The organism is Vibrio sp. 1F279 (assembly GCF_041439815.1).
GTDB classification, from domain to species: domain Bacteria; phylum Pseudomonadota; class Gammaproteobacteria; order Enterobacterales; family Vibrionaceae; genus Vibrio; species Vibrio tasmaniensis_A.
This window is the reverse complement of the sequence record NZ_JBGOOU010000009.1, coordinates 57672-161036: the sequence shown is the minus strand read 5'-3', so window position 1 is coordinate 161036 and position 103365 is coordinate 57672. Positions and strand designations below refer to the sequence as shown.

The following is a 103365-nucleotide window of genomic DNA, read 5'->3' as shown; positions in this document are numbered from 1 at the left end:
TACCTTGGAACTTCAAACACTGACAAGTCGCCCCGTGGGTTCATGGGGCGGATACATTAATCTAGCAACACAACGCTTTTTCATCAGTGATAAAGAGGTTCGTGAAACTCTTGGTATTAGCCAACCTACTCTGTGGCGTTGGACTCAAGAACTTGGATTCCCAAAAGCGGTGAAAGGGATGAGAGGAAAACGCCCATACAAAGAATTCATTGAATGGGCGAAAGAGCGCGGGATGATTTAAGCATTTAGAAAGGGAAGCAGGCGCTTCCCTTTTTGATTAGGATAAACTGATGCATTACTCTGGTAAGGCATTATTTCCATAGAATGTATCAATACCAATAGAACCTTTGAGAAGAGGTGGGGTATCAATATTCTCAACGATGACAAATTAGCCTTGCTCTTTAATTTTGTGTAAGAAATTGAAAAATTGCTGGTTAATCTTAGTTCAAAACCCAATATGTGGCCCGCATAACTAAAATGAATTAGTCTGAATGCAATCTGTCAGTTTCGTAACCTCGATGAGACTAGATTTGACAGGTTATCGCTAGCTTGATTTCAGCTAACGCATTTGCCCCGAAGGAAGCTATAGCTTGTGAAGCCCGGTCGAACTAACATCTACTTTTCCCATACATGTACTAATGAGCCGGCAAAAAGCAGATTTCCCCCCTTTGGATTCTTCGTCAGAAGCACCGATTTGATCAACAACACCATACTCATACCAAGGCAACTGCAAGGTTCACCGTTAACTTGTTGCTCAAGGGCAACAAATTACGAATAAATGTGCTTCTCCTCTATTTTGTCCAAGGTTTGCTCTCACCAAAAATAGTCTTAATGCCATTCTTTATCACTGAGATATCGTCTAAATACAGTACTCTGAGATTTTTTATCGCTCGCGAGCAAGCAACATAGAGCAAGTTTTGCGTATTAAGATGCTTTTCTTCCGCATCGGGATCAGCAAAAAGGCGCTCTTTTTCCTTAGCACCTTGTTGTACAGCATTAAAATAATTTTTAAATTTATCTTTATTCTTACTACCAAAGCTATGCTCTAGGATGATGGCGACATTCTTGTATTCTTCCCCCTTAGTGCCATGATAGGTATGATAGCTAATATCATCAGCTTCGATACCATCAATAAAGTTAGCCCAGTTTATTAAGGATGTGAATGGCAGCGCTAAAACGCTATCAACTTTTTCTTTTGCTGTATATTCATCTTCCGAATCTTCATTCATTAGAGTATTAATGCTGTCTAACAACGTTGAGCGAAACACATCAGAAGAAGTAACTTTATCTTGCTCATAATTAATGCGATTAATTAATGCTTTACCTAGTGCTTCTTTAGCATCGCTATTTCCAAGTCGATCGATAATTAATTCGACCCAGCAATTTAATGATGCAACGTCTTTATTTTCTAATTCACGAATAACCAAGCTTGCTTTGGAAAAGGCCATGTTCTTACTTGATGATCCAAAAACATCATAGTACGAAACCTCTCCTTGCTGTATATCTTGATAAAGCTTAATCAGGTAGTAAATAGTTAAAGCCGTTGGGTGCAGTTTATCTAATTCGTGAGATAATACTTGGGTATTTAGATCGTTATAATAAATCTTTGACTTGCTATATACATCATATACACCTTCAAACCCATTAAAGCTTGCCATGAGTCGGTTGGTTAATACTAGGCAATGGATCTTGTCATTGTCGGCATCTGTATAACCTTCTTCTTTATTGGCTTTAGCTAAATCACTTTTATATTCGGCGATAAATTGTTGCGCTGTTGCTAGCTTGTCCTCAGAGTTATGGTAAAAAAAACTTACCGAACCATTATTTCGATCGTCAAAAATAGGCTTTTGAACTATTTCATCATCACGAATGTTATTGGCAACATCTATAATTTGCTGATGTGAGCGTCGATTAAATACCTTGTTGATATCATCAAGTCCATCATGAAGCTCGGTGATATCTCGCCCAACGCCATCCTCATAAATACACTGCGCAGTATCACCAAAGTAGCCTACCATCCACTCTTTATTGTTTTTAATCGCATAGTCATTAATGGTTTTGACAAACTTAACCACATTTCTGTGTGTATCCTGATATTCATCAATAAAGAAATAAGGGTAGCTATCAATAATAATGCGGCAAAGAGTAGGGTAAGTTTCAACGAGCTTCAGTCCATATTCAAGCAGAGTATCATGGCTGAACTTCATTCGATGAAGTCTGTCTGCATTTACCTTGCTGTCATAATTAACACGCTTTTCTTTTCCTGCGTCAATTCTATTCAAACACTCTTCAAGCCTTTGATTCTTATACAATAGACCAACGACATATTTGAATTTATCAGCACTTTTCAGGCATTTATCGAGAAATTTTGGTTTATGAATCTCAGTATTATTTGTATAAGATTTTCTAAAAGGTGTAGCGTTTAATTTTTTAGATTGATAGAAAAGATCTTTAGTCTGCATTGCAAACTCAATGAATTCTTGTCGCTGTAGCTCATCAAGGCCAATAAAGAATTTTGCTTTATCGGAGCTGAACAAGTTTTGATTGTTTTGCTCTATAACCTCTTCTATTTTCACTTTATGGCAGATCAAAAGCTGAGGCTGGGCCCTTTTTATGATCTCCCACAACCTTTCATGAATGGTCGAAACTTGTACCGTATCTGAGTTACCTAGTCGGCTCTTTATTTCATTCACCGCAACATTGGTATAAGTGATACACGCCACTTTTTGCGGGCTTTTGGTGGCTGTTATCTTATTGATAGTAACGTATTTTAGCGTTTCTATCAGTGCATAGGTTTTACCAGCACCAGCACCAGCGTTGAAACGAAAGCTGTTGAAATCATCGATATGTTTATTAATGCTTTCCTGAACCTGCAGTTCCACCATTTCATTCTGCGTCATCAGATGTGACTCCCGTACATTCTATTGCATTGCTTTCAGCTTCCACATCAACCACTGCCTCAACCCTACTTACTAAAGGTGTATCATTAATTTGCAGTTTAGTAACAAGCCAATCTAAGCCATTTCTTAAATAGTTTGGTAAGTTAGGTAAATCATCACCCTCTTCTGAGGAAAGCAGACTAAATATCAGTTCATTAGAGAACTTACTCTTACTGTCTGAGAGTTTCTTTTGTAGCTTATAAGAGTTACGAATTAGGTTTGTTCGTGATTCTTGCCCCCCTTCATTTAAAATACTCTTATATATATCCGGCTTACAGTCTTTAACCACATCATTGATAATATCATTTTGGTAATTCGTTAAGATTAACGCTTCTTCTAAGCTAGTCGCGTGTTGCCCCTCAATAGGCTCTTTTTGGAATACAACATAGAGGTTATCATCCTCAAAGAATTCGATATCATAAAGTTTATCTGCATCATTTTTTGGTTTATCTCTCAGCTGATTATTGAATTTTTTAAGGGTTTCATTGGTTGTTATACGCCCATTAAGGTTAATGATTTGAACATAGGTTGGCTCTGATCCTGCCACATAAGGAGTATCACCTTCTTCAGGCTGCTGACCACAAACCACACATGTTTCACTTTTTTTGTGCTTCTCACCTTTCTCACACTTTACACGCTTAATATCCAAATCAGTCACAATCAAGCTAGGGACGCTAAGCTTTTTCGCTAAAGGAAGATACAATTTGCCGTGTGCACCATTGATGTTAAACACGGAGATATAGTACTTGCTAAGAGTTGGGTGGTTTTCCAAATAGTAATTTAGCAAGGTTTCTTCTGTAATGCCCTCAACAAATATAATCGCGTCAGAAAAGAACAACTCTGAGACTTTATACTTTATGTGTTTCTTAATGAAATTAAGCTTTTTGTTAGCATCACTGTCTTCACTAGAAACTACAGCTTCATCTGTCAGATTTATAGCTTTAGTGCATTTGTTAATTGAGGTTAAATAGTTAATATTATTGAAGGTATTACTGCTGTGAATCTTACTATTGACAATATGAGAAGAGTGAGTAGTAATCGCTATCTGGCACTGTAGTATTTTTGCATCTTTTGAAGACGCATTTGCGATTTCTAGTGCCTTTTTTACTGCATTATCAATACGTTTAATGAAGAATTCCTGCATCTGAGGGTGCATAAACGCTTCTGGCTCTTCAATAAAGAGTAGATTAATGCGACTAAAGTGACTTTTGTCTTCATAGCTATCCACAAAATGGATGATTTCACCAATAATGTTTAGCAAATTGATATAGCCTAAGCCAAATTGATCTTCAGGAATGTAATCATCGCCATCCATGAAGTTATATTTGATCAGTCCTTTCATGATGGCATCGTAAGTAACGTTGCCCGACAGATTCAAATCAACCTTGTTTGTGCTTTCTACTTTCCCCAAGACTTGAGAAATATCAGTACTCTTAGAACCCACATTTCCAGATATCTGTTCATTAATCGACTCTATGCTGGCTTCTAAATCAGAGCGAGAACTAGCATCATTAGTGAACTGAAAGGCAACTATCTTGTTAAAGACATTGCTTAGTACACCCTCTTTAAGGTGGCGATTAGCTTTAATTTCTTTAATATTTATCAGTTTTTTTAGGGAAAACTTCTCTGTTGCATCTCCAAGAAGATCAATAAACGTAGTTTGATAAAGATTACCCTCTGTTTGAATAACGCTATTCTCTTTTGAAAGCAATGCATAAAACTTCTCAAACCGTTGGTTGTTCCCTAGCTCTTTACCTTCAGAATCAGTAGTCTTAAAAATCTTGCTCGCTTCCTCTTTAAATGCAGATTCTTCGGTAAGCGCTACCTTAACCATGATGCGCACGCTAATGGGTTCCCCATTACCTTCTTCACTAATTGGCATAAAAGGAGCAAGATGAGTCATCAAATCTTCATCGTTAAAGTCCACTTTAACCCTCAAGGTGAACTCTAAATTAGGGGTCTCTAGGCGTTCAAAATTTGTAGCTTTATCAGCTTCAAAAGCTTGCTTATATTGATTGAATAACTCATTTAAGTAAGAGAGATTAAAGTCTGATGCTGAGGCTTGTTCATTATGGCATAGCATCTTTAATGCATTCACGACTGTAGTTTTACCGGCGTTATTCTTACCGATGATCAAGGTTGTTGAAGGAGCAATTACTGACTCTGTTTGCTTTTCTTCCGTACTCATATCGATAACTTCAGGCTTAACGAAGCATACCGTATTGTCTGTAGAACGAAATTTTCGGTAATTCTTTATGGTTAGACTTTCTAAATGCACGGGATTTGCCTCTTATCTATTCTTTTTAAGCCGTTTACTTAGTTAATTCACTGTAACTGATTAACTATGTTGGATATTTGATTAAAGCCATGGACACAATTTAAAGCCATTTTGACCGATGACGGTAAATTAAGCTTATATACCGGAAAATGACTCATTAACGGAGCCAAAGGGGGTCAAGTCTTGCGTTTTGCTACTGGAGAGTAGGCTTAGTTTTACTAACTCTGTCTCGGTGAGTTAGAGCAGGAAATCTACCTCGCTTCTGTCCAGTTGTGAGTTACTACAACTAAAACTATTCATTTTCACACTTAACAAAAGCAGCCCATAAACTATAAGATTCTCTCTGCTCATCTAAATAGTCGTAATCCAAATAGTGGCTCTGTACACCAGTATGTACTTTATGTCCGAGCATAGTTTCAGCCACGTGAAATGGAACGCCCATAGCTTCCCACATATTGCGAGCTGTTCTTCGCATATCGTGGTTGGTTGTTCTGGGGAAACCTGCCGCCTCTATCGCATCAGCTAACTTACGACCAAACTCTACAGGCACGCTCTCGGCCATTGGCCTGTCATGTTCAACTCTCACTGGTGGGAACATGATGTCTAGATCAGGATAAATAGCGAACTGATTTCGAATCACTTCTTCTGCCAATGGTGGAATCGCGCGTCGAATTGCCCCGCCCTGCTTTTTCCTGATCTTGTTATTCTCTGCTGGAACCGTCCAAACAAGTGCTTCTAAATCAAAGTCTTGTTTTTTCGCTAAGCGCAGCTCGTTACTACGATTGGCAAATATCATCATTAGGCGTAGGAAGTTTTTGTTGCTCTCATGCACACCTATGTCGTCAATGGCTTTCCATAGTGCTTTAACGCCAGCTTCTGTCTGTTTGCTCTTTTTGGTGTCTGTTGGAGCACCTACATCGGTTTTCTTTATTTCTGCAAGCATGTTGTATTTGAGTAAACCGTGACGAACAGCATAAGACAGCACTTGTTTAAAGCGCGACATAAGGTTTGCTGAATGCTTGGCACTCACGCGAATCTTAGCCTTTTGAAATACAGGCATGTAATCGGTCAGTTCTAGGTGTTTGGCTTGGCGCTGGCCTAAGTATGGGCTGATGTCTGTTCTAAACATCTTCTGTAGTGCTTGCCACTGCTTTACGTTGTCTTTGCCGTGGTGTTCAACCCAATAGTCGATTAAGTCGTCTACTGTATTGGGTAGGGCTTTGTCTGAAGGGTTGATGCCTGTTCTTGGGTCAATGCCTAAGATAACGAGCTCAGCTTTCTTTTCACGCTCGCGTAATGCATCGCGCATTTTCATGGCTGGGTATTCGCCAAGTTTCATTTTTATGGCTTTACCTAGGTAGGTAACGCGGTAAACCCAGGTCACTTTTCCTTTCGGGCTCACACGCACGCCTAAGCCATCTCTATGGGTGACTTCGGGTTGCCCTTTGTAAGGCTTACCTTGTGTGGCTCTTAGCCAAGCATCTGTGATTGCCATTCATTTGTACCAAAAATATTTGGTACAAATTTGGTACAAATCTCATATGAATGCAAGTGTATTCTAAGCAATATGAGCTAGTATCCAACAAATAGTTTGAATGACGTTCTTTTTGTTAAGCGTTTGTATTGAAAGGGTTCTATCAAGGGGTATGAATGGTAAAGAGGAATTGCAATAAGAAGGGAGATTCACGTCTTGAGACACACCAAGCAACACATGAAAATGTTTAATATATGTTTTTCAACCAACAAGTATGTTGATTGGAGATATATGCATAATAAAGATACCCACATAGAAGCAAATACAGATGCCTCATTTGTGAGTAGCCGAACATTGTAACGAAATTATATGAAATGACAATGACAGAGAGAATCTGCCCGCTCTCCAACCGCTTCGTTCGGAGGGCGTGGTGGCAAAGCTCGCCAGCTACTCGCTCCAATGAAAAGACAGCAATATCTCGTAAGCGTAAGGCTTCAAAATGAATAAAAAACGAAAACGCAAGCAAGTAGCTGCTCGTGCACAGCGCCTAAGGGATAAGCGTAAGACCAGTGGCAATAACGATATCAGAGTGACGTTATCACCCGATGAAATCGCAAAGCTTAATGAAATTTGCCAGTTCTTCGCTTGCCCAGTGAACCTTACACCCAAGTTGAAGCTTTGTAGTCGCTTATTCACCGTGTTCATAACGAGATATCAAAGATTGAAAGCGACTTGGGTTGCTGCGGTAAATGTGGTGAACAGCTACCACAAGGCTGCGCTAAGTCATGCGAAGGCGGCTTGTTTAATGGGGATGCAATGTGTTGGCGCACAACAAACCGGGTACGAATTATGCCACCAGCAAAAGAAGTGGCCCAATGAGCAGTTTCGCCGTCTATGCCGTTATTTGCGCGGTGTTTTATGTTTGTTATATGAAAAATTCAGTTAAGAGAGGAAATCAAAATGGCTAATTCAACGATAAACCTAGCAACACAACGCTTTTTCATCAGCGATAAAGAGGTTCGTGAAACTCTTGGTATTAGCCAACCTACTCTGTGGCGTTGGACTCAAGAACTTGGCTTCCCAAAAGCGGTAAAAGGCATGAGAGGAAAACGCCCATACAAAGATTCATTGAATGGGCGAAAGAGCGAAGGGTGACTTGAGAGCTTAAGAAGAGAAGCTAGTACTTCCCTTTAACTTCCATCAACGACTGGTGTAACCGCTTTGTATAACCATATTAGATATACCGCCCACAATAAAATAGCTACAACTAATCCATTTCTAATATAACGAAACAGATCTAAAGCATCATCAGCCTTATTACGGATTTTTTCTCTAGCCAGTTCAAATATATCACAATGTTCTTTTGGCGTAGAGTCACCAATACCGTCATACTCCATCTGACCTAGTACTTTTAGACCACTATCTCTACAGTCTATAATTGCCTTACGTTTATGCCATAAGTTTAGCGCTACTAAATACACAGAAAGTGCCATAGCTGTACAAATTAGTAATGCAGATTTTATATCCCATGCTCTTAGTAAACTAGTGCCTAGTATCACCACAGGTATAGCTAGAGCCTTAGCCTGATTGTCATGAATTATATTGCTAACCTTATCTAGATACTCGACTTTAGACTTCGCGGGTAACTTTATCGATCGAAAACTTCTTAGTATAAAAATCATAATCCGCTAAAAATTTACCCTCAAAGTCATCAGGATTAGTCATGATATCCTTAACAATAACATCCTCACACTCATCCATTTTGAAGAACTTCAAAAACGTCGAGCCTAAAACCAGTTTTTTCTCAATGACATAGTTTTCATCTTTTCTAAAGTCAAACCCGATTGGCACCTGTCTAATTTTTTCAAACAAGCGAAATACTAATGCAGTATTTATTAGCAATTCTCTCGTTTTCACTTTCTTCTCATCCTCTAGCTCTTCAAGAATGTAAAACTTTAAGACACTCTCTTTGGCTGAGTAATGATGATTGCCAATTGCATTTTTACTAAGTTTAACCCACTCACTCAAGTTGAAGAACTGCGTGTACAAGTCCTCAACAACGCATGGAAGAGTCTTATCTATCAAGAAAAAATCTTTATGGCTATCGTCGAGTTTTCCTTCCATACAAAACTCAAAGTAGTCATTGAATAATGATTGAAAATCGTCGTAAACACCCTTGAATGGCTCCCTAGATATCGAAAGCTTTTTGTTCGATGATCTCAGAGTAGTGTACTGTAAGCAGAGGCGATTATTAGGATCCAACTGCTTTAGCTCTTCAACAGCTCGATCAGAAGACCCAAAATTATCTTCGCAAAAACTCATCTCTAGGTATTGAGCGTCACAAGATACGCCTTCGGAGGAAAGCGCATCAAGTTCAGTCAAGAGTTTAATCAAAGAGGTATTATTCATTACTTAATAATATTGTTAATCAAATCAATTTGGTGTTTCTTACTCAATGTTGTTGAAAGGGTTAACTTATTGTTTGTCTGATCAAATGCAACATTCCTACTTTCGGTCATGTTACCAATGGACTCTTTGGTTAACTTTAGCATACCAAAGCCAACATCTAGCTCTACATATACAAAATCTTTGATGACAGCTGCATTGAGTGCGAACTCTTCATTAATCTCATATGGACCTTCATTCGCGAACTTTACAAACTGACCTCTTAGGCTGGCCATCTTTGCAGGAATGCACCCATCGATCTCTGCTCCTATAAGATCCAAAGTAACAGGTAAATTTTTGTAGGCCTGTGACAAGTCGAAAATCTTTGATTGCATAGTGTCTTTAACTGAACGAGGCATTTCTTCACTGTATTCGACACAAAAATCATCAAATGCTCTTTTGAAATTCTCAGTACTTAACTTATTTGTTACGCTATCTTCAGCAAACAAAGCATCCTTAAAGTAATCCCTAATGTCTGCGCCACCTTTAATAAACGCTAGGTAGTTATCATGCTGGCCATCAACTTCACCACTAGGATTTGAAAAACGTTTCACATCGATTTGGCAGCCTTGAACAAACTGCTTAAGGTCGATAACATCAATAGAATCAAGTTGCAAATCCTTATTGAACTTTAACGCGCCAGTATTTCGCACCATAAGTACAGAGAACTTATCTTCTAAAATTTCCTTAGTAAAATCTGGCTCTGGGTGCTTTTCACCCTCGCTATCTAACGTCACTTCAGGGTCAGACCAAGTGCGGTAATGTACAAATACGATTACTGCACCTTCTTTCAAATTGGATTTTTGAAGGTTTTTCTCCAACTTATGCTTAACATAGCTTTCATGGAACGATTTAAAATTGCCAGCCGAATGGTTCGAATCGTGATATTGCTTGAGTAACACGGGAAATTCTTTAGGGCTTGCATTCTCAAGGCTGCGGAAAGTCGTATACTCTTTAAAACTATCGCCTATTTTCGCGTTAGATTTCTGTACAAAATCGATTACATTTTTCGACTCAGTACCCCATCGAACACCAGCCTGTATTGACCAAACGCGCTTCTTATCCTGCTCTTCTGTAACAGAACCGCGATACGCTATTGCATTCACAACTTCTAACATTAATTCTTACCTAGCCATAATTTTTGGCGCATAGTACTACAACAAAACTCTTAAGTAACTAAGTGCATTAAGAGACCTTGAGCTATCATTTATTTTTTAGGATCTTGCACCACATCGAATAAGCCCATTCCTGTTCATCTAAATAGCCATAATCCAAATAATGACTTTAAACACCGGTGTGTACTTTATTCCCTAGCATGGTTTCAGCCAGTTTACGGCCAAACTCTACAGGCTCGTTCTCGGCCATTGGCCTATCATGTTCAACTTTCACTGGTGGGAACATAATTTCAAGGTCAGGATAAATAGCGAACTGGTTTCGAATGACTTCTTCTGCCAATGCTGTAATTGCACGTCGAATCACCCACCCTGCTTTTTGCGGATTTTGTTATTCTCTACTGGTACTGTCCACACTAGCACTTCCAAATCGAAACCTTGCTTCTCCGCTAAGCGCAGCTCGTTACTGCGGTTGGCAAGTATCATCATCAGGCGTAGGAAGTTTTATTGCTCTCATGTACACCTATGTCGCCAATAGCTTTCCATAGTGCTTTAACGATAGCTTCTGTCTGCTTGCTCTTTTTGGTATCTGTTGTTGTACCTACATCGGTTTTCTTTACTTCCGTAAGCATATTGTATTTGAGAAAGGAGTTTGACTTCTTGATACACACAAGCAACACGTAAAATGTTAGTCCCACAGCGCCACAAAAACTACATAACTTAAATGTCTCTTCAATATAGAGCCTTCTAACACCCTAAGCTAACGTTCAATGATTGATTCTTTGTCTTTATTTACAAACAAAAAAGCCGAACAGTTAAGTTCGGCTATGGAAATCGTACTGTCTTGTTTCTATTAATAGAAAAAGCGACTACTAACAGAAAGGGAACTACGCACTCATGATTCTTGAGACTGCGTTGCGAATGTCAGAATCGGCCGCGTTTGCAGGTAGGCTGAATGAGATGTATTGGTCGCCGCGGAAGCTCATTGAACGGTCGATTTCTGCTAGGCAGTGAACCATTGAGCCTTCAACGATGAATGATAGCTCGATCTCTTTATTATTCATAAAGCCGCCGCTACGAAATTCAATCTCTTGGTAACAACCAGAGCGAGAAGCAAAGCTGTTGCCTTTCAAGAAGCCCTTCTCTACATCAGCTTTCACCATTGCCATTCCCGATGCTTCTACGCCTTGGATGATTTTAGCAACTGTTGGCAATGGGTGTACGGAGATAAAGTCACGGTCTTTAGGGTCAATCGCGAAACCGATATCTAGGTTGGTTTCTACCCACACATGGCATTGGTTCATTTGTGCGTTCAACGCGGTGACTGGCGTTTCATCATTTAACTTAAGACGGAATGGAACCAGTTTGGTTTCGCCCGGTTGGATAACGAAAGGCTCTACCGCTTGAATACGACCCAGTGAAAAGGTTTCGTAGCTGGTACTGTCTTCCGTTTCTACTTTTACTTCTGTGTTGAGAACCAAGTTAATCAAGTCGATTTGTTGCTCAACGTCGCCACCAACAATGTGAACATTGCCAGACAACTCTCCACCTTGGAAAACTTCAATATTATCTAAGACAGTATCAACCTTTGCTGCACCGATGCCCAACGAGGCCTTTAATTTCTTAAACATATTATTTCCCTTTCTAATTATCTGATTTACGAATAGTTATTGCGTGACAATTTGCGACACTTGCCTCACAGAATCAAGTAATTTGCCCCATCTATGTTGAATAAGGTCACATTGCCCGAGGAAATGTTGAAATCGTGAAAAATTCCGTTACTCTATTTGTATAGTCAAATAAGGTTTCATTATGTCGAAAGCGCCGCTCTACCTTCAGATAAAACAGTTCATAGACGATAATATCAACAGTGGTCACTGGCCAGTGGGTTACCAGATAACCACAGAACTCGAACTTACCGAGCAGTTCAATGTGAGTCGAATGACGGTCAATAAAGCGATTCGAGATTTGGTGTCTGAAGGCAAACTCATCAGGAAGCCAAGGCTAGGTACTTTTGTTTGTGAACCAGACGAAAAGGCGCAATCTCCGCTGCTTGATATCAACAACATCGCGCAAGAGATCAAAGACCGTGGCCAAACGTATACTAGCCAAGTTATCAAACACGATAGCATCAAAGCTGATGAAAGCACGGCTACACGGTTAGGTGTGATGATTAATGCAGAAGTGTTCTATAGTGAAATCATACACTTTGCCGACAACGCACCGATTCAATTGGAAGCGCGTTGGGTGAACTCTCAAACCGCTCCAAAATACCTAGAGCAAGATTTTTCAACCTCTACACCCAACGAATACCTTTCAAAAAGCTGCCCGTTGAGTGCTATCGAGCATACGGTTGAAGCCATTATTCCTGACTCTCAAATTAGAACGTCACTAAAACTTTCTGAATCAGAGCCTTGCCTACTTTTGAATAGAAGAACATGGAGCAAAGAACGTCTCATCAGCTTTGCATTGCTCTACCATCCTGGTTCTAAGTACAAATTAAGCTCCAAGATACTTCTAGATTAAAGAATATCATCCTGATCGCCGATCACATTTTTGCAACATCAACTTGATTCGGGTCAGAGTTTAGCCTATTTATTTGTATATACATTTAATGTTTAGCAAAGATCTAGGTGATTATGAATTTGATCCTCAAAAACGCACGAGTGGTCTCGATGAGCTCGGGAGCCGATGGTTATCAGCCCTCTTCCCCTCAAGATATCGTTATCGAAGACGGTAAGATCGTGTCCATCTATTGTTCAAACCAAGGCGTACGTGCTTCTGAGTTAGAACAAGTAAGTATTGATGGTTCTTTGGATTACATCACCTATGATTGCAAAAACAAGTTAGTCACCCCTGGGCTGATTGATTGCCACACTCACCTCGTATTTGCGGGTAATCGTGCCAATGAATTTGAGCAGCGTTTGAATGGTGTGTCTTACACCGACATCGCCAAGCAAGGCGGTGGTATTTTAGCAACAGTCACTGCGACGCGAGCAGCACAAGAAGCCGAATTGGTTGAGATGGCGCTGCCTAGATTAGACGGCCTGCTAAGAAGTGGCGTCACCAGCATCGAAATAAAATCGGGCTATGGTTTAACACTTGAAGATGAGCTCAAGATGTTACGTGCAGCGAAAGCGTTAGAAAATCATCGCCGAATTAAGATCACCACTACTCTCCTTGCAGCACACGCTGTGCCGCCCGAATATAAAGAGCAGCCCGATCGTTATATTGATCTGGTTTGCCAAGAGATCATTCCTAAAGCTGCAGAGCAAGGGCTCGCCGATGCTGTTGACGTGTTTTGTGAATCTATCGGCTTCAACCTAGAACAAACCGAACGTGTCTTTGCAACAGCCAAAGAATATGGGCTCGCGATTAAAGGCCACACTGAACAACTTTCTAATATGGGTGGCAGTGCGCTTGCAGCAAAATACGGCGCACTCTCTGTTGACCATGTTGAGTACCTTGATGAAACCGGAGTAAAAGCACTGGCGGAATCAGGGACAGTAGCCACCTTGCTACCCGGTGCTTTCTACTTCCTGAAAGAGACTCAACAGCCTCCTATTGCTTTACTTCGTGAACACAACATTCCAATGGCGATAGCGACCGACTTAAACCCCGGCACTTCTCCTTTTGCTGACTTAACACTAATGATGAACATGAGCTGCACCCTGTTTGGTACGACGCCTGAAGAAGCGCTACGCGGTGTAACTTTTCATGCTGCGGCTGCCATTGGCGAATCACAAACCAAAGGCAGAATTGAAATTGGTTATGCCGCTGATTTGGCTATCTGGAATATCGTTCACCCTGCCGACTTAAGCTATCAAGTTGGTGTTCCTCATCTGCATAAACGCATTGTTAATGGCGAGGTATGTCATGACTCAATCTAAATCCAACAGCATTCAAAAGAACGCAGAAACCGTACATAACTTCGTGTGGACTGGGCGTAATGATCTTGAAGATGGCGCACTCGGCACCCGCGTTCATCACATTACCAAGCAAGTGCAAAGTAGCGATTTAAGTAACGAGCTTACTGATGGCGCTATCGCCTTGGTAGGCTTTGCCAGCGATGCCGGTGTTGCAAGGAATAAAGGACGCGTGGGTGCGAAACAAGCACCTAACCTGATTCGCCAAGCGTTGGCTAATATGGCTTGGCACAGTGACGCGCACATCGCGGATCTTGGTGATATCGAATGTAATGATGGCCAGCTCGAAGTCAGCCAAAAACAGTGTGCGTCTGTAATTGCTAATGCTTTATCAACCAACAAAGTGATTACCCTTGGCGGTGGTCACGAGGTTGCTTGGGCATCGTTCCAAGGTCTTGCGGAACATCTAAATAAAATTCAATCAGAGCACAAACCTAAGATCGGTATCGTCAATTTTGATGCTCACTTTGATCTTCGCGAATTTGAAAGCAACATTACTGATATTAAACCGAGTTCAGGTACGCCTTTCAACCAGATTAGCGATTACTGCCATACACATCAGTGGCCTTTTCATTACGCTTGTCTTGGTGTGAGTGCGGCTAGTAATACCAAAGCGCTGTTTAATAAAGCAGACCAACTGGGCGTTTGGTATGAACACGACCGCAACATGACCCAAGTAAACCAAGTCGCTCAACTGGTTAAGTTACAAAAATTCATCGCTGAGTGTGATTACCTCTATCTCACTATCGATCTAGACGTATTTCCAGCGGCGACTGCGCCGGGCGTCAGTGCACCAGCGGCAAGAGGCGTGAGCTATGAAGCACTCGCTCCTTTTCTAGAACAGATTTTCCAACACAGTGAAAAACTCATTATCGCGGACATTGCGGAATACAACCCAGACTACGACGTCGATAGCCAAACGGCTCGATTGGCGGCACGTTTGTGTTGGGATATAGCCAGTGCAATGGCCAGCGACTAATCCAGCTATACCGATAACTACAACTACAACTACAACTACAACGATATAACGTGAAACAGAAGGAATTCCAAAATGACGGAACACCACAACAGTGACCCTCGTCTCGACACGACTCGCGAAATTCGCGCACCTCATGGCACCACATTGCGCGCTAAATCTTGGTTAACAGAAGCACCACTGCGTATGCTGATGAATAACCTAGACCCTGATGTGGCAGAACATCCACATGCACTGGTTGTGTATGGCGGTATCGGTCGCGCGGCACGTGATTGGAAATGTTATGACAAGATTGTTGAAGTATTAGAGCGTTTAGAAGACGACCAAACATTACTTGTTCAATCAGGTAAACCTGTAGGCGTGTTCCCGACTCATAAAAACGCACCTCGCGTACTGATCGCGAATTCTAACCTTGTTCCACACTGGGCGAATTGGGAGCACTTCAACGAGCTCGATAAAGAAGGCTTGATGATGTACGGCCAGATGACCGCAGGCAGCTGGATTTACATTGGCTCACAAGGCATCGTTCAAGGTACTTATGAAACGTTTGTCGCTATCGCGAAGAAGCATTTCCAAGGCGAAGCAAACGGTAAGTGGGTTCTAACGGGTGGTCTTGGCGGCATGGGTGGTGCTCAACCTCTCGCAGCTACAATGGCTGGCTTTTCAATGATTGCGGTTGAATGTGATGAATCACGAATCGACTACCGCTTGCGTACTGGCTATGTAGACAAAAAAGCCACCAGCATCGATGAAGCGATGGCAATGATTAAAGAATCAGACACGCCAATCTCTGTTGGCTTGCTTGGTAACGCAGCAGACGTATTCCCAGAGCTTGTTGAACGCAATATCACGCCTGACGTAGTGACTGACCAAACCTCTGCCCACGATCCACTGAACGGCTACTTGCCTCAAGGTTGGACGATGGAGAAAGCAGCACAAGAACGAACCATTGATGAAGCTAAAGTAGTGAAAGCCGCTAAGCAGTCCATGGCCATTCAAGTACAAGCTATGCTAGATCTTCAGTACCGTGGCGCTGCGACCTTAGATTACGGCAACAACATTCGCCAAATGGCACTGGAAGAAGGCGTGGAAAACGCATTTGATTTCCCGGGTTTCGTACCTGCATATATTCGTCCTTTATTCTGTGAAGGCATCGGCCCGTTCCGTTGGGCTGCCCTTTCTGGCGACCCAGAAGACATCTACAAAACAGACCAAAAAGTAAAAGAGCTGATTCCAGATAACCCACATCTACACAACTGGCTAGATATGGCGCGTGAACGTATTCAGTTCCAAGGCCTACCAGCTCGTATCTGTTGGGTCGGTTTGAAAGATCGCGAACGTTTAGGTCAAGCATTCAATGAAATGGTTAAAAATGGCGAACTGAAAGCACCCGTTGTTATCGGTCGTGACCACCTCGATTCAGGTTCAGTGGCAAGCCCGAACCGTGAAACAGAGGGCATGATGGATGGCTCAGATGCCGTATCAGACTGGCCTCTATTGAACGCCCTTCTAAATACTGCAGGCGGCGCAACATGGGTTTCTCTGCACCACGGTGGCGGCGTTGGCATGGGCTTCTCACAACACTCAGGAATGGTGATTTGTTGTGACGGCAGTGAAGATGCATCACAACGTATTGCTCGTGTACTTCACAATGATCCGGCAACTGGCGTTATGCGCCATGCTGATGCGGGTTACGATATTGCCAAGCAGTGTGCCAAAGAGCAGAAGCTTGATTTACCTATGCTAAACGAAGAACTTCGTCGCCTTTAATGTCTGGAGAGAACATGTTGAATTTATTACTTAAGCCAGGACTTCTAGGCCTGCCTGAACTGCGTAAGATTAGCCGTAGCCCTGTGAACTTATCACTCGATCCAGCAGCGATTCCTGATATAGAAGCGAGCATGCACGTTGTCGAACAAGTGATTGCTGAAGATCGCACTGTGTATGGCATCAACACGGGTTTTGGCTTGTTAGCAAATACCAAAATCGCCCCTGAGGATTTAGAAGTACTACAGAAAAGTATCGTGCTTTCTCACGCGGCGGGCATTGGTAAATTCATGTCTGATGAAACTGTTCGCTTGATGATGGTGTTAAAGATTAACAGCTTGTCTCGCGGTTACTCTGGTATCCGCCTCAAAGTGATTAATGCCCTTATCGATCTTGTGAACGCACAGGTTTACCCATGTGTTCCACAAAAAGGATCTGTGGGTGCTTCAGGAGATCTTGCTCCCCTCGCCCACATGAGTACGGTACTGCTAGGTGAAGGCCAAGCACGCCACAACGGCAAGATCATCACTGGCTTAGAAGCAATGCAGATCGCAGGCTTGGAGCCAATAACACTTGCTCCGAAAGAAGGCTTAGCTCTGTTAAACGGCACACAAGCATCGACAGCATTTGCATTAGAAGGTCTGTTTGCAGCTGAAGACTTATTCGCGTCTGCAACCGTATGTGGTGCGATGTCCGTAGAAGCAGCGCTGGGTAGCCGTCGTCCGTTTGATCCGCGTATTCATCGCGTTCGTGGTCACCGTGGCCAAATGGATGCAGCACTTGCTTACCGTCATATGCTTGATCAAAAGAGTGAGATTGGTGAATCACACACTTGTTGTGAAAAGGTTCAAGACCCTTACTCACTGCGTTGTCAACCTCAAGTGATGGGGGCGTGTTTACAGCAGATTCGTAATTCAGCAGAAACCTTAAATATTGAAGCAAATGCCGTATCCGACAACCCGTTAGTTTTCGCTGACGATGGCGATATCATTTCAGGCGGTAACTTCCATGCAGAACCCGTCGCAATGGCAGCCGATAACCTTGCCTTGGCCATTGCCGAGATCGGTAGTTTGTCAGAACGAAGAATGGCGCTGCTAATTGATAGCGCGCTAAGCAAACTTCCACCTTTCTTAGTCGATAACGGCGGCGTGAACTCTGGCTTTATGATTGCTCAAGTAACATCAGCAGCATTAGCAAGTGAGAACAAAACCTTAGCGCATCCGGCTTCAATAGACAGCCTACCTACTTCTGCAAACCAAGAAGACCACGTATCAATGGCCACCTTTGCCGCTCGTAGGCTTAGATACATGGCTGAAAACACCCGTGGGATATTGGCAGTAGAATATTTAGCCGCGGCACAAGGGCTAGACTTCCGCGCTCCGAATCTATCTTCCCCTCGTGTGGAAGAAGCGAAGCAGATTTTGCGTGAGAAAGTGAGCTTCTACGATAAAGACAGATATTTTGCTCCAGATATTGAACAAGCTAACCTGTTACTCAAGTTATCCGTTCATAACCACCTAATGCCAGAAGGAACACTGTCAAGTTTTTAGTACTTTCCGTATACTGGGCTGTACTCTCGTTACAGCCCACTTGTCCATAAAAAATGAATACACTTATTGATAGGAGTGATACTATCCGAAAAATCATCACTCACCGTCGGAAAGTTCATTACCAATGATAACAAAAAAATCCCCAATCCTGCTTACAACAGCCCTTATCAGCACCTTATTCTTAGCCGGCTGTGGATCAGACTCAAGCAATAAAGCACCAGCAAAACCAACGACTCCAACGACTCCAACGACTCCAACGACTCCAACGCTAACGAAAGTCGCGACCTATACCAGCATTAAAAACTGTTCAACAGCAGCTGAAGTGCCAAACTGTGCTTTTGAAAAAGGTATTTACATTCTGCCGATTGGTCCAAACATTACTCAAGTTCAGCAAGATGCCGTAAAACTGCAAGTCGAAAATTTGCTTAAATGGGCTCATGATGATGTAAGAAAACAGTTTAGCCAGAAAAAAATACTCATTGGCATTTCCGAAGAAGAGCCAAATCCATCAACAGCCCACGGTAAGTTCATTATTGCACTTGCACAAAACATCTATGCGAGCAGCCCTAATATCAATGGCTTAGAATTGATTTACACTACAAGATCGGGGATGGATGAAACACTAAGTACCACGACATATCAAAAGCTTATGCAAGTTTTCGATTACTACGTTGATGGTGACAACAATACAGCCGTAGGTGCCGAGTTAACTAAGAGCTACGAAGGCTTCAAGACTCTTGTTAATAAGAAAATAGGAACCGGTACACAAGCTCTAGGTTACCTAAAATATAACGAATGTAATTACGGTAACGGACAATTAGGTTCAGATCGTATTGATGGCACTCCGAGTAAATGTCTGGCCGATAATGGTACGAGCATTAATGACGAAGGCGATGATATTTCAAACGGCAAGTTAGACTATACCCACACTATCAAAAAGAACCTCAACCCTGGTGCATTTTTGGGGTTAGTTTATGAATACAAAGTAAACCCTGCTAACGGTAAATACCCGAACGAGCTGAAAGACGCAAACCAACCAAAAGGTTTTACGGCAATTGGTAAAATTGCAAGTGGTGAAACAACAACCGCTAATTACCCATTTAACTACGCAAACCTTGCTTTTGCACCGATGAGTGATTACTTAGATAAGTGGTTCTTCCCTAATAAAAAATAAGCTTATATAAATAAAGGTCTAGATTTTCTAGACCTTTATTATTTTTACGGCACCAAAAGTCCCGCTCACCAATCTCCCTCCTTTTTCGGCCCTCGTAAACTGGATAGACCATTAAAACCAAGTTAGTTAGCTATAATCCCCGCCAGATTTGATGACTAATAGCGATACTATGTTTCTGATACCTTACTTTTCTACTGAAGACAATCAATTTCAATTCACTCGTGAACAAGCTAGCCACTTTGCTAAAAAAGTAGCCGCTGACTTCAACCCAATTCACGATGAAGACAACAAACGCTTCTGCGTGCCTGGCGATCTTTTGTTTGCAGTACTTCTGCAAAAAGAAGGCATCAGCCAAAAAATGCGTTTTGATTTTTCAGGTATGGTGGGTAACGGTATTGCGCTAAGCGTTGACAACAAGTGTGAGAAAGAAAGCTCACTGGTTGACGAGAAAGGCAAAGAGTACCTACACATGTCTTGTGAAGGTGAAAAGAGCCACGATCAAGCATTCATCGAACACGTAGTAACAAACTACGTTAAGTTCTCAGGCATGAACTTCCCACACATCATGGTTCCTCTTATGGAAGAACAACAAATGATGATCAACTGCCAACGTCCTCTTGTGATTTACGAGAGCATGGAAGTTGAATTTACTCGCCTAGACCTATCTCACCCAGAAGTTGAATTCTCTGGTGCGACTTTTGATGTTGAAGGCAAGCGTGGCATCGTGACACTGAACTTTGATTTCAAAGAAGACGGTGAAGTAGTCGGTAAAGGCGTAAAGCGCATGGTAGCAAGTGGTCTTAAGCCATACGACCAAGCTTCTGTAGACGACCTAGTAAACCGCTTCAACGAACGTAAAGAGATGTTTCTAGCTCAGTTCGCAGCTGCCGCTTAATCAGCACTCTTATTTACATCACTTTATGTAAATAACTAGAGACAAGATCAATAAAGCCCAGCTTGGTATCACAAGCTGGGCTTTTTCATTTCGATGACTAATGACATCAAGTCACTCAAGCCTGTATTCAAGTCAGAACTAAATCCAGCGCCTAACCTTTTGTTTGTAATCAACATATTCCGCACCGAATAATTGCTCTAGAGCGCGTTCTTCTGGCTTAATTTGGAACTGATTCATGTAGATTACGAATACAAAACTGAGTAAGACACTGAACAGGTTTTGGAAGAAGTAGCCAAAACAAAACAGTAGGATAAATAGCCCTAGATACATTGGGTTTCGCGTGTAGCCAAAGATTCCACTGTCCACAACTGCAGAAGCGGTGTCGACTTTGATCGGATTAACGGTGGTTTTCTGTTTGCGAAACTCCCATATGCCTGATATTCCAATAACACCACTCAAGACAATCCCGATACCGAGCACAACCATTCGATAAGGCAGTGCCAATGTTCCTTGGCTCAACTGCTGAGCGCAGAAGTATGATGCTACGAATACAATAATGAACAGTGCAACGGGTGGTACTTTTAATTCTAGAAATTTCATACTTTTCCTTATTAACATTCCTTTGTTAGTTTAGAAAAAAGCCCAGCAATTGCTGGGCTAAATGTATTAAAGAATTTTTGCTAGCGCTTGTAATGGGTGAGCAAGCTTCTCACCTTCAAAACGCTTCACTTGGCTACGGCAAGAATAACCCGTCACCAAACAACGATCTTTTGGTAAGTCCTGCATTTGAGGCTTCCAGCTTAAACCGTATATATCTTTCGACATTTGTAGCTTATCGACTTCATGCCCGAAGGTGCCCGCCATGCCACAACAGCCGACCGGAACGCTGGTTAACGCAGCACCAAAGTGCTTGAAGATAGTGCCCCACTCTTTTTCAGCGTTCGGCATTTTGGTTTTCTCAGTACAGTGAGCAAACAAGTACCACATATCTTCACTTGCTGAGCGTGCTTCGAACTCACCCAACGATGGCATTAACCATTCATGCACGGTAAGCACATCAAAGTCGCCACGTTTGTCACCTAAGATCTCAACGTATTCATCGCGGTAACAAAGCACAAGAGCCGGGTCCACTCCCACCAAAGAAATGCCGATATCGGCAACCATTGACAAGAATTCCGATGTTGATTTCGCTTCACGCGCAAAACGACTTAAGAAGCCTTTAATGTGCAGAGCTTTACCATTTGGCTTAAACGGCAGCAACACCGGAGTTTTGCCAAGTTTTTGAGCCAGAGTGACGAAGTCTTCAATCACCTCCGCATCATAGAAGCTAGTGAACGGGTCTTGAACGATCAGCACATGCTGTTTCTTCTCTTCAGAAGACAAGCCTTCTAAGTACTGTAAGTCGAAGAGTTGCAGCTCTTTGCTCGCTAGACGATTTTTAAGTGTAGGTACCGACATCAAAGGAGCATCAACATACCCGACCGTTTTAGCCGTTGCGGTTTGTATCCACTTTTGACCCAATGCAGCATTCACTACTTTTGGCGCTTTCACCATCAGCGGCAGCATGGTTTCAATGTTGGCAACTAAATAGTCTTTTGCTGGGCGCTGGTAACGCGAATAGTAGATGTTTAAAAATCGAGAACGGAAACTCGGAACATCAACTTTAATCGGACACTGGCTCGCACACGCTTTACACGCCAAACAACCGTTCATCGCTTCATGAACTTCATGCGAGAAATCATACTCATGGCGTTTGTTCATCGTGTTACGAACACGTTCCACCATGGTTTTAATCGGCGTATTGTCCTTCAGTGCTTCTTGCTCTAAATCGAGAATATCGACGCCTTGTTCCGTTAACTGACGCAACCATTCACGAACCAAGCCTGCACGGCCCTTTGGTGAATGACGACGGTCAGCCGTGACTTTCATCGAAGGACACATTGGCGAACTCGTATCGTAGTTGAAACACAAGCCGTTACCATTACATTCCATCGCTTGCTTGAAGCTATCACGGACTTGTACGTCGATCTGACGATCGTAGAAACCACGCTTGGTATCAGTGACTTTCACCAACTCAGCATCGCTTTCTAACGGCGTACAGATCTTGCCTGGGTTCATCTTGTTATGCGGGTCAAATGCCGCTTTAACTCGTCTTAATTCGGTAAACAGCTCTTCACCAAAGAAGTCAGGACCATACTCAGAACGGAAGCCTTTTCCGTGTTCACCCCACATCAAGCCGCCGTATTTAGCCACCAGCTTAACCACTTCATCAGAGACTTCATGCATCAATGCTTCTTGCATAGGATCACACAAATCTAAAGCAGGACGAACGTGCAGTACGCCCGCATCCACGTGACCAAACATACCGTAGTTCAACTCTTTTGAATCGAGTAATACTCTAAATTCAGAGATGAAGTCGGCCAAGTTTTCTGGTGGTACACAGGTATCTTCAGCAAAAGCGACTGGCTTAGCTCGGCCTTTCGCCGCACCTAATAGACCTACCGCTTTCTTACGCATGTTGTAGATTCGGCCAATGCTCGCCAAATCACTGCACACTTGGAAGCCAATCACACCGGCTTCTTCAGTTTCTACCATGCTTTCAAGCTGTGCGGTCAGCGCTTGAACTTGTTGTTCAACTTCCGCTTCATCTTGGCCTGCAAACTCAACCATGTTGATGCCAAGCATCTCTTTATTTGGAACATCCATCAGCAAATCGCTCACGGTGTGCCAAACAATGTCTTGTTTCGCTAGGTTCAATACTCTTGAGTCAACGGTTTCAACAGACAGCGCTTTCGCTTCTACCATGAACGGCGCATTACGCAGTGCAGAATCGAACGTGTTGTATTTCACGTTAACCAGCGTTCGCGCTTTGGGAATCGGCGTGAGGTTGAGCTTTGCTTCAGTGATGAATGCTAATGAACCTTCCGCACCACATAGAACACGAGTCAGGTCAAAGCTATCGTCTTCTTCGTTGATTGCGTTCTTTAAATCGTAACCGGTTAAGAAGCGGTTCAATGGTGGGAATTTATTAAGAATTTGAGCGCGCTTATCTCGACAAACGGCTTCAGTTACTGCAAGGGCATGGTGAGCAAATTCACCTTCAGCAGGTAAGCCGTGTGATAAATCGGATTCGAGACATGAACCATCTGCGAAGACCGCTTGCAGCGACAACACATGGTCAGACGTTTTACCGTACTTCAATGACCCTTGGCCCGAAGCATCGGTATTGATCATTCCACCTAAGGTTGCTCGGTTACTGGTAGAAAGGTCTGGAGAGAAAAAGTAACCATACGGACGCACAGCATCGTTCAATTGGTCTTTAACGATACCTGACTGAACTCTTACCCAGCCTTCTTGCTCGTTAATCTCAAGAACCTTGTTCATATAACGAGAAAGGTCAACCACGACGCCTTTTGTTAAAGACTGTCCGTTAGTACCGGTACCACCGCCACGAGGGGAAAAGGTCACGCGTTCGTAAGCAGATTTTGCACCCACTTTACCGATCAACACAACGTCTTGAGTTGTTTTAGGGAGAATAACTGCCTGCGGCAATTGCTGATAGACACTGTTATCAGTCGCCACAGCCAAACGGCTAGAATATTGAGATTCAATGTCGCCAGTAAAGCCCGCTGTTTTTAGTTCATCTAAAAAGCGTACGACAACTGGATCGACATCAGCATTGAGTTGAAGTCTTGGTAACATTTGCTTCCTGCCCCTACTTCGCTGATCCTATCAGCATTGGGTTATCTGAGATTTTTAATATTTTTCTTTGAATTTCGTCACTTTACTACTATTAAGATCATATAAAAAGGTGATCAAATAAGAATCTCGGTGCAAGAATGGAGAAATAGTCACTTTCGTCTTAATTCAGTAGTAAGATAGTAGATAACTTTTTTACGACATCTCCATGAGCAAATAACAATGAAAAAAAGCAAAACAGTCACAACTGAAGATATTCTTCTTAAGCTATGCCAATCAGTCTCAAACGTACTTACTTCAGCGACGGCTTCACAGGTGTCCTACTCAGCCATGGTTCAAAAGATCAACAAGACAAGCCTTAAGCCAGATTTTGGTTGTTTCGTCTTGTTCGACGGCGGTTTTTCAGGTCTTGTTGTGATCAATTTTACGTCGAAAGCAGCGCTAGAGATCTACACAAATTACATGCGTAATATGGGCATGCCTGAAGACGAACTCGCTGTACTTCATACTTCAGACGAAGTAGGTGATGTATTAGGTGAGTTGATGAACCAGTTGGTTGGCGACTTTACCAACAAAATCCGTAAAGAACTGCAAACTAACATCACACAAAACCAACCGAAAATGCTGGCACTGAACAAGCAAGTGAACCTTTCTGTTGATACTAACTTAGATCGCCCGCAAGCTCGTCGTGTTACTTTCTCTACTGCCGACAACAACATTTTCTACCTTGAGCTTGCAATGGACAAAACAGAATTCATCCAATTGGAAGAATTTGAAATCGCTGAAGACGAATGTCCAGACAGCATTCTTGAAGCGACTCAGAAAAAAATGCAAGAACCAAAGCAGCCAGAGCAAAGTTCAGGCAACGATTCTGCAGCTGATTTACTCGATGAACTTGGAATCTAGTTTGCGAAAGCTCTAGCACTTCCTAAAAATCGTGTCACTAACGCCATCAATCCTCTTGATGGCGTTTTGTTTTGTCCGGGAGTCGCCGCTTCCTTCCTATATCCTTATTTTCCATAATCGTTCACCACATTCCTACAAATGACTTTTGACTTTGCTGTTACTCGCCAAAACATGTAAAATGTTGGACTTTTAAAAATTTGCGGTAATGATTAAGTTGTCGATGGATAAGAAAAAAGCCCTAAAGAAAATTGCCAAGTGTCTTGAGCTTGGAAACTCTGCGAACGTCAATGAAGCTGCCAATGCGATAAAAATGGCGCATAACTTGATGCTGAAATATGGTCTCGAAAAGGACGATATTGAATTTATCAAGATGGGAAAAACTCAATCCAGTCACCTGTTACCTGCAAATATCAGCTCTACACTGCTGCGTGTTATTCGTGGTATTAACACCAAGTTTGGCGTAGAAGCCGTGTTACTGAATCACAAAGGCCTTAAACGCGTTGAATTCATTGGTGAAGCCGATCGCGCTATCTTCGCGGCTTTTGCGTTCGATATTATTTATCGCGAACTGAATGAGCACACTGGCCAATTCAGAAACAGTTTTGCGGGCTCGGGAACAGGGACACTAGAAGTAACACGTCGCGTAAACTCTTACGTTTCGGGTTGGGTAGAAGGTGCACTTGAAAAACTGCCTGTTATCACCCCAGACGACGAGTCAAACAACAAGATCAATAACTACATTGATAAAGAGTTCCAAAACATCGACCGCGAAACGTTCAAACAACAACTCAGAGAAGCGATGAAAAACCTCACCGCAGACTATGAAGTTGGCTTGAGGAAAGGTCGAAAACTGTCTGTAAATCGACCAGTTGGCGGAACTCAAGCGGTTAAAAAGATAACTAAATCATAGAGCCACTTTACATTGCTTCAGCGTATTGATAAAAACCACCAATAGGACTTATTGTTGTCTTTCGTAATTCATGCGTTTGACAGAAGTACATGATGGAGAAATACGTTGAAAAAAATCACACTAGCCCTGGCACTCACTGTTGCTTTAACGGGTTGTCAGGCAACTCAACGCCAAAACGCGACAACAGGCGAATCTGAGACGAACTCTGCAACTCAAGGCGCTTTAATTGGTGCAATCGCCGGTGCTGTTGCTGGTGCTGCTACGGGTGACGACTCTAAAGACCGTCGTAAGCGTGCACTCATCGGCGCAGCAGGTGGCGCCGCAGTTGGCGGTGGTATCGGTTACTACTTTGACCAGCAAGAAGCTGCACTTCGTGAAGAACTCATGAACTCAGGCGTTCAAGTAGAGCGTGTTGGTGAGAACCAACTTCTACTTCGCCTAGAGAACGGCATTGGCTTCGATTCTGGTTCTTACGCTTTAGAATCAAGCATCCACAAAACACTTCGCGGCGTTGCGCGCATCTTAGTTGAATACCCAGACACTAGCCTAGTGATCGAAGGTCACACTGACAGCACGGGCAGCGAGTCTTCTAACCAAGTTCTTTCTGAGCGTCGTGCTGAATCGGTTCGTGCATTCTTGATCTCTCAAGACGTTGCTGCAGGCCGTGCCATTGCTCGTGGTAACGGTGAACGTTACCCTCTATGTGACAACAACACCTCTCAAGGTCGCGCTTGTAACCGTCGCGTAGAAATTCAAATCTTGCCGCTTAAGTAGCACGATTAAAGCCCAGTTCGTCTTTATCTATTGAATTAACCTCTATATAGTTGCTTATCGTCGTGTGGCTTGTTCAAAGTCACACGACTAGCCATATTCATACTGATATACCGACTCTGGGCTTTTTAACGAGACTTATCTATTGTTTATCCTATCCAACTTTCTGTCATCATCACTTCTTAGAACTCTATTTTTTACCCTCATCTTTTCCACAATACAGTTCTCTACTGCACACTTCGTTCATGCAGAAAGCAACGTTGCATTCTCGATAGAATCTCAACCTCAAGATCCAGTTTCTCAATACCAACTAGCTCAAGCTTATGAATCAGGTAATGATGTCCCTTTGAGCACCAACGATGCATTTTATTGGTACTCGCAATCCGCAGAAAACGGCAATGCAAATGCGCAATTTAGGCTGGCTGAATGGTACTTGGCAGGATCAGGTGTAGAGCAAAGCAACAAGCTAGCTTTAGAATGGTTTATTAAATCAGCCTTGCAAGGTAACCAGCGCGCGCCTATCGAAGTCGCAAAGCTCTACGAATCCTCACTTGAGAAAGAACTCCTAAAACCATTAGATGAAGCACAGCTATGGTATGAAGCGGCCTTAAAAAACAATCCAACAGCCGAAGATGGCTATAACCGTATTCTGGAAGCGCAATTCAACCAGCAACGTGCCAAGCAGATCTCTTCGATTGAGAAGCTCAATGACAACGTCATTGCTGAAAGCAGCACGAATCAGAGGCTATCTAATCCAGAGCGAGCAAGTAGCTCCCCTTCTTATCTGCCCTCTAGAGAGCAGGTAACACGTTCTAACCTAACGTATTCAGACTATCTAATTGGCACAGCCTTAGCCGTGTTGATTTCAATTGTCAGCATTATCATGACTCTGGTGATATCAAAAAGAAGACACGCTCTAAAATCGGGTGAATTGGGGCAACAAAAGCAGACACTTGAAGCACAGCTTAGCTCGAAGGACTTCACTATTAAGCAGCAGAAACGTCAGCTGCACACGATGTTCCATGAGTTAAAAAAACAGAAAAATGACAACAGCCTGAACAATTTACAAGTAGCCTGCGCTCTATTTGGGTATACACCTAGCTCAATTCCGAATCAAAAAAGCATTAAAATTCGATATAAACAGCTATCCAAAATCTACCACCCAGATGGTTACGGGTGTGACGAAGAGATGAAACGTTTGAACAATTCGCTAAAAACCATCCTTAAGAGTGTTACAAAAAAGTAAACAACCAAGCAAACTCGATTTCCAAAGTCGCAAAGATATCGATTTTATTAGTACTGCAATCGATCCCCCTCTCAAAAACAGGTAACAAACTATTAACTAATGAGTCTTACTTGTGTCATAATTTGCGCCGAAAATACACCTGACTTAAACAGGTGAGGAGAGAATATGTTCACAATAGAAGGCGTTTGTGATTGGTGCAAAAAGCCAAGCCTAGTTAAAAAGCACGACTACCTAGATGGTAAGTGTCATCATGCATGTCAAGAGTGCAATGATATGGCCACCATTGATGTTCGCCAGTTCAATATTGGTGAAATGGAAATGAGAGCAAAACTCTCCCAAGCGACATTGAGATAAGCAACACCGTTGAAATATAAGAAAGCGCCTAAGGCGCTTTTTTTGTATCTGAGATTTATCTTCCTATCTTCTTATCTTCTTATCTTCTTATCTTCTTATCTTCTATACAGGTGTATACAGTACTTTTCTGTCAAAACCACTGTGTACACCTGTATAAAGCTCACATTTCTTCAACTTATGAGACAAAACAACAAATTCATTCAAATTTAATTTTTACCATACTTTCAACAACTTAAATAAAAACCACTTACCCAACCAAGCAAGAACGGCCAATAATCCCTCAAAAAACGCTTGATCTTATAAGCAACAAAAACTACTGTATGCGTATACAGCATGTATATAAGGACAGCAAAATGATTCCAGCACACGTTAAAGCACAACACTCTAGCCCGCTAACTCACTGCGCATTTACATCCGTCTCTCGTGACACAAAAAGTTCAAACGAAGAAGCGTTGTTTGCCAAAATGGCGTTGCTGTCCAATCAACATCAGTGGTTACTGTTTACGGCTCAAACACCAAGACCATCGGCTAAACAGTTGCAGCAACATAATGTTTGCTGTGATCGTGTTATTCACATGAAAGCCTCTAATCAAATGACAGAAGTAGAAACCGTCGAGAAAGCCATTCGATCTAAGAATGCGAGCGCGATTGTTGCGAGTGCTTCGATTGATCAATTCAGTCAGCAATACCTAAGAACATTAGGAATGCGCTTTCAGTGCGAAGTCTTCTTTATTGATGCCAATTCAGAGCGTATTCACTAAACCACCTTGCTTAATAACATTTTGGCTCAAAAACATAGCTCAAAAACACAGTCCAAATATACTGCCTTCCCCTGCCCTACAACTCGCCAATTTTTTAGCGGATTGTTAGGCGGGGGTTTTTATTTAAACAATAGATTTAGCAATCGTTTGCTTTTTCTCTGGAAGCAAATAGTAGATTGGGTATAATGCCCGTCTAATCATGTGCACACCGCACTTCTCTGTATGACGTTTGATAAAAGATAGGAATGTCTAAATGAGCCTTGCTGATCAAGTTCTTGCCGTAAATGATGACCTACCAATCCGTACTGATAAACCTGTCCACAGTGGCAAGGTTCGTTCGGTCTACTGGTTAACTGAAGAAGATAGCCAACGACTAATTAAAGAGAAAGGCTACGATGTAGCACCAGATGCGCCTTTAGCAATCATGGTGATCAGTGACCGTATCTCTGCATTTGATTGTATCTGGCGTGGTGAAGGGAATCTAAAAGGTGTCCCAGGTAAAGGAGCGGCTCTGAATGCTATCTCTAACCACTGGTTCAAATTGTTTAAAGACAACGGCCTTGCTGACAGTCACATTCTTGATATCCCTCATCCATTCGTATGGATTGTACAAAAAGCTCGCCCAGTCATGATCGAAGCGATTTGTCGTCAATACATCACAGGTTCAATGTGGCGTGCATACGCAAACGGCGAACGCGAATTCTGTGGTATCGAGATGCCAGAAGGCCTTGAGAAAGACAAGAAATTGCCTGAGCTACTGATCACACCTTCTACAAAAGGGATTTTGAAAGGTATTCCTGGCGTTCCAGAAGCTGATGATGTGAACATCACACGTAACAACATCGAAGATAACTTCGCAGCGTTCAACTTTACTCAAGCAAGTGACATTGCGCATTACGAGAAACTTCTAAAAGAAGGCTTCAACGTAATTAGCCAAGCGCTAGCAAAAGTCGATCAAACCTTTGTCGATACGAAATTTGAGTTCGGCTATGTGAACGATGCTCAAGGCAAAGAAAAGCTTATCTACATGGATGAAGTCGGTACTCCAGATTCATCTCGCATTTGGGATACTCAGGAATACAATAACGGCAACATCGTTGAGAATTCAAAAGAAGGTTTCCGCCAGTTCCTGCTTAACTACTTCCCTGATCCGGACATTCTTTTGAACAAAGAGCGTATGCCAGAGCGTGAAGCGTTAGCTCGTGACAATGAGCTGCCTCTTGATTCACTGATGTCTCTGTCTCGTACTTATCTTGATATCGCAGCGAAAATCACAGGTGCAGAGATCGTACTGAGCGAGAATCCTAAGCAAGAAATCATCGATGTACTGCGTGCTGACTATGGTCTAGTCGACTGATTGACTGATTGACTGATTGACTGATTGCATTCTAGAAGGCTAAAAAGCTTCTAAACACAAATTTCAGATACTAAAAGGGCCTCATCATTATTGAGGCCCTTTTTCGTGTGCGATTTTTAATACTCTTTGAGCTCGCTCCTAAGCTCTAAGCTCTAAGCTCTAAGCTCTAAGCTCTAAGCAATACTGATAGATTAAAGCTTAATAGTAAACTCTTCTCCAGTATTCTCGGCAATCACCAAATGACTGCGCGATTCAATGTACTCGATCTGCTCTTCTTCAAGAGAATATGGCATAGCAACTTTGAGTTCATTGATCCCCTCTAGCTTGGCTAGCTTGAGTAAGGTAACAATGTTTGACTCATCACTTTTACGCGTCGACATCGATTTCAATGCCATCTGCCATAAACGATCTTCAGGGCTGGCTAGCTCTTTAATGCTATCTCGCCAGACGGTACTAAATACTGGCGCAATCGTGGTTAGTGCTTCCAGAAAAGTCCATTTTTTACTGCATGAGGCGCCAAGAAATGTTGTGTAATCAAACTCTACACGCGTCTCTGTCTGTTTATCCATGATGTCCCCCGACACTTTGACAACACAATATACTCAATATCTATCAACTCTTTCTTTATAGCAATAGGATATAGAAGAATAGTCTTTTATGACCTTTTGATTGGTTAAAAAGGCATATAAAAATCAAACTTGTAACAAAATAAGTACTGAAAAAACATATATGCACCTATTTGATTAATATTTTAGAGATAAAACTAATCCATCTATTTGATATCAATTATCCGACTCGCTTTTTTGTACTGAATACGCCAGCCAGACCATGTCGGGAGCTCCCAACGTTTTGGCGATAACTTTCGACTGCCCGATTGATAGTGAACGTAAATCAGCTTGCGTGCCGGCAGGTATTCGACTTCGAGTTGCAAGTCGGCAAGGCTCAATGCAAACGGATACTTTTCCGAAAACTCTAAATAGAGCCAAGTCGGGATACCATCGAATGGAATATCAGCATGGTCGAACATTTCCAATTCGCTCACATCAGTGACACCTAACACTTCAAGCTGTTCTATAAACCATAACTCAAAGTTCATTTGGTCAATTTCTGGAGTGTATTGGGTTTGTTCATTGAGACCGAGTTTCACATACAACTGCCAATGTTTGATTTGTTGAGTGCGAGCTTCTGCAAAACCGGGAAGTTTAACCCCATTCGATACAAGATCGACGATCGGCTTTAACGATAGTTGCCCTTCCGCTGCCACGAGCTTGGTCGTGATCGTGCGGCCGGCATACACCAACGCCATCCCAGTATAGACGCCGTCATCATTCACAATCGTTTCACCTTGCTCCCACTCTCCTAGCTCAGCATCAATGATAAGCTCAAGAGGAATGGGGGCCGTGACCGTCGCTAAGGTCAGTGTTTGCTTAACGCCTCTTCCCGGCAAACTATGGGTATCAAGCACCAACATCGCTTGTTCATTATCAGGGAAACGATTCTGACGGCCGAGTACTACCTCTAAAACTCCATTAGCAAAGGCTTCTTTTCGTTTCAGTCTGCGTACGAACACCAGTTCAGGGTGAAGTTGAACAATAGTGTTAAGCAGTTCAATACGCTGGAAACGGGACGCGACTTCTAATTGAGGAAGTTCAAACACCTCACGCATTTGCTTAGCCAGTCCCTGTGCTTCATTCAATGCCTGCTGATCGATTTCTAGATTTGGATACTCGCGACCGCGAACGATCTGAATCAACAGGCTTAGATCACACCCTTCCTTTTCTTGCTGAGCGAGTGCTTCCAAATGTTCTGCATTGTTCGGTAACTGATACAAGCGAGCCGGAACGGACAACGCAGCTGTGAGATCGACCATCGCTTCTTTTAATGCTTTGGTTTTGATTCGAGTAACGATATCGGCATACAAAGCATCAATCGGCAGCGGATACAGCTTTTTGCCATGCTCGGTAATTTGATGGTCGGCTTTAATCGCTTCCATCGTCAGCAAGGTTTGAGTAGCACTGTTTAGTGATTTTTCAGGAATAGGATCAAGGAAAGACAAGCTCTCAAGCGGAGCACCACAACAGGCCGCGGCCAACATCGGTTCGATCAGCTCTTCACGCTGCAATTCAGGCGGTGTGACTAACTCTAACGCCACATGCTCACCATACAGACGCACACAAGCGCCGTCCATTACCCTACCCGCGCGACCAGCTCGTTGCTTGGCACTGGCTCGTGATATGGATTTAAGCATCAGAGTCGTTCTACCGTTTCGTTGAACGGTGCGTCTTTCTAATCCTGAATCTATCACCACACCAATATCGGGAATGGTTAATGAGGTTTCTGCCACGTTGGTTGCAAGAATGACCTTTCTCAGGCCATAACCGTTAGCATTGATATCGATATTACGACCCGATAACGCTAAATCTCGCTCCTTATCACTGACCGACGCATGCAATTTCACCACTTGGATATCTGGATTTTTCGCTAAGGCTTGTTCGCATTGCACGATCTCTTTTTTACCCGGCAGAAAAACCAACATGTCACCAGAAGATGCTATCAGTTGGTGATTCACTTCTTCGGCAATGCGTTGCTCTAGGTGTCGAATATCGGGCAATGCTCTGGACTCATTCGCTCGGTGTTCAATAGCAACTTGATAAGTTCGGCCTTCACAGCTTATTCGATTCGCATCCAAATAATGAGCAAGGCGTTCCCCTTCGATGGTTGCAGACGTGATCACCAAGCGATGGCTCGCTTTTTGTTTGAGAATCGCCACCAGCAAATCGATATCCCAACGCCTTTCGTGAAATTCATCGACAACGATGACATCAAAGCCAGCGAGTCCATCTTCAGATAACCAACGCAGCGCGATACCGGGCGTCACAAAAACGACGTTAGTTTTCTCGTTGTATTCAGACTCAAGTTTGATCGCATAACCAATTTTGTCACCAAGCTTTTCGCCCGATTGTAGGGCGAGATATTTAGCTAATGAGGTACAAGCTATTCGTCTTGGTTCAACCACCAGTACTCGCCCATGTTGGCAAGCCCAAATTGGCAAACGCGTTGATTTGCCCGATCCGGTTTCAGCTTCTACTACTAGATGAGAATTAGCGATTTGTTCGTGAAATACGTTTTGATAAGCATCGATGGGCAGTAATGACATAAAAAAGAGGCGTCGCGAAAAAGTGTGAGCAAAGTATAACGAATTATGGTGCTAAAATTCGATAAGTGTGGGACATGGGTAAGAATATCATTTTGTTTGCAAAGATCGGAGGTAAACTATTTACAATTGAATAACTAAACCGTTATCATTTTTCGGTTACCCTTTCTCCCATATTAGGCATCTAATGAACAACGATAAACGCCCTCTATATATCCCTTATGCTGGTCCTGCTCTACTAAGTACCCCTCTTCTAAACAAAGGCAGCGCATTCTCTGCTGAAGAGCGCAGTTCTTTCAACCTTGAAGGCTTGTTACCGGAAACAACCGAAACAATCCAAGAGCAAGTAGGACGTGCATACAAGCAATATTGTAACTTCGAAAGTGATATGGATAAGCATATCTACCTTCGTAACATCCAAGACACTAATGAAACGCTTTTTTATCGTTTAGTTCAAAACCACATCTCTGAAATGATGCCTATCATTTACACGCCAACAGTTGGCGCAGCATGTGAGAACTTCTCAAATATTTACCGTCGTGGCCGTGGTCTGTTTATCTCATACCCGAACCGCGATCGTATCGATGACCTACTGAACAATGCGACAAACCACAACGTTAAAGTTATCGTGGTTACGGATGGTGAGCGTATTCTTGGTTTGGGAGACCAAGGTATCGGTGGCATGGGTATTCCAATTGGTAAACTAGCACTTTACACAGCTTGTGGCGGCATCAGCCCAGCTTACATGCTACCAATCGTGCTCGATGTGGGTACAAACAACCCGCAGCGTCTTGCTGACCCAATGTACATGGGCTGGCGTCACCCTCGTATCACGGGTGCTGATTACGATGCATTTGTTGAAGAATTCATTCAAGCCGTTCAACGCCGTTGGCCTGATGCATTAGTTCAGTTCGAAGATTTCGCACAAAAGAACGCAATGCCACTGCTTGAACGCTACAAAGATCGCCTCTGTTGTTTCAACGATGATATCCAAGGTACAGCCGCTGTAACGGTTGGTTCTCTACTTGCAGCATGTAAAGCAGCGAACAGCAAACTGTCAGACCAACGCATCACCTTCTTAGGTGCGGGTTCTGCAGGTTGTGGTATTGCTGAAGCTATCATTGCTCAAATGGTGTCTGAAGGTATCAGCGATGCACAAGCTCGCTCTCAAGTTTACATGGTTGACCGTTGGGGTCTGCTACAGGAAGGCATGCAAAACCTGCTTGATTTCCAACAGCGTCTAGTTCAAACCAACGCGAACACCAAAGATTGGGAAAGCGACGGCACTGGTTTCTCTCTACTAGACGTTGTTCGCCACGCGAAACCAACAGTATTAGTTGGTGTATCTGGTGCGCCGGGTCTGTTCAGCAAAGAAGTCATCAAAGAGATGAACCTTCACTGCGAACGCCCTATCGTGTTCCCACTGTCAAACCCAACAAGCCGTGTTGAAGCAACACCAAATGACATTATTCGTTGGACTGACGGCCAAGCGCTTGTTGCGACAGGTAGCCCGTTTGAGCCAGTGGTTCACAACGGCACCACTTACCCAATCGCTCAGTGTAATAACAGCTACATCTTCCCAGGTATTGGCCTTGGTGTATTGGCTGTGAATGCTTCACGCATCACTGACGAAATGCTAATGGAATCAAGCCGAGCACTTGCAACGTGCTCCCCACTTGCTATCAATGGCTCAGGTGCTCTACTTCCACCATTGGAAGAGATCCACACCGTATCTAAAAAGATTGCTTTTGCCGTTGGTAAAAAAGCGATTGAGCAAGGTGTTGCTCTAGAGATCACTGAAGAAGCACTACAACAAGCGATTGACCAGCACTTCTGGCAGCCGGTTTACCGTCGCTACAAGCGTACTGCATTCTAATAAACGTGCTGCGCTTGGAATAAAGAGCGTTAACTACTCTTACAAGAGCCTCTGCAACTGCGGGGGCTTTTTTCTTTACACTGTCTTGTCTTTTTAACTGATTTTTCTCATTTTTATTTGGTATTATCGAGCACTCAAAAATTATTGCTCAGTCAAAGGACCATACCGAGAGTGAAATTTGATTCTCACATTTTCCGTAGCCACTTATTAAAAGCTTACAAAAAACTGCAAGGTTTTCTGTTTGGCGCTTTCCTCGTGTTCTTAATAGGCAGCGCTGCGGTTATTGCGATCGATTATTGGGTTTCATGGCAAGCAGAAGATCGCATCATCTACGATATAGATGAAGTGCCCGAGCTTGAGGTCGCCGTAGTGCTTGGCACAAGCAAATATTTAGGTAGAACACTCAACGACTATTATAAGCACCGAATCGAAGCGGCAATTGAGCTGTTCGATCGTGAAAAGGTAGACCAATTTCTACTGAGTGGCGATAACGCTCATCGCTCTTACAATGAGCCGTGGACGATGAAACGCGACTTGTTAAAAGCGGGCGTCCCCGATGAACGCATCAATCTAGATTATGCGGGGTTCAGAACCCTAGATTCGATTGTTCGCGCCAAAAAGATATTCGATACCGATAACTTCCTAATCATCACTCAGAAGTTCCACTGTGAAAGAGCGCTATTTATCGCTAACTCTTACGATATTAATGCGCAGTGTTTGGCGGTTTCAGGACCAACCCATCATTCAGGAACCTCAATACGTTTACGTGAAGTGTTTGCACGTACCAAAGCGTTTCTTGATCTGTATATTATTGGTACTACGCCAAAATTCCTTGGCCCTAAAGAGCCGATCCAACCCAGTCCAAAACCAGAATCATTGCCGATTCCTAGCCCTATTGCTGACCCCAGTGCAAACCCTATAGCAGACCCCACAGCAAGCCCTACTGAAAATCCGATTGCAACTCCTTCAGTAAGCCCTATTTTAGAACCAGCAGAGACCGATGTGTAGAAAACTACACATTTTGAATTTGTTGCCTCACACTTCCCCATTGTTAAGCAAAAACACACCAACACTCCTTTATTAACTTGAGTAACATTCTCCCAACAAAGTCTGACCCTACATCAAGTCTATATACCTCGAAAATAATAAGCACCGCTCAACGAAGTCGTGCACCAATAAAACGAGGATAAACAAAAGGAGCGTCTTATGACGGCACTTGTTACTACACTGAAACACTGGTTGTTTACCCGCAACAGCATGATATTAATTGGTAATTTCACGCTATTTTCAGTTTTGCTCAATTCCCTGCCATTCGAAGCGCAAGTGAATACGGGTTTAAGTATTCTCGTGTTCGTTGCCATTCTATGGTTAACAGAAGCTATCCACGTCAGCATCACCGCTTTGCTCGTTCCCCTATTGGCTGTCTCGTTTGGTGTATTCAACACGCCCGCAGCACTGGCTAACTTTTCGAATCCCATCATCTTCTTATTCATGGGCGGATTCGCGTTGGCAGCCGCACTGAACAAGCAAGAGCTGGATAAAGCGATAGCTGACAAAGTATTGCTGATAGCAAAAGGCAGAATGTCGGTCGCCGTGTTCATGTTGTTCGGTGTGAGTGCGGGCTTATCAATGTGGATCTCAAACACAGCCACCACAGCAATGATGCTCCCTCTTGTACTAGGCATCATGAACAAAGTTGACCAAAGTGAAGACCGTAACACCTATGTATTTGTGCTACTAGGCATCGCTTACTGTGCATCGATTGGTGGTATCGCAACTTTAGTTGGTAGCCCACCAAACGCCATTGCTGCGGCAGAAGTTGGCTTGAGCTTCACAGAATGGATGGCGCTTGGGCTACCTATCTCAATGATCTTACTGCCAATCACGATGATTATTTTGTACGTGATGACTAAGCCAAAACTTGACCACAAATTCGAGTTAGACCATGCACCTGTCGAGTGGACAAACAGCAAGAAAATCACACTGTCTATCTTCCTTTTAACCGTAACGCTTTGGATATTCGGCAAGCCGATCAACGCAATGATTGGCGGATTCTCTAAGTTTGATAGTTTGGTAGCGATTGGCGCCATTGTACTGCTTGGCGCTTCTAGAGCCGTGGAATGGAAAGACGTTGAGAAGACAACGGATTGGGGTGTACTTATCCTGTTCGGTGGTGGTATCTGTTTAAGTAACATTCTGAAAGCGACCGGAACCAGCGTATTCTTAGCACACTCACTAAGCGGATTTTTAGAAACAGCAGGCGTACTTCTTACAATTCTAGCTGTGGTAGCCTTCGTGGTATTCCTAACGGAGTTTGCGAGTAACACAGCGAGTGCGGCATTGCTTGTCCCTGTATTTGCAACCATTGCTGAAGCGCTGGGTATGTCACCTGTTATCTTATCTGCACTGATTGCGATTGCCGCTTCTTGTGCCTTCATGCTACCAGTTGCGACACCACCTAATGCGATTGTATTTGGCTCTGGTCATATCAAACAAAAAGAAATGATGCGAGTAGGTATGGTGTTGAACCTAGTTTGTATCCTAGTTCTGACTCTGTTCGCTTGGATTTTCTGGTAAACACTAATGTCCTATAGACGTATGTTTATAGACAAGTGCTTATAGGAATGCCCCTTCTCAAAAAAAATCTGGTTGCAGCTTCCCCCGGCTCAACCAGTACAAAAATGCCCGCTCTGCTAACAAGATCCGTTTAACTAGCAAGATCAGCCAAACGGGCATCTAAAAACAAGAAACGCTTTTCCCTTTTGGTGGCCCCGCGCCACCTTTTTTGTTTTGGCTATTGGGATAAGAACCATAAAAACGCCACACGTCACATATGCACGTGTGGCTTATAAACCAATAAACTCTACTTCCGATTAGTGGCTCAAGATCACCTGATTTCGCCCTGAATGCTTCGCTTGATATAAGGCTTCATCAGCGCGGGCAATGGTCTCTGTCACCCGCTCTTGTTTCATCTCGGCAATGCCGATACTGCAAGTGAGAGAATCCCCATGAATCCAAAGATGTTGGCTAACCAAAAGTCGGATTTTCTCTGCCTTTCTCTGCGCTTCGCCAGCTTCGGTTTCAGGGCAAAAAACAATAAACTCTTCACCACCCCAACGTACAAGTTTGTCCGTCGCACTGATAGAGCTGCCAACCACCATACTGAATTCACGCAAGATATGATCACCCATCAGGTGTCCGTATTTGTCATTCACACTTTTAAAGTAGTCAATGTCCAGGTAGATCATACTTAACTTGCCGTGGCCTTGCTTCACCTGTTGCGACTGCATTTTCAACCAATCACGAATCGCGTGTCGGTTAAGTATCCCTGTCAATTCATCACGATGAGCCTTTTCAGAAAACTCGAAGTTTTGCTCTCTCAATGCCCGATTGACGTTTTTTAAGTGATGGTGTCTTTTTTCAGCGATCGCGATACGTTTTCTTGAGCGGTGTAATTCTGAAAGCAGAAACACAGTGCCGGTACCCACCCAGATAAACAGCAAAATCAGGAACAGACTTTCAGCCGAAATATACGAACCCTCAAACTCAATACTTCGAATAATTATCCGATGGTGACCTAATTTAGCACCAGAAGCAGTAGCAAACTCAACCATGTTCACATTTGAAAACTCGGGGGCTGAATGCTCTAACGCAACCTCGTTATCCGCTAACCACCACGTCATGACTTGCAAGTTTTTGATCGGGATCTCGATCACGCCACCATCGATTCCTGGAGAGAACTCCATCCCATTGTACTTATGTGTGTACTCATCATCGGGAACCGAATAAGCAGGATTGTAATTACGTAGGTACGTTCTCAGACGACCACTAGAATCAGCCTTCGCATGGTAATCAATATTGACTCTAAAGGTGTGGTACTGCGAAAGGTCAAGGCCAGTGGTTATGTCTGGGCTAATACGAATCGATAGCCCACAATAAGGCCAAGGATATTCGGATTTTTTAAGCTCACAATCGAGAATATACTGCCCATTTTCATAGGACAATTGGGAGGTACTGACTCCTCTATCAACTTGATCGCTGGTCGCGATAAATTCATATTGTTCAGGAGTAATTGTTGTTATCACACGATTTCCACTTACCTGGTAATACTGCACAATGGCAAGTGTTGCGATAACTAGAAAGATAACAATTTTATGAATCCACTTCACATCTAAGCTTCCGGCTTTTGGTCCCTATAGTTGGGATTTGACGATATAAACAAGCAAAATTAATCATTAGATTGCATACTAACAATTGACTTAAAAACGTTATATCACACCTTAACAAAATGTCATACTATAATTTAGATGGCGGATTTCCACTCAATTATTCACTGCAATAATCAAGTAATATTGCGTATAAATAGAGGCTCTATTTGTTATACTCATCGCATAATCATCGTTAACCGTAGCGACTGCTTACAAGGCGTTCGAGTCGACGAAATAATAATCAAAATACAACGAGTAATGTCATGTCTTTATTAGCAAAAGGAACACTCAAGAAAATGAGTGCTTCCCTTGATGGTACGGTTACCTACCGTTTACCTGTAGGGGAAGAGTTTGTAGAGCTAAACCCTCTGATTGGAAAAACCATCAACCTTACCCACACTGGTAATATTTTTTGTTGTTCGTGTGGTAAGAAAACTAAGAAAAGCTACTCTCAAGGTCACTGCTTTGTGTGCATGAAAAAGCTAGCGAGCTGCGATATGTGCATAATGAAGCCGGAGACTTGCCACTACGATCAAGGCACTTGTCGTGAACCTCAATGGGGTGTAGAAAATTGCTTCGTCGATCACTTCGTTTACCTGTCGAACACATCAAGCCTTAAGGTTGGAATCACTCGCCATACACAAATCCCTACCCGTTGGATTGATCAAGGAGCCACTCAAGGCCTACCTATTTTGAAGGTAAAAACACGTCAGATCTCTGGCCTTATTGAAGTCGAATTAGCAAAACACATCGCCGATAAAACCAACTGGCGCACGCTGCTAAAAGGCGACGGTGACGATATGGAGTTGGTTGAAAAAGCCAAAGAACTATTGCCACTTGTAGAAGATAAGATTCAAGAGATCAGAGCGAAGTTTGGTGATGATGCTATCGAGGTGCTCAGTGAGAGCATTACTTCATTGAGCTACCCAGTTGAACAGCACCCTGTGAAAATTGTATCGCACAACTTTGATAAGAACCCTGAAGTGACGGGCGTACTTCAAGGCATTAAAGGTCAATACCTTATCCTAGATACTGGCGTGATTAACATCCGTAAATTTGGTTCTTACGAAGTGGAAGTGTCTGCCTAATTTATAGAACTTAAACGTTTCTTATAGTGAGAAGCGTTCAGTTAATAGCCAAAAACTAAAATGCCCTCAAGTGATGACTTGAGGGCATTTTTTGTTGTCGATTCTATTCGCTTTCGATGACGGTTTTAGGCGTTAAAGCGCGACTACATCTCCGTCTACACAATTCTTGCCATTGGCTTTCGCGCGATAAAGAGATTGGTCGGTTAAATTCACGAGTGCGTCAATAGTGACACCGTCTTCACACGCTCGGCTATCGCTGATTCCGATACTCACGCTAGAGTTAAAACGAATTTGTTCACCCACTTTGAACTCGACTTGATTGAACTGTTGGCGAATCTCTTCTGAAACTTCGAGAGCTGTTTCAAGAGACGTATTGGGGATAAATAGAATGAACTCTTCACCACCCCAACGGCCTGCTACTCCACCAACTTTCTCGGCATTACGCTTGGTTATGCTAGCTAAAGCACAAATTACCTCATCACCTACCATATGACCATAAGTGTCATTAATCGACTTGAAGTCATCGATATCTAGTAGCATACAGACAAGGTAGTTTTTAGAGAACATGTGCTCTCTTAACCATTCATAAATCGCCCTACGATTAAGCAGATCCGTCATTTCATCGTAATTCGCTTGGTGAACCAACTGCTTCTCCAACATCACCTTTTGAGTCACATCTTCGAGTACCACTTGAACGGCCCGCTGACCTTTCCAAGTAATTGCATTATCGTAAATATTAAAGAAGCGATGAACACCGTCAAAGCCAATGTTTTCAACCACGGTACTGGTTCCCGACAACTCACCCGACACGATCGCTTGATAGTGTTTATAGATGCCGTCGCTATTCTGCTGTAGCACTAAGTCAAGAATCGAATCCAGCGCTAAGACTTGATCTATGGAAGATCCACCTTGCAGTTTTACCCAGGATTGATTGACCATCAACGGTTTGAAATCTCGGTGAACCAAGATGCCCTGCCCTGATTGCATGATCATGTCGTGATACATCTTATCTTGCTCACGCACTGCATTTTGCAGCTGAATCGCAGGGGAAAGATCGATAACCGTGACTTGCAGTGCAGGTCTTCCCAGCCACTCCGTCACATGATCGATAGAAAACACGGTAAACTCTCGGCCATTGCGATCAACATTGGTATAGGTGTGAACCTGAGGATCTCGTTGACCACTGACCGTTTCGAGGTAATTTTGATAGGCTAAAACATGGTACTCTTCTGAGATGAGATCTAGAAAGCTATCGATATCAGAAAGTAGTTCTTCCGGTGATTGGTATCCATAGATGCGAGCATAGTTAGCGTCAACACTCACTACATTCATATCTTGAATCGTTATTACACCGTACGTGGATTCGAAATTTATTGAAGACATTGCCAACTCCGCATTCTCGCTACACTTCATAAGCCGAAGCATAACAACACATCCTGCCAACGCTTCCACACAATCTATCACGCGTTAGGGACATTAATATGATATCTAGTATATCGTACTGCTTTAGGCTTCTCTACAACTCAATCGTAAGCGTAAGTCATCAAAAGTAGACAAATAGCACCTTCTTATTACGCACATCAAAAAACAACAAGGATATTGTATAGCTATGTAAGCATTATCTATTCGGTTATTCATTCCAATCGGAAAAATAAGAAACTAAGAAGTCGATAGCCAGCCTTGCTCTCTGTGGAAGAAAGCGACGGTTTTGATATACGATCCAACTGCTTGTACCTGCTCCCCAATATTCTTCTAGCACTGGAACGAGCTTCCCATTGGCAAGACCGCCATTGAAGCTGCTTTTGGGAAGATAAACAATGCCAAGCCCTTCTTCACAAGCTTTAAGTACCGCACTCGAGTTATTGCTTTTCCAACGCCCATGTACGCGCACCGCGTTTAACGGTTTTCCATCTTTCTCAAACAACCACTGATCACTGTTGGCAATAATACAGCTGTGCCACTTCAACTGTTCAGGCTGTGTTGGAGAACCGAATTGATCGATGTAGTTCTGACTCGCGGCCGCTGCCATTGGCCGATCCACCAGCTTCCTTGCCACCAAACCAGAATCATCTAACCGACCATAACGAATCGCGAAATCAATACCATCTTCAATAAAGTTAACCATATTGGTATTGAAGTTCATTTCGATAGTGAGATCAGGGTGGTCTTTGGCAAATTCCATCAGCGCCGCGGCAGCATGATTTTCAGCAAACGCACCCGCAGCACTCACGCGTAATGTACCGCTCAACTGAGCTTGTTGAGATGTGACTTGTTCATTCGCCTGTTGCAGCCCAATAACCAGATCTTTGCATTGCTGATAATACGTATGCCCAGACTCCGTCAAACTTACCATACGAGTGGATCGAGCCAGTAAAGCCACGCCTACCCGCTCTTCTAATCTCGATACTTGGCGGCTGACATGGCTGGTACTGCAACCAAGTTGTTTCGCGGCCGCAGAAAAGCCGTGACACTCCGCTACGGCAACAAATTCATTAATACCTTCAAAGCTATCCATACTTCACCTGTTAACGTCTAACGAATTCACATTCGACTAATTCACATCCGACTATTGCTATATAGCAATAATGTTTTGCCTATTCGGCATATTATCACTCAAATGGTTTACTACTAGTATTACAGGTAACGAAACAGCGGCATCTCAATTGAAAACTTTGGTTTTCTAAATAAAAACCACGATGCCTAAAGCAAAACAACGACGCTGAAACCAAACAAACGTGCTCAAAGGGACGAATCATGAAAAAAATACTAATACCTGTAACTAACCACGCAACACTAGGCGATACAGATCAAGCGAACGGTACTTACGCGCCTGAACTGACTCATGCACTGAAAGAGATCATTGCTGCGGGTTTTGAGTACGACATCGCGTCTATCAAGGGTGGTAAAGGCCCATTGTACGGAACCGATATTGAATGTGATTCAGTAAACGCCGAGATCCTGGCTGATGATGACTTCCAGAACCGCATTAATAACACGATTCCTGTAAGCCAAATTAACGTAGAAAGCTACGATGCTATCTTCTACCCAGGTGGTTTCGGTTTGCTTTCTGACTTAGCAACCGACGAGCAATTCGCAGCTATTACGGCTAAGCACTATGAAGATGGCGGTGTGATCGCATCAGTATGTCACGGCCCAGCAGCACTGCTTCCGATTGTCCTGAGCAACGGGGAGAAGTTACTGAGCTCTAAATCTGTGACTGGTTTTACACGTGAAGAAGAAATCGACTTTGGCACCATCAATGACATTCCGTTCTTATTGGAAGAATCTCTTGCTCGTAGCGCAGCGCGTTTCAACAAGGTTCAACCTTGGCATGAGCTTGTAATTGTTGATGAGCGAGTGATTACCGGCCAAAACCCAACCAGTGCTCACGCAGTAGGTGCAGCTCTCGTTAAGCAGTTGTCTTAGTTAAGTCATGGAGTTAATCGATTAACGGTTTTAGTCTTAGTAACCGTCCTAATAGAATAACTGCCGTTAAACAGATATAAGCTCAATCAAACAAAAAAGAGCATACTTCCTACTCAATATTATTGAGAGAAGTATGCTCTTTTCTAATTTTGTCGCTATTAAAGTACTAGTGACTTCTTGCTAATTACTCCAGCTAGTGGCTTCGCAAGATCCCTTCAAGCACATTAAACAACAAGTCGATCTCTTCAATCGAGTTGTAATGCATACAACCAATACGCACCACGCCCTGCTCTTCAATACCCAATTGCTTTACCAATCCTAGTGCGTAGAAGTGACCATTCCACACACAGATATTATGCTCACCCAACTTCTTGGCGATGAACTCTGGAGAATGGTTCTCAAAGGTAATCGCAAAGGTTGGGGTTCTTAGGTTCGAATCAAATTCGGTTTTTCCGTAAAGCTTTGCCCCTTCAAGATCGGACAAGCGTTTAAGGAAGTACTCACTGAGTTGGCTTTCATGCTTATTATACAGCGCGTAGCTTTGCTCTAAACGAGAACGCAATGAATCGGCTGGATCACCTAACTGCGCCAAGTAATCTACCGCCGCAATCACACCGGCAAGGCCTTCGAAGCTTTGCGTACCTGTCTCAAATCGACCTGGGCCGATATTGGTTGCAGGCTCAACCTTGTAAGGCTTTAACGTGTGTAGCCATTGAGGCGCAACATAAGCAATGCCCACATGCGGGCCGAAGAACTTATACGCTGAACACGCTAAGAAATCACAATTCAGTTGCTGAACATCAATCAAATGATGCGGTGCGTAATGCACGGCATCGACATAAACCTGCGCGCCATGCTGATGTGCAAGCTCAATAACTTTTGCCATGTCGACAATCGAGCCTGTCGTGTTCGAAGCAAACGTCACCGCGACAAGCTTGGTTTTCTCGTTAAGCAGCGATTCAAAATGCGCCATATTCAAACTGCAATCCGACTCGTCTACGCGAACTTGGCGAACAATCGCGCCTTTGTCGTCTGCCGCTTGCTGCCAGCTCGAAACATTCGAGTAATGATCTAACGCCGTGACGATAACTTCATCGCCCTCTTTCCAATCGCGGCTGATCGCTCGGCTAAGTTGGAAGGTCAACGATGTCATGTTCGCACCGAACACAACGTTGCCAGAAGATTCAGCATTAAGCAGTGCTTGCGCCGCTTCTCGCGCTTTCTGCATTAAGCTCGTCGTCTTTTGGCTAGAAAAATAGTGGCCGCCTAGGTTTGAATTGAAATGTCCTAGGTATTCGGTCATCGAAGCTAAAACATTTTCTGGCACCTGAGATCCACCTGGCCCATCAAAAAAGGTCACAGGCTTGCCGTTATGATATTGGCCTAAAGCACTAAACTGTTGGCGCACATCATTAAGAGTGAAGGACATTGCGCGCATCCTTAGCTGTTAGAACAAACACATCCATATAGCCCATCTCATCGTGGTCTATGGTGCGAATCGGTTGTGCATTGTGCCAAAGCTTACTGTCTGCCAGCATCGCAACCTCGCCATCGCCCAACACCTTTCTAAAGAATGGCGCTTCATGTGAATCTTGATACAGCATGATTTCACCGCCCACAATGTTGTGACGGTTCACACCGATCAAAGCGATATGGTCAAAACCATCTTGGTGGACACCTTCAGGGGCAACCTGAGTTTCTTCAAAAATAGCGGCAATGCGGATCTGATGAATTTCGATTTCTTGCCCGTCTTCAAGCCCGTTGGTTTCAATAAACAGTTCACACATCTCTTGCATGCCTTCGCTGCTTAGAATATTCGCTTCAATCGGCTCGAACTGACGAACAACATCACCTTGAAAGTGATTAATGTTTTCAGACTGAACAAAGTTATGTTTGTCTAGCTCAACGACTTGTCCATTACTGAATTCAACCACTGAGTACCTTCTCAATCGGAACTGGCCATCTGCATGCTCTGTGCTTGGTAGCTTAGAGAATGAAGGTGACAACTCCTTAACTGCATGGTTACTGAGGTGGGTAATATGTAGGGTATTTTCGTGAGCATGTAACATCATCGACTCCTTAATGATTGTTAATTAACTTTCGATATTTAACGTTTTATTTACATAAAGGATACTTGAAGATCTTGCCAAATCAACATTAAACAATCATTTATCCCGTCAGATTTAATAATTCAGACACTAAATCCAATCTAGAAATAAAAAGCAGTGTATAACACCAGAATAAAAGATGACCAACTCTTAAAACTAGCACACTCCACTAGCCAGTTATAAATACCTACAATTTAAATAATAACGATATTATTAACTAGAAAGACAAGTTTCATATTGTGTCGGCCCTTTCACTTCAATACGCCAGCCTCCTTGCATGAACTCAGGCACCACGGTTGCCACATTCATTTCTATGATTTGCACATCGAAATACGATCTACCTATCAGTTGCCAAACTATTGATTATTTACACAACAAACTGAAATTGGTTAATTTATCAGTAAGCCAGAAACCAAACGCCTTTGCTTGCGCGTCTGGAACAGGTCGAGTTCGGGGGGAACTCGGCCGCCCTTAAATCAATTTGTGTTTTTTCGCTAGCATTACATTTAGGTATTCCACCTTAATTCCTTATCTTTTTAGTTCTTCAAATTTGTCGTTAAATGCGCTCAAGACACAATCTTAAATTTTATTTAACTCAGATACATCAACCCTTTCACTAGAAGAGTCTCTGGTTCTTGTAAAGCTCAATATAAAACGAGTCTATGCTTTAGTGCGAACACTCGTGTAGTAAATATGGTGATATGTTAAGGCTAATAAAATTTTTGTTCACAGTATGTTGATACTTCGGATTGCATCATTGCTAACCTAAGCCAAGAATAGTAAATTCGCGATCAGGTTTAGGCTCGACATCAAAGTTATTTATGAGGGCATTAACATCGACTAGATAAGTGGAACCAACAAACACCGCTTCAATCGTGTAGGTACGAGCTTTTGTTCCTATAACTTTAATGTGTGGTAATCGCTTACCACCATCAAAAAAGGTCGAGAGGATATTGAGATTATGCCCGCTCCATATAGCGTACCTGGACTGTTATTTGCACGTCAAAAATCCACTAACTACAGAAAAATAAAAATTAGGCAATGACAATAAAATTAGTTATGGAATTGGACGCTCAGGCCCTGTTCGCACTCCACACCAAAATCATGCGATCTTAGAACCGCGTTTCATTCTGGTGGTTGATTTAGAGATCGTCCGAGAACGTTTATATACAAAAAATTAAAGACGTACAGCTCAAGTAGTGTATCATTCCCAGTTCGATTATCACCTTGTAACGTCCCTATGCTATTCAGTTCTATAAATTTCATATTCATCTTTTTACCCATCTGCTTTTGTATATATTTCATACTAGCAAAGTATCGACTATATACTTGTGCGAAGATGTGGTTAGTGGTTGCTAGTCTTATATTTTATGCTAGATGGGAGCCATCCTACCTTCCCATAATTCTCGGCTCGTTGGCATTCAACTTTGCTTTAGGAAGTCATCTAATCAAGAAAGATAAAGGCATTAAAAAGTCGTCTCTTTTGGCTTTTGGAGTGATAACAAACATAGCTTTACTTGGCTACTTTAAGTACACCAACTTTATTATTGGGAATGTGAATTTATTATTATCCCAGCCATTGGAAAATACTAACATCGCTCTTCCACTCGCTATTAGTTTTTTCACATTTCAGCAAATAGCGTACTTAGTTGACAGCTACAGAAAAGAAACTAAAGAATATGACCTCTTGAACTACTCGCTATTTGTGACTTTTTTCCCACAATTAATTGCGGGTCCGATAGTTCATCATAAAGAAATGATGCCGCAATTTAATTCAAAATGGAATCTTGCTCCTAGAAGAAAAAACATCTCGCTTGGTTTATTTATATTTTCTATCGGCTTATTTAAGAAAATTGCCATAGCTGATACATTTTCTATATGGGCTGATGCAGGGTTCTATAACTCCGCGACATTATCATTCTACGAAGCTTGGCTAACGAGCTTGAGCTACTCTTTTCAGTTGTACTTTGACTTCAGTGGTTACTGCGATATGGCGATGGGTGCTGCGTTGCTATTTAATATAAAGCTACCAATCAACTTTAACTCGCCTTATAAATCATTAGATATCCAAGACTTTTGGCGTAGATGGCACATAACATTAGGAAGGTTCCTTAAGGATTACATTTACATCCCTCTTGGTGGGAGTAAGAAAAAAGAACTAACGACTTACAGCAACCTTTTCATTACATTTCTAATTGGTGGGTTATGGCATGGTGCTAGCTGGATGTTTGTTATCTGGGGAGCGTTACATGGCATGGCTCTCGTATTGCACAGAATATGGAAATCTGTTGGCGGAAACATGCCAACATGGTTAGCTTGGCTGACAACGTTTATATTCATCAATATGACATGGGTCTTTTTTAGGGCGGAAAACCTTACAACCGCCGTAAACCTATTATCTAGTATGATCGGGCTCAATCTAATCGACAAACCAATAGAGGGAATACCTTCTAACAAATTGTCATGGATTGGCACTAATTTTGACCTTCTATTTGGTATTCTTCCTAATATGGTAGCCGTAAATGCAATCCCATTCTCTACCATCTCTTTTTCTTTTTATCTATTGTCTAAAACTAATTCATATGAATTGATACAAAGAGGTGTTGGGATCGGAAAAATGATTTCAGCGGCCTTTTTGTTTGCAGCATCCATTTACATTATCAGAAGCTCATCTTCAAGTGTGTTTCTATATTTCAACTTTTAATAAGGAAAATCTCATTGAACAATAGAGTCAACATTAAAATATTTTTCTTATTAATCAGTGTTATTTTATCAATACTGCCGATTGTAAATATTTTTTCAGGTGGATTTACAAAGGAAAATCTAACTAATACAAAGTTCCTTTATTCACTTGATGTTATTGAAGGGAAAATAAACCCATATTTAGTTCCTCTAGGGGTAAGCATCAAACCTAACTCCGTTGTTGTTGGGAAAGATGGGTGGTTCTTTTTAGGCGATGACCACCAAAAAACAATTTCAGCTTACCGTACAGGCTTTCAAACTGTAGAAGTTCAGGAACGCTCAGCAGTAATCATAGAATCACAGACACTCTGGAAAAAGTACTTTCAAAAGAACGGTGTAACAGACTATAAAATATTAGTCGGGCCAAATAAGAGTACAATTTACAACGAATATCTACCTCTATGGGCAAAAACCAGTAGCGAATCGATATCGCATACGCTGTATGACAATGATATCTACATCGACATCAGGCATACAATATCTGACGTTATAAATACTCAAGATTTATACTACAAGACTGATACGCATTGGAATTATTACGGTGCGGGAGTTGCTTTCAATGAGTTTATGTTACGAATCAATAATGAAGGCCTAGTTTTACCTCCTCTTAATTGGAGTAATGTCATACGGAATGATTCATATATCCATGGTGACCTTACAAGATTTCTCCGAGTTGGCAGTCTATATTCTGATCCTAATCCAATAACAGAAGCAAACAATTTACAGTTAAGTCATATCATAAGTGATTACAACAAAGATTCGGTGGTATACAAAGGCACAGCACCATTATATGGGCATAGGGATGACCTGTACTTAATCACAACACCAAAGGCACTCAATAACAAAAAAGTATTATGGTTAAGTGATTCATACGGGAACGCTTTAGCTCCTTATATGACAGCTACCTTTAGCCATATCTTGAAGCAAAACTGGAGTAAACTTTTAGGTACACAAGCGCTCGAACAGTTAATTCAAGAATGGAAACCGGATTACGTTTTTGTCACAGTTGTTGAACGCTATTCACTTGATGATTTATTCCAAGCACCTCCACCAATACAACCGTAACCAATATTGACTGGTACTTTCACAAGCCCCACTTGTGGAAGTACCAGTCAAATCAACTTGAAGGTGATGGTTTGAGCACTTAATAAGCCTCAATAAATGCTTTCTGTTTATTTTCATCAAGCTTATGAGGCACGCCTTTCGGCATTTTGTAACTGATACCATTTATTCATCCCGACAACACTATATTGCACGCGATAAGCAGTTAAAACATGAGCAATAATCTTCTACGTATGATGATATGTACCCACGGTTAGGTGTGAAATCAAGCTTTGGGGTTGTTGCTCAGATAAGTAACTTCTTGAACCACCATTTTTAGGCTTGAGCTTCTTCGATAGTGAATTGTCTTTGAGATGCTGTCTAACCGTTGTTTCATGGGTAAGCAGTGCATCGGCAATTCCTTCAGGACTCTAACCGTTACTAGCATTGAATACAGCTTTGATACCATCGCGAGTTGTATCGTGTTGGTTAATCAACATAATTTTTTATTCATTGGATAGAGTTATTTTCATGTCACCGAGCATGATCTTGATTTTGGCTAAAATCAAGCAACTTCAGTGGTCACGGCTATATCTGTAGTGGCCCACTAATATTGACTACGATCTTAGAATTTAACCAGAACAATCTTCTGACTCATTGGGTGTCAAACCACCGTTGTATTGGTGCGAGCAGAGCTGACAATAATAAACTATAACGATTAATTACACTTCAGCCCTTGTTTAACCTTTTATTGCCTCCATATTTTCCATACAATCCTAAGCGATTATAAATAAAAACAATTTCAATTTCGGAGTCCTCATGAGCGACGTAAAGCACTGTAATTTATTGATTCTTGGTTCTGGCCCTGCTGGCTATACAGCTGCAGTTTACGCTGCTCGTGCAAACCTAAACCCAGTACTTGTTACCGGTATGCAGCAAGGTGGTCAGCTTACAACCACTACAGAAGTGGAAAACTGGCCGGGTGATGCTGAAGGTTTAACGGGTCCAGCTCTAATGGATCGCATGAAAGAGCACGCAGAGCGCTTTGAAACAGAGATCCTGTTCGACCACATTAACGAAGTCGACCTATCTAACCGCCCTTTCCGTCTTAAAGGCGATTCTGGCGAGTACACGTGTGATGCATTGATCATCTCAACGGGTGCATCAGCTAAGTACCTAGGTTTAGATTCTGAAGAAGCATTCAAAGGCCGCGGCGTTTCTGCTTGTGCAACGTGTGATGGTTTCTTCTACCGTAACCAGAAAGTTGCAGTTGTGGGTGGTGGTAACACCGCTGTTGAAGAAGCACTTTACCTGTCTAACATCGCGTCTGAAGTTCACCTTGTTCACCGCCGTGACACGTTCCGCGCTGAAAAGATCCTAGTGAAGCGTTTAATGGACAAAGTAGAGAACGGCAATATTGTTCTTCACACTGACCGCACGCTAGACGAAGTTCTGGGCGACGACATGGGCGTAACTGGCGTTCGTATTAAAGATACTCAGTCTGATAAGACAGAAGATATCGAAGTAATGGGCGCGTTCATTGCTATCGGTCACCAGCCAAACACTGAAATCTTCAAAGGCCAAGTCGACATGAAAGATGACTACATCATTGTTCAGTCTGGTCTTGAAGGTAACGCAACGCAAACCAGCATCCCAGGCGTGTTCGCTGCAGGTGACGTAATGGACCACAACTACCGCCAAGCAATCACTTCTGCTGGTACAGGTTGTATGGCTGCACTGGATGCTGAACGCTTCCTAGATGGCCTTAACGATAAGTAAATCTGAGATTGCAGATTTGATTATCGGTGCTCTCGCCTCAGTAGATGCAGGGCGTCATCACATTTTGTTGTAAATCCCTAGAGCCCAGTGGTATATCCACTGGGCTTTCTTTTGTATACTAGCCGCCCTCAACAAATAATAATTATCATTAAGCCTTCATAATGGATAAGAAAAAACAACGCAGCTTGAACAAGTGGCTTAAGCAACAGAGTAAGTTAGCGAAACGCTGGCTTATGATTGCGATTAGCCTTGGCGTACTTTCAAGCGTGTTCTTAATTGCTCAAGCAGCTCTTCTCGCCTCTATTCTTCACCAGCTGATCATCGAGAATGTCGATAAATCTGAACTGGTTGGTCATTTCGCAGGCTTGGCATTATCGGTCGTTGGCCGTGCTGGCTGTACATGGGGACGTGAAATCGCAGGTTATCGCTGTGGTGAACAGATCCGGGTCTACATCAGGCAACTCATCCTAGATAAACTACGTGAGTTAGGCCCTGCTTACATTAAAGGTAAACCTGCCGGTACGTGGGCAACGCTGTTGCTAGAACAAGTAGAAGACATGCAAGACTTCTTCTCTCGTTACCTGCCTCAGATGTCTTTATCGGTAATGATTCCATTCATTATTTTGGTTGTGGTGTTCCCAGTCAACTGGGCAGCAGGACTGATCTTCTTGATTACAGCTCCACTGGTGCCGATGTTCATGGCACTTGTGGGTATGAAAGCCGCCGATGCGAACCGTAAAAACTTCAAAGCGCTACAGCGCCTTTCAGGTCACTTTTACGACCGCTTGCAGTCAATGACGACTATCCGTCTATTTGACCGCACCAACGCTGAAACAGAAGTACTTAAAGGTGCATCTGAAGTGTTCAGAACGCGTACCATGGATGTGTTGAAAATTGCTTTCTTGTCTTCTGCGGTACTTGAGTTCTTCACGTCGATCTCTATCGCGATGACGGCTGTTTACTTTGGTTTCACCTACATCGGTGAGCTTAACTTCGGTCACTACGGTGTTGGCATTACGCTATTCGCTGGTTTGTTCATCCTTATCTTGGCGCCAGAGTTTTACCAACCTCTGCGTGATTTAGGTACTTTTTACCACGCGAAGCAACAAGCGGTTGGTGCAGCCGAAAGTATTGTCGAGTTCTTAGAAACCGACATCACTAAGGTTAAATCAGGCGACACTCAACTCGATCCGGCTCAAGGCATCAATATTGAAGCTACGGACCTAAAAGTGTTAAGCCCTGAAGGTGTTCAATTAGTTGGTCCTATCTCGTTCGCATTGAACACTCGCCAATCAACTGCGTTAGTTGGCCCAAGTGGTGCGGGTAAAACGAGTTTGATCAACGCCATTCTTGGTTTCATGCCTTATGAAGGAAGCTTGAAAATCAATGGTATTGAATTGCGTGACTTAGACTTAGCCTCTTGGCGTAAAACGATTAGTTGGGTGGGTCAAAACCCATTGTTGTTGCACGGCAACATTCGTGACAACGTCACTCTAGGTAAGCACGATATTGCTGACCAAGTTGTCGAGAATGCACTTGATCAATCATTTGCTAGCGAGTTCGTTAACGAGCACGGCTTGGATTACATGATTTCTGATCGCTCTGGTGGCCTGTCTGTTGGTCAATCTCAGCGTTTAGCTTTGGCTCGCGCAATGATTCAAGACGGTCAGTTCTGGTTATTAGATGAACCAACAGCAAGTCTAGATACTCGTAGTGAACAGTTAGTGATGAAAGGCATCAATAGCAACATTGAAAGCCGCACTGCCCTGCTTGTGACGCACCAACTCGCTCCTCTTAAATCAGTCGATAATATTCTGGTTATGCGCGATGGTGGTCTGGTTGAACAAGGTCATTACTCTCAGCTTTCAACTGCGGGTGGTTTGTTTGAAGAGATGCTGAACGCAAACTTAGCTCAACAAGATAATAAGGGTAATTTAGATGCGTGATTTACTGCCTTACCTGAAACTCTATAAAAAGCATTGGTTTGGCCTATCGCTAGGCATGCTATTGGCTTTTGCTACTCTGTCGGCTTCTATCGGCTTGTTAACGCTATCGGGTTGGTTCATTTCAGCTTCTGCGGTTGCAGGCCTTACGATTGCACGAGAAACCTTCAACTACATGCTGCCGGGCGGCGGTGTACGTGGTTTGGCAATGAGCCGTACTGCGGGTCGTTGGGGTGAACGTGTTGTCAGCCACAATGCAACATTCAAACTGTTAACTGATTTACGTATCTTCTTCTTCAAGAAGCTGGCTCCGCTAATCCCAGGTCGTATCTCAAACCTTCGTGATGCTGACCTTCTCAACCGCTTGGTTGCTGATGTCGACGCCATGGATCACGTGTACTTACGTTTAGTAAGCCCAGTGACGGTGGGTGTGTTCGGGATTTTCTTCCTGACTCTGTTCTTGATGTGGTTCGATAGCTCACTAGGTTTGCTCTTAGGTTCTATCCTTCTGATCATGCTGTTGGTTTGGCCAATCTTGTTCTACAAGCTAGGTAAACGTAACGGCGGTGAACTGACACAGAACAAAGCAGACCTTCGTGTGACTACGCTAGATTGGATTGAAGGCTACAGCGAACTGACTCTATTCGGTGCAGAAGAACGTTACCGTAATGCGATTCTAGAAACACAGCAGAAGCTGATGGCGAATCAGTTTGTGAATGCCAACCTAACCGGTATGGCGTCAGCTGCACTGATGCTGTTCAACGGTTTGACGCTTGTTCTTATGCTTTGGCTTGCGGCTGACGGTGTGGGTGGTAATGCACCAGACCCGTTCATCGCGTTAATGGCATTCGCAACTATGGCAAGCTTCGAACTATTAATGCCAATCGCAGGCGCGTTCCAGCATTTAGGTCAAACTCTGTCTTCTGCTCGTCGCTTGAACGAAGTGATTCTGTCGGAGCCTGAAGTTCAGTTTGCTGAAGAGAAACTCGACATCAACAAGCCGCTTGATATTACGTTCTCAAACGTGACGTTCAACTACCCTGATTCTGAGCGAAGTGTTCTGAACGCTGTTGACCTAACGATCCCTGCCACGAACAAGGTTGCGATTGTTGGTCAAACGGGTTCTGGTAAATCGACTCTGATTCAGCTTCTGACTCGCTACTGGGATCCTAAAAAGGGCTACATCTCAATCGCGGGCATTGAACTAACACAATGGAACGAGTCACAACTGCGTGAATCAATCAGTGTGGTAAGCCAGCGTGTCGACATCTTGAATGGCAGCCTACGCGACAACTTGTTGATTGCGAAACCAGATGCCAACGATGAGCACCTAGCTAACATCCTTAAAGACGTTGGTCTAGAAAAGCTGCTTGAGAATGACGGTCTTGATAGCTGGTTGGGTGACGGTGGTCGTCAGCTGTCTGGTGGTGAGAAGCGCCGTATTGGTATCGCACGTGCCATTCTTCATGATGCCCCTATCCTGCTTCTAGATGAGCCAACAGAAGGCTTAGATAAGCAAACAGAACACAGCATCATGGCGCTGTTCGAGAAGCACTTCGAAGGCAAGACGGTTATCTTCATTACGCACCGTTTGATTGGTCTGGAAACGATGGATTCTATCGTTCTGATTGAACAAGGTGAGATTGTAGAACACGGCTCTCACGAGAAACTGTTAAACGAAGAAGGACGTTACTTCCAACTTCGTCAGGCAATCTAGCTCCTCATAAGTTATAAAGAAAACGATTCAAAGCCCGAGTTTATACTCGGGCTTTTTTGTGTCTTTATGTTTTTGTATCTTCACTCTTGAGCAATCTATTAGGCAAGTTTGGTTTTAAGCCTCTTTACTAAATCACTGACTTATCGAATTGGTTTTAAACAAAGTTCTGTTTGAGCTTCTCTTCCAACGCTTTGACGCACAGTTTGATGGCAATCGGTGTGTTTGAGGCGAATGGATTCAATGCATAAACCGTGTTAGTGGGTAATTGAAAGCTAGGCATGATGTCGATAACCTCATTCGATAACTGAGATAGGTAGAAGTCTGGGATCACACCGATGCCAACGCCAGATTTGATCAATGCGAGGCAACTATGAAAGGAGTTCGTAGTGCAGCTTGATTGTTGTTGGTAAATAAAGTTTTGATCTGTTTGAGAAGTAAAGTGATGAGAGACTTGCTTACCTTGCCATGAGTTAGCAATGTAAGGAATAGATTCAAGCTCACGAGAACGCATGCTTTCAACGCCACACAACACGTCTTTAAACTCGCCCAAGCGTTTCTGCTTTAGGTTACTGTCACGAGAAGTTCCTACTCGTACTGCGAGATCAATATCGTGTTCCATGAAATCTAAGTGCTGATCATCGCTTATCAGCTCGGGTTTTAGCTTGGGATATTGCTTCATTAGATCTGCGACAACAGGGGCAACGAGCAAGTCCATAAGAGCATTCGGTGCAGTAATACGAATCCGACCTTGTGGCTCTTCTAGCTCAGCTTTGGCCATATCCCAAGCCGAGTCAGCAATCACGTTGATGTCTTTGCAACTTAAATAGAAACGCTCACCCATACTGGTCAGAGATTGCCTCCGTGTTGTGCGTTTGAGAAGTGAAGCCCCTAGCTCTTGTTCCAGAATTTTGAGGTGCTGACTGACGACGGACTTAGACAACTCAAGCTTTTCAGCCGCAGCTGATACTGAGCCCTGCTCTACAATATGAGCGAAAATCGACATCTGCTTTAGCTTGCTCATCTTATTGTTCTCTTTTTACATACGGTATTTTCTATTATCTCTGTTTTTCGATTTAATTTCCAAGGCTAAACTGAATCCAACTTATCGAGATAACCAAATCAAAGACACAGTGTTTGAAAGAAGACTGTTATGGAGAAAGACAATGTTAAACAACCAAATTTTAGAAGCATGTAAGCAAGGCATTAACGCGTGGCAGAAAGCATTCAACAGCCAAGATGCGAAAGGTTGTGCAGATCAATATGCTGAAAGCTGTGTAATGGAAGCGCGTCCATTTGGCACTTTTGAAGGTCGTGAAGCGATTCAAGCATTTTGGCAAAACATCATCGACCAAGGCTTCAAAGACGTTGATTACACAGACGTTACGTGGGAAGAGCACCCAGAAGGCGGCTACATTTTGACGGCTAGTTGGACAATGAACAAAGCGTTTGGTGTTGTGCATCGTGAGCACTGGGCACTAGAAGCCGATGGTTGCGCTCGTTTAATCAGCGATGACTTTGAGGTTCAAGGCGAACGCTAGCCTGCTCGCTTTTAAAAGAACAAGCCGCTTTAAAAAATAATGCGATAACAGTAGTTATGTCGCTAAAAAATAGTTATGTCGCTAGAAAAACAAAGGCCGGTAGTCTGAATCAGACTACCGGCCTTCTCTTTTTATTCCAGCCTGTTATCGACTGCTTACGAAAAACAACCGTTATAGTGCCGCTTTCTTCGCTTCTGTAATCCAAGCATCAAACGTATTTCGGTTCGCTTTGATCCAACCGTTTACGTGCGCTTCGATATCAGCCGAGCTGTTCTTACCTTTACTCATCATCATGTTCTGAGCACTTACATCATTGATGTTAAGTTTGATGATTTCAAAAAGCTTCGCCGCAGATGGGTTGTTCTTAGCAAACTCTTTGTTCACAATAATACGCATCGAGTTCATTTCGAAGCCGTAGTTCTTACCGTTAGACAAAGTAGTATCAACATTCGCACGATCACCCGGAAGTGAAGAGAATGGAACTTCTAACCAAACTACGTCTTCGTTAGGAACCAATACACCACTTACCCAATAAGGTGTCCACGTGTAGTAAAGAACTGACTCGCCCTTTTGGTAACGTGAAATCGTATCTGCGATGATCGCTGCATAGTTACCTTGGTTGTGAGTAACGGTATCGTCCAATTTGAATGCAGAGATTTGGTGTTCGATGACCATCTCACAACCCCAACCAGGGTTACAGCCCGTCAGGTCTGCTTTGCCATCGCCATCAGCATCAAACAGCTTAGCGATTTTTGGATCAGTCAATTGACCTATGTTAGTGATGTTGTACTTTTCAGCGGTTTTCTTATCAATAAGGTAACCTTGAGCGGCACCACTTACATATTGGCCTTCACGGTAGAATTTGTCATCGCCACCCGCCATTTTGTATTTGTCAGCGTGTAGTGGGAACCAACCTACTGTTAGGAACGTTGCGTCACCTTTTGCGATAGAAGTGTAAGCTACGTTGTAGTCCACTTCTTGCGTTGATTTCACATCGTAACCAAGCTCTTCTAAAGCACGGTTAACAATCAGTGTTTGGAACGTTTCTTCAGCAACTGAAGATTGAACGGGCTGAACTGATACACCTTCACCCGGTAAGCTTGCAGCCCACACGTTCGTTGATACAGCCAGTGTCGAAACGATGCTAACGGCTAGCTTACTCTTCCATGAATTATTCATTGGTGTTTTTCCTTAGTTGTAGTTCTGATTGTTTACCGCGATTTAAAGCTTTTAGCACAAGGGAAACAGGCCCCATGTGATACCAGCGTAATTTTGTATTACCTGCATTTACCCCGAGAACTTGGGTAATGCGGTCAAGTAGGATTGCAAGAATAACAATGCCTAGGCCACCAACAGCGGCTAATCCCATATCCAGTCGGCCAATACCTCTCAGTACCATTTGACCTAATCCACCTACCGCGATCATTGATGCGATAACCACCATCGATAGCGACAACATCAGTGTTTGGTTCACGCCCGCCATGATGGTTGGCAGTGCAAGTGGTAGTTGAATTCGGTAAAGCATCTGCTTTTTGCTGGCACCAAATGAGTGACCCGCTTCGATCAGATCTTCCGGTACTTGCTGAATACCCAAGATAGTCAAACGTACAACAGGAGGAAGTGCGAATATGATCGTCACCACCACACCCGGAACGTTACCGATACCAAACAACATTACGATGGGTACAAGATAAACGAAGGCTGGCGTTGTTTGCATGGCGTCGAGAATTGGGCGTACGAATTTAGCCGCGGTATTGCTGCGGGCGAGCCATATCCCCATGGGTAAGCCGATCAGCAGACAGAAGAATACCGATGTCATGACCAGTGAAAGCGTGGTCATCGCTTCAGACCAAGCGCCAATCAAGCCAATAAAAGTCAAAGAAATGGCTGTAGCCAAACCAAGCTTCAGGTTCGAAAACTGCCATGCAACTAAAAACAAAATGATCAACATGAATGGTGCAGGTGTCGACACCAACGCCGTTTCAAATGAACTTAGAATGAAATCGATAGGCACACGGATTGCTTGAAACAATGGACGTCCGTGCTCAACTAACCAATTCAGTCCAGACTCTACCCAAGTGTCGACGGGCAAAACTGCTTCTGCAAAAGGGTTAAGTGGATCAAAAGGTGTCGTTTCGACTGTTTCGCTGCTTAACCAATCTGCTGATGGTGAGGTATCAGCTGCTTGACCCCAAGGATCACTTGCTGACTGAGTAGCGGGAGCAGCTTGAGACCATGGGTCATTATTTGTTTGTTCAGACGACATGATCTACCCCTTATCCAATGTTTGTAACAGTCGCGACTTAGTTACCACGCCAAAGTAATTACCTTGCTCATCCACAACAGGAACGGAGTAAGGCACACCGCCAACAAGGCCAAGCACATCGTTGATTGGTAAATCAGGGTTCAGCGTTAGGCCATCATCGAGCTGCGCACTGACGAGTGATTTGTTCTCTTTGTGTGCTTTACGAAGGGAATCAACAGAGACAATGCCGGAGTAACGACTGCTTTTCTCAACAACAATGCCGTATTCACGGTCGTTATCCATCAAGATTTGTAGAGCGGACGCTGGGCCGTCATGTTCTGATTTTTTAAATACCGCCGCTGGCTTCTTACGTGCAATGTCTTTCACCGTAAGAACACTTGCTACATTCACACCGCGGAAGAAAGCTTCGACATAATCGTTCGCTGGGTTGTTAAGAATTTCGTCTGGGGTACCCACTTGAACCACCTCACCGTTTTGCATAATGGCAATACGGTCACCGATTCGCATCGCTTCATCCAAATCATGGGAGATGAAAACAATGGTTCGTTTATCGTCATTTTGAAGGCGAATAAGCTCATCTTGCATTTCAGTACGAATCAAAGGATCGAGCGCCGAGAATGCTTCATCCATCAACAAGATATCAGGGTCACATGCTAGAGCACGAGCCAAACCAACACGCTGCTTCATACCGCCAGACAATTCATCAGGGTAAGATTCTGAATACGGCCCGAGACCGACTCGTTCCAACGCTTCAAATGCTGACTGTTTTCTCTTATCGACTTCAACACCCGCTAGTTCAAGACCAAACGCGGCGTTTTCAATCACTGTCATGTGAGGCATCAATGCGAAGTTTTGGAAAACCATGGAGATGTTGTTGCGACGGACTTCGCGGAGCTCATCTTCTGAGGTGTGGGCAATGTCTTTGCCTCGAAGAAGCACATTACCTTTGGTAGGTTCAATCAAGCGGTTAAGAAGGCGTACTAAGGTTGATTTGCCAGATCCTGACAGTCCCATTATGACGAAAATCTCGCCTTCTTGAATGCTAAGAGAAACATCGTTAACGCCGATCGTTAACCCTGTTTCTTCGAAAACTTTATCTTTGTTCGCGCCTTCATTAATCATTGTAAAAGCACGGTCGGTGTCTTCACCAAACACCTTGTACAGTCCCTTAACTTCCAGTATGGGATCCATGTAATTTAATCCTTTCTTAGTTATCTAAACTAATAGTTATTTAAACTTAAAAACGGTTATTTAAACCCGAAAAACGATTAGCACTCTAAGCAATTAACCCATGCAAATCAAGGGGCATCGTTCTGTAAAGTCGATGAAAAACCGTTAAAACCCCAGCCCAAACAAAGGTCAAATATCAAGCCCATACAAAGCAAAATATTGATAATAAAGAAATTTAAATCACACTCAACACCTGCGGCATTATGTATTACTTACAGATAGATTATTGAATATTTATTTCACATCAGAACAATTAATAGGCTAAATAGACCAAGAATATGCACAAATAGTTCGTGTACAAATAATTCGAATACAAACCAATTAAGAGGATTTAAACGCCACTAAGACCGGTAAATTAACACCATTACGAGGCGCGCACTCCCAATGACTTTTACACACATATGAAGGGCAATCTGGATAGAGTCCGTCCAATTAGGCACAGATCGGATTGATACCTTCATCTCCGATATAGAAGACATAACACCAACTGTGATACTTGCTGCAAACTGTCAAAAGTCGATTACCCAGGCCGAAAGACAACTTGTAGAGTACACATTGCTGTTCCATTCTTTATCTAAAGGTTGGGCACTCTTTCGGACGGATAAAGGACAGGTATTAGAATGATAAAAATGCTGGTGTGTGACTTTGATGGAACGCTTGATGGCGGCTCGTCTCATGGGGTTGATCAGTTGTTTAACTACTTAACAAAGCAACCGGATATCCGCTTTATCATCGCGACAGGTAGAACACTGCCCTCAATTCGTGTGGGTTTAGCTTCTGACAACTACCCGAAACCACACACGATTATCAGCGACGTAGGCACGAGAATTCATCACGAGCACTCCCAAACACCGGATCACACCTGGCACAATCAATTAGAAGCGTCTTGGAACAAGTCAAAGGTTGAGTCTGCACTTGCATCGCTCGATTTCATGGGAGAGCGCTTAGAGATCCATCAAGGGGAATACAAGATCACTTTCGAAGGAAAACTCTCAGAGCCTCAACATGAGCTGATCGCATCTCGTCTGGAATCACACGGTTTAGATGTACACCTTACTTATTCCCACGATTGGTACTTAGATATCACGCCTAAGGGTGTCAACAAGGCCACAGCGATTCATCATCTACTTAAACAACATCAGTTAAGTATTGAAGAGGTATGCGTGGCTGGCGACTCAGCGAACGACACCTCGATGCTAACCATAGATGGCGTAAATTCAATATTGGTCGCGAATCATTACCCTGAGATCGCTCACCTGTCCGATCGAGATAACGTATACACCAGCAGAGCAACACATGCAGAGGGTGTGTTAGAAGGCCTTAAATACTGGCAAGGGCTTGCTGCGTCGGGTAATTAATACAAGTGTATCAAGCAGATCGCCTCGACTTGATACACTTATTTCCAACCAGGAAGCCAATGATCCTTATCGGTTAGATCGCGCCAGTTAATGTCTTCTTCTCGTTTCGTCATCACCGCTTCTATTAAGCAACGAATGACCTCCCCTTCTTCGAATTCGACCTCAGTGATCATAAAGTGCTTTTCTTTCTTTACTGGGCTAACGGCCGTCCATTTACTGCGAAGTAGTTTCTTTGGATTGATTCGATTCATTGATTCCCCTATCTGGTTGGGTAGTTGTCACTGTTCGTTAGTACTTTATCTATAATCCTCAAAGAGTTAAAAAGATCACTTCATGTTAAGAAAGCCTACGGTTCAACCCCTGGTAAGTCATAACTAAAATCAATAAAATAAATCGTGAACTCGGTACAATAGTTGCCACCAGTTCACAAACAAACTCCCCATGAACCAAACAGAATTCCTGCAAAAAATAGCGAGTTTCACCGCCATAGAACAAGCGCTTGATTACTTTGAGATTGGCTTTGATAGCAAGTTTATCGACCAAAATAGAATAGAGCTTGTGAAGCGCTTTAATGGTTATCTGATCCTGTCAAAACCCGATGATTGGTTTTCTGGAAGAAGAGCGCTGAAAAACGCGTACTGTAAGGTTCAACGCAGTAAACTGGATCGCTACACACGGTCAGCCTGCCGTGGCTGTACGACTTGCCAACGCCGCTAGTTCAAAATCAGAAAGCTTAAACGTAGATAACAAAAAATAGAGAATTGAAATAACATCTCATTACGATTTAGTTAGTGGTTTGCTCGAAAAAAAGTGTGCTAGTCTTACGGCAACTCAACTACGAGATAAAAACTACAATGAAAATTTTCAGCAATTTCGAAAGCGGCAACATTCACGTCGTTTCAGCAGATTCACCACAAAACATTCAATTGACTATCCCAGCAGACAACCAGACTGAAATCTCTCAGTGGTTTCATTTCCGTTTGGAAAGTGAAGCTCAACAAGCTCACCACTTTGAAATCGGCCAATTGGCAACATCTGCTTACCCTGATGGGTGGAAAGATTATGATGTTGTAGCATCTTATGACCGTGAAGAGTGGTTCCGTATTCCATCTCAGTTCGATGGCGATACATTAAGCTTTGATATCATCCCTGAACACGATTCAATGTACTTCGCCTACTTTGCGCCGTACTCATACGATCGTCACCAAGATCTTCTGCACAGTGCTCAAACGCACCCGGCTTGTAAGCTTGAAACTCTGGGTCACACGCTAGACAACAACGACATCACCTTGCTAACTATCGGTGAGCCAAGTGAAGAGAAGAAAAACATCTGGGTTATTGGTCGCCAACACCCAGGCGAGACTATGGCTGAATGGCTAATCGAAGGTCTGCTGCAACGCCTGCTTGATGAGACAGATACGGTCGGTCGCTCTCTTCTAGACAGCGTTGTGTTCCGCGTTGTACCGAACATGAACCCAGATGGCAGCATCCGTGGTCACCTGCGCACTAATGCGATTGGTGTAAACCTTAACCGCGAATGGCAATCACCTTCTCTAGAACGCAGCCCTGAAGTTTTCCTTGTGCGCGAGCGCATGCTAGAAACTGGCGTTGATCTGTGCCTAGACATTCATGGCGACGAAGCGATTCCATATAACTTTGTTGCAGGTAGCGAAGGCACACCTTCATACAACGAGCGCATTGCAAAATTGGAGAATCACTTCAAGCAAGCGCTTCTGACTATCACGCCAGAATTCCAAGATGAATTTGGTTACGATAAAGACGAACCGGGCAAAGCAAATATGACCGTCGGCACAAACTGGATCGGCGAGCAGTTCAAATGTCTGGCTTACACTGTCGAGATGCCGTTTAAAGATCACATCAGCCACGCTGACGAACTTTACGGCTGGTCTCCAGAGCGCAGTGTTGCATTTGGTCACGACATGCTAGCCGCGGTTTGGGCAACAGTAGACGAGCTATAAAACGAACCATAGACAGGCTAAGCGCCTTAGTTTGTCCGTATAGTTAGTTTGCTTACATATATAGCAAAGCCCAGCACTTGTGAAAGTGCTGGGCTTTTTAATATCGGATCTGAATGAATGACTTGGGCTTTAAGGCATCTAACTTTAAAAGCTTTTTATGCCACTCTGAGGCTAGCAAAAAATACTGGGTATCTTTGTCTAATGTGTCTTTGTTCTGACACCATATCTTTGAAGCTTGGTCCTTCTAACAACTGAACGATCACTTCATCGCCTTCTTGTCGCAGCACTGCACCACTAATATCAATGGTGTTGTTATCGTGCAGTCTTAAACTGCCCGCCATTGAGAAGCCTCGATAAACAGGAATGATGTTACGCATCATCAAGCGCACACCCTTTTCAGACACTTCACTCACATGAAAAAGCTCATCCTTAATTCGCATCACTGGACGTGCCTTTTTTGGGTACTTCAAGCGGTAATATTTGCGTTTCTGGGTGAATAACTCTTCACTCATCTGTGACTCCCTGTCTCTGTTTATTCGGTAAAGCAATAGCCTTTAGCTTCAATTGGATTTCGAACGAACACATTCACCGAATTGATAGCTGACCATTATATCGACTTTACGAGCTAATGCTTTAGAGATTTATGCACAGAAACAAGGATTGCTGAGCATTCAGTAAAAAGTGAGATATGAGTCGTATATGCTAGGGGTTCGATTGTTAGCTATGACCCCTAAAGCTGAAACAGCGCCAACTGAATACTGAAGCCAACAAACAACAACCCGCACACAATATTCATCCATTGAGACGTGCGCTTTTTCGTCAATAATCTCTTAAACGTATCAGCCATCAAAATGACAACCAAAAACCATGTAGCAACCACTGTCGCCTGTATCGCGCCCAGCATTAAACTGTCGGACACAATGTGATCCTTAGAAACAAACTGAGGGAATATCGAAAGGTAGAACAGAACGATTTTAGGGTTCAGTAGATTAGTGAGGAGTCCTTTGAAAAACTGATTATAAAGCTTACTGCCCGATGCGCTCACTATAGCAAGCACACCCTCTTGAGCTCGCAGTGCCGATCGAAAGTGATTATAACCAAGCCAAACTAAGTACAAGACACCCGCCCACTTCAGTCCCTCAAAGGCCATTGGAGTCTTAGATAACAGTAAGCTCATGCCATTCGCAGAAACAAACGCATGAAATAAGAACCCGCATGACACACCCAACACGTTAATAAACGCAAACAACTTTCTTTGAGTTAAAGCCGTACTCAATACCAACAAAGCATTTGGGCCTGGAATGATGGCAATAAAAAACACGATGATAATAAACAGCCAGATACTTTCCCAACTCATTTCGCTCTCATTTCCTTAAAGCTTCCTAATCATACTTGATCGTTTTAGGGCGGATATTGTACGTCCATTCAATACCATTACAATATGACCAACGTTTAATTAGTTTGGCTTAGCTCGCTTGCCTTAGTTCAGTTGTATGGATAACGCTTAAATTTAACGTGTATAATTCACCCGTTTATCCTGTAACGCAGCAAAACTCATTCTCTAACATTTATAGCCCTGTTAGACTCCACCTCCATTTTGATACTTGGTTCATTTATGTCATTTGATAACCTCACCCTTAACGCAAAAACCGTCACAGCGATCCCTTCTCAATTCGACAAACCGACTGAGATACAACAAGCGGTAATTCCATCAATTATTGCGGGTAAAGACGTACTTGCGTTGGCTCAAACGGGTAGCGGGAAAACATTGGCGTTCGGCTTCCCCTTGCTGAACAACATCAACCATGATGTGAATGTACTGCAAGCGCTTATCATCGTCCCGACACGTGAACTCGCGTCTCAAGTGACTGAATCTTTAGAGCCGGTCGCGACAGCCCTCGATATCAAATTCGTAACCTTAACCGGTGGCGTGACTACTGATGATCAGCAGCAACAATTACTAACCCAACCGCAATTAGCAATCGCTACTCCGGGGCGTCTACTTGCTTTAATCAAAAGTAGCGAACTGGATGTAACTCAGTGCGTATCATTGGTTCTTGATGAAGCCGACCGCCTGATCGACATGGGCTTTTGGCCAGATATTCAAGCGATTACTGCAGCACTACCGAGCAAACGTCAGTCACTGTTGTTCTCTGCGACACTTCCGCCAGAGTTGGTTAGTCAGGCTGAGCTGCTTCTTTCAAACCCAGTTAAAGTCACGACACACCAAGAAAACAGCGTGGTCGCGACTATTGAAGAAACTCTGTACTTAGTGAACAAAGGCAGTAAAGCTCAGGCGCTCATTGCCCTACTCAATCAACACACATGGCCGCAAGTATTGGTATTTATTGGCACAAAAGACAATGCCGACGCATTAACCAAGCGATTGAATAAAGCCAAAATCAGTGTGAGTGCGTTACATGGAAATAAGAGCCAAGAAGAACGAGAGCAAGCATTAGAAAGTTTCAAAAATGGCGAGACTCGTGTGCTTATCGCGACAGACGTGATGGCTCGCGGCATCCATATTGATCAGCTGCCTGTCGTGATTAATTTTGATTTGCCGACACACTCAGCAACTTACGTACACCGGGTTGGTCGCACAGCAAGAGCAGGAAGCACTGGTTGCGCTATCTCTCTGGTTAGTCACAGCGAAACTGACTACCTGAATGCGATTCGTACTCTGACCAATAAGCCTCTTGTGCTACAAGCATTAGAAGGTTTCCCTGTTACAGACAAACCTGCATCTGAAGCCACAGCTCGCAAACGTCCACCTAAAGATAAAATGGCTAACCGAAGAACCGCAAAGAAGAAAAGTGCTAAGCAATTTAAGAGCAAGCCAAGTTCTTCGAAATAGCCAGTTCTTCAAAATAACCAGCTCTTAAAAATAACCATAGAAAATCGATTAGCCCAGTTTGTACTGGGCTTTTTATATGCAATCAGATGTAAAATCACAACCTATCGACTCAGACAAAATGCCAATTTAAATGACACTTTTGTGAATTATGATGCCAAGGTATTGATTCTTGGTTGCTCAAAAAAAATACTTTCTGATCACGTTGACGCCCCTATATCTGGCAACTAGATTTTTCTATTAGTGTCTAAAAACCGGGAGGTCATTGAAATGAAACGTGCAAGCTCTACATATCGATTACAACTGATTAAGGAAGTGGCTACTCGCCGAGATCGTCAGAGTTCCAATGACCCAATGGCAAACTACATACAAAGCCTAATCGACAACAAAGACGACTGTGATACCTCGGTGGAACGCAACCAGAGGTTCAGTGGTAGTCATTTTGATGAGCATATTGGTGGTTGGGTTAGCGACCACTGGGGTAGCAAGTAGTCCGATATCTCCAGTCACTCGTGTCATAAATAAAGCAGCGTAACCGCTGTAGAATTTATCTCCGCATTAACCTATCATCTGCAACAAATCCCTATCATTGAGTAAGCAGAAAGTGTCTGAGTTAAAAAGAGAAAAAGAAGTGATGGTTGCCTTCCAAGTGATCCCTCGCGTTAAAGAAGGCAACAACTTCGAAGTAGTTGATAAAGCCATTGAAGTTGTGAAAGCAGCCGATGTCCCTTTCCAAGTTGGTGCGATGGAAACCACAATGAAAGGTGAACTCAATCAATTACTCGATATCGTTAAAAAGGCAGAGCAAGCTTGTTACGATGCAGGGGCTGTAGAAGTGATAACCAACATAAAGATTCATAGTAAAACCACCGAGGCCGATGATACATTTTGTACATACCATCGTGGTGTAACGAAAGCGAATCACATGTTTGTTTAGCAATATGTTTATTTCAGAAAGCTGTTTATTTAAGAAAACAGGGGGTTAAGAAAGCTCTGAAGAACCAGTGATGTTATTGAAAAGGCATGTCTGAAAGGTGAGAAAGGATTTCCATTCGTTCTTCTTCTGACATCGAATGCCAATCACGCGGGCTCTCTTCAGGGTCATTTTTCGCCCCAATGTTTTTTCGATCCAGTGCTTTAACTGGTTCTTTTTTGAGTTTTACGTTCTTTTTATTCATACCGACATCACTCCTTCTGGTACAAAGGTACCTACCTTAATATTACACCCCAACCATTATGTAAAGTAATAGTTACTTCGGAGTTAAATAAAATCTTGATACTTCCTCTTTAACCGAAAAGATCTCTTTGGGGACTTGTATTTCCCTCTTCGTCGACCGACTTACCAACCAAGTTTTTTTGCTTCATTATCTTCCTTCGATAGCGCTGACGACAAAGCTTAATCACGTGCAATTGTTCTGACGGAGTCATCGACATCCAATTAAAGCGCTCTTCTCTTTTGCGCATACAACCATTGCAATAGCCTTTATCATCGCTTGAGCAAACCCCAACGCAAGGGCTTGGAACCTGGAAAAACTCTAACTGCTCCACCATGCCTCCTTACACATCAAAATCGAGCTTACTAATTAAAAAATAAGCGATTAATTTGTCGCCCAGCTCGTGAAATTCATACTAAACTATGACCTTATACTGACACATATAGTGTTTTGTAAACTATACTTTGAACCCATCAAGTTACACTTATTCGGTAACTTCGTTCTTTCCTTTGGAGCCTTATAATATGAAGTTTAGTTCAAAAAAATTACTAGCAGTAGCCGCTTTACCTATGATGCTAGCAGCATGCACAACAACAGGTGACAACGCGATGCAAGTAACACCAACCGATCTACAGCACCATAATTGGGAACTTGCGCAAATTGATGGCAAGGACATTGTGAAAAGCGAAGACCAAGCAGCTCCTCGTCTAGAGATCGGCGAAAAGATGACTGCAAACGGCATGGCTGGTTGTAACAACTTCTTCGGTCAAGGCGAGCTGAAAGACGGTCAATTCCGTATCAAGCAAATGGGCATGACAATGAAAATGTGTCACGGCTCTGCGATGGAAATCGAACAGTCGGTTTCTGCTACTCTAAGCGAGTGGAGCGACGTAACCCTAACAAACGATACGCTAGTACTGAAAAACGATGTACACACGCTAACGTACACAATTCGTGATTGGGTAAACTAATCCGTTCTCGAAATAGATATTGATTAAAGGAGCCTTCATGGCTCCTTTTTTATTGCCTGCTTACCCTCACAACACCTTCAAAATTAACACTCATCGCCTACTTTTCGTACCAACCTCCAATAAACCTCAAATATCTCTCATTTAGATGCAATAAATTCACTGGTTTATCGGTCTATTGCTAGGATGGTAAGAGCCTAGAGTCTGTCGAGCTTTCGAGACGATCGCATATCGAACAAAGTTTAACCAAAAAAATCAACACGCCCTTCCTGCTTGTTCTCAAGTAATTGATTGAATTTACTGTTGAATTAGAATTTATTTCAGAAACAGATAGAATAACTGTTAGGGAGTTCTAAATAACAATGCTCTTACCCGTTCACTACCAAATGGAAAAGTTTATGAACAAGATAGTAAGTACGTTAGGAATCATGGCAACCGTTGCATACAGCGCAACCATTTATGCTGATGAAGCAACATCAACCAATAACTGGAACCAAATCGAACAGCAGGCAGAGGGACAAACTGTCTACTTTCACGCTTGGGGCGGTAGCCAAGAAATCAATCGTTACCTACAGTGGGCGGGCAAGAAATTACAAAGTGAGTACGGTGTTACCTTAAAACATGTGAAAGTAACCGATATTGCAGAAACTACCACTCGCTTACTCGCAGAAAAGGCGGCAGGAAAGAACACTGAAGGCAGTGTCGATATCGTCTGGATTAACGGCGAGAATTTCCGTTCAATGAAAGAAAATGCCTTGTTGTTTGGACCATTCACTCAAACACTTCCAAACTGGCAGTACGTGGATAAGTCTTTGCCGATCGATGTCGATTTCTCGGAGCCAACAGAAGGCTTGGAGGCACCTTGGGGCGTTGGGCAACTTGTCTTCATCCACGACCAAGAAACACTGCACAATCCGCCACAATCGTTTTCAGAGATGTTGAGCTACGCTCAGGCATTCCCGAATCGCTTAAGCTACCCGCGCCCACCAGAGTTTCACGGTACGAGCTTCATTAAGTCTCTACTGATTGAGCTAACAAACAACAGTCCTGCGCTTGCTAAACCCGTTTCAGAAGATACCTTCCAAGACGTTACGGAACCACTGTGGGCTTACTTAGATAAATTCCATAAAGTGGCATGGAGAGGCGGAAAGCAATTTCCTGCTGGTACATCTGAAAGCATTCAACTTCTGGATGACGGACAGCTCGACCTCGCGATTACGTTCAATCCAAACTCTGTATATTCAGCACAATCAAGTGGCCGCCTAGCGGAAACTACCAAGGCTTATGCGTTAGAAAGCGGCGCTCTGTCTAACATTCACTTCCTTGCGATTCCTTGGAATGCCAATGCAACCGCGGGTGCTCAAGTGACCATCAACTTCTTGTTGAGCCCAGAAGCACAATCTCGCAAAGGTGACCTCAATGTCTGGGGTGACCCTTCTGTATTGAGCAGTAAGTACTTAACCGGCAGCGCTAAAAATACTCAGCAATTTAAATCGATTGATGAACCGCATCCTAGTTGGCAAAACGCGCTCGAGAAAGAGTGGCTTAAGCGATACGGTAACTAACCTCCATGCTTCGCGCTCTATATTTTGTTGTTATAGCGGTATGTATCATCCCAACCATTCCTGGGGTAGCGGGAGTCGTGGCTTCGTCACTGAGTTTCATCCCGCCCTTAGGTTTAGACGAGCCAACACTCAACGGGTTTAGCCAAGTCTTTCAATGGGAAGGGGCTTGGCACTCTATTGGCTTAAGCCTAGGTTCAGCGGTCGCCAGCAGCTACATCGCCTGCTTTCTTACCTTTTGCATTCTTCAGGCTTCTTGGGGAAACAAGTTTTGGAGAAAGATTGAGCTAACGCTATCGCCAATGCTTGCCATTCCGCATGTGGCTTTCGCTATCGGCTTTGCTTTTTTGTTTAGCCCAACAGGGCTTGGCGCAAGAGCGGTGCATCACTTACTTGGTGAATCGGCTACAAGCTCTGAATTGGCTTTGCTGATAAAAGATCCTTACGCGTTTGGCCTAATCATAATGCTCGCACTCAAAGAAGTTCCTTTCTTGTTGCTGATGAGCATATCGATACTTCAACAAATTGATGTAGAACGTATCACTAAGGTGAGTGCATCACTCGGTTACAGCCGCGCTCAGATCTGGTGGAAGTGTATTTTCCCGCAATGGTTTACTAAGCTTCGCTTCCCAATGCTGGCTGTGCTCGCCTATAGCGTATCGGTTGTCGACATCGCTCTGATCATTGGCCCAACCAACCCGCCGACTTTTGCCGTTTTAGTATGGCAATGGTTCAACGATCCAGATCTTAATCTACTACCACGAGCTGCTGCTGGTGCGATCGTTTTGTTTGGCTTGGCTTCGTTGATCATCGCCTTGGCGCGTTTAGTTGAATGGGCAATTCTTAAGTACTTTCGAACTTGGCAGTATTCAGGAAGAACAGGAGCAAACCTTCCGGGGAAAACCGTATTCACAGCTCTTGCAGCTTTGTCACTGATGATCATTCCATTGATGATTATCTGGAGTTTTGCGCAGCGCTGGCGCTTCCCTGATTTACTGCCTAGCCGCTACAGCATGCGCTTCTGGGAATTCGAGTGGGATGGCATCATGAGCACCGTTGGTCAAAGTTTATGGATTGGTCTGATTGCTGCTTCAATCGCTTTGTTGCTTGCGTTGGTTGCTCACGAATACAGAATCAAATACAAGTGGCAAGTCCCAGGCTTTATTATCGCTATTCCAATGTTGATACCTCAACTGTCGGTGTTGTTCGGCATGCAAATCACCACTCTATACATTGGCAGTAGTGCCTATGAGCTTTGGGTTATTTGGGTTATTTGGGCGCATGTTTTCTTCGCCTTTCCATTTGTGTACTTGTCTTTGGACGGCCCATGGAAAAGCTTCAACGATGGGCTGATAAAAGCTTCACTGAGCTTGGGTAAATCGCCATTTCAAAGCTGGTATTCGATCAAGCTGCCTATATTACTGCCCGCCATCGCCTTCGCTTGGGCGGTTGGGATCAGTGTGAGCTTAGCTCAGTACTTACCGACATTGATGCTCGGTGCTGGTCGTATTAGCACCATCACCACAGAAGCCGTTGCCCTAACCAGTGGTTTCGACCGCAGGGTAACCGCAATTTATGCCATTTGGCAGGCCTTGTTGCCTCTGTTCTTTTTCTCTTTAGCGATATTAGTCAGCCGACTTCAACTTAGATATCGCCGTCTTACTTTTAAAGGTTTTCTTACTAATGAGTCTGCACCTCAACGACCTCGCCATCCATAAAAACGGTGGCGAATCGCTGTTTTCAGCGCTAAACGTAACATTAGAATCAGGCCAAATATTGGCGTTGATGGGGCCAAGCGGCTGCGGAAAATCGACTTTGTTAGATGCCATCGCGGGTCACCTAAATGACGAATTCTCATACTCTGGCACCGTTATTTTGAACGATATTCAACTAGACGATCTCCCATCACATCGGCGTGAAGTTGGTATTCTGTTTCAAGATGACTTGTTGTTTCCACACCTAAAAGTATGGGAGAACTTGGCCTTTTCGTTACCAAACTCGGTTAAGGGTTCAGATCGCCAACAACAAGCAATGGAAGCATTAAAAGACATTGAACTGACCCGCTTGGCTGAGTCATTTCCCGATCAAATATCTGGCGGCCAGCGAGCGAGAGTTAGCTTAACTCGTATGCTATTGGCGAAACCGAAATTGGCGTTGCTTGATGAGCCGTTTAGTAAGCTCGACCAAGAACTCAGATCCCAGTTTCGTGACTGGGTATTTGAGCAACTCACTAAAGCGAATATTCCGACATTAATGGTGACGCACGACCAAACCGATGTGCCTCAAGGGGCAAAAGTTCTGTCTTGGCCATGGAGAAGTAACCATGCTGGATAAGTACTCTATTAAGGTCATTAAGTGGCCATTAAATCAATCAGCCAAACTACTTAATAGATTCGGCATCACAGCCAACCAAACCACCCTGTTTGGGTTTCTGGTTGGATGTTTAGCGTTTCCAGCATTGGCATTTCAACAATACGAATGGGCGTTAGGGTTTATTGTATTTAACAGGGTTTGCGACGGGCTTGATGGAGCCTTGGCTCGAATACAAGGCATTAGTGATGCGGGCGGTTTCCTCGACATCAGCCTAGATTTCCTTTTCTATTCGTTAATTCCTTTTGGCTTTGTTATTGCGAACCCAGAACACAACGCCATTGCCGGTGCGTTTTTGGTCTTCTCTTTTATCGGTACTGGCAGCAGCTTTTTGGCGTTTGCCGTGATGGCAGGCAAACGAGGCATCGAAAACCCAGTCTATAAACATAAGTCTCTCTACTACATGTCAGGGCTAACCGAAGGCACTGAAACCATCGCTTGTTTCATCGCGTTCTGTATTTGGCCTCAACACTTTGCTGTTATCGCCTACACCTTTGGCACCGCGTGCTGGCTAACTACATTCATGCGAATTTACTTTGGATTCCAGACACTCAAGGATCAAACTAGCTAGGGCGTGTTGATCTTTCGAGCTGATTTTTGCAGCGAGTTACTGGATATTTATACAAGACAGAGGCTTTGATGTGTAGCTAGCCTACATGAGAAGCCGATAACGTAGTAGAAATAACCAGTAAACGCTGCCCGGAGGGTTCGGCTAAAAGCGTTTTACTCTTTGTTGAGGGAGATTTGCTTAGAATGACTAGGCTACATATCCCTCGCCGCGATTAAAACGCTTTTATCTCGAACAAAATTTAACCACGAAAGGTCAACACGCCCTAGTATTAGTTCCTGTATTTCTCATAAATAAAAACGCCGCTCAAATGAGCGGCGTTTTTTCGTGTCAGTTTTTGAGGAATTAGGAGTTAAGACTTAAAAAACCAAATGTAACTTACGAATAATTCATTTAATAAGCAGTTATTTAATAAGCAAAGCGAGTCTCTTCTTTAAATAAGCTAGCTATAACCTCTTGGTATTGCATAAGGTTAAACGTAGAGTTGTCATTGTTATATTTTTGTTGCTTGTTTGCTAAATATGGTTGAGACACTAACGACGTAACCAACATCTGGTAATAATGAAAGTTTGACTCGTTACAGCCATCAACTAAATAAAGAAGATTTTCAAGAGTCTTATTGTAGGTGTAACCAAACTTAGACTCTTTAAGGCGTTGAACATTTTCGTAATTGTATGAACTTCCGCCAAAAGTGAATAGTAAAAAGATGTTAGGCGAAGCTTCCCAAAACTCGATAAGTTCAGAAAGTAAGTGTTGTAGTTGTATTCCATCCACTCTCTGATACTTTGAGAACTGATCTTGAAAACGACTTGTATGCTCTTCGATGAGCTGATCAAACAATTGCTCTTTGTTATTAAAGTAATAAAGAATTAACGCGGGGCTTACACCCGCAGACTTAGCAATAGACCGAATTGAAACTTTACTATAAGGCTGAGAAATAAATAGCTTTTCTGCTGAGCTCAAGATTTTTGTTCTTTTGTCATTTAGCATCAGATTGTATCCTCAACTATTTGTTTATATTACCCGCGCATTCTATAACTCAACCAAATAATCTCAACATGCCCATTTTTATATCAAACAAACTAAATGAATAAAAATATAAAAAATTTGGATTTTTTAGAAAATAGAGCAAAAAGCAACCAGCAAAATTGCCTTATGAAACAATAAGATAGGGAATTGACAAGCGATTGTAAGCGGTAAGTAAGAGAGTTCGAACAGTATGTAAGCCAATGTAAGAGTGGCGCCCTATTAGAGCGCCACACGAAAAGCCTTTACTTTACAGCTCAAGCTTTTATTTTATAGCTCAAACTTAAAGCTTTAGAAGAACCTTAACTGAGCTATCAACTAAAGAGTCATCGATATAAGCAATTTTGTTTGAAGAGCTAGCGACCATGTCTTTCGCTAAGCTTTCTTGACCTACAGCTTTAGGTGGTTGACCTTTACCCGTAAATACTCGCTTTGCCCAGTAAGCTTGAAGCTGTGCTTCTGTCTTCTTTGTAATTGCTTGGTGAAAAGTACCCTTAAGTGGGTGACCGTCTTCCAAGTCTACCGCTTCAATCTGTAGAGACTTTGCTTTACCTAGATACAGTTTTTTAACTGTTGAAGCGTCAAGCTCATTCATTGATGGGTTGCCAACAACAACCAAACCAGCGAAAGCGTTCATGCTGCTAAGAAGAGCAGCGGCTACCAATGCTTTTTTAAACATAATTCTCTTCCTTAAAATACCGCGTCAACTTTAACTGTGTACAAGATGTTGTCTTCGTTCTTGTAAGATGCGTTAACACCACCATTAGTTGAACCGAAGTTGGTTAGGTAGCTAACATCACCTTTCAGCGCGATATTAGGCATAAAGTCCCAACGAGTACCGATGCTGTAAGTTGTGCGTTGGATATTCATGTTGCTAGAGATAGCGGCTGCAGAGCCGAAAGCATATTTAGTAGCAGCACTTGGGTTCTTAACCATGTTTACGTATTGACGTTTAACCTGGTTGTTACGTTCTGCATCGTCTGTCGATTCCATGTGCGCTACAGTTACGTAAGGCGTGAATTCGTTCACACGGTAAGCCGTTGTCAGGTAAGCAGAATCTACATCGTGATAGAAACCTTCAACCGTTGTACGAGTAACTTCTGAAACTAGCGATAGGTTACCGTTGTCGTATCGACCACCAACACCGTAGAACTTCGCTTTCTCATCGTTAAACGTTGTGTTTAAAATAGGTGGCTTATTCTTAACGTTCCAGTTTGTTGTTGAGCTTACCACTGCTTGAGCGTAAACCGTACGTAAAGTCCAAGTGTCGTCTGTCCAGTTGATCACACCACCAGCGATGTCATCAAACTGCGTATCAGCATTGTAGCTATGCTTAGACGCTGAAAGCTTTTGTGAACCTACGAAACCTTGGAATGATACTGTGCTGTCGTCTAACTCAACGTCATAGATGAAATCACCACCAGTAAGTGACGTAAGAACCACAGAACCATAAACTTCACTAGGAACGCGAACGCTTGTTTGAGCGTAACCCACTTCTAAGTAGTCAGAGTACATGAACAGAGGAAGACGTAGCTTACCGCCACGGACTGTCAAATTTGGTGTTACTTTATGGCTTAGAAATGCCCACTCAACATCCGGTGTCCAGTTTTCTTTCTTGTTACCGCGAGCAACCATTTGCACTACAGCTGAAGTAGAGTCGTTAACTTCAAACTCACCTTGCAAACCAATTAGAGAACCTTCCTCAAAGCGTACTTTGTTTTGTGACTTCATGAAACCATGGCTATTGTTACCAAGTTGCATGTTCAAAGACGCAAAACCATTGAAGCTAAATTTATCAGCGACTGAATTTAGTTCTTTTGCTTCAAGAATAGCGACCTTGTTCTCAAGCTCAGCCAATTTTTGCTCATCTGTAGCGTGTGCAGCGAATGAAGTCGCAAGTGCTACCGCTAACGGCAATAAGCGAAAAGAGGAGTTAGTCATTGTTGTTCTCCGTTATACTTTAAATTGTGATGTTGATTTACTCAGCTCTGTAACGATGCCACTCAGTTGGTGACTTAGAGCTTCGAGTTGATCTGTCGACTGAGACACTTGATGAGAGCACTGTCTAAAATCATCCATATGGGTGTGGATTTGTTTTGAAGCACGAGCTTGATGCTCTGTAGTACTTGCAATTTGTTTGTTGAGCTCGGTAATTTCTTCTACCTGGCCACTAATTTCTAATAGATAGTCACCCGCGTTTTGCGCGTCTCCAACCGCCTGTGACGAGCTCGCTAAGCCTTGGTCCATAGCGCCAACAGCAGCGTTAGAGCCGGACTTAAGGTCGACCAACAAGGCATTAATTTCTGTTGCGGATTGTTGAGTATTGTTCGCTAACACGCGCACTTCGTCGGAAACAACAGCAAAGCCTCGGCCATGTTCACCAGCTCGCGCAGCTTCAATTGCAGCATTTAGTGCTAACAAATTCGTTTGCTCAGCGACACTTTGTATAGTGTTTAGTATTGAGCCAACATTGCTTGCATTCTGATCGAGTTCTTTCAACTTACAGGCCGTATCACGGATGTTTGTCGCAAGCTCTTCAATTTCTTTACTCGTTTTAAGAACCACTTGTGTTCCTGTTTGAGCACTAGAATTGGCTTTTTGAGCTTGAGAATCTGCATGCGATGCAAAGTTAACAACTTGTTCTATGAGGTCGATGATGTTATTGACCGCCTCGGTAACCTCTTCGATGTGATCACGTTGAGTGCTATTTAGAGCCAAGGTTTGATTCGACTCGCTACGAATCTTGTCGCTGACAACCTCAAGCTCGTGTCCAATGCTTAACGTACTCGCGATAATGCCTTGTAGCTTTTCAATGAATTGATTGAAACTCTCAACAAGCGTTGATATCTCATCTTTTCCTGCGTAGTCGATGCGTACTGTTAAGTCACCATCCCCAGTCGCAATCGCCTTCATCTTTTCTGTCACAAGCAGTATTGAGCTAATAACCGATTTGAATATTGCGTAACCAACCGAAATCACAGAGATCAAAAAGAACACACCTAACCAAATAGATTGATTCGCAGCGTCGTTTGCGGCTTTTTCAGAGTGCAAGATGGTGTCTACGACCTTCTGACTCGCGGATGCACGTAACGTCTCGCTTAACGCAACTAATGAATCATATTCAGTGCTAAGTTGGTTCGCTCTGGAGGTCAGGCTCTCGAAAGAGTCATTGAGATTAATAAAATCTTCGCTCAGCGCGTACGCAGAATCCGTGTACCTTGCTAGTTGTTGTGACAGTTTATTAAAAGCTGTCGCTTGTGAAGGTAAAACATCGGCACCACGACTCGCTTCAACTTGCAGTTCAGAAGAAATTTGACGTGCAAAATCGAGAGCTTGCTCATCTTCCATCACGACAGCAGCTTCGAACTGTTGCTTCACGTTAGGTAAAAGAGAATATATTTTCGTCGCATGCTCAAGTGCAGGGTAGTAACTTGACTCTAACTGCTTTAGGCGCTGACTATTATCATTATGAATAAAGACATTTATTGAGATAATGGCAGCTAGGCTAAGAGATATTATTGAGAGCAGTACAATAAACTGTACTTTAATGTTGATATAGCGAGACAATAGCATAAGGTTTTTTCATTAGCGCTGGTAGTGGCTGATGGTAACGTTTGTTCATATTTAATAGCGAACACATTCACTAAACAAATTTACCGTTATGTTCAAAGCCCGCTTATTTAATTTCTTTAATTAAGTTCAGCTCTTTAATTTTTCTGTCCCAGTCTTCTTTCCACTCTAATAGTTTACGAGCAGGCATTGGACGAGCGATAAAATAGCCCTGAACCAATGTGTCGACATTACTGATTTCACGAATGTCCATCCAAAGAGAATGGTCCTCAACCCCTTCAGCAACCGTACTCAGTTCTAATAAGTGAGCCAAGTAGAGAGTAGCGCGAACAATGGCATGGCTTGAACGACTGCTCTGAATGTTTTTCACAAAGTCGATATCCAGTTTCAGTGCTGAAAATGGCAGGTCATCTAATTGCTTTAGTGAAGAGTAACCTGTTCCAAAGTCGTCAATCGCCAGGGGAATACCGCGCATGCAGATCCTCGTGGTGGACGCCAAAGCAAGAGCGACACTTTCAACTAAATCAGATTCTGTTAATTCCAATTTTATCTGCTCTGTCTCAAGTTCACCTTGGTCGATCAAAGCGAAGATATAATCAACAATATCACCGTCAATAATATCTTTAGCTGTCAGGTTTATTGCAAATCTCCGCTCTCCGAGAAATGACTTCTCATTGATCGCTTGATTGATTAAATACTTCATCACCTCTCCCATTTTTCCTGACTCAAGTAACCGAGACAAAAAGAAAAAAGGGCTGAGTACGCCATAACGAGGGTGCTGCCATCGAATTAGCGATTCACTTTCTCGCCATTCACCACTATGGATACACACTATCGGTTGGTAATAGAACATAAACTCTTGGTTGCTTACCGCTTTTGCTATGTCTTCATCCGTAATAACGATGTCGCTATTAGAATTAGAAGCAGCCGCTTCTTTTGTAGAGTTAAGGTTAATTAACTTTGACAGCGACTCTTTTGCTATTGGCTTCTCAAGAACACCAAGCAAATTCAGGTTAAACGCTTTACACATCTTCCTTGCGGCATCGAGCACTGTTTTGCTTTCCGCACTTGTGATGATGATATTGCCTTGAAAATCGGCCTCAGCAAGGCGTTTTAGGAGTTCGATACCATCGATCATCGGCATATTCAGATCACATAAGATCAAATCGACAGAAGAGGCTTCAATAAACTCTAGAGCCTTATATCCACATTCAAAAGGTTGGACATTTTCCATACCCAAACTCTTTAAAACCATCCCCATTACATTCAATTGAAAAGGGTGATCTTCTATCACTACAACATGCTGGTTCATGGTAGCTCCTTAAATGGTTTGATTGATTCTGAACAATAAGTCTTCAATTGGTTCGTCAGCTGTTCGAGGTTATCGTAATGTGCTTGAATACCATCTAAGTCACTTAAGGAGACCAATTCCATTGTTTGCAATTGATTGGCAATGTCCTCTGTGCCTACCATTTTTGCAGCTCCCTTCATCTTATGAGCTACCTGTTTAATGGCTTCGAGATCTCGCTGTTCACACGCAGCTTGAAGCAGAGGCATGTCAGCTTGATGGCTCTTGATAAAGTCAGTGATGATCTGCATGACGAGCTCTTGGTCACCAAACAATTCAGTTAAGTTGGCGAGATCAATCGGAGCAGAGCTCGGCTCACTTTTAGGCTCCGAGGAACTAATACAAGGCTTATCGACAACAGATTGCACCTTATCAAGATGTTTGATTATGGTGTCGCCAATCACCCTTAATTTGGTTGGTTTTGATAAGAAGTCATCCATACCAATCTCAAAGCACTTATCATTTTCACCTTGCACAGCGTTTGCGGTTAACGCAATGATCGGAAGACGAGGTTGGTTTTGGCTCTGCTCTTTTACTCGGATCTGCCTTGTTAACTCATACCCATCCATCTCTGGCATGTGGCAATCAGTAATTAGCAGCCCATAATCTTCATTATCTAAGGCAACAAGTGCTTCCTTGCCGTTATCTACCATGTCGGCATGGAAACCTAATTGCTCAATTTGTTGAAGAATTATCTGTTGATTGATTGGGTGATCTTCCGCTATTAAGATAAGTCTTTGATTCTGTTTGGCAGACTCGCGCGACTCAGTACTCAATTTCAGATTATTATCATCTTGGACAACATCTTCCACAAACGCAGGACAGTTGTGCAAACAGTGCATCAACTGCGAAGGCAACAATGGGTTTGCTGACAGATTCCAGCCCAATTTGCATGGCGCAGGCGAAAGCATTCCTTGTTCACTGACACAAATAAACTGCACGCTTTCGGCGAACGTATCAATGCTCTGATCTAGCTCATGAGGAATAAACACAAAATCAGGCTCAATGGTATCGACCCAGTGTGCGAGCTCTTTAGTCACCTGAACATTCTTTGAGATAACCTTAATACCCCAAGATGTTAGATAGTTCTCTAATTCAGATTGCTGCATGAACGTTTTGGTAAGTAGCGCCACCTTGCCATTCATGTCCGCCCTGTTATTTTCAGCGAGCGTTTTAAGCGGCAGCGTAATAGAGAACGTTGAACCAATGTTGATCTTACTCGTTACGTTAAGACTCCCACCCATTTGTTCAATAAGTTGCTTCGAGATAGTCAAACCAAGGCCTGAACCACCATATTTCCTCGTGGTTCCTTCATCGGCTTGAACAAAAGGTTGGAATAGGTTTCGAATGTGTTCTTCACTGATACCGATGCCACTGTCAAACACCTCGAAACAAATTTGTTGCTGTTCACCATCCAGGTCGAGTAACTTTGCCGCTAAACCTACGGTTCCATATTCTGTAAATTTAATGGCATTGCTCAACAAATTATTCAGAACTTGCCCAATACGAATGTCATCCATTAAGACTAAATCATTCAACTCAGGGTCTAACCAAAATTTGAACTGTAACCCTTTGGCGTGAGCTTGCCTCGCCTGCAACTGAGTCACTCTAAGAGTCAATGTATCTAGACTTGCAGGCTGATAATCTAGGGTCAGCTTACCGGCTTCAATTTTCGAGAAATCGAGTATATCGTTAACAATATGCAGTAGGTTATTCGCCGATTGACTCAGCGTTGTATGGGTTTTCTGAACTTCATAACCAACTTCATATTGCTCAGACAATTCCAACAAGCTAACAATCCCTCCCAATGGAGTTCGGATTTCATGACTCATGTTTGCCAAAAATCGAGACTTTGCCTCAGTAGCAGCGATAGCACTTTGTCTTGCTTGTGTTAACTCTTCTTGCTGCAATTTAAGCTCTGTAATATCAGTCAGTACCGAATCCCATTCATAATACTCACCCAAGTCAGAAATCTTACTCTGTAAGTTAAGCCATCGATTTTGATTATCAATATTCACCCCAATATCGAGGCTTAGTTTCCCCTCTTTATTCCCACTACGTACTTTCTTAATTAGGGTTCGACGATCTTGAGCATTAAGCGGCGCGAAAAAACTAATTGGAGAGCGGCGCAGTTGAGCAGGCGTAAGGCCCAAAAGCTCCTCTACCCCATTACTAATAAAGACGAATTCAATGTCATGTAGACTTCGTTTGGGCTGAATATGCTGTATAACCGCACCATGTAAATTGTTCGCAAGTTTCTGAACTCGGTCATCGGCACTTTTAGCAACTTTTTTCGCTTCGTAAAGCTCAGTAAGATCATCAAGAATGGTCACTGAACCTTCGATATTCCCGTTAGAGATATACGGGCACTTCCAATACGCGTAGTGTTTACTGCCTTGCGGCGAAGCGACTTCTTTTTCTAAGCGAGGCAAAACAACCCCGTGATGGATCATTGTGTCTTCATCGGAGTTATTAACGATGGCTCCTTCTATCAACTCAAAACCGGTAAGCTGCTGCGCGGCACTGTTCAAACTGATTATCTGGTTATCCAAGTTACGCACAACAATGGGAAACGGCATTGCGTCCAACAATGAACGCTCGAACTCCACTTGATGTTTGAGGGCGGATTCAGTTCGCTTTCTGTCTTCAACTTCACGTCTCAGTTTCCAGCTCCATGCCATAACAAGCATAATGAGCACCGATGCGACAGAGATTAAAATGGCAGCGCCCAAGACAACATCTGCCGTATCCACGCCCGATTCATAAGATACATCCAACCAATGTTTCTTAATCTGCTGATACTTGTGGTGGGGTATGGCGAACAGTGCTTTATTGATAATATTGTTCAGCACTTCTTGGTCGGCTTCGACACTGTATGTTACAGGTACATCATTGTCCTTCGACAGTAAGCTCGTTACACGTAGATACCCAGAATATTGCCCTTGTAATAGAGGTGATGCCAAATAAAGCGAAAGCATCGCTGAATCAATCTCACCTTTATCCACAGCATCGAGTAAAAGCAACTCAGAGCTATAGGTCTTGATTGGACAAGCCTCACAATAACGCTTAACAAGTTGTATGCCGACACTGTCATTTATGGTTCCAATGATAGAGCTCTTCGTTAATTCACCGAACACAGCCAATTTACTCGTATCACTTTTACCAACCAGTGCCCATGGTTCAACCATGAACGGTTTAGAGTAGAGGTGATGATCATCGCCACCAGCAGAAGGTGTCGCCTTGGTGTGAATCACAGGAAGAGGTACGGGGTGAGCTTGGTTACCTTGAAGGTCGAGGTCGTTTTCAAAAACAAAATTTAACCCAGTGAGTCGGGATATCTCGTTCAATATATCAATTGAAATACCATCTGGCTTACCTTCACTATTCTCGAAAGAAATAGGCTTCGAGTCTGTCTCAGATGATACATATATGTTCGGATTGAGAAGCAGGAACTGCTGCTCTTTTTCAGTTAATAGCAGCTTATTTTTACTAACGACCAACAACAAACGTCTCTGTATTTCATTCAGCCACTTCTTACGAATATTAACAAGTTTGTTAGAGTTATCTTGGTTTATAGCGGTATTGATAATACCCAACACCTTCCTATTCTCAGGAGTATCCAGCAAGGCAATAACGTAATTATTTAGGGGTAAATCATCATGCAAGTTAACCGACAAGAATAACTCATAGGGGCTATTCATTAACTTATTGTGTAGTAGCACACCATCATCAACAATGGCTAATGCTTTCTCGCGAGCAACATCAGCGATCGCGCTTTGATAAGATGAATATGACGAAAAAGAAGAGAATGGAAGGAGTGACTTAACAGAAGACGCGTTACTTGAGCCTTCAAAATAAGCGAGATTTCGGCCCTTCATCAATAAATGAGTTTCAATAGGCTCGCTACTTAGACTAACCATTCGGCTAGATAAAATAGGTTTAGAGTAAATAACACCGCTACTAGAAATATTTTGTTCAGCCGTAATTATGGCACCAACTTGCTCCGTTTTAAGCACGTTGTTTAGATCAGACGGAGAATGAAAACCAACAAACTCCAAGCCATTCAATTCGTCTTTAGCATAAAAGTTAGCTAATTCAGGTAACAGTCCCGAAATCTCTCCACCTTGTACAACTACATACGGAGAAAAGCCTGAAGTTTGAACTCCGATGGTAATCGAACCACTAGCCTTACCGAAAAAAGATACGGAAGAAGCCAGAATAATTAGAGAAAGTAGATTAAAAGCGCGGAACATGAATAACCTAGAGTTTTATTTATTAATGCACCTTATATCGTATTAACCGTATCAACTCACCAATTTGCACTGAACAAAAAGTAACTTTCGTTCAACGCAATCGATTGCTCAGCTTAAGTAGGTTCAATTATAAATAGAAATGTAAGCAGTTGATACAAAGCTTAATAACAAGATCAGCTACTGGGTTGATCTCACCGATATTAGATGAGGTTCCATAACTATGATTAAATTCCTACAAATCAGCGCAATTATACTACCCATAGCTTTGATAGGTTGTGGAGGGGATAGTTCTAAAAAATCAACCACTACTTCAAAGCCTAAAACCCAGCAAGTGACCGCGACAAAATCTACTCTAAACCAAAAACTGAACAAGGTAGATTTGCAATCAAAAAAACTGAGCTCTGAAGGCGTTGATACGATTATGAATTTGCCTGTAGGCAAGACGAGTCTATCTATTTCCACACCGACTAAATTCAGTCAAGTTAAACAATAGATATTGAAGGATTAGCATTATGAAAAAAACAGTTTTAGCTTCAACCATTTGTATAGGCTTGCTCTCTTCATCTATCGCTAACGCCAACTATAACGGTGCTCATGAGGTAGGTCAGAACATGCGTAGTAGCATAGATGAGATGATTACAACTAAGCTTAAAGCGTCATTTTTTGACTCAGCTGCACTATATATGGATGCGACAAATGCTACGCAACTAAAAACATCACCAAGTGGATTGCTAACATCTTTAGTTACAGGATCTCAAAATACTCAACTTCCATTGGAAACAAGGCAAGAACTGATTGACGCTTCTCAAGAAGTTGGTTTTGTGGTCGACTATTTGAAGAAAAACCCTAAAACAAAAGGTGTCGATAAAGAGGTAATGGATTTCTGTATTGCAGAAAACATAGAAGCGAAAAACTGGCCGGGTATTGATTATGTTGTCGATCAATACGGCACAAAAAATGGTATCACAACGCTCCCCGTATCAATTATCTATTTCGCATCTAAGGGCAATTGCCAAGATCCAAATGACTGGGCAGTGAAATTAAGTAAGAGCACAACGAAATCAGAGTTTGAATCTTCTATCCCTTCCGAAGTGATTGCTTACAGCTCTAATGTAGGTAATACCGGTGGTGAACTGGTCTACATTCTTGAAAACAGTTATAATTTCAGTGACGAGCCCGAAGAGCAATTTGAGTCTTTTACTTTCTATCAGGAATCAAGTGATGACACTCCTGGGACTGGTCTATTTAGACGTACTCAAGTTATGAAAAACTCGATAGATCCTAACCAAGCGTATTCAAAGTTTACGAATGTAGTATGCAAGGATTGTAATAGTGATAACGAGAAATTTAAGGTTGAAAGTCGCTCTGAATTCGGCAGTAATCAAGTATCACTTGCTTCGAGTGCTGTTGTATCCGGTGGTAAGCTAATTCCAGGCTTTGTGAGCGAAACATCCACCGAAGCTGAATATTTTGTTCAAGTAAACTTGGACCCTGCGACCCCAAATGTTGCAACCTCATTGTTCATTGATGCGTTTAAATTCGAAGACTCTTTGGTTCATGGTCGTTATTACTATGATGGGAATAGTGGCGTTAAATTCAACGCAGAACAGCTAAAAGCAACAAACCTAGTAGGTGAATTTTCCCTTGCGGACTCGCTCAATCAAAACAACATTTTTTCTATTTCGGAGCTTGAAACAACGCTAACCAGTAGTTCTTACGCCTTGCAGAAACAAAGTGACAATTCAGTCATTGTAGATCCAGTAACTGTAGATCCAGTAACTGTGACGGACGCAGAAGATATTCAATTATTAAATGAGATATCTAAGGTTACAGCAGAAGCTATCAATTACGACAATAGCGATGTGACTCTTGCTGATTGGAATAAAATATACTAATCAGATCATCTGATTACGATTAATCGCAAGACACTGCCTTTATGTCCTTGCACCAAGCCACTCTAATGAGTGGCTTTTTTGTGCGTCTCTTCTCCCCTTCCCAACTACACACCTAAACACTTAAGCAATGGTCTTTTGGAGCCAATAAAAATCCGAGAGCCTCACAGCTCTCGGATTTTTATTTGTGTTCTACTTTCAGATGCTAGACGAATTACAAATCAGCGCCATAGATATCAAACGTAAAGTACTTAGCGGCGATCTTGTCGTAAGTACCGTTTGCTCTGATCTCTTCAATCGCGGCATTGAATTGTTTCGCCAGTTTTGAATCCTGCTTTCTTAGTGCTAACGCCGTACCTTCGCCAATGTAGGCTTTGTCGGTAACTGCTTTGCCTTTGAACTCAAAACCCTCACCTTCTTTCTTGTCTAAGAAAGCCAATGACAGTTGGTCTGAGTTGCCGAAGGTTAGATCTAAACGGCCGTTTTGCAGATCCAGATACACTTCATCTTGCCCTGTGTAACGCTTAATGTTGGCAACACTGCCAAACTTATCCGTTACGTAGCGATCGTGAATCGTACCTTGCTGAACACCGATGGTTTTGCCCGTTAAGCCAGCCTCATCAACGCTGAACTCCGCGCTTTTAGCAGCAACAAACACGGCTGGTGTTTGGTAGTACTTATCAGTAAATAAGATTTTACGCTTACGCTCTTCAGTAATGCGCATCGAAGCCATAATCACATCTGACTTTCTTGCCAATAAGCTTGGAATTAGCGAGTCCCAGCTTTGTGAAACCCAAGTACAATCGAGTTTGGCTTGCTCACACAGTGCATCAGCTATCTCAATATCAAACCCGACAGGCACACCGTCACTGTTTTTATAGTTGAATGGCGGATACGTAAAGTCTGACGCCAAACGGATTTCTTTCGCCTGTACCGTTGTACCAAGTAAAGCGGCCGCACAAGCGAGTCCTAGTATTATCTTTTTCATCATTGCCATCCTAGATATGATCTTTATCGAGTTGAGTTTGAGTTTGAGTTTCTATATATTGTTCTTGTTGCTCCTGTCGCTTCTGCTGATCTTGTTGATTCTGTTGCAGCTCGGTTTGGTAGCGTGTTAGTGACGTTATCACTTCTAGCATGCTCTCTTGGCTACCAATACTGATTCGTACACAGTTACGCAAAGCAGGTTCGTGGTTTTGGTTCCTTGTCACAATGCCATCCTTCGCCAATACGCTAAACACATGGTGCCCCGGTTTTTGACGTAGCAAAACGAAATTGGTCGATGACGGATAAACCTGTTCTATAAATTCAAACCGCGTTAGCTCACAAGCAAACCGATTACGCAATTCGACCAACTTTAACGTCGCGCTTTCCATCAACGCAATTCGTTCATCAGACAATGCGTCTAGTACAATTTGAGATGAGCAATCTGGCATCGGATAAGGTGGAATCAACTTCGCGACATACTGCATCACATTTTGACTCGCTAAGATAAAGCCACAACGAACCGCAGCCAACCCAAACGCCTTAGACAAGGTGCGAATCACAACCAAATGCGGATAACGCGCAATAAGGCTCACCGCTGACGTTTGTGGTTCAAATTCGATATACGCTTCATCGACTACCACTAGCGACTTGCCAATCGTGCCTTCCAGTACCTGAATCAAATCCAATTTAGGGATCACATTGCCCGTAGGGTTGTTTGGTGAGCAAAGAAACACGATATTAGCCAATTCCGCTTTATTCACGATATCAGCAACATTAAGGCTGAAGTCTTCCTGCAATGGAGAGTCTAAGGTATTAATCGCCAATGCATCGGCGCAAAACTCATACATCGCATACGTTGGAGAACAGATAAGTATGTTATCGCTCGCCGGTTTACAGAATGTTCTGATCAGCAAATCAATCGCTTCATCTGCACCACGGACAGCAACCGTCGCGGCATCAGTGCCACAGTAATCTTGGTAAGCCTTAGCAATATCTTGTGGTAAGAAGTCCGGGTATCGGTTGTGACTTGCTTCTCCTTGAAACAGCGGGCTTTCCAATTCATTAGCGTTTAGCCAGACACGTCCATCACCACCAATTCTTCTTGCCGATTGATAAGGTATTAATTTTTTTACAGCCTGAGGCACTAAGCTATCAATAAAAGATGTCAAGAAGCTATCCCTTTCAAAAAATCACAATGTCTTCATCATTGCCTTCATATTCAAAAAATGTGACTTATACACATATTGAATCACAAATGATGATTAAGTATTTACATTCAAACAGAACACCATTGATAAATGAATCGAAATAATCACATAATAGCCATGATAAAAACTCATAGGTAAAGATATGAATCGCACACTTCCTTCAACCAAAACCTTGCTCGCGTTTTTGCCTACGGCAAGGCATCTCAACTTTACGCGCGCGGCACATGAGCTCAATGTTACGCAAGGTGCAGTGAGTCGTCAGGTATTGTCGTTTGAAGAAAGTCTTGGCTGCGATCTTTTCTACCGACATGCTCGCGGGTTGTCATTAACACCTAAGGGAGAAGAACTGGTTCCGCTGATTCAAGATACCATCCAACAACTGCAATCGGCGTTAAATCAAATTGCCAGCTCTCCATCGAAGATCAAGCTCAACGCACCAAGTTGTATCACCTCTTGGCTACTGCCTAAGTTGATGTCTTTTCAGCAAGCCTATCCTGAAATTGATGTCGAACTCACGTCGACCATCAAGCACGTCTTCGAACCAAGCTTTGACCCGTTTGATGCCGTAATTACCTATGGTAAGAAGCCAAACCAGCAATCGATTATCAGCCAGTTATTGTTTAACGAGCAGCTAGCGCCCGTTTGCCAAGCGCAAAGCATTACGCAAAGCCATCTTGTCAACGACGCGTCGACCATCATCAAGCCACATCAGCTCGCCCAATACACTTGGTTGCACGCCAACAATGAGCAGATTGATTGGCGGCTTTGGTTGGAACACATAGGCAGCCACGACCTTTCAAGCAAGAACAACCAACAATTCGCGACACTCGATCAAGCGATGAACGCAGCCATTCAAGGGTTTGGCATTGCCATAGGCGATATCACGCTGGCTAAGCAAGATATTGATTTGGGCAGGTTGGTGAAAGTGAGTGAAGGCAGTGTCTTTTCTGGAAATGGTTACTTCTTGCTGCAGCCTAAGAATCGACAAAATACATCCTTATCTACGCTGGTTGATTGGCTCGTCGATTAGCGGCAATCATCGTTGGTAGGCTCCACTATAATCGGCAGTAGTACGTCATAATGAGAAATTCACCATTCTCAAAATGAAACTATTTTATGTCTGTTACGTATTGGTTGTCAGAGAATAGAACGTACCTTGCTTTAACTATTTGAAAAGAAGTTCAATTCTATTTGGTAGGGAAAATGTTCCGTTCAATTAGAGAAAATGGCATTCGAATTGCTTTGTCATAGATAACCCAACCAATATACAGCAGGTTGCAACAGTTTCACTGCAGCTTGTCACGGAGGATAGGCTATGACCTTACAAAGACATACGTATTACGGCTTGATTCACCATGGAATTAAAACCTTATTAATGGACAGAATTGGCCACTTCACAGAGCGTGAATATCACGAGTATCTCGACCTAACGACAGGCAAATCGACGTGTTTTGCCATGAGTGAGCAAGAGCTCGAAAACACCTTAGACAGCTTAAAGAGCGAAGGTTACCTTGAAGATATCAAGAAGCTAATACCTCGCTACCAAACCACATCAATGCGATAACGTTATCCAACTCGATGATGAAAAGATCCGACTAGATAAAGCATTTACATGGAATTAATTAGCACCCAATTGTCTCGGGCTATTTAGCATCGAGACAGTTTTGGTTAGACTGTCTGCAACTCAACTAACTGGACAGTCAGTGCCACATGAAGCAAATCCTTGATTTCATTCCTCTCATTATTTTCTTTGCGCTGTATAAGATGTATGACATCTACACGGCTACAGGTGCATTGATTGTTGCTTCCGCAGTACAAATCGTTTTGACATACGTCATCTACAAGAAAGTAGAGAAAATGCAGATCATCACATTTCTGATGGTTGCCGTATTTGGTGGCATGACCATTTTCTTGCACGATGACAACTTCATTAAATGGAAAGTAACCATCGTTTATGCATTGTTCGCTATCGGCCTGACCGTCAGTCACTTGATGGGCAAGTCAGCGATTAAAGGCATGCTGGGTAAAGAGATCACACTGCCTGATACGGTATGGAGCAAGATCAACTGGGCTTGGACTTTGTTCTTTACTCTATGTGCCATTCTCAACGTTTACGTTGCTTTCAGCCTACCCTTGGATGTCTGGGTAAACTTCAAAGTGTTTGGCTTACTGATCGCTACTTTTGCATTTACCTTGCTAACGGGTGTCTATATCTACAAGCATCTACCAAAAGATCAGCATTTGCCAAAAGACCAGCATCTACAAAAAGACCAGCAGAAAGAGTTAACGGATAAAAATACCGACGAGAAGTAACCCTAAGGGATGAGTCCTCATCCCCTTTTTGATACAATTATTATCAATATGCTATTTAACAGTGGCCAATGATACTCGTGATCATTGGCCACTGATTGTTTGTGTTCGGTGAATACGTTAAAAATACGACCACCACGAGCCCCGCAAACACATCTATTTAAATTTAAAACAATCAATACCATTAAGAGTACAACAATGACTATTCAATCAACTTTGAACCCGATTGGTTCTTTACTTCTTCGCACTTTGGCGATGCCTTCTGATACCAATGCAGCAGGCCAGATTTTCGGTGGTTGGATAATGTCTCAGCTCGACCTTGCTGGCGGGATACTGGCGAAAGAGATCTCTAACGGCAAGATAGTCACGGTTTCAGTATCGAGTATCGAGTTCAAACAGCCGGTTTCTGTGGGTGATGTTGTGTGCGTTTACGGTGACTGCACTAAGATTGGTCGCAGCTCGATGAATATCGACCTAGAAGTGTGGGTTAAGCCTGTACTTGACCACGGTATTGGTGACCGCTACAAGGTATGTGGCGCGACATTCAACTACGTTGCGGTTGATGAAAGTGGGAAGCCTCGCCCAATCAACAAATAACACCTTATATTAAGCGTGTGGCATCGATGGTCTTTAGTTTTTATAAATGAAATTACTAAAGACCATACAACTCTCTCGCACCATTTCACAATTTCTTATCATTAGCTCTTCCAATACCAATTAGTTCGCGTAAATTAGCAAGATAGCGAATTTAAACGCCCTCAATTTAGTGAAGTAAAATAAGGATATCTCAATATGTGGTACGTGATTTTTTCTCAAGACGTCGAAAATTCATTAGAAAAACGCCTAAGTGTTCGCCCACAACATCTAGAACGCCTACAAACACTTCACGATGAAGGCCGACTGTTAACAGCGGGTCCAATGCCAGCTATTGACTCAGATAACCCTGGCGAAGCGGGCTTTACAGGTTCAACTGTGATTGCTGAATTTAACTCTTTGGAAGATGCACAAGCATGGGCAGACGCTGACCCGTACATTGATGCTGGCGTTTACCAAAATGTGATTGTAAAACCATTCAAGAAAGTATTTTAACGTGAAAAAATGGATTATTGGCTCACTGGCTTTAGCTTTGCTTGCAGGCTGTGCTTCAAGTGAGCAAGACGAACAAAGACAGCTAGAGATGATGGCGCAGCACCGAGCTGGCGTTTTATCTGCAGGCCTGCCGATTGAGTATGGCCCACTGTCGGTCATGCGCGTGCTAGCAAAAAACACGGTTATCGAAATCATGATGATCTACAACCAAGACGCTAAAGGTGCTAAGCCTTTAAACCAAGTTGTAGACATGAGTGTGAATAGCTACTGCACCAACTCTGAAGTAAGAGCAAACCTCGATATGGGCTTGGCTTACAACATCAAGATTCGCAACACTCGCGGACAACTGATGGTTGAGAAGTTGATCAGCAAAGAGACGTGTCAGAGCAGCAGCTAGATTCGATCGAACAAGTATAAAACCAGAAGGCCTCGCATTTGCGAGGCCTTTGTTGTGGTTCATCGTAGATTAGTGGAGCAATCAAAATCCTAGACTGAATTATGCCTCGGCTGATTCCCACTCTTTACGCAGTGCTTTAGTTGCCGAAACTAAGTTAGTCAGCGCCGCTTCCGTCTCTGCCCAATTACGCGTCTTCAGCCCACAATCAGGGTTTGCCCACAAACGTTCTGCTGGAATTTTCTCTGCCGCTTTCTTAAGTAAATCAACAATCCACTCTTCTGAAGGGATGTTTGGTGAGTGAATGTCGTAAACGCCAGGCCCAATCGCATTCGGGTAGTTGAACTCTTCAAATGCTTTCAGCAGTTCCATGTTCGAGCGAGAAGTCTCAATAGTAATCACATCGGCATCTAGCGCGGCTACTGAATCAATGATCTCGTTGAACTCGCTGTAACACATATGGGTATGGATTTGAGTTTCTGGTTTCGCACTCGCCGCTGAGATCTTAAAGGCATCGACCGCCCACTCTAGGTATTCTGCGTGGTCACGCTTTTTCAGTGGTAAACCTTCACGGATGGCAGGTTCATCAATTTGGATAATGTTGATGCCCGCGTCTTGTAAATCAGACACTTCATCACGTAGAGCAAACGCCAGTTGATTAGTGATCTCTTTACGGGAGATGTCTTCACGTGGGAATGTCCAACATAAGATAGTCACTGGCCCAGTAAGCATCCCTTTCATCTGCTTCGAAGTCAGAGATTGGGCATAGGTCGACCATTCCACCGTCATTGGTTTTTCTCGTTCAATATCCGCGACCACAATCGCTGGTTTCACGCAGCGAGAACCGTAGCTTTGTACCCAACCAAACTTAGTGGTTTGGAAGCCTGCTAGATTTTCAGCAAAGTATTCCACCATGTCATTGCGCTCGGCTTCGCCGTGAACCAGCACATCCAAATCTAAGGCTTCTTGGCGCTTAACAGCATCCGCAATATGGCCTTTCAATGCGGTAATGTATTCCGCTTCACTGAGTTTGCCAGTGCGGTAAGCGCTACGTTGAACACGGATCTCGCCTGTCTGTGGGAACGAACCAATAGTTGTGGTTGGCAATAGTGGTAAACCCAACACCTCAGACTGATGAGCGGCACGCTCTGCGTATAGAGCAGTGCGCTCTGCTAGCGCTTTGGTAATGGTGTTAATGCGAGCTTGAACTTGCGGCTTGTTCACATGAGTCGCGCTCTTACGTGCAACAATAGGTTGGCTGTACGTCTCACACGCTAAAATGGCATTTTGGTCGCCGTCTAACGCGGCACCCAACAAGCTCACCTCGGTCACTTTCTGTTTTGCAAAGGCAAACCAACTCTTCACTTCTTCACTAAGCGTCTCTTCTAACTCAAGGTCAACCGGGCTATGCAGCAGTGAACATGAACTTGCGACCCATAGTTTATCGCCTAGCTTGTCTTTCACTGGTTGCAGCAACTCAAGCTGCGCGGCTAAGTCAGCTCGCCAAACATTGCGTCCATTGATTGCGCCCGCAGAAAGCACCCAATCTTCAGGTAGCTTATTCACCACTTCATCGAGTTGCTTCGGTGCGGCAGCCAAATCGATGTGTAAGCCGTTGACGGGCAGTTCCACGATCTTGTCTAACGTATCAGTCACAGAATCAAAGTAAGTGGTAAGCAGCAGTTTCACATCGCCTTGAATCACTTGATAAGCCAACTTGAATGAATCAGACCACCGTTTTTCAAGTTCCAGAGAAAGGATAGGTTCGTCGATTTGCACCCACTCAACACCTAACTTGGAAAGTTTAGCCAGAATCGCTTGGTAAGCAGTAAGCAAACGTGGGAGCAAGGTTAAACGGTCAAAGCCCTCTTCCACTTCTTTGCCTAGATATAAGTAAGACAGCGGGCCGAGAAGAACTGGCTTAACTTTGTGTCCTGCTTTAATCGCTTCATTTACTTCATCGAACAGCTGCGGCCAGCTCACTTCAAAGGTGTCGTCTTTACTGAACTCAGGAACAATGTAGTGGTAGTTAGTGTTGAACCACTTCGTCATATCTGATGCTGCTGCACCATCTTTAGCGCTTTCAGAGCCATGCTTAGCGCCACAACAAGTTGGCTGCCTTTGAGATTGTATTTGTGTTTGAGATTGACCGCGACCAACGCGGAACAAGGTATCTAAATCTGGGAAGGCTTTTTCATCTTCTGATCCTCCAGCGTGACGCTTAGGTACATGGCCTAGAAGTAACGTCGTTGTTAGAACATGGTCGTACCATGCGAAGTCACCCGCAGTTGCAAAGCTTAGATTCGCGTCGGCTTGTACATTCCAGTTACGATTTCTCAATTCGCTGCCGAGCTGCTTGAGCTCAGATTGACCAATCTCGCCGCGCCAGTACTTCTCTAGTGTGAATTTAAGTTCGCGTTTTTCGCCGATACGTGGGTAGCCAAGAATATGCGTTGTTGTCGTCATGAGTCTGTTCCTTATTCGATAATTTTAATTTCCGATCAGACTGCCTGTCATGGTTTTTACTTTCACATAAAGGCGTCTGGATGGCTAAACTATCCACCTAATCTGAACGATGAACAACGTCCAAATATTCATCTTGTTTATTAAAAACATTCATCTTGAACAGACTGAAGATGAACAAACCAAATCCATCTGGACATCTAGACGTTTACAAATGATAAAAAACCCCGTAGGGTGATTATTAAGAAATATTGAATTGGCTTAGGGAATATGAGGAATACTCATGATAGAGCTTAAACACCTTCGAACATTGACTACCTTAAGAGACAGCGGCTCACTAACCGCGACTGCAACCTCTCTTCACCTGACTCAGTCGGCACTGTCTCACCAGTTGAAAGACCTAGAGGCACGTATTGGTGGTCAGCTTTTCCTGCGTAAAACTAGGCCAGTGAAATTCACCTCTGAGGGTGAGATCTTGCTTAAGCTCGCAGATGAGATACAGCCAAGAATCGCTAAAGCAGAGAATGAGTTGGCGAGCCTGAAAGAGGATGTGAATGGTCGATTGCACATGGCGATTGAGTGTCACTCATGCTTCCAATGGCTAATGCCCGCTTTGAAGGAATATCAAGTTGCATGGCCAAGCGTGACCCTAGATTTCTCGTCAGGTTTTGGTTTTGAACCGCTACCGGCATTAATGGCTGGTGAATTGGACTTGGTGATCACCTCAGATATACAGCCTCGTTCTGAAGTTCACTACGAACCGCTGTTCGATTTTGAGATGCGCCTGATCACCGCGATCAACTCGCCTTTGGCCGATAAAGCGAGCATTGTTCCGCAAGATCTTAGCGATCTCACCATGCTCTCATATCCAGTTCAAAAACAGCGTTTAGACGTCGTGAAACACTTTTTGCAACCAGCAGGTGTGGAACCAAAGAAATGGAAACAAGCAGACAACACCTTGATGTTGGTGCAAATGGTATCGGCAGGATTAGGTGTCGCGGCATTACCAAACTGGGCGATCAGTGAGTTCTCAAGACAAGGTTTGATAGCCAGCAAACCGCTAGGTAAAGGGCTTTCAAGAAGACTGTTTGCAGCGGTAAGAAACTCAGAAAAAGACAAACGTTACCTGCAGGCTTTCTTTAGCACAGCAAGGCAGCAAAGTAAGAGTCACTTAGATGGTATTGAGGTCGTTTAAGAGGTTCATTATTGGGCTAGCTTAAACCTGTGTTAAATCGGATAGGCAAACGCCAGAAACAAAAAAAGTCACAGATAATCTGTGACTTTTTAGTTTCAGTACCGATAATTTTCGATATCTGTTGATTCGCGAAAATAGCCTATCTTGGATAAGACTTAAACTGGTTAGTCAATGGGTCGTATTGATAGCCAAGCATATCGAGCTTGCCCACGACACTTTCTATATCCATTTCATACATACTGATCAGCTCTTCAAAGCTATCGCACTCTAAGCGAAGTTTTTCATTCACGATTCCCAGCAAGATAATGCTATCGAAACCTTTGACGTTGCTTAAATCCATCTCGTACTCCTTACGAACACACCGACTAGAATTAAGTTTAGAACGCTTACCAACGCCATGCTAAAAAACTGATCACACTTCTTAAAGAGAATGCGTGATTAATGAGCGTACGTAATTAATGAAAGTGCGCGATTAAAGTGCCCACACTGGCGTTAAACCCACAGCTGCCGCCAATAACATCAGTAACGAAATTGTCAGTTGCAGTTTTTCCGGGGTTTTAACGAACAGTAAATGCCAACACCACACCACGATAGCTGAGATTAGCAAAGCAAAGCTGAACAGTAGCGTTGAAATCACTGGCTCTAGTTGAGCTTCAGACAGAGAATAAACACTCACGACTGTTGCCAAAACCACCAACATCCCCGTCAGCACACCAACAACGGGCAGAACTCGGTGAAACGCCTGCAAGCGCGTTCTTGCAATCGTCAGTAGCAAATGACCAAACGCTGAGCCTAACAGAGCCACTAGTAATACAGTAGTGATAATACCGACAGTGGTTGCTTGTTCAGTCGCTTGAATAGCCACGTAAGACAATGCCAAGCCACAAGCTAAGTACATCACCCAAATAGGGCCAGAATCACGTGTCTTCTTGGTTTGAACTTGAGAATAGAAATAAAATATCGCAAACACGACCAGAAAGGCTTCAATTTTTACTGAAGCGACGGCAAGCCACAGTACGCCAATCGCAGGTAACATCTTGTGGATACGGCCACGCTGCCCCGGACAAATATCCCCTTTCACCAAGATGAGGGTTAAGATCAGTTGGGCTCCTAAAAGCATCGGAGCAAATTGTACTAATAACGTTTCGACCATTGTGGATCTACTTCTTCAGACTTATTTTCGCGAATAATATCAAAAACTGCTGCGAACACTAATCAAAATCACAAATTAGCGACGTTATTCAAGGCTTCAACTATGCTGTTGTATGGCTCTTTTGTCGCCATTTACCTTAAAAAGACGAAAGACACCAGAACTAACAGGGGCATGTTCTACTGGCTAGTCTAGGCTCATGCCGCTATAATTCCCGCCTCAAAAATCAGAGGTTGAAATATGTACAGCGATATCACTCCTATTCACGAACACAAAAAATACTGGGCCGAGTGCTACGGAACTGCACCCTTTTTGCCTACCAGTAGAAAGGAGATGGATGCTCTTGGATGGGATAGCTGTGACATTATTATTGTAACTGGTGACGCTTATGTTGATCACCCGAGCTTTGGTATGGCTATCATCGGCCGTCTGCTTGAAGCTCAAGGTTTCCGCGTGGGCATTATTGCTCAACCAAAGTGGGACAATAAAGATGCCTTCATGAAGCTAGGTAAACCTAACCTATTCTTCGGCATCACAGCGGGTAACATGGACTCCATGATCAACCGCTACACCTCTGATCGCAAATTACGTCACGATGATGCTTACACTCCGAACAATGAAGGTGGCAAGCGTCCTGACCGTGCAACTCTGGTTTACTCTCAACGCTGTCGTGAAGCTTACAAAGGCACGCCAATCGTGCTTGGTGGTATTGAAGCGAGCTTACGTCGTGTGGCTCACTACGATTACTGGTCAGATAAAGTTCGTCGCTCTGTATTGTTTGATGCAAAAGCAGACATTCTTCTTTTTGGTAACGCTGAGCGTGCACTGGTTGAAGTAGCACACCGCATTGCTGATGGTGAAGACATGTCTACGCTGACCAATATCCGCGGTACTGCTATCAATCTTCCTGCGGCCCCAGAGGGCTTCAAGATCATTGACTCTTCTCGTATCGAAAAGCCGAACAAAGCGTACGTTCCGGTTAACCCGTACGAAGTTGAAACCCAGTGTGATACCAAGAAAGACGAAAAAGAAGAAGTAAAAGCGCAACCTATTACTATTCGCCCTTCTCGTCACGATGCAAAAACTACAGCGGTTCGTATCCCAGGTTACGAAAAGCTAAACAATGACCGTATTCTTTACGCTCACGCTAGCCGTATTCTGCACCTTGAGACAAACCCGTACTCAGGTCGTGCTCTGATTCAACGTCACGGTGACCGCGAGCTATGGGTTAACCAAGCGCCAATTCCATTGACTACAGAAGAGATGGACTACGTGTTTGGCCTTGCTTACAAGCGTGTTCCGCACCCGATGTACGGCAAAGCGAAAATCCCAGCATACGACATGATCAAAACCTCGGTTAACATCATGCGTGGTTGTTTTGGTGGTTGTTCTTTCTGTTCAATCACAGAGCACGAAGGTCGTATCATTCAGAACCGTTCGAAAGAATCGATCTTGGATGAGATCGAAGACATTAAAGATAAAGTACCAGGCTTCACAGGTACTATTTCTGACTTGGGCGGCCCAACGGCGAACATGTACCGTTTAGGTTGTTCAGATCCTAAAGCAGAAATTAACTGTCGTCGTCCATCATGTGTGTTCCCGAAAATCTGTGAAAAGCTAAACACAGACCATCAACACACCATTGACCTGTACCGCTCTGCGAGAAAGGTTCCGGGCATCAAGAAAGTAATGATCGCTTCTGGCGTACGTTACGACTTAGCGATTGAATCTCCAGAATACGTTCGTGAGCTTGTGACTCACCACGTTGGTGGTTACTTGAAGATTGCTCCAGAGCATACTGAAAAAGGCCCACTGGACCTGATGATGAAGCCGGGCATGGGCACTTACGATCGTTTCAAAGAGATGTTCGAGAAGTACAGCGCTGAAGCCGGTAAAAAACAGTATCTAATTCCTTACTTCATCTCTGCTCACCCGGGCACAGAAGATGAAGACATGCTTAACCTTGCAATGTGGCTGAAAAAGCACAACTACGAGTGTGACCAAGTACAGAACTTCTACCCATCACCAATGTGTAACGCAACGTCGATGTACTACTCAGAGACCAACCCTCTGAAACGCGTGAAATATAAAAAGCGTGAAGATGTTCCTGTACCGAAAGGTGATCGTCAACGTCGTCTGCACAAAGCACTGCTTCGTTACCACGATCCTGAAAACTGGAAAATCATCCGTGAAGCGCTGATCAGCATGGGTAAACAGCACCTAATTGGTGACAAAGCAAACTGCCTAGTACCAGCAGAAGACTTTGATGCACAAACACCGGCACAACGTCGTAAATCTGGTCGTCACGGTTCGCAGCGCTTTGCGACTAAGCACAGTAAATCTCAACCAGGTCTTGGTGGCGAAAGCCCACGTAACCACTCTGGTAAGAAACCGGGTGGCAAGAAGCCGACTGGTAACGGCAACGGTAGCCAAGGTAATGCTAACCAAGGTGGCGGTAATGGCAACGGTCGTAAACCAGCGACTGGCTTTATTAAGAAAGGACCTGGTGGTCAGCAATCACAAGGTAATGGCGGCGGAAACGGCAAACCAAACCGCAATAAAGCGGGCAATGGTCAAGGTGGCAAACCTGCGGCTAACGGCAAGAACCGCCAGCGTGCAGCACAACGCTAATATCGCGAACCGATTGACTTCGCTATCGTAAAAACACAAAGCGCAGCTATTTAGCTGCGCTTTTTTGTGCCTGTTACTAATGAACTACCCAAAAGTTTCACTTGGTTATGTGATTACAAGGGATTCTAACGGGTAAAGACCCAATACTGACTAAACAAATAGTTAGTGACCATGCCCACCAAGATACCAACCGCCATGGCAATAAATACTGCCCCAGTAAACGCAGGCAGCAATTCCGTCATCAGCTTAAAGCACAGCAAATTAGGTACCGCTGATATTGATGCGGTAAACATAAACTTTTGCCACTGAATCAGCTTCTCAGACCAATGACCTCGCCCTTTATATTCAAAAGTCAGTATACGATTACCCAACCATGTCGTCGTTGCAGCAGCAATAAAGGAGCTAATTCGCGCCATCATTAAAGGCAGCCCAACAACATAATGCAGCAATGCAAAAACCAAACAATCAACAACAAACCCACCAACACCAACCACAGCAAATCGAACCATCTTGTGGTGGGACTGTAGTCTTTGGCTATGTGATTGAAGCTTGTCATTGAACATTCGTAGCCTTGAGTTAACGCTGAACATCATTTTCACTTTCAATATGATTCAACGAAAAATTTGGTGTGTTGCTCTGGTGATGGCAGGTGAACAGAGCACGCTTAATCTTGACCGTCGGTTCCAAAATACACGTTAATGCGTTCTCTTTGATCTTAATTTCCACTTCCGCTTTATGGCCGATCAAATAGAATTTATCGATGCCATTTAGTTGCTCGATATCAAGAAGCTTTTTCGCTTGCCCATGACTGTAAAATTGCCCTGAGAATGGTCTTTTACCCACATAAAAACTTGGCGCAGAATTCGTAATCTGTTCAAAAATAATACGGTCACTTTTCTCGTTCGCCTTCCCTAAGTTCAGGTAAACCATCGCAATCATTAACAGCACAGGTAGCACCAAAGCCACACTCGAAAACCACTTCTTATCTTTTTCCACCACAAGTATAGCAACCAGCATCCCAAGGGCTGGAATCCCCGGCAGTACGTACGCAGGGAGAATATTGCCCGCCATAGTGAAAAGAATCAGTGGCGAAATCAACCAACAGACAAGGAATGAAAACAACCCACTATTCTCAGCGTTAATTTCCGCAATTTTCTTGCGACGAGCGAAAGTTAAAATAGGTAATACAATCGACCACGGCGCAGCGGCCTGAATCCAAAACACCCAGATCATGCCTCTGGTTTCATCATGAGCAGAACCGTATAAGTCGCCCTCCCAACCACTCACAACAAAACGCTTAAAGTGTTCGCCAACGATGAAGTAGTCAATGAAACCCGGCGTTGCCATTTCCGCCATGATGTACCACGGTAAGGCAATCGCCAACATCACGCCTAAGCCCGACAACAGTGGAAAGCGTTGCCAAAGCACTTTAAAAGCACCGAAGAAGCCATGCTGTAAGACTAACCAAGGGAAAACTGCGATACCCATGATTACAATCGAAACAGGCCCTTTTGCAAGTAAACCTAGCGCTAAACCAATAAAGCCAACGTAACCCCAGGTTTTGTTGGTTCTCTCACTTCCTTCGCCTTTACAGTCTTCTCCACCGAGCCAACATAAGTAAAAGCCCAGCATCGCGATGGTCATGGCTAACGTTAACGCCATGTCGGTCATCACAGCACCCGCGGCGATAGAGAAAATCCCACATGTTGCCAATACAACAGCCGCCACTAAGGCACTTTGTCCCGTACGCTTCGCCAGATACGCGACCAATAGAATCGTCGCGAAACCTGCTAACCAATGCGGAGCACGCACAGCAAACTCACTCAAGCCGAACAACTCAATACCAGCAGCACTCATCCATGTGAACAACGGTGGCTTACCCCAAAAAGGAATACCGTAATCAAACTGAGGGGTTAACCAATTGCCAGTTTCTACCATCAAGCGAGCCATTTCTCCATAGCGCGCTTCAGTGGTGTCCATTAACGGATAAGTCGCCAAAGATAAAAGCCTTAAAACTAGTGCAAAAGCCAACAAATACCATAGATGCGTTCTGTTCAGACTCATGCTGATTCCTCTAATTTAAAATGTGTTTTCAATGCAGGTGTATCAACGACCGATTGGATCAGATAAAGAGGGCGATTCTTGGTTTCGATGAAAATACGACCTATGTACTCCCCCATTAAACCAATACTCAACAGTTGGATTCCGCCAAGTGCAAGTTGCACGACCATCATTGACGGATAACCCGTAATTGGCTCACCAAACATCATGGTTTTGAACACGATGAAGACGCCATACACGAAAGCAGTAAGCGCCACTAATCCACCAACTGCCGTCGCAATACGCAGTGGGCGGATAGAGAATGATGTGATGCCATCCATCGCCAATCCGATGAGTTTCAAATAGTTCCACTTGGTCTCGCCACAGAAGCGAGCATCACGCTTAAATTGGAGTGTCGCTTGTCGGAAACCCGGCCATGAAAAAATGCCTTTCATGTAGCGGTTACGTTCTGGAAGCTGATTGATATGGTCGACAACCTCTCGGCTTAACAGTCGAAAATCACCCACATTCTCAGGAACATCAATCTTCGCAGCCACGTTCATGACTTTGTAAAAGCTCGCTGCTGAAAACTTCTTAAACCATGTTTCACCATCACGCTGGCTGCGCTGCATATTGACGACGTCATAACCTTCGCGCCACTTAGCAATCATTTGCGGGATAAGCTCAGGTGGATCTTGTAGGTCAGCGTCTAGCAAAATCACCGCTTGTCCACGACAGTGCTCAAGGCCTGCGCTCATCGCTGATTCTTTGCCAAAATTACGGCTTAAACCGATAACAGAAATTGAGCTATTGATTGAAGTGAATGAACTCACCAACTCCAAGCTGCTGTCTTTGCTACCGTCGTCGACATAAACGATTTCACTCTTGATGGGCAAGCTATCAAGCACCTTGGTAAGGCGAGAGTGGAACTCTTCCAATACCTCTTGTTCATCGTAAAAAGGCACAATGATAGACAGAGAAACCGCAGGGTTGATCTGCGATGTAGATATCTTAGGGCGGCTTATATGAAGTTCAGACATAATACGTTCTTCTATTTTTTAATCTGAACCCAATCTACCCTCCCATAAGTGAAAGTTATGTTATTGACATATTTTTCACGCTCACTCAGGATAATGTTACCGTCTATTTCTGTATGAGAATCAAAATGAAACGAGTTCTATTAGTCGAAGATAACCGTGAAATCGCAGGTGTCTTGTTTGATTATTTTGAGTGTATTGGTATGGAACTCGATTATGCGGACAACGGCGAACTCGGCCTGCAACTCGCGTTGGAAAACTCATTTGATATCATCATATTGGATCTGATGTTGCCAAGAATGGACGGCCTCACGGTTTGTAATAAATTGCGAGACCAAGGCAACGCGACACCTATTTTGATGCTGACCGCGCTAGATAGCCGCGATGATATGTTGAAAGGGTTTGAGCATGGTGCCGATGACTATCTAACCAAGCCTTTTGATTTGGATATTTTAGAAGCAAGAATGAACGCACTAGTTCGTCGTTACCGCGGAAAAGTAGCCTCTTCAAAACTTCAGTTCGGTGAACTCACCATCGACCAAAAAACCCGTAAAGCTTACCGCCAAGATAAGCTTCTTGCGCTAAACCCAACCACTTACACCATACTTGAGATGCTCTGCCAAAACGCACCAGAAGTGGTGACTCGTGAAGATATCTCCTACAAGTTATGGGAAGAAGATGAACCCAATAATGATGTGCTGCGCAGTCATATCTATCAATTACGAAATCAACTCGACAAGCCTTTTGACAGTCAAATGTTGATTACGGTTCCTAAAATAGGATTCCGCTTGGAGTCATCGAATTGATTTCCAACTTTCTGACAAGCACTAAAACCCTCACCGGCCGCTTAGCTGTTTTCTTTGGGCTAATGGCCGTGATTGTGTCTGCGTTCGTCTATGTCGTTTTTATTGTCGCGCTCTACATGTCTGAAGACCGGGTCGGTGAAAGACGCATCTTGATTGACCGCAATTACGCCGTCGAGCTATTTCAAGCCGGAGAAAGTGGTGAGTTAAGAATTGATGATCTGACAGTCGCCTATAACGACCCGTCATTCGTACCTCCCGAATATTATAAGCTCATTGCAAATAAAGAGAGCTTTCTCGGAGAGATCGGCGAAGAGCCAGAGTCAAGAATGGTCTATGTTGGCGAGTATTCTGACAAAGGAAAAACCCACCCAATAATCCTACTTTCCGAAATAGACCGTGTTGAATTTGCTATTTCTGAACTTGTGTACGCGACCGCCTTT

At 43.3% G+C, this 103365-nt stretch carries 90 protein-coding genes and 3 pseudogenes (1 of these 93 cut by a window edge); 51 read left to right on the top strand and 42 right to left on the bottom strand.

The genetic code is table 11. The annotated features are described in order from the left end of the window. The first annotated feature begins 55 nt into the window (after window positions 1-55). The gene (locus ACED60_RS09545; protein ID WP_371727408.1) at window positions 56-241 is read left to right on the top strand and encodes a helix-turn-helix transcriptional regulator; all 186 of its coding nucleotides are present in this window, start codon (window positions 56-58) and stop codon (window positions 239-241) included. 550 nt (window positions 242-791) lie between these two features. Here ACED60_RS09545 and ACED60_RS09540 read toward each other — a convergent pair. From ACED60_RS09540 to ACED60_RS09530, 3 genes are all read right to left on the bottom strand, one after another. Then, window positions 792-2900, bottom strand: coding sequence for a UvrD-helicase domain-containing protein (locus ACED60_RS09540; RefSeq protein WP_371727405.1), 2109 nt, complete (start codon window positions 2898-2900; stop codon window positions 792-794). Next, window positions 2887-5217 (bottom strand): AAA family ATPase, encoded by a 2331-nt coding sequence (locus ACED60_RS09535; RefSeq protein WP_371727404.1) that lies wholly within the window; start codon window positions 5215-5217, stop codon window positions 2887-2889. The genes ACED60_RS09540 and ACED60_RS09535 overlap by 14 nt, the downstream gene beginning before the upstream one ends. Before the next feature lie 292 nt (window positions 5218-5509). Then, complete coding sequence (locus ACED60_RS09530; protein WP_371727403.1) at window positions 5510-6712, bottom strand: tyrosine-type recombinase/integrase; 1203 nt, start codon at window positions 6710-6712, stop codon at window positions 5510-5512. Between the two features lie 478 nt (window positions 6713-7190). Here ACED60_RS09530 and ACED60_RS09525 point away from each other — a divergent pair. Together ACED60_RS09525 and ACED60_RS09520 are read left to right on the top strand one after the other, a co-directional pair. Further along, window positions 7191-7570 (top strand): annotated as a pseudogene (locus ACED60_RS09525) (hypothetical protein). Between the two features lie 81 nt (window positions 7571-7651). After that, a pseudogene (locus tag ACED60_RS09520) lies at window positions 7652-7851 on the top strand (helix-turn-helix transcriptional regulator). A gap of 30 nt (window positions 7852-7881) precedes the next feature. Here ACED60_RS09520 and ACED60_RS09515 read toward each other — a convergent pair. The 5 genes and pseudogenes from ACED60_RS09515 to ACED60_RS09495 all read right to left on the bottom strand — a co-directional run bounded on the left by ACED60_RS09515 (window position 7882) and on the right by ACED60_RS09495 (window position 11879). Continuing rightward, window positions 7882-8184 carry a hypothetical protein gene (locus ACED60_RS09515; RefSeq protein WP_371727402.1) on the bottom strand — a complete coding sequence of 101 codons (303 nt, stop codon included), beginning with the start codon at window positions 8182-8184 and terminating at the stop codon, window positions 7882-7884. 136 nt (window positions 8185-8320) lie between these two features. Continuing rightward, window positions 8321-9073 (bottom strand): hypothetical protein, encoded by a 753-nt coding sequence (locus ACED60_RS09510; protein WP_371727401.1) that lies wholly within the window; start codon window positions 9071-9073, stop codon window positions 8321-8323. A 26-nt stretch (window positions 9074-9099) separates the two neighbouring features. Next, window positions 9100-10254 (bottom strand): nucleoid-associated protein, encoded by a 1155-nt coding sequence (locus tag ACED60_RS09505; RefSeq protein ID WP_371727400.1) that lies wholly within the window; start codon window positions 10252-10254, stop codon window positions 9100-9102. An 85-nt stretch (window positions 10255-10339) separates the two neighbouring features. After that, a pseudogene (locus tag ACED60_RS09500) lies at window positions 10340-10901 on the bottom strand (integrase); the annotation flags it as partial. A gap of 234 nt (window positions 10902-11135) precedes the next feature. Next, window positions 11136-11879, bottom strand: a complete 744-nt coding sequence (locus tag ACED60_RS09495) for a sporulation protein (protein ID WP_016789246.1) — start codon at window positions 11877-11879, stop codon at window positions 11136-11138. Window positions 11880-12060: 181 nt separating this feature from the next. Between ACED60_RS09495 and hutC the strand changes: the two genes are divergently transcribed. The 7 genes from hutC to ACED60_RS09460 all read left to right on the top strand — a co-directional run bounded on the left by hutC (window position 12061) and on the right by ACED60_RS09460 (window position 20536). Further along, on the top strand, window positions 12061-12774 hold the full coding sequence (gene hutC, locus ACED60_RS09490) for a histidine utilization repressor (protein WP_065680266.1): 714 nt from the start codon (window positions 12061-12063) through the stop codon (window positions 12772-12774). Between the two features lie 113 nt (window positions 12775-12887). After that, window positions 12888-14138, top strand: a complete 1251-nt coding sequence (gene hutI / locus ACED60_RS09485; RefSeq protein ID WP_371727399.1) for an imidazolonepropionase — start codon at window positions 12888-12890, stop codon at window positions 14136-14138. Beyond that, window positions 14125-15153 (top strand): formimidoylglutamase, encoded by a 1029-nt coding sequence (gene hutG, locus ACED60_RS09480; protein WP_371727398.1) that lies wholly within the window; start codon window positions 14125-14127, stop codon window positions 15151-15153. The genes hutI and hutG overlap by 14 nt, the downstream gene beginning before the upstream one ends. A 72-nt stretch (window positions 15154-15225) precedes the next feature. Next, window positions 15226-16920, top strand: coding sequence for a urocanate hydratase (gene hutU, locus ACED60_RS09475; protein ID WP_371727397.1), 1695 nt, complete (start codon window positions 15226-15228; stop codon window positions 16918-16920). Window positions 16921-16934: 14 nt separating this feature from the next. Beyond that, window positions 16935-18467, top strand: a complete 1533-nt coding sequence (gene hutH, locus ACED60_RS09470; protein WP_086049202.1) for a histidine ammonia-lyase — start codon at window positions 16935-16937, stop codon at window positions 18465-18467. A 124-nt stretch (window positions 18468-18591) separates the two neighbouring features. Beyond that, window positions 18592-19641 (top strand): hypothetical protein, encoded by a 1050-nt coding sequence (locus ACED60_RS09465; RefSeq protein WP_009846489.1) that lies wholly within the window; start codon window positions 18592-18594, stop codon window positions 19639-19641. A 169-nt stretch (window positions 19642-19810) separates the two neighbouring features. After that, window positions 19811-20536 carry a DUF3581 domain-containing protein gene (locus ACED60_RS09460; RefSeq protein WP_009846488.1) on the top strand — a complete coding sequence of 242 codons (726 nt, stop codon included), beginning with the start codon at window positions 19811-19813 and terminating at the stop codon, window positions 20534-20536. 138 nt (window positions 20537-20674) lie between these two features. Here ACED60_RS09460 and ACED60_RS09455 read toward each other — a convergent pair whose 3' ends face one another. Next, the gene (locus ACED60_RS09455; protein ID WP_012603712.1) at window positions 20675-21136 is read right to left on the bottom strand and encodes an isoprenylcysteine carboxylmethyltransferase family protein; all 462 of its coding nucleotides are present in this window, start codon (window positions 21134-21136) and stop codon (window positions 20675-20677) included. Between the two features lie 66 nt (window positions 21137-21202). After that, entirely contained in the window at window positions 21203-24238 is a 3036-nt protein-coding gene (locus ACED60_RS09450; RefSeq protein ID WP_371727396.1) for an FAD-binding and (Fe-S)-binding domain-containing protein, read from the bottom strand. Between the two features lie 219 nt (window positions 24239-24457). On the opposite strand from ACED60_RS09450, the gene ACED60_RS09445 reads away from it, so the two are divergent. The 7 genes from ACED60_RS09445 (at window position 24458) to ACED60_RS09415 (ending at window position 30540) form a co-directional block, all read left to right on the top strand. Further along, the gene (locus tag ACED60_RS09445) at window positions 24458-25141 is read left to right on the top strand and encodes a DUF3334 family protein (RefSeq protein ID WP_009846485.1); all 684 of its coding nucleotides are present in this window, start codon (window positions 24458-24460) and stop codon (window positions 25139-25141) included. A gap of 220 nt (window positions 25142-25361) precedes the next feature. Beyond that, window positions 25362-26051: a DUF2786 domain-containing protein gene (locus tag ACED60_RS09440; protein WP_371727394.1), complete on the top strand. Its 690-nt coding sequence runs from the start codon at window positions 25362-25364 to the stop codon at window positions 26049-26051. 105 nt (window positions 26052-26156) lie between these two features. Continuing rightward, window positions 26157-26825: an OmpA family protein gene (locus tag ACED60_RS09435; RefSeq protein ID WP_009846483.1), complete on the top strand. Its 669-nt coding sequence runs from the start codon at window positions 26157-26159 to the stop codon at window positions 26823-26825. Between the two features lie 142 nt (window positions 26826-26967). Next, window positions 26968-28068 (top strand): hypothetical protein, encoded by a 1101-nt coding sequence (locus tag ACED60_RS09430; protein WP_371727393.1) that lies wholly within the window; start codon window positions 26968-26970, stop codon window positions 28066-28068. A 165-nt stretch (window positions 28069-28233) separates the two neighbouring features. Then, window positions 28234-28422 (top strand): hypothetical protein, encoded by a 189-nt coding sequence (locus ACED60_RS09425; protein WP_048659540.1) that lies wholly within the window; start codon window positions 28234-28236, stop codon window positions 28420-28422. A 353-nt stretch (window positions 28423-28775) separates the two neighbouring features. Beyond that, window positions 28776-29183, top strand: coding sequence for a SulA-like leucine-rich domain-containing protein (locus tag ACED60_RS09420; RefSeq protein ID WP_009846480.1), 408 nt, complete (start codon window positions 28776-28778; stop codon window positions 29181-29183). Window positions 29184-29436: 253 nt separating this feature from the next. Then, window positions 29437-30540: a phosphoribosylaminoimidazolesuccinocarboxamide synthase gene (locus tag ACED60_RS09415; RefSeq protein ID WP_017098747.1), complete on the top strand. Its 1104-nt coding sequence runs from the start codon at window positions 29437-29439 to the stop codon at window positions 30538-30540. Between the two features lie 191 nt (window positions 30541-30731). On the opposite strand, the gene ACED60_RS09410 is transcribed toward ACED60_RS09415, so the two are convergent. Together ACED60_RS09410 and ACED60_RS09405 are read right to left on the bottom strand one after the other, a co-directional pair. Further along, a complete protein-coding gene (locus tag ACED60_RS09410; protein ID WP_009846478.1) occupies window positions 30732-31109 on the bottom strand; it encodes a hypothetical protein in 378 nt (125 codons plus the stop codon). 203 nt (window positions 31110-31312) lie between these two features. Continuing rightward, window positions 31313-33697 (bottom strand): helicase-related protein, encoded by a 2385-nt coding sequence (locus tag ACED60_RS09405; protein ID WP_371727392.1) that lies wholly within the window; start codon window positions 33695-33697, stop codon window positions 31313-31315. Between the two features lie 184 nt (window positions 33698-33881). Between ACED60_RS09405 and ACED60_RS09400 the strand changes: the two genes are divergently transcribed. The 3 genes from ACED60_RS09400 to ACED60_RS09390 all read left to right on the top strand — a co-directional run bounded on the left by ACED60_RS09400 (window position 33882) and on the right by ACED60_RS09390 (window position 38147). After that, window positions 33882-35570: an NAD-dependent malic enzyme gene (locus ACED60_RS09400; protein WP_012603704.1), complete on the top strand. Its 1689-nt coding sequence runs from the start codon at window positions 33882-33884 to the stop codon at window positions 35568-35570. 171 nt (window positions 35571-35741) lie between these two features. Beyond that, window positions 35742-36578 (top strand): ElyC/SanA/YdcF family protein, encoded by an 837-nt coding sequence (locus ACED60_RS09395; RefSeq protein ID WP_029224031.1) that lies wholly within the window; start codon window positions 35742-35744, stop codon window positions 36576-36578. 198 nt (window positions 36579-36776) lie between these two features. Continuing rightward, window positions 36777-38147 carry a DASS family sodium-coupled anion symporter gene (locus ACED60_RS09390; RefSeq protein ID WP_371727391.1) on the top strand — a complete coding sequence of 457 codons (1371 nt, stop codon included), beginning with the start codon at window positions 36777-36779 and terminating at the stop codon, window positions 38145-38147. Window positions 38148-38443: 296 nt separating this feature from the next. Here ACED60_RS09390 and ACED60_RS09385 read toward each other — a convergent pair whose 3' ends face one another. Beyond that, window positions 38444-39739 (bottom strand): GGDEF domain-containing protein, encoded by a 1296-nt coding sequence (locus ACED60_RS09385; RefSeq protein WP_102257343.1) that lies wholly within the window; start codon window positions 39737-39739, stop codon window positions 38444-38446. 302 nt (window positions 39740-40041) lie between these two features. Here ACED60_RS09385 and ACED60_RS09380 point away from each other — a divergent pair, with 302 nt between their 5' ends. Next, the gene (locus tag ACED60_RS09380) at window positions 40042-40866 is read left to right on the top strand and encodes a DUF2797 domain-containing protein (protein ID WP_102257344.1); all 825 of its coding nucleotides are present in this window, start codon (window positions 40042-40044) and stop codon (window positions 40864-40866) included. A gap of 132 nt (window positions 40867-40998) precedes the next feature. Here the strand turns inward: ACED60_RS09380 and ACED60_RS09375 are convergent, their stop codons facing one another. Together ACED60_RS09375 and ACED60_RS09370 are read right to left on the bottom strand one after the other, a co-directional pair. Next, complete coding sequence (locus ACED60_RS09375) at window positions 40999-42249, bottom strand: diguanylate cyclase (RefSeq protein WP_371727390.1); 1251 nt, start codon at window positions 42247-42249, stop codon at window positions 40999-41001. 247 nt (window positions 42250-42496) lie between these two features. Next, window positions 42497-43381, bottom strand: coding sequence for a LysR family transcriptional regulator (locus ACED60_RS09370; protein WP_371727389.1), 885 nt, complete (start codon window positions 43379-43381; stop codon window positions 42497-42499). Window positions 43382-43620: 239 nt separating this feature from the next. Between ACED60_RS09370 and ACED60_RS09365 the strand changes: the two genes are divergently transcribed. Beyond that, window positions 43621-44292: a type 1 glutamine amidotransferase domain-containing protein gene (locus ACED60_RS09365; RefSeq protein ID WP_009846469.1), complete on the top strand. Its 672-nt coding sequence runs from the start codon at window positions 43621-43623 to the stop codon at window positions 44290-44292. A 193-nt stretch (window positions 44293-44485) separates the two neighbouring features. Here ACED60_RS09365 and ACED60_RS09360 read toward each other — a convergent pair whose 3' ends face one another. The 3 genes from ACED60_RS09360 to ACED60_RS09350 all read right to left on the bottom strand — a co-directional run bounded on the left by ACED60_RS09360 (window position 44486) and on the right by ACED60_RS09350 (window position 47310). Then, a complete protein-coding gene (locus ACED60_RS09360; protein WP_009846468.1) occupies window positions 44486-45721 on the bottom strand; it encodes a cysteine desulfurase-like protein in 1236 nt (411 codons plus the stop codon). After that, the gene (locus ACED60_RS09355) at window positions 45705-46361 is read right to left on the bottom strand and encodes a 2OG-Fe dioxygenase family protein (RefSeq protein WP_009846467.1); all 657 of its coding nucleotides are present in this window, start codon (window positions 46359-46361) and stop codon (window positions 45705-45707) included. Before ACED60_RS09355 ends, ACED60_RS09360 begins: the two co-directional genes overlap by 17 nt. Window positions 46362-47160: 799 nt before the next feature. Further along, window positions 47161-47310, bottom strand: coding sequence for a DNA circularization N-terminal domain-containing protein (locus ACED60_RS09350; RefSeq protein WP_371727407.1), 150 nt, complete (start codon window positions 47308-47310; stop codon window positions 47161-47163). Between the two features lie 438 nt (window positions 47311-47748). Here ACED60_RS09350 and ACED60_RS09345 point away from each other — a divergent pair, with 438 nt between their 5' ends. Then, a complete protein-coding gene (locus ACED60_RS09345; protein WP_276605731.1) occupies window positions 47749-49104 on the top strand; it encodes an MBOAT family protein in 1356 nt (451 codons plus the stop codon). A gap of 14 nt (window positions 49105-49118) precedes the next feature. Next, complete coding sequence (locus ACED60_RS09340; RefSeq protein WP_371727388.1) at window positions 49119-50207, top strand: hypothetical protein; 1089 nt, start codon at window positions 49119-49121, stop codon at window positions 50205-50207. Between the two features lie 79 nt (window positions 50208-50286). Here ACED60_RS09340 and ACED60_RS09335 read toward each other — a convergent pair whose 3' ends face one another. Then, window positions 50287-50352, bottom strand: a complete 66-nt coding sequence (locus ACED60_RS09335; RefSeq protein WP_371727406.1) for a hypothetical protein — start codon at window positions 50350-50352, stop codon at window positions 50287-50289. A 650-nt stretch (window positions 50353-51002) separates the two neighbouring features. On the opposite strand from ACED60_RS09335, the gene trxB reads away from it, so the two are divergent. The 3 genes from trxB to cydC all read left to right on the top strand — a co-directional run bounded on the left by trxB (window position 51003) and on the right by cydC (window position 55622). Beyond that, the gene (gene trxB / locus ACED60_RS09330) at window positions 51003-51962 is read left to right on the top strand and encodes a thioredoxin-disulfide reductase (RefSeq protein ID WP_004733400.1); all 960 of its coding nucleotides are present in this window, start codon (window positions 51003-51005) and stop codon (window positions 51960-51962) included. Window positions 51963-52123: 161 nt separating this feature from the next. Then, the gene (gene cydD / locus ACED60_RS09325; RefSeq protein ID WP_371727387.1) at window positions 52124-53908 is read left to right on the top strand and encodes a cysteine/glutathione ABC transporter permease/ATP-binding protein CydD; all 1785 of its coding nucleotides are present in this window, start codon (window positions 52124-52126) and stop codon (window positions 53906-53908) included. After that, window positions 53901-55622 (top strand): cysteine/glutathione ABC transporter ATP-binding protein/permease CydC, encoded by a 1722-nt coding sequence (gene cydC / locus ACED60_RS09320; protein WP_371727386.1) that lies wholly within the window; start codon window positions 53901-53903, stop codon window positions 55620-55622. The genes cydD and cydC overlap by 8 nt, the downstream gene beginning before the upstream one ends. A gap of 154 nt (window positions 55623-55776) precedes the next feature. Here cydC and ACED60_RS09315 read toward each other — a convergent pair whose 3' ends face one another. Further along, window positions 55777-56643 (bottom strand): LysR family transcriptional regulator, encoded by an 867-nt coding sequence (locus ACED60_RS09315; protein ID WP_371727385.1) that lies wholly within the window; start codon window positions 56641-56643, stop codon window positions 55777-55779. 142 nt (window positions 56644-56785) lie between these two features. Between ACED60_RS09315 and ACED60_RS09310 the strand changes: the two genes are divergently transcribed. Continuing rightward, window positions 56786-57160 carry a nuclear transport factor 2 family protein gene (locus ACED60_RS09310; protein ID WP_009846458.1) on the top strand — a complete coding sequence of 125 codons (375 nt, stop codon included), beginning with the start codon at window positions 56786-56788 and terminating at the stop codon, window positions 57158-57160. A 171-nt stretch (window positions 57161-57331) separates the two neighbouring features. Here ACED60_RS09310 and proX read toward each other — a convergent pair whose 3' ends face one another. The 3 genes from proX to proV are packed head-to-tail and all read right to left on the bottom strand — an operon-like array spanning window position 57332 to window position 60617. Next, window positions 57332-58339, bottom strand: a complete 1008-nt coding sequence (gene proX / locus ACED60_RS09305; RefSeq protein WP_371727383.1) for a glycine betaine/L-proline ABC transporter substrate-binding protein ProX — start codon at window positions 58337-58339, stop codon at window positions 57332-57334. Continuing rightward, the gene (proW, locus tag ACED60_RS09300) at window positions 58332-59426 is read right to left on the bottom strand and encodes a glycine betaine/L-proline ABC transporter permease ProW (RefSeq protein ID WP_371727381.1); all 1095 of its coding nucleotides are present in this window, start codon (window positions 59424-59426) and stop codon (window positions 58332-58334) included. The genes proX and proW overlap by 8 nt, the downstream gene beginning before the upstream one ends. 3 nt (window positions 59427-59429) lie before the next feature. Continuing rightward, window positions 59430-60617: a glycine betaine/L-proline ABC transporter ATP-binding protein ProV gene (gene proV, locus ACED60_RS09295; RefSeq protein ID WP_009846455.1), complete on the bottom strand. Its 1188-nt coding sequence runs from the start codon at window positions 60615-60617 to the stop codon at window positions 59430-59432. A gap of 659 nt (window positions 60618-61276) precedes the next feature. On the opposite strand from proV, the gene ACED60_RS09290 reads away from it, so the two are divergent. Next, window positions 61277-62014 (top strand): HAD-IIB family hydrolase, encoded by a 738-nt coding sequence (locus ACED60_RS09290; protein ID WP_065679117.1) that lies wholly within the window; start codon window positions 61277-61279, stop codon window positions 62012-62014. A gap of 38 nt (window positions 62015-62052) precedes the next feature. Here the strand turns inward: ACED60_RS09290 and ACED60_RS09285 are convergent, their stop codons facing one another. Further along, on the bottom strand, window positions 62053-62265 hold the full coding sequence (locus tag ACED60_RS09285) for a TIGR02450 family Trp-rich protein (RefSeq protein ID WP_009846453.1): 213 nt from the start codon (window positions 62263-62265) through the stop codon (window positions 62053-62055). A 190-nt stretch (window positions 62266-62455) separates the two neighbouring features. On the opposite strand from ACED60_RS09285, the gene ACED60_RS09280 reads away from it, so the two are divergent. Together ACED60_RS09280 and ACED60_RS09275 are read left to right on the top strand one after the other, a co-directional pair. Next, window positions 62456-62731: a nitrogenase-stabilizing/protective protein NifW gene (locus ACED60_RS09280; RefSeq protein ID WP_017079024.1), complete on the top strand. Its 276-nt coding sequence runs from the start codon at window positions 62456-62458 to the stop codon at window positions 62729-62731. A gap of 137 nt (window positions 62732-62868) precedes the next feature. Beyond that, window positions 62869-63993: a M14-type cytosolic carboxypeptidase gene (locus ACED60_RS09275; RefSeq protein ID WP_004734655.1), complete on the top strand. Its 1125-nt coding sequence runs from the start codon at window positions 62869-62871 to the stop codon at window positions 63991-63993. 155 nt (window positions 63994-64148) lie between these two features. On the opposite strand, the gene ACED60_RS09270 is transcribed toward ACED60_RS09275, so the two are convergent. Next, window positions 64149-64505 carry a hypothetical protein gene (locus ACED60_RS09270; RefSeq protein ID WP_004734656.1) on the bottom strand — a complete coding sequence of 119 codons (357 nt, stop codon included), beginning with the start codon at window positions 64503-64505 and terminating at the stop codon, window positions 64149-64151. Between the two features lie 218 nt (window positions 64506-64723). Beyond that, complete coding sequence (locus ACED60_RS09265) at window positions 64724-65350, bottom strand: LysE family translocator (protein WP_371727380.1); 627 nt, start codon at window positions 65348-65350, stop codon at window positions 64724-64726. Window positions 65351-65608: 258 nt separating this feature from the next. On the opposite strand from ACED60_RS09265, the gene ACED60_RS09260 reads away from it, so the two are divergent. The 3 genes from ACED60_RS09260 to ACED60_RS09250 all read left to right on the top strand — a co-directional run bounded on the left by ACED60_RS09260 (window position 65609) and on the right by ACED60_RS09250 (window position 67781). Further along, window positions 65609-66847, top strand: coding sequence for a DEAD/DEAH box helicase (locus tag ACED60_RS09260; RefSeq protein WP_371727379.1), 1239 nt, complete (start codon window positions 65609-65611; stop codon window positions 66845-66847). A 267-nt stretch (window positions 66848-67114) separates the two neighbouring features. Beyond that, complete coding sequence (locus ACED60_RS09255; protein ID WP_371727378.1) at window positions 67115-67336, top strand: hypothetical protein; 222 nt, start codon at window positions 67115-67117, stop codon at window positions 67334-67336. A gap of 142 nt (window positions 67337-67478) precedes the next feature. Then, window positions 67479-67781 (top strand): thiamine-binding protein, encoded by a 303-nt coding sequence (locus tag ACED60_RS09250; protein ID WP_017065764.1) that lies wholly within the window; start codon window positions 67479-67481, stop codon window positions 67779-67781. A 73-nt stretch (window positions 67782-67854) separates the two neighbouring features. Here ACED60_RS09250 and ACED60_RS09245 read toward each other — a convergent pair whose 3' ends face one another. Together ACED60_RS09245 and ACED60_RS09240 are read right to left on the bottom strand one after the other, a co-directional pair. After that, window positions 67855-68022, bottom strand: coding sequence for a hypothetical protein (locus ACED60_RS09245; RefSeq protein WP_017079018.1), 168 nt, complete (start codon window positions 68020-68022; stop codon window positions 67855-67857). A 109-nt stretch (window positions 68023-68131) separates the two neighbouring features. Further along, window positions 68132-68395, bottom strand: coding sequence for a DUF1289 domain-containing protein (locus tag ACED60_RS09240; RefSeq protein ID WP_017079017.1), 264 nt, complete (start codon window positions 68393-68395; stop codon window positions 68132-68134). Window positions 68396-68582: 187 nt separating this feature from the next. Between ACED60_RS09240 and ACED60_RS09235 the strand changes: the two genes are divergently transcribed. The 5 genes from ACED60_RS09235 (at window position 68583) to ACED60_RS09215 (ending at window position 73529) form a co-directional block, all read left to right on the top strand. Continuing rightward, window positions 68583-69029, top strand: coding sequence for an META domain-containing protein (locus tag ACED60_RS09235; RefSeq protein WP_004734625.1), 447 nt, complete (start codon window positions 68583-68585; stop codon window positions 69027-69029). Window positions 69030-69424: 395 nt separating this feature from the next. Continuing rightward, window positions 69425-70591, top strand: a complete 1167-nt coding sequence (locus tag ACED60_RS09230; protein ID WP_026012260.1) for an ABC transporter substrate-binding protein — start codon at window positions 69425-69427, stop codon at window positions 70589-70591. A gap of 5 nt (window positions 70592-70596) precedes the next feature. Beyond that, the gene (locus ACED60_RS09225) at window positions 70597-72306 is read left to right on the top strand and encodes an ABC transporter permease (protein ID WP_371727377.1); all 1710 of its coding nucleotides are present in this window, start codon (window positions 70597-70599) and stop codon (window positions 72304-72306) included. Next, the gene (locus ACED60_RS09220) at window positions 72272-72922 is read left to right on the top strand and encodes an ATP-binding cassette domain-containing protein (protein ID WP_371727375.1); all 651 of its coding nucleotides are present in this window, start codon (window positions 72272-72274) and stop codon (window positions 72920-72922) included. Before ACED60_RS09225 ends, ACED60_RS09220 begins: the two co-directional genes overlap by 35 nt. After that, window positions 72912-73529: a CDP-alcohol phosphatidyltransferase family protein gene (locus ACED60_RS09215; RefSeq protein WP_371727374.1), complete on the top strand. Its 618-nt coding sequence runs from the start codon at window positions 72912-72914 to the stop codon at window positions 73527-73529. Before ACED60_RS09220 ends, ACED60_RS09215 begins: the two co-directional genes overlap by 11 nt. A 405-nt stretch (window positions 73530-73934) precedes the next feature. Here the strand turns inward: ACED60_RS09215 and ACED60_RS09210 are convergent, their stop codons facing one another. From ACED60_RS09210 to ACED60_RS09185, 6 genes are all read right to left on the bottom strand, one after another. Continuing rightward, window positions 73935-74516: a TetR/AcrR family transcriptional regulator gene (locus ACED60_RS09210; protein WP_017104255.1), complete on the bottom strand. Its 582-nt coding sequence runs from the start codon at window positions 74514-74516 to the stop codon at window positions 73935-73937. A gap of 319 nt (window positions 74517-74835) precedes the next feature. After that, a complete protein-coding gene (locus ACED60_RS09205; protein WP_009846438.1) occupies window positions 74836-75231 on the bottom strand; it encodes a phosphate ABC transporter substrate-binding protein in 396 nt (131 codons plus the stop codon). An 11-nt stretch (window positions 75232-75242) separates the two neighbouring features. Next, window positions 75243-76493, bottom strand: a complete 1251-nt coding sequence (locus ACED60_RS09200; protein WP_371727373.1) for a hypothetical protein — start codon at window positions 76491-76493, stop codon at window positions 75243-75245. Between the two features lie 12 nt (window positions 76494-76505). Beyond that, entirely contained in the window at window positions 76506-78125 is a 1620-nt protein-coding gene (locus ACED60_RS09195; protein ID WP_009846436.1) for a methyl-accepting chemotaxis protein, read from the bottom strand. 103 nt (window positions 78126-78228) lie between these two features. Then, a complete protein-coding gene (locus ACED60_RS09190) occupies window positions 78229-79434 on the bottom strand; it encodes an EAL domain-containing protein (RefSeq protein ID WP_065679109.1) in 1206 nt (401 codons plus the stop codon). Beyond that, window positions 79431-83723: an ATP-binding protein gene (locus ACED60_RS09185; RefSeq protein WP_371727372.1), complete on the bottom strand. Its 4293-nt coding sequence runs from the start codon at window positions 83721-83723 to the stop codon at window positions 79431-79433. The genes ACED60_RS09190 and ACED60_RS09185 overlap by 4 nt, the downstream gene beginning before the upstream one ends. 220 nt (window positions 83724-83943) lie before the next feature. On the opposite strand from ACED60_RS09185, the gene ACED60_RS09180 reads away from it, so the two are divergent. Beyond that, window positions 83944-84216: a hypothetical protein gene (locus ACED60_RS09180; RefSeq protein WP_041472770.1), complete on the top strand. Its 273-nt coding sequence runs from the start codon at window positions 83944-83946 to the stop codon at window positions 84214-84216. Window positions 84217-84235: 19 nt separating this feature from the next. Beyond that, window positions 84236-85618 carry a hypothetical protein gene (locus ACED60_RS09175; protein WP_371727371.1) on the top strand — a complete coding sequence of 461 codons (1383 nt, stop codon included), beginning with the start codon at window positions 84236-84238 and terminating at the stop codon, window positions 85616-85618. Window positions 85619-85829: 211 nt separating this feature from the next. Here the strand turns inward: ACED60_RS09175 and ACED60_RS09170 are convergent, their stop codons facing one another. Both ACED60_RS09170 and hisC read right to left on the bottom strand, forming a co-directional pair. Next, the gene (locus ACED60_RS09170) at window positions 85830-86603 is read right to left on the bottom strand and encodes an ABC transporter substrate-binding protein (RefSeq protein WP_032555229.1); all 774 of its coding nucleotides are present in this window, start codon (window positions 86601-86603) and stop codon (window positions 85830-85832) included. A 10-nt stretch (window positions 86604-86613) separates the two neighbouring features. Then, window positions 86614-87771 (bottom strand): histidinol-phosphate transaminase, encoded by a 1158-nt coding sequence (gene hisC / locus ACED60_RS09165; protein ID WP_371727370.1) that lies wholly within the window; start codon window positions 87769-87771, stop codon window positions 86614-86616. Between the two features lie 181 nt (window positions 87772-87952). Between hisC and ACED60_RS09160 the strand changes: the two genes are divergently transcribed. The 6 genes from ACED60_RS09160 (at window position 87953) to ACED60_RS09135 (ending at window position 91606) form a co-directional block, all read left to right on the top strand. Continuing rightward, a complete protein-coding gene (locus ACED60_RS09160; protein WP_371727369.1) occupies window positions 87953-88840 on the top strand; it encodes a LysR substrate-binding domain-containing protein in 888 nt (295 codons plus the stop codon). A gap of 285 nt (window positions 88841-89125) precedes the next feature. Next, window positions 89126-89374, top strand: a complete 249-nt coding sequence (locus tag ACED60_RS09155) for a hypothetical protein (protein WP_004736516.1) — start codon at window positions 89126-89128, stop codon at window positions 89372-89374. Window positions 89375-89520: 146 nt separating this feature from the next. Continuing rightward, on the top strand, window positions 89521-90123 hold the full coding sequence (locus tag ACED60_RS09150; protein ID WP_371727367.1) for a septation protein A: 603 nt from the start codon (window positions 89521-89523) through the stop codon (window positions 90121-90123). Between the two features lie 195 nt (window positions 90124-90318). Then, window positions 90319-90717 carry an acyl-CoA thioester hydrolase YciA gene (gene yciA / locus ACED60_RS09145; RefSeq protein ID WP_017061510.1) on the top strand — a complete coding sequence of 133 codons (399 nt, stop codon included), beginning with the start codon at window positions 90319-90321 and terminating at the stop codon, window positions 90715-90717. 195 nt (window positions 90718-90912) lie between these two features. Next, window positions 90913-91209: a YciI family protein gene (locus tag ACED60_RS09140; RefSeq protein WP_004741234.1), complete on the top strand. Its 297-nt coding sequence runs from the start codon at window positions 90913-90915 to the stop codon at window positions 91207-91209. Window position 91210: 1 nt separating this feature from the next. Beyond that, on the top strand, window positions 91211-91606 hold the full coding sequence (locus ACED60_RS09135) for a GspS/AspS pilotin family protein (protein WP_017062026.1): 396 nt from the start codon (window positions 91211-91213) through the stop codon (window positions 91604-91606). 99 nt (window positions 91607-91705) lie between these two features. On the opposite strand, the gene metE is transcribed toward ACED60_RS09135, so the two are convergent. Next, window positions 91706-94069, bottom strand: a complete 2364-nt coding sequence (metE, locus tag ACED60_RS09130; protein ID WP_371727366.1) for a 5-methyltetrahydropteroyltriglutamate--homocysteine S-methyltransferase — start codon at window positions 94067-94069, stop codon at window positions 91706-91708. A 280-nt stretch (window positions 94070-94349) separates the two neighbouring features. Here metE and ACED60_RS09125 point away from each other — a divergent pair, with 280 nt between their 5' ends. Further along, window positions 94350-95261 (top strand): LysR substrate-binding domain-containing protein, encoded by a 912-nt coding sequence (locus ACED60_RS09125; RefSeq protein ID WP_050648528.1) that lies wholly within the window; start codon window positions 94350-94352, stop codon window positions 95259-95261. A 139-nt stretch (window positions 95262-95400) separates the two neighbouring features. On the opposite strand, the gene ACED60_RS09120 is transcribed toward ACED60_RS09125, so the two are convergent. Both ACED60_RS09120 and ACED60_RS09115 read right to left on the bottom strand, forming a co-directional pair. Then, entirely contained in the window at window positions 95401-95601 is a 201-nt protein-coding gene (locus ACED60_RS09120) for a DUF4250 domain-containing protein (protein WP_004736508.1), read from the bottom strand. Between the two features lie 132 nt (window positions 95602-95733). Next, complete coding sequence (locus tag ACED60_RS09115; RefSeq protein ID WP_017069996.1) at window positions 95734-96414, bottom strand: hypothetical protein; 681 nt, start codon at window positions 96412-96414, stop codon at window positions 95734-95736. Between the two features lie 237 nt (window positions 96415-96651). Here ACED60_RS09115 and ACED60_RS09110 point away from each other — a divergent pair, with 237 nt between their 5' ends. Continuing rightward, window positions 96652-99042 (top strand): YgiQ family radical SAM protein, encoded by a 2391-nt coding sequence (locus ACED60_RS09110; RefSeq protein WP_371727365.1) that lies wholly within the window; start codon window positions 96652-96654, stop codon window positions 99040-99042. Window positions 99043-99167: 125 nt separating this feature from the next. Here ACED60_RS09110 and ACED60_RS09105 read toward each other — a convergent pair whose 3' ends face one another. Genes ACED60_RS09105 through ACED60_RS09095 form a run of 3 tightly spaced genes read right to left on the bottom strand, consistent with a single transcriptional unit; the run spans window position 99168 to window position 102122 of the window. Further along, window positions 99168-99632 carry a GtrA family protein gene (locus ACED60_RS09105; RefSeq protein ID WP_371710648.1) on the bottom strand — a complete coding sequence of 155 codons (465 nt, stop codon included), beginning with the start codon at window positions 99630-99632 and terminating at the stop codon, window positions 99168-99170. Continuing rightward, on the bottom strand, window positions 99619-101106 hold the full coding sequence (locus tag ACED60_RS09100; protein WP_371727364.1) for an ArnT family glycosyltransferase: 1488 nt from the start codon (window positions 101104-101106) through the stop codon (window positions 99619-99621). The genes ACED60_RS09105 and ACED60_RS09100 overlap by 14 nt, the downstream gene beginning before the upstream one ends. Next, on the bottom strand, window positions 101103-102122 hold the full coding sequence (locus ACED60_RS09095) for a glycosyltransferase family 2 protein (protein WP_017098516.1): 1020 nt from the start codon (window positions 102120-102122) through the stop codon (window positions 101103-101105). The genes ACED60_RS09100 and ACED60_RS09095 overlap by 4 nt, the downstream gene beginning before the upstream one ends. 125 nt (window positions 102123-102247) lie before the next feature. Here ACED60_RS09095 and ACED60_RS09090 point away from each other — a divergent pair, with 125 nt between their 5' ends. After that, the gene (locus tag ACED60_RS09090; protein WP_009846415.1) at window positions 102248-102925 is read left to right on the top strand and encodes a response regulator transcription factor; all 678 of its coding nucleotides are present in this window, start codon (window positions 102248-102250) and stop codon (window positions 102923-102925) included. Further along, window positions 102922-103365 carry the 5' portion of a sensor histidine kinase gene (locus ACED60_RS09085; protein WP_371702737.1) on the top strand. The gene runs 855 nt beyond the window's last position, so the window shows 444 of its 1299 coding nt (coding positions 1-444); the start codon lies at window positions 102922-102924; its stop codon lies beyond the right edge, outside the window. Before ACED60_RS09090 ends, ACED60_RS09085 begins: the two co-directional genes overlap by 4 nt.

Coding starts and splice junctions, on each gene's coding strand:
- ACED60_RS09540 (WP_371727405.1), bottom strand. CDS start 2,900: ATGACGCAGAATGAAATGGTGGAACTGCAGGTTCAGGAAAGCATTAAT.
- ACED60_RS09530 (WP_371727403.1), bottom strand. CDS start 6,712: ATGGCAATCACAGATGCTTGGCTAAGAGCCACACAAGGTAAGCCTTAC.
- ACED60_RS09515 (WP_371727402.1), bottom strand. CDS start 8,184: ATGGCACTTTCTGTGTATTTAGTAGCGCTAAACTTATGGCATAAACGT.
- ACED60_RS09505 (WP_371727400.1), bottom strand. CDS start 10,254: ATGTTAGAAGTTGTGAATGCAATAGCGTATCGCGGTTCTGTTACAGAA.
- ACED60_RS09495 (WP_016789246.1), bottom strand. CDS start 11,879: ATGTTTAAGAAATTAAAGGCCTCGTTGGGCATCGGTGCAGCAAAGGTT.
- hutC (WP_065680266.1), top strand. CDS start 12,061: ATGTCGAAAGCGCCGCTCTACCTTCAGATAAAACAGTTCATAGACGAT.
- hutI (WP_371727399.1), top strand. CDS start 12,888: ATGAATTTGATCCTCAAAAACGCACGAGTGGTCTCGATGAGCTCGGGA.
- hutG (WP_371727398.1), top strand. CDS start 14,125: ATGACTCAATCTAAATCCAACAGCATTCAAAAGAACGCAGAAACCGTA.
- hutU (WP_371727397.1), top strand. CDS start 15,226: ATGACGGAACACCACAACAGTGACCCTCGTCTCGACACGACTCGCGAA.
- hutH (WP_086049202.1), top strand. CDS start 16,935: ATGTTGAATTTATTACTTAAGCCAGGACTTCTAGGCCTGCCTGAACTG.
- ACED60_RS09465 (WP_009846489.1), top strand. CDS start 18,592: ATGATAACAAAAAAATCCCCAATCCTGCTTACAACAGCCCTTATCAGC.
- ACED60_RS09460 (WP_009846488.1), top strand. CDS start 19,811: ATGTTTCTGATACCTTACTTTTCTACTGAAGACAATCAATTTCAATTC.
- ACED60_RS09455 (WP_012603712.1), bottom strand. CDS start 21,136: ATGAAATTTCTAGAATTAAAAGTACCACCCGTTGCACTGTTCATTATT.
- ACED60_RS09450 (WP_371727396.1), bottom strand. CDS start 24,238: ATGTTACCAAGACTTCAACTCAATGCTGATGTCGATCCAGTTGTCGTA.
- ACED60_RS09445 (WP_009846485.1), top strand. CDS start 24,458: ATGAAAAAAAGCAAAACAGTCACAACTGAAGATATTCTTCTTAAGCTA.
- ACED60_RS09440 (WP_371727394.1), top strand. CDS start 25,362: ATGGATAAGAAAAAAGCCCTAAAGAAAATTGCCAAGTGTCTTGAGCTT.
- ACED60_RS09425 (WP_048659540.1), top strand. CDS start 28,234: ATGTTCACAATAGAAGGCGTTTGTGATTGGTGCAAAAAGCCAAGCCTA.
- ACED60_RS09420 (WP_009846480.1), top strand. CDS start 28,776: ATGATTCCAGCACACGTTAAAGCACAACACTCTAGCCCGCTAACTCAC.
- ACED60_RS09415 (WP_017098747.1), top strand. CDS start 29,437: ATGAGCCTTGCTGATCAAGTTCTTGCCGTAAATGATGACCTACCAATC.
- ACED60_RS09410 (WP_009846478.1), bottom strand. CDS start 31,109: ATGGATAAACAGACAGAGACGCGTGTAGAGTTTGATTACACAACATTT.
- ACED60_RS09405 (WP_371727392.1), bottom strand. CDS start 33,697: ATGTCATTACTGCCCATCGATGCTTATCAAAACGTATTTCACGAACAA.
- ACED60_RS09400 (WP_012603704.1), top strand. CDS start 33,882: ATGAACAACGATAAACGCCCTCTATATATCCCTTATGCTGGTCCTGCT.
- ACED60_RS09390 (WP_371727391.1), top strand. CDS start 36,777: ATGACGGCACTTGTTACTACACTGAAACACTGGTTGTTTACCCGCAAC.
- ACED60_RS09380 (WP_102257344.1), top strand. CDS start 40,042: ATGTCTTTATTAGCAAAAGGAACACTCAAGAAAATGAGTGCTTCCCTT.
- ACED60_RS09375 (WP_371727390.1), bottom strand. CDS start 42,249: ATGTCTTCAATAAATTTCGAATCCACGTACGGTGTAATAACGATTCAA.
- ACED60_RS09370 (WP_371727389.1), bottom strand. CDS start 43,381: ATGGATAGCTTTGAAGGTATTAATGAATTTGTTGCCGTAGCGGAGTGT.
- ACED60_RS09365 (WP_009846469.1), top strand. CDS start 43,621: ATGAAAAAAATACTAATACCTGTAACTAACCACGCAACACTAGGCGAT.
- ACED60_RS09360 (WP_009846468.1), bottom strand. CDS start 45,721: ATGTCCTTCACTCTTAATGATGTGCGCCAACAGTTTAGTGCTTTAGGC.
- ACED60_RS09355 (WP_009846467.1), bottom strand. CDS start 46,361: ATGTTACATGCTCACGAAAATACCCTACATATTACCCACCTCAGTAAC.
- trxB (WP_004733400.1), top strand. CDS start 51,003: ATGAGCGACGTAAAGCACTGTAATTTATTGATTCTTGGTTCTGGCCCT.
- cydD (WP_371727387.1), top strand. CDS start 52,124: ATGGATAAGAAAAAACAACGCAGCTTGAACAAGTGGCTTAAGCAACAG.
- cydC (WP_371727386.1), top strand. CDS start 53,901: ATGCGTGATTTACTGCCTTACCTGAAACTCTATAAAAAGCATTGGTTT.
- ACED60_RS09315 (WP_371727385.1), bottom strand. CDS start 56,643: ATGAGCAAGCTAAAGCAGATGTCGATTTTCGCTCATATTGTAGAGCAG.
- ACED60_RS09310 (WP_009846458.1), top strand. CDS start 56,786: ATGTTAAACAACCAAATTTTAGAAGCATGTAAGCAAGGCATTAACGCG.
- proX (WP_371727383.1), bottom strand. CDS start 58,339: ATGAATAATTCATGGAAGAGTAAGCTAGCCGTTAGCATCGTTTCGACA.
- proW (WP_371727381.1), bottom strand. CDS start 59,426: ATGTCGTCTGAACAAACAAATAATGACCCATGGTCTCAAGCTGCTCCC.
- proV (WP_009846455.1), bottom strand. CDS start 60,617: ATGGATCCCATACTGGAAGTTAAGGGACTGTACAAGGTGTTTGGTGAA.
- ACED60_RS09290 (WP_065679117.1), top strand. CDS start 61,277: ATGATAAAAATGCTGGTGTGTGACTTTGATGGAACGCTTGATGGCGGC.
- ACED60_RS09285 (WP_009846453.1), bottom strand. CDS start 62,265: ATGAATCGAATCAATCCAAAGAAACTACTTCGCAGTAAATGGACGGCC.
- ACED60_RS09280 (WP_017079024.1), top strand. CDS start 62,456: ATGAACCAAACAGAATTCCTGCAAAAAATAGCGAGTTTCACCGCCATA.
- ACED60_RS09275 (WP_004734655.1), top strand. CDS start 62,869: ATGAAAATTTTCAGCAATTTCGAAAGCGGCAACATTCACGTCGTTTCA.
- ACED60_RS09270 (WP_004734656.1), bottom strand. CDS start 64,505: ATGAGTGAAGAGTTATTCACCCAGAAACGCAAATATTACCGCTTGAAG.
- ACED60_RS09265 (WP_371727380.1), bottom strand. CDS start 65,350: ATGAGTTGGGAAAGTATCTGGCTGTTTATTATCATCGTGTTTTTTATT.
- ACED60_RS09260 (WP_371727379.1), top strand. CDS start 65,609: ATGTCATTTGATAACCTCACCCTTAACGCAAAAACCGTCACAGCGATC.
- ACED60_RS09255 (WP_371727378.1), top strand. CDS start 67,115: ATGAAACGTGCAAGCTCTACATATCGATTACAACTGATTAAGGAAGTG.
- ACED60_RS09250 (WP_017065764.1), top strand. CDS start 67,479: ATGGTTGCCTTCCAAGTGATCCCTCGCGTTAAAGAAGGCAACAACTTC.
- ACED60_RS09245 (WP_017079018.1), bottom strand. CDS start 68,022: ATGAATAAAAAGAACGTAAAACTCAAAAAAGAACCAGTTAAAGCACTG.
- ACED60_RS09240 (WP_017079017.1), bottom strand. CDS start 68,395: ATGGTGGAGCAGTTAGAGTTTTTCCAGGTTCCAAGCCCTTGCGTTGGG.
- ACED60_RS09235 (WP_004734625.1), top strand. CDS start 68,583: ATGAAGTTTAGTTCAAAAAAATTACTAGCAGTAGCCGCTTTACCTATG.
- ACED60_RS09230 (WP_026012260.1), top strand. CDS start 69,425: ATGAACAAGATAGTAAGTACGTTAGGAATCATGGCAACCGTTGCATAC.
- ACED60_RS09225 (WP_371727377.1), top strand. CDS start 70,597: ATGCTTCGCGCTCTATATTTTGTTGTTATAGCGGTATGTATCATCCCA.
- ACED60_RS09220 (WP_371727375.1), top strand. CDS start 72,272: ATGAGTCTGCACCTCAACGACCTCGCCATCCATAAAAACGGTGGCGAA.
- ACED60_RS09215 (WP_371727374.1), top strand. CDS start 72,912: ATGCTGGATAAGTACTCTATTAAGGTCATTAAGTGGCCATTAAATCAA.
- ACED60_RS09210 (WP_017104255.1), bottom strand. CDS start 74,516: ATGCTAAATGACAAAAGAACAAAAATCTTGAGCTCAGCAGAAAAGCTA.
- ACED60_RS09205 (WP_009846438.1), bottom strand. CDS start 75,231: ATGTTTAAAAAAGCATTGGTAGCCGCTGCTCTTCTTAGCAGCATGAAC.
- ACED60_RS09200 (WP_371727373.1), bottom strand. CDS start 76,493: ATGACTAACTCCTCTTTTCGCTTATTGCCGTTAGCGGTAGCACTTGCG.
- ACED60_RS09195 (WP_009846436.1), bottom strand. CDS start 78,125: ATGCTATTGTCTCGCTATATCAACATTAAAGTACAGTTTATTGTACTG.
- ACED60_RS09190 (WP_065679109.1), bottom strand. CDS start 79,434: ATGAACCAGCATGTTGTAGTGATAGAAGATCACCCTTTTCAATTGAAT.
- ACED60_RS09185 (WP_371727372.1), bottom strand. CDS start 83,723: ATGTTCCGCGCTTTTAATCTACTTTCTCTAATTATTCTGGCTTCTTCC.
- ACED60_RS09180 (WP_041472770.1), top strand. CDS start 83,944: ATGATTAAATTCCTACAAATCAGCGCAATTATACTACCCATAGCTTTG.
- ACED60_RS09175 (WP_371727371.1), top strand. CDS start 84,236: ATGAAAAAAACAGTTTTAGCTTCAACCATTTGTATAGGCTTGCTCTCT.
- ACED60_RS09170 (WP_032555229.1), bottom strand. CDS start 86,603: ATGAAAAAGATAATACTAGGACTCGCTTGTGCGGCCGCTTTACTTGGT.
- ACED60_RS09160 (WP_371727369.1), top strand. CDS start 87,953: ATGAATCGCACACTTCCTTCAACCAAAACCTTGCTCGCGTTTTTGCCT.
- ACED60_RS09155 (WP_004736516.1), top strand. CDS start 89,126: ATGACCTTACAAAGACATACGTATTACGGCTTGATTCACCATGGAATT.
- ACED60_RS09150 (WP_371727367.1), top strand. CDS start 89,521: ATGAAGCAAATCCTTGATTTCATTCCTCTCATTATTTTCTTTGCGCTG.
- yciA (WP_017061510.1), top strand. CDS start 90,319: ATGACTATTCAATCAACTTTGAACCCGATTGGTTCTTTACTTCTTCGC.
- ACED60_RS09140 (WP_004741234.1), top strand. CDS start 90,913: ATGTGGTACGTGATTTTTTCTCAAGACGTCGAAAATTCATTAGAAAAA.
- metE (WP_371727366.1), bottom strand. CDS start 94,069: ATGACGACAACAACGCATATTCTTGGCTACCCACGTATCGGCGAAAAA.
- ACED60_RS09125 (WP_050648528.1), top strand. CDS start 94,350: ATGATAGAGCTTAAACACCTTCGAACATTGACTACCTTAAGAGACAGC.
- ACED60_RS09120 (WP_004736508.1), bottom strand. CDS start 95,601: ATGGATTTAAGCAACGTCAAAGGTTTCGATAGCATTATCTTGCTGGGA.
- ACED60_RS09115 (WP_017069996.1), bottom strand. CDS start 96,414: ATGGTCGAAACGTTATTAGTACAATTTGCTCCGATGCTTTTAGGAGCC.
- ACED60_RS09110 (WP_371727365.1), top strand. CDS start 96,652: ATGTACAGCGATATCACTCCTATTCACGAACACAAAAAATACTGGGCC.
- ACED60_RS09105 (WP_371710648.1), bottom strand. CDS start 99,632: ATGTTCAGCGTTAACTCAAGGCTACGAATGTTCAATGACAAGCTTCAA.
- ACED60_RS09100 (WP_371727364.1), bottom strand. CDS start 101,106: ATGAGTCTGAACAGAACGCATCTATGGTATTTGTTGGCTTTTGCACTA.
- ACED60_RS09095 (WP_017098516.1), bottom strand. CDS start 102,122: ATGTCTGAACTTCATATAAGCCGCCCTAAGATATCTACATCGCAGATC.
- ACED60_RS09090 (WP_009846415.1), top strand. CDS start 102,248: ATGAAACGAGTTCTATTAGTCGAAGATAACCGTGAAATCGCAGGTGTC.